General features: G+C 70.9%; 75 protein-coding genes and 2 pseudogenes (1 of these 77 cut by a window edge). 54 read left to right on the top strand and 23 right to left on the bottom strand.

From position 1 onward, the window contains the following. Positions 1 to 176 precede the first annotated feature (176 nt). The 4 genes from ABZ919_RS22665 to ABZ919_RS22650 all read right to left on the bottom strand — a co-directional run bounded on the left by ABZ919_RS22665 (position 177) and on the right by ABZ919_RS22650 (position 5,345). A complete protein-coding gene (locus ABZ919_RS22665; RefSeq protein WP_361250599.1) occupies positions 177 to 1,793 on the bottom strand; it encodes a glycerol-3-phosphate dehydrogenase/oxidase in 1,617 nt (538 codons plus the stop codon). 48 nt (positions 1,794 to 1,841) lie between these two features. After that, positions 1,842 to 3,380, bottom strand: coding sequence for a glycerol kinase GlpK (glpK, locus tag ABZ919_RS22660; RefSeq protein WP_361250596.1), 1,539 nt, complete (start codon positions 3,378 to 3,380; stop codon positions 1,842 to 1,844). 63 nt (positions 3,381 to 3,443) lie between these two features. After that, positions 3,444 to 4,238: an MIP/aquaporin family protein gene (locus tag ABZ919_RS22655; RefSeq protein WP_361250593.1), complete on the bottom strand. Its 795-nt coding sequence runs from the start codon at positions 4,236 to 4,238 to the stop codon at positions 3,444 to 3,446. Between the two features lie 342 nt (positions 4,239 to 4,580). Beyond that, positions 4,581 to 5,345: an IclR family transcriptional regulator gene (locus ABZ919_RS22650; protein WP_361250590.1), complete on the bottom strand. Its 765-nt coding sequence runs from the start codon at positions 5,343 to 5,345 to the stop codon at positions 4,581 to 4,583. A gap of 304 nt (positions 5,346 to 5,649) precedes the next feature. On the opposite strand from ABZ919_RS22650, the gene metH reads away from it, so the two are divergent. The 4 genes from metH (at position 5,650) to ABZ919_RS22630 (ending at position 13,775) form a co-directional block, all read left to right on the top strand. After that, the gene (metH, locus tag ABZ919_RS22645) at positions 5,650 to 9,162 is read left to right on the top strand and encodes a methionine synthase (protein ID WP_361250587.1); all 3,513 of its coding nucleotides are present in this window, start codon (positions 5,650 to 5,652) and stop codon (positions 9,160 to 9,162) included. A 196-nt stretch (positions 9,163 to 9,358) separates the two neighbouring features. Continuing rightward, a complete protein-coding gene (locus ABZ919_RS22640) occupies positions 9,359 to 10,060 on the top strand; it encodes an HAD family phosphatase (RefSeq protein ID WP_361250584.1) in 702 nt (233 codons plus the stop codon). 432 nt (positions 10,061 to 10,492) lie between these two features. Continuing rightward, a complete protein-coding gene (locus ABZ919_RS22635) occupies positions 10,493 to 12,097 on the top strand; it encodes an ABC transporter substrate-binding protein (RefSeq protein ID WP_361250581.1) in 1,605 nt (534 codons plus the stop codon). 97 nt (positions 12,098 to 12,194) lie between these two features. Further along, a complete protein-coding gene (locus ABZ919_RS22630; RefSeq protein ID WP_361250578.1) occupies positions 12,195 to 13,775 on the top strand; it encodes an ABC transporter substrate-binding protein in 1,581 nt (526 codons plus the stop codon). A 101-nt stretch (positions 13,776 to 13,876) separates the two neighbouring features. Here the strand turns inward: ABZ919_RS22630 and ABZ919_RS22625 are convergent, their stop codons facing one another. Both ABZ919_RS22625 and ABZ919_RS22620 read right to left on the bottom strand, forming a co-directional pair. Then, a complete protein-coding gene (locus ABZ919_RS22625) occupies positions 13,877 to 14,548 on the bottom strand; it encodes a response regulator transcription factor (protein ID WP_055703620.1) in 672 nt (223 codons plus the stop codon). A gap of 14 nt (positions 14,549 to 14,562) precedes the next feature. Continuing rightward, a complete protein-coding gene (locus ABZ919_RS22620; RefSeq protein ID WP_361250576.1) occupies positions 14,563 to 15,594 on the bottom strand; it encodes a PD-(D/E)XK nuclease family protein in 1,032 nt (343 codons plus the stop codon). Between the two features lie 179 nt (positions 15,595 to 15,773). Here ABZ919_RS22620 and ABZ919_RS22615 point away from each other — a divergent pair, with 179 nt between their 5' ends. The 3 genes from ABZ919_RS22615 (at position 15,774) to ABZ919_RS22605 (ending at position 19,493) form a co-directional block, all read left to right on the top strand. Next, a complete protein-coding gene (locus ABZ919_RS22615; RefSeq protein ID WP_361250573.1) occupies positions 15,774 to 17,627 on the top strand; it encodes a site-2 protease family protein in 1,854 nt (617 codons plus the stop codon). A 139-nt stretch (positions 17,628 to 17,766) separates the two neighbouring features. Beyond that, positions 17,767 to 18,669: a tRNA (adenine-N1)-methyltransferase gene (locus ABZ919_RS22610; protein WP_351549202.1), complete on the top strand. Its 903-nt coding sequence runs from the start codon at positions 17,767 to 17,769 to the stop codon at positions 18,667 to 18,669. 242 nt (positions 18,670 to 18,911) lie between these two features. After that, positions 18,912 to 19,493, top strand: a complete 582-nt coding sequence (locus ABZ919_RS22605) for a hypothetical protein (protein ID WP_361250569.1) — start codon at positions 18,912 to 18,914, stop codon at positions 19,491 to 19,493. A 37-nt stretch (positions 19,494 to 19,530) separates the two neighbouring features. On the opposite strand, the gene ABZ919_RS22600 is transcribed toward ABZ919_RS22605, so the two are convergent. Then, the gene (locus tag ABZ919_RS22600) at positions 19,531 to 19,833 is read right to left on the bottom strand and encodes a ferredoxin (RefSeq protein ID WP_361250567.1); all 303 of its coding nucleotides are present in this window, start codon (positions 19,831 to 19,833) and stop codon (positions 19,531 to 19,533) included. A gap of 534 nt (positions 19,834 to 20,367) precedes the next feature. Between ABZ919_RS22600 and arc the strand changes: the two genes are divergently transcribed. The 6 genes from arc (at position 20,368) to prcA (ending at position 26,397) form a co-directional block, all read left to right on the top strand. Next, positions 20,368 to 22,134, top strand: coding sequence for a proteasome ATPase (gene arc, locus ABZ919_RS22595; RefSeq protein ID WP_361250564.1), 1,767 nt, complete (start codon positions 20,368 to 20,370; stop codon positions 22,132 to 22,134). A gap of 233 nt (positions 22,135 to 22,367) precedes the next feature. Beyond that, complete coding sequence (gene dop, locus ABZ919_RS22590) at positions 22,368 to 23,879, top strand: depupylase/deamidase Dop (protein ID WP_361250563.1); 1,512 nt, start codon at positions 22,368 to 22,370, stop codon at positions 23,877 to 23,879. 171 nt (positions 23,880 to 24,050) lie between these two features. Next, entirely contained in the window at positions 24,051 to 24,269 is a 219-nt protein-coding gene (locus ABZ919_RS22585) for a ubiquitin-like protein Pup (RefSeq protein WP_361250560.1), read from the top strand. A gap of 24 nt (positions 24,270 to 24,293) precedes the next feature. Next, positions 24,294 to 24,785 carry an endonuclease VII domain-containing protein gene (locus ABZ919_RS22580; RefSeq protein WP_361250559.1) on the top strand — a complete coding sequence of 164 codons (492 nt, stop codon included), beginning with the start codon at positions 24,294 to 24,296 and terminating at the stop codon, positions 24,783 to 24,785. After that, positions 24,737 to 25,582 carry a proteasome subunit beta gene (gene prcB / locus ABZ919_RS22575; RefSeq protein WP_361250556.1) on the top strand — a complete coding sequence of 282 codons (846 nt, stop codon included), beginning with the start codon at positions 24,737 to 24,739 and terminating at the stop codon, positions 25,580 to 25,582. Before ABZ919_RS22580 ends, prcB begins: the two co-directional genes overlap by 49 nt. A gap of 62 nt (positions 25,583 to 25,644) precedes the next feature. After that, positions 25,645 to 26,397, top strand: coding sequence for a proteasome subunit alpha (prcA, locus tag ABZ919_RS22570; protein ID WP_361250553.1), 753 nt, complete (start codon positions 25,645 to 25,647; stop codon positions 26,395 to 26,397). A 70-nt stretch (positions 26,398 to 26,467) separates the two neighbouring features. Here the strand turns inward: prcA and ABZ919_RS22565 are convergent, their stop codons facing one another. Next, positions 26,468 to 27,496: a LacI family DNA-binding transcriptional regulator gene (locus tag ABZ919_RS22565; RefSeq protein ID WP_361250550.1), complete on the bottom strand. Its 1,029-nt coding sequence runs from the start codon at positions 27,494 to 27,496 to the stop codon at positions 26,468 to 26,470. 95 nt (positions 27,497 to 27,591) lie between these two features. Between ABZ919_RS22565 and ABZ919_RS22560 the strand changes: the two genes are divergently transcribed. The 16 genes from ABZ919_RS22560 to ABZ919_RS22485 all read left to right on the top strand — a co-directional run bounded on the left by ABZ919_RS22560 (position 27,592) and on the right by ABZ919_RS22485 (position 44,174). Further along, positions 27,592 to 28,851: an MFS transporter gene (locus tag ABZ919_RS22560; RefSeq protein ID WP_361250548.1), complete on the top strand. Its 1,260-nt coding sequence runs from the start codon at positions 27,592 to 27,594 to the stop codon at positions 28,849 to 28,851. A 9-nt stretch (positions 28,852 to 28,860) separates the two neighbouring features. Further along, positions 28,861 to 30,222: a Pup--protein ligase gene (gene pafA / locus ABZ919_RS22555; RefSeq protein WP_361250545.1), complete on the top strand. Its 1,362-nt coding sequence runs from the start codon at positions 28,861 to 28,863 to the stop codon at positions 30,220 to 30,222. 138 nt (positions 30,223 to 30,360) lie between these two features. Next, the gene (locus ABZ919_RS22550) at positions 30,361 to 31,365 is read left to right on the top strand and encodes an FKBP-type peptidyl-prolyl cis-trans isomerase (protein ID WP_361250543.1); all 1,005 of its coding nucleotides are present in this window, start codon (positions 30,361 to 30,363) and stop codon (positions 31,363 to 31,365) included. Positions 31,366 to 31,450: 85 nt separating this feature from the next. Continuing rightward, positions 31,451 to 31,822 (top strand): FKBP-type peptidyl-prolyl cis-trans isomerase, encoded by a 372-nt coding sequence (locus ABZ919_RS22545; protein WP_360161154.1) that lies wholly within the window; start codon positions 31,451 to 31,453, stop codon positions 31,820 to 31,822. 181 nt (positions 31,823 to 32,003) lie between these two features. Further along, positions 32,004 to 32,957 carry a WYL domain-containing protein gene (locus ABZ919_RS22540; RefSeq protein ID WP_361250539.1) on the top strand — a complete coding sequence of 318 codons (954 nt, stop codon included), beginning with the start codon at positions 32,004 to 32,006 and terminating at the stop codon, positions 32,955 to 32,957. A gap of 16 nt (positions 32,958 to 32,973) precedes the next feature. Continuing rightward, on the top strand, positions 32,974 to 34,005 hold the full coding sequence (locus ABZ919_RS22535; protein ID WP_361250536.1) for a WYL domain-containing protein: 1,032 nt from the start codon (positions 32,974 to 32,976) through the stop codon (positions 34,003 to 34,005). 123 nt (positions 34,006 to 34,128) lie between these two features. Further along, the gene (locus tag ABZ919_RS22530; protein WP_361250635.1) at positions 34,129 to 34,389 is read left to right on the top strand and encodes a hypothetical protein; all 261 of its coding nucleotides are present in this window, start codon (positions 34,129 to 34,131) and stop codon (positions 34,387 to 34,389) included. Between the two features lie 98 nt (positions 34,390 to 34,487). Continuing rightward, positions 34,488 to 34,682, top strand: a complete 195-nt coding sequence (locus ABZ919_RS22525) for a hypothetical protein (protein WP_361250632.1) — start codon at positions 34,488 to 34,490, stop codon at positions 34,680 to 34,682. A gap of 258 nt (positions 34,683 to 34,940) precedes the next feature. Then, positions 34,941 to 35,219, top strand: coding sequence for a Sec-independent protein translocase subunit TatA (gene tatA, locus ABZ919_RS22520; RefSeq protein ID WP_361250533.1), 279 nt, complete (start codon positions 34,941 to 34,943; stop codon positions 35,217 to 35,219). Between the two features lie 47 nt (positions 35,220 to 35,266). Continuing rightward, a complete protein-coding gene (gene tatC, locus ABZ919_RS22515) occupies positions 35,267 to 36,217 on the top strand; it encodes a twin-arginine translocase subunit TatC (protein WP_361250530.1) in 951 nt (316 codons plus the stop codon). 136 nt (positions 36,218 to 36,353) lie between these two features. Further along, entirely contained in the window at positions 36,354 to 39,206 is a 2,853-nt protein-coding gene (locus ABZ919_RS22510; RefSeq protein ID WP_361250527.1) for a DEAD/DEAH box helicase, read from the top strand. Positions 39,207 to 39,550: 344 nt separating this feature from the next. Then, positions 39,551 to 41,218, top strand: coding sequence for an ATP-binding protein (locus ABZ919_RS22505; RefSeq protein WP_361250525.1), 1,668 nt, complete (start codon positions 39,551 to 39,553; stop codon positions 41,216 to 41,218). Further along, positions 41,215 to 41,619, top strand: a complete 405-nt coding sequence (locus ABZ919_RS22500) for a roadblock/LC7 domain-containing protein (protein ID WP_361250523.1) — start codon at positions 41,215 to 41,217, stop codon at positions 41,617 to 41,619. Before ABZ919_RS22505 ends, ABZ919_RS22500 begins: the two co-directional genes overlap by 4 nt. Beyond that, positions 41,616 to 42,032: a DUF742 domain-containing protein gene (locus ABZ919_RS22495; protein ID WP_361250520.1), complete on the top strand. Its 417-nt coding sequence runs from the start codon at positions 41,616 to 41,618 to the stop codon at positions 42,030 to 42,032. Before ABZ919_RS22500 ends, ABZ919_RS22495 begins: the two co-directional genes overlap by 4 nt. After that, complete coding sequence (locus ABZ919_RS22490; RefSeq protein WP_361250517.1) at positions 42,013 to 42,633, top strand: ATP/GTP-binding protein; 621 nt, start codon at positions 42,013 to 42,015, stop codon at positions 42,631 to 42,633. The genes ABZ919_RS22495 and ABZ919_RS22490 overlap by 20 nt, the downstream gene beginning before the upstream one ends. Before the next feature lie 47 nt (positions 42,634 to 42,680). Continuing rightward, positions 42,681 to 44,174 (top strand): cytochrome P450, encoded by a 1,494-nt coding sequence (locus ABZ919_RS22485; protein ID WP_361250514.1) that lies wholly within the window; start codon positions 42,681 to 42,683, stop codon positions 44,172 to 44,174. Positions 44,175 to 44,355: 181 nt separating this feature from the next. Here ABZ919_RS22485 and ABZ919_RS22480 read toward each other — a convergent pair whose 3' ends face one another. Beyond that, positions 44,356 to 45,306 (bottom strand): pseudouridine synthase, encoded by a 951-nt coding sequence (locus ABZ919_RS22480; RefSeq protein ID WP_361250511.1) that lies wholly within the window; start codon positions 45,304 to 45,306, stop codon positions 44,356 to 44,358. A 127-nt stretch (positions 45,307 to 45,433) separates the two neighbouring features. Between ABZ919_RS22480 and ABZ919_RS22475 the strand changes: the two genes are divergently transcribed. After that, entirely contained in the window at positions 45,434 to 46,366 is a 933-nt protein-coding gene (locus ABZ919_RS22475) for a 5'-nucleotidase (protein ID WP_361250508.1), read from the top strand. Between the two features lie 12 nt (positions 46,367 to 46,378). On the opposite strand, the gene ABZ919_RS22470 is transcribed toward ABZ919_RS22475, so the two are convergent. Together ABZ919_RS22470 and ABZ919_RS22465 are read right to left on the bottom strand one after the other, a co-directional pair. Then, positions 46,379 to 47,224, bottom strand: coding sequence for a siderophore-interacting protein (locus ABZ919_RS22470; RefSeq protein WP_361250506.1), 846 nt, complete (start codon positions 47,222 to 47,224; stop codon positions 46,379 to 46,381). A gap of 111 nt (positions 47,225 to 47,335) precedes the next feature. Next, positions 47,336 to 48,262, bottom strand: a complete 927-nt coding sequence (locus ABZ919_RS22465) for a 5'-3' exonuclease (RefSeq protein ID WP_361250503.1) — start codon at positions 48,260 to 48,262, stop codon at positions 47,336 to 47,338. Positions 48,263 to 48,367: 105 nt separating this feature from the next. Between ABZ919_RS22465 and ABZ919_RS22460 the strand changes: the two are divergent. The 4 genes and pseudogenes from ABZ919_RS22460 to ABZ919_RS22445 all read left to right on the top strand — a co-directional run. After that, a pseudogene (locus ABZ919_RS22460) lies at positions 48,368 to 48,775 on the top strand (glycine betaine ABC transporter substrate-binding protein); the annotation flags it as partial. 405 nt (positions 48,776 to 49,180) lie between these two features. Continuing rightward, positions 49,181 to 49,750 (top strand): helix-turn-helix domain-containing protein, encoded by a 570-nt coding sequence (locus tag ABZ919_RS22455; RefSeq protein WP_361250500.1) that lies wholly within the window; start codon positions 49,181 to 49,183, stop codon positions 49,748 to 49,750. Positions 49,751 to 49,847: 97 nt separating this feature from the next. Then, complete coding sequence (locus tag ABZ919_RS22450) at positions 49,848 to 50,591, top strand: helical backbone metal receptor (protein ID WP_361250630.1); 744 nt, start codon at positions 49,848 to 49,850, stop codon at positions 50,589 to 50,591. Between the two features lie 9 nt (positions 50,592 to 50,600). Further along, on the top strand, positions 50,601 to 51,539 hold the full coding sequence (locus ABZ919_RS22445) for a LysR family transcriptional regulator (RefSeq protein WP_361250497.1): 939 nt from the start codon (positions 50,601 to 50,603) through the stop codon (positions 51,537 to 51,539). Positions 51,540 to 52,119: 580 nt separating this feature from the next. Here the strand turns inward: ABZ919_RS22445 and ABZ919_RS22440 are convergent. Both ABZ919_RS22440 and ABZ919_RS22435 read right to left on the bottom strand, forming a co-directional pair. Next, a complete protein-coding gene (locus ABZ919_RS22440) occupies positions 52,120 to 52,827 on the bottom strand; it encodes a gamma-glutamyl-gamma-aminobutyrate hydrolase family protein (RefSeq protein ID WP_361250495.1) in 708 nt (235 codons plus the stop codon). Between the two features lie 52 nt (positions 52,828 to 52,879). Then, a complete protein-coding gene (locus ABZ919_RS22435) occupies positions 52,880 to 53,617 on the bottom strand; it encodes an FCD domain-containing protein (protein WP_361250492.1) in 738 nt (245 codons plus the stop codon). Between the two features lie 95 nt (positions 53,618 to 53,712). Here ABZ919_RS22435 and ABZ919_RS22430 point away from each other — a divergent pair, with 95 nt between their 5' ends. Genes ABZ919_RS22430 through ABZ919_RS22420 form a run of 3 tightly spaced genes read left to right on the top strand, consistent with a single transcriptional unit; the run spans position 53,713 to position 57,241 of the window. Then, the gene (locus ABZ919_RS22430; RefSeq protein WP_361250489.1) at positions 53,713 to 55,077 is read left to right on the top strand and encodes a glutamine synthetase family protein; all 1,365 of its coding nucleotides are present in this window, start codon (positions 53,713 to 53,715) and stop codon (positions 55,075 to 55,077) included. Between the two features lie 11 nt (positions 55,078 to 55,088). Then, entirely contained in the window at positions 55,089 to 56,462 is a 1,374-nt protein-coding gene (locus ABZ919_RS22425) for an aldehyde dehydrogenase family protein (protein WP_361250486.1), read from the top strand. Next, the gene (locus ABZ919_RS22420) at positions 56,459 to 57,241 is read left to right on the top strand and encodes a 3-oxoacyl-ACP reductase (RefSeq protein WP_361250484.1); all 783 of its coding nucleotides are present in this window, start codon (positions 56,459 to 56,461) and stop codon (positions 57,239 to 57,241) included. Before ABZ919_RS22425 ends, ABZ919_RS22420 begins: the two co-directional genes overlap by 4 nt. A gap of 9 nt (positions 57,242 to 57,250) precedes the next feature. Here ABZ919_RS22420 and ABZ919_RS22415 read toward each other — a convergent pair whose 3' ends face one another. Beyond that, on the bottom strand, positions 57,251 to 58,453 hold the full coding sequence (locus ABZ919_RS22415; RefSeq protein WP_361250481.1) for an amino acid deaminase/aldolase: 1,203 nt from the start codon (positions 58,451 to 58,453) through the stop codon (positions 57,251 to 57,253). 816 nt (positions 58,454 to 59,269) lie between these two features. On the opposite strand from ABZ919_RS22415, the gene ABZ919_RS22410 reads away from it, so the two are divergent. Together ABZ919_RS22410 and mycP are read left to right on the top strand one after the other, a co-directional pair. After that, the gene (locus tag ABZ919_RS22410; RefSeq protein WP_361250479.1) at positions 59,270 to 60,541 is read left to right on the top strand and encodes a hypothetical protein; all 1,272 of its coding nucleotides are present in this window, start codon (positions 59,270 to 59,272) and stop codon (positions 60,539 to 60,541) included. Then, a complete protein-coding gene (gene mycP / locus ABZ919_RS22405) occupies positions 60,538 to 61,731 on the top strand; it encodes a type VII secretion-associated serine protease mycosin (protein WP_361250476.1) in 1,194 nt (397 codons plus the stop codon). Before ABZ919_RS22410 ends, mycP begins: the two co-directional genes overlap by 4 nt. A gap of 97 nt (positions 61,732 to 61,828) precedes the next feature. Here the strand turns inward: mycP and ABZ919_RS22400 are convergent, their stop codons facing one another. Continuing rightward, positions 61,829 to 62,752, bottom strand: coding sequence for a serine hydrolase (locus ABZ919_RS22400; RefSeq protein ID WP_361250473.1), 924 nt, complete (start codon positions 62,750 to 62,752; stop codon positions 61,829 to 61,831). Between the two features lie 200 nt (positions 62,753 to 62,952). On the opposite strand from ABZ919_RS22400, the gene ABZ919_RS22395 reads away from it, so the two are divergent. Continuing rightward, complete coding sequence (locus tag ABZ919_RS22395) at positions 62,953 to 63,684, top strand: SseB family protein (RefSeq protein WP_361250470.1); 732 nt, start codon at positions 62,953 to 62,955, stop codon at positions 63,682 to 63,684. A 1-nt stretch (position 63,685) separates the two neighbouring features. Here the strand turns inward: ABZ919_RS22395 and ABZ919_RS22390 are convergent, their stop codons facing one another. Then, positions 63,686 to 64,042 carry a DUF1844 domain-containing protein gene (locus tag ABZ919_RS22390; RefSeq protein ID WP_361250467.1) on the bottom strand — a complete coding sequence of 119 codons (357 nt, stop codon included), beginning with the start codon at positions 64,040 to 64,042 and terminating at the stop codon, positions 63,686 to 63,688. Between the two features lie 378 nt (positions 64,043 to 64,420). On the opposite strand from ABZ919_RS22390, the gene infC reads away from it, so the two are divergent. The 7 genes from infC to pheT all read left to right on the top strand — a co-directional run bounded on the left by infC (position 64,421) and on the right by pheT (position 71,902). Next, the gene (gene infC, locus ABZ919_RS22385; protein ID WP_361250628.1) at positions 64,421 to 65,059 is read left to right on the top strand and encodes a translation initiation factor IF-3; all 639 of its coding nucleotides are present in this window, start codon (positions 64,421 to 64,423) and stop codon (positions 65,057 to 65,059) included. Positions 65,060 to 65,174: 115 nt separating this feature from the next. Next, a complete protein-coding gene (gene rpmI / locus ABZ919_RS22380) occupies positions 65,175 to 65,369 on the top strand; it encodes a 50S ribosomal protein L35 (RefSeq protein ID WP_004933563.1) in 195 nt (64 codons plus the stop codon). 105 nt (positions 65,370 to 65,474) lie between these two features. Then, positions 65,475 to 65,858, top strand: a complete 384-nt coding sequence (gene rplT, locus ABZ919_RS22375; RefSeq protein WP_006141703.1) for a 50S ribosomal protein L20 — start codon at positions 65,475 to 65,477, stop codon at positions 65,856 to 65,858. A gap of 210 nt (positions 65,859 to 66,068) precedes the next feature. Continuing rightward, on the top strand, positions 66,069 to 66,938 hold the full coding sequence (locus ABZ919_RS22370) for an RNA methyltransferase (protein ID WP_361250463.1): 870 nt from the start codon (positions 66,069 to 66,071) through the stop codon (positions 66,936 to 66,938). 50 nt (positions 66,939 to 66,988) lie between these two features. Next, on the top strand, positions 66,989 to 68,122 hold the full coding sequence (locus tag ABZ919_RS22365; protein ID WP_361250460.1) for an ATP-binding protein: 1,134 nt from the start codon (positions 66,989 to 66,991) through the stop codon (positions 68,120 to 68,122). Positions 68,123 to 68,258: 136 nt separating this feature from the next. Further along, positions 68,259 to 69,380, top strand: a complete 1,122-nt coding sequence (gene pheS, locus ABZ919_RS22360) for a phenylalanine--tRNA ligase subunit alpha (protein WP_361250457.1) — start codon at positions 68,259 to 68,261, stop codon at positions 69,378 to 69,380. Continuing rightward, positions 69,380 to 71,902 carry a phenylalanine--tRNA ligase subunit beta gene (pheT, locus tag ABZ919_RS22355; RefSeq protein ID WP_361250454.1) on the top strand — a complete coding sequence of 841 codons (2,523 nt, stop codon included), beginning with the start codon at positions 69,380 to 69,382 and terminating at the stop codon, positions 71,900 to 71,902. The genes pheS and pheT overlap by 1 nt, the downstream gene beginning before the upstream one ends. Positions 71,903 to 72,034: 132 nt before the next feature. On the opposite strand, the gene ABZ919_RS22350 is transcribed toward pheT, so the two are convergent. After that, positions 72,035 to 72,298 carry a tetratricopeptide repeat protein gene (locus tag ABZ919_RS22350; protein ID WP_361250451.1) on the bottom strand — a complete coding sequence of 88 codons (264 nt, stop codon included), beginning with the start codon at positions 72,296 to 72,298 and terminating at the stop codon, positions 72,035 to 72,037. A 138-nt stretch (positions 72,299 to 72,436) separates the two neighbouring features. Next, on the bottom strand, positions 72,437 to 72,919 hold the full coding sequence (locus tag ABZ919_RS22345) for a hypothetical protein (protein WP_361250448.1): 483 nt from the start codon (positions 72,917 to 72,919) through the stop codon (positions 72,437 to 72,439). A 383-nt stretch (positions 72,920 to 73,302) separates the two neighbouring features. Between ABZ919_RS22345 and ABZ919_RS22340 the strand changes: the two genes are divergently transcribed. The 3 genes from ABZ919_RS22340 (at position 73,303) to ABZ919_RS22330 (ending at position 76,521) form a co-directional block, all read left to right on the top strand. Then, positions 73,303 to 74,379: a PP2C family protein-serine/threonine phosphatase gene (locus ABZ919_RS22340; RefSeq protein WP_361250446.1), complete on the top strand. Its 1,077-nt coding sequence runs from the start codon at positions 73,303 to 73,305 to the stop codon at positions 74,377 to 74,379. 199 nt (positions 74,380 to 74,578) lie between these two features. Beyond that, the gene (locus ABZ919_RS22335) at positions 74,579 to 75,919 is read left to right on the top strand and encodes a transcriptional regulator (protein WP_361250444.1); all 1,341 of its coding nucleotides are present in this window, start codon (positions 74,579 to 74,581) and stop codon (positions 75,917 to 75,919) included. A gap of 65 nt (positions 75,920 to 75,984) precedes the next feature. Next, complete coding sequence (locus ABZ919_RS22330) at positions 75,985 to 76,521, top strand: NUDIX hydrolase (protein ID WP_361250441.1); 537 nt, start codon at positions 75,985 to 75,987, stop codon at positions 76,519 to 76,521. Positions 76,522 to 76,536: 15 nt separating this feature from the next. Here the strand turns inward: ABZ919_RS22330 and ABZ919_RS22325 are convergent, their stop codons facing one another. The 4 genes and pseudogenes from ABZ919_RS22325 to ABZ919_RS22310 form a co-directional block, all read right to left on the bottom strand. Then, the gene (locus tag ABZ919_RS22325) at positions 76,537 to 76,794 is read right to left on the bottom strand and encodes a hypothetical protein (RefSeq protein ID WP_361250439.1); all 258 of its coding nucleotides are present in this window, start codon (positions 76,792 to 76,794) and stop codon (positions 76,537 to 76,539) included. 195 nt (positions 76,795 to 76,989) lie between these two features. Continuing rightward, positions 76,990 to 77,109: pseudogene (locus ABZ919_RS22320) on the bottom strand (3-hydroxyacyl-CoA dehydrogenase family protein); the annotation flags it as partial. 32 nt (positions 77,110 to 77,141) lie between these two features. Continuing rightward, complete coding sequence (locus ABZ919_RS22315) at positions 77,142 to 77,384, bottom strand: tyrosine-type recombinase/integrase (protein WP_316739759.1); 243 nt, start codon at positions 77,382 to 77,384, stop codon at positions 77,142 to 77,144. Next, a complete protein-coding gene (locus ABZ919_RS22310) occupies positions 77,321 to 78,145 on the bottom strand; it encodes a hypothetical protein (protein ID WP_361250640.1) in 825 nt (274 codons plus the stop codon). Before ABZ919_RS22310 ends, ABZ919_RS22315 begins: the two co-directional genes overlap by 64 nt. Between ABZ919_RS22310 and ABZ919_RS22305 the strand changes: the two genes are divergently transcribed. From ABZ919_RS22305 to ABZ919_RS22290, 4 genes are all read left to right on the top strand, one after another. Then, positions 78,072 to 78,761, top strand: coding sequence for an erythromycin esterase family protein (locus ABZ919_RS22305; protein WP_361250435.1), 690 nt, complete (start codon positions 78,072 to 78,074; stop codon positions 78,759 to 78,761). The genes ABZ919_RS22310 and ABZ919_RS22305 overlap by 74 nt on opposite strands. Positions 78,762 to 79,180: 419 nt before the next feature. After that, a complete protein-coding gene (locus tag ABZ919_RS22300; RefSeq protein WP_361250625.1) occupies positions 79,181 to 81,283 on the top strand; it encodes a PrsW family intramembrane metalloprotease in 2,103 nt (700 codons plus the stop codon). Between the two features lie 7 nt (positions 81,284 to 81,290). Beyond that, positions 81,291 to 81,779, top strand: a complete 489-nt coding sequence (locus ABZ919_RS22295; RefSeq protein ID WP_361250434.1) for a hypothetical protein — start codon at positions 81,291 to 81,293, stop codon at positions 81,777 to 81,779. A gap of 134 nt (positions 81,780 to 81,913) precedes the next feature. Next, positions 81,914 to 82,240 carry a hypothetical protein gene (locus ABZ919_RS22290; protein ID WP_361250431.1) on the top strand — a complete coding sequence of 109 codons (327 nt, stop codon included), beginning with the start codon at positions 81,914 to 81,916 and terminating at the stop codon, positions 82,238 to 82,240. Between the two features lie 105 nt (positions 82,241 to 82,345). On the opposite strand, the gene ABZ919_RS22285 is transcribed toward ABZ919_RS22290, so the two are convergent. Continuing rightward, positions 82,346 to 82,793, bottom strand: the 3' portion of a protein-coding gene (locus ABZ919_RS22285; protein WP_361250428.1) for a 3-hydroxybutyryl-CoA dehydrogenase. Its footprint extends 425 nt past the window's final position; the window shows 448 of its 873 coding nt (coding positions 426-873); the start codon falls outside the window, past its right edge; the stop codon is at positions 82,346 to 82,348.

Raw genomic sequence — 82,793 nt, 5'->3', positions numbered from 1 at the left:
CTGGTGCGGGGCCCCCGCCCACCGGCGGGGCGCGGTCTGCCCGGGGGTTGGGGGGGGGGGCGCCCCCAGGGGGGGGGGCCCCCCCCCCCCCCATGCCCGGACCCGGTGCGGCGGGGTCCGGTGCTGCGGTGGCGGCCGGTCCCGGTCGGGGGGAGCGGACCGGCCGCCGCCGAGGCCTACTTTTTGTCGAGCAGGTCCTGCACCTTCGCGCGGACGTCGTCCGTGGCCAGGCCCCGGATCGTCAGCGTGGTGCGGCGGCGCAGGACGTCGTCAGGCGTCTCGGCCCACTCGTGGTCACGGGCCCAGACGACCTGCGCCCAGATCTCCGGGGCGTCCGGGTGGACGCGCTCGGCCAGCTCCGGGTTCTCGTTCGCCAGGCGGGCGATGTCGAAGGCCAGGGAGCCGTAGTGGGTGGCCAGGTGCTTGGCGGTGTCGGCGGCCATCCGCGGACCCGGCGCCGGGTGGTCCACCAGCAGGCGGTGGGCGACGGCGCGCGGGTTGGCGACACCGGGCAGCGGCAGCTTCTTCGGCAGGGAGGCGATCGGCTCGAAGTCGTCGCCCAGCGGCCGGCCCGGCAGCGACTCCAGCTTCTGCATGACCGTACGGCCGATGTGCCGGAAGGTGGTCCACTTGCCGCCCGCGACGGACAGCATCCCGCCCCTGCCCTCGGTCACCACCGTCTCGCGCTTGGCCTTGGCGGTGTCGCCGGGGCCGCCCGGCAGCACGCGCAGGCCCGCGAAGGCGTAGGTGATGAGCTCGCGCCGCAGCTGCTGGTCCCGGACGGAGAACGCGGCCTCGTCCAGGATCTGGGCTATGTCCTTGTCGTTGACGGACACGTCCGCCGGGTCGCCCTCGTACTCCTCGTCGGTGGTGCCGAGCAGCAGCATGTCCTCCCAGGGGAGGGCGAAGGTGATGCGGTACTTGTCGATGGGGGTGGCCAGGGCGGCCTTCCACGGGGAGGTCCGCTTCAGGACCAGATGCGCGCCCTTGGACAGCCGGATGGACGGCGCCGCGTTCGGGTCCTCCATCCTGCGCAGGTGGTCGACCCACGGGCCGGTGGCGTTGAGCACCAGGCGGGCGTCGACGCCGAACTCCTCGCCGGAGACCCGGTCCCTGAGCTCCGCACCGGTGACCCGGCCGTTGGTGAAGCGCAGGCCCGCGACCTCGGCGTGGTTGAGGACGACCGCGCCCGCGTCGACGGCCGCGCGGACCGTCATCAGCGCCATGCGCGCGTCGTTCATCTGGTCGTCGCCGTACACGGCCACGGCCTTGAGGTTCTCGGTGCGCAGCTCGGGCACGTCCTGCGCAGCCTTGGCGGGGGAGAGCAGGTGGCCGACGCCGTCGCCGAACGCGGAGAGCGCGGAGTAGGCGAAGACGCCCGCGCCGAGCTTCGCCGCGCCGTGCGGCCCGCCCTTGTACACGGGGAGGTAGAAGGTGAGCGGGTTCGCCAGGTGGGGGGCCACCTGGCGGGAGACCGCACGGCGCTCGAAGTGGTTCTCCGCCACCAGCTTCACCGCGCCGGTCTGCAGGTAGCGCAGACCGCCGTGGAGCAGCTTGGAGGAGGCGGAGGAGGTGGCGCCGGCGAAGTCGCCGGCGTCGACCAGAGCCACCCTCAGGCCGGACTGCGCGGCGTGCCAGGCGGTGGAGATGCCCAGGATGCCGCCGCCGATCACCAGAAGGTCGTACGACGCCTTGGAGAGCTGCTCCCTGGTCTCGGCCCGACTCGGGTTGGAGCCGGAGGCCGGGTGCGTCCCCAGGGCAGGCACGGACTGCAGGGTGGACTGACTGGTCATGTCGGGTACTTACTCCTCGTCAGAGATGTCTGAGCTGATGTGGGCCGCTCAGCTCTCGTCCTCGATCCAGCCCATGGTCCGGTCGACGGCCTTGAGCCAGTTCTTGTACTCACGGTCGCGGGTGTCCGCGTCCATCTGGGGGGTCCATTCGGCGGCCCGGCGCCAGTTGGCGCGCAGTTCGTCGGTGCTGGACCAGAAGCCGACGGCGAGACCGGCGGCGTAGGCGGCGCCGAGGCAGGTGGTCTCGGCGACCATCGGGCGCACCACCGGTGCGTCCAGAACGTCGGCGAGGGTCTGCATCAGCAGGTTGTTGGAGGTCATGCCGCCGTCCACCTTCAGGGCCACCAGCTCGTCGCCGGAGTCCTTGACCATGGCGTCGGCGATCTCCCGGGTCTGCCAGGCGGTCGCCTCCAGGACGGCGCGCGCGAGGTGCGCCTTGGTGACGTACCGGGTCAGACCGGCGATCACACCGCGGGCGTCGGAGCGCCAGTGCGGGGCGAACAGACCGGAGAAGGCCGGTACGAAGTAGGCGCCGCCGTTGTCCTCGACCGAGAGCGCGAGCGTCTCGATCTCGGCGGCGGTGGAGACGAGGCCCATCTGGTCGCGCATCCACTGCACCAGCGAGCCGGTGACGGCGATCGAGCCCTCGAGGGCGTAGACCGTCGGCTGGTCGCCGATCTTGTAACCGACCGTGGTCAGCAGACCGGCGTAGGAGTTGATGATCTTGTCACCGGTGTTCATCACCATGAAGGTGCCGGTGCCGTAGGTGGACTTGACCTCGCCCTCGGAGAAGCAGGTCTGGCCGAACAGGGCCGCCTGCTGGTCGCCGAGCGCGGAGGCGACCGGGATGCCGCCGATCACGTCGCCGAGCTTGCCGCCGGTGACCTCGCCGTAGACCTCGGCGGAGGAGCGGATCTCCGGCAGGATCGCGAGCGGCACGCCGATGGACTCGGCGATCTTCCCGTCCCACTCCATGGTGTGCAGGTTCATCAGCATGGTGCGGGAGGCGTTGGTCACGTCGGTGACGTGCTTGCCGCCGTCGACACCGCCGGTCAGGTTCCAGATGACCCAGGTGTCCATGGTGCCGAAGAGGATGTCGCCGGCCTCGGCGCGCTCGCGCAGACCGTCGACGTTGTCGAGCAGCCAGCGGGCCTTGGGGCCGGAGAAGTACGAGGCCAGCGGCAGGCCGGTCTCGCGGCGGAAGCGGTCCTGGCCGACGTTGCGGCCCAGCTCCCGGCACAGGGCGTCGGTGCGGGTGTCCTGCCAGACGATGGCGTTGTGGACGGGCTCACCGGTGTTCTTGTCCCACAGCACGGTGGTCTCGCGCTGGTTGGTGATGCCGATGGCCTTGATGTCGTCACGGGTGATGCCGGCCTTGGCGACGGCCCCGGCGACGACTTCCTGGACGTTGGTCCAGATCTCGTTGGCGTCGTGCTCGACCCAGCCCGGCTTCGGGAAGATCTGCTCGTGCTCCTTCTGGTCGACGGACACGATGCGGCCGTCCCGGTCGAAGACGATGCAGCGGCTGGAGGTCGTGCCCTGGTCGATCGCGGCGATGAACGGGCCTGCGGTGTGGGCGTCGGTCACTGTGTGCTCCTGAAAGATCCGTGTGATGGGGCTGTACGTACGGCGCGTGCTTCGAGGTGCTGTCTAAGCGAAGGCGACGTTGTAGATGCCTGCAGCGATCGCGCCGCCGATCAGCGGGCCGACCACCGGGACCCAGGCGTAAGCCCAGTCGGAACCACCCTTGTTGGGCAGCGGGAGCAGGGCGTGCACGATGCGCGGGCCCAGGTCACGGGCCGGGTTGATCGCGTAGCCCGTCGGGCCGCCGAGCGAGAGGCCGATCGACACCACCACGAACGCGGTGATCAGACCGCCGAGGATGCCGAGGCCGTTGCCCTTGTCGTTCAGGCCCTGAGTGAGGACCGCGAGGATCAGCACGACGGTGCCGATGATTTCCGTGGCGAGGTTCTGTACCGCGTTCCGGATCTCCGGACCGGTGGAGAAGATGCCGAGGACCGGGCCGGCGCCCTTCTCCTGGGCCTCGACCGCCTTGGCCGTGGTGGCCTGCGCGCCCGGACCGCCGACGATCTCCTTGTCGGTCAGGTGGGCGTGGAACTGGCCGTAGTAGGCGACCCACACCAGCGTCGCGCCGATCATCGCGCCGAGCAGCTGTCCGGCGAAATAGGTCGGAACGTTGCTCCAGTCGTTGTTCTTGATGGCCAGGGCGACGGTGACAGCCGGGTTGAGGTGTGCACCGGAGAGCGGTCCGGAGATGTAGACGGCCGTCATGACGGCGAAGCCCCACCCGAAGGCGATGGCGAGCCAACCGGCGTTACGGGCCTTGGAGGCCTTCAGCGTGACGGCCGCGCAGACGCCGCCGCCGAGCAGGATGAGTATGGCGGTACCGATGGTCTCGCCGATGAAGATGTCGGAGCTGGACACCCGCGACTCCTTTGTCCTTCGTCCAGGGTTAGCCGAACCCCGGTCCCGCCGGGGTTCTGGCGCCCTCGGGGGTGAGAGCGATGCCGGCCCTTGGCGTTGTCACACTCTAGCGCGTATTGCCGGTAGGTGTTCGACAATGCCGACCGATGGACGGGAGTCTTGCTTCGGCGTTACGCATGCGTCAAGGGTTCTGTTATCGAAAACAGGATCGTTATTGATCGCTTCCGGTTGTCACTCTTCGCACGCTGACGTAGGTATGAGCCCGATATGTCCATTTCAGGGTAGGGCGAGAACCGGAACGCCGCTCGGCGTCCCGGTCGACCCGCACAAGGGGCGCAGCCCTCAGAACCGTCCCGCGCCCAGGTCCCTGGACACCGCGCGGGCGCAGTCGCGCACCGCCGCGATCAGCTCGGGACGCAGTTCCCCGTCCCGGCACATGCGTTCCACGGCGCCGGTGATGCCGACCGCGCCCACGGGCATGCGGCGCCGGTCGTGGATGGGTGCGGCGACGGACGCCACGCCCTCCCAGGTCTCCTCCACGTCGGCCGCGTACCCACGCGCGCGCGTGAGGTCGAGAAGGTGCTCGAAGTCCTCGGCGTCGCACACCGTGCGGTCGGTGAAGGCCTTCCGCTCGGTCTCCAGTGCCTCGCTGTGCGCGACCGGGTCGTACGCGGAGAGGACCTTGCCCAGTGCGGTGCAGTGCAGCGGCTGCATGGCGCCGATCTCCAGCACCTGCCGGCTGTCGTCGGGGCGGAAGACGTGGTGCACGATCAGCACGCCCTGCTGGTGCAGGACTCCCAGATAGACGCTCTCCCCGCTGGAACGGGCCAGGTCGTCGGTCCACACCAGGGCCCGGGCCCGCAGCTCGTGCACGTCCAGATAAGTGGTGCCCAGACGGAGCAGCTCGGCGCCCAGCTGGTAGCGCCCGGAGGCGTCGTCCTGCTCCACGAAGCCCTCCTGCTGGAGGGTGCGCAGAATGCCGTGGGCGGTGCCCTTGGCGAGGCCCAGGGACGAGGCGATGTCCGACAGGCCGAGCCGCCGCTCGCCGCCTGCCAGCAACCGCAGCATCGCGGCCGCCCGTTCGAGCGACTGGATGTTCCGTGCCATCGCCGTCCTGCCTCCGTCCTCTTGGACACTGCCTCGGCGCCCGACGACACCGTTCGACAATGCCGAACACTACCGGTCGTTGCCGACCTACCGCCAATGGTCGGACGGCACTTGTTACATCACACGTGACCTGGGTGTGGCGCGCGCGCCACCCGCGTCCGGTTCCTGGACCGCCCTGTCCGTCCGCGTCGTGGACGGACCTGCCCATCCAAGCCCACCGCCGGTTAGGCTGGCGCCGTGCCCTTTCCCGGCTCAGCCGGGGAAGCCGCATAGCCGACAGCCGTCGCATTTAGGGAGCCCCTTCATGGCCTCGTTGCCACCGTCCCCTTCCGCCGACAGCCGGACCCGTGCGTCCGCGCTCCGAGAGGCCCTCGCCACCCGCGTGGTGGTCGCCGACGGAGCCATGGGCACCATGCTCCAGGCCCAGGAACCCACCCTCGAGGACTTCCAGCAGCTCGAGGGCTGCAACGAGATCCTCAACCTCACCCGCCCCGACATCGTCCGCTCCGTCCACGAGGCGTACTTCGCCGTGGGCGTCGACTGCGTCGAGACCAACACCTTCGGGGCCAACCACTCGGCGCTCGGCGAGTACGACATCTCCGAGCGCGTGTACGAGCTGTCCGAGGCCGGCGCCCGCGTGGCCCGCGAGGTCGCCGACGCGTTCGGCGCCCAGGACGGCCGCCCCCGCTGGGTGCTCGGCTCCATGGGCCCCGGCACCAAGCTGCCCACCCTCGGCCACGCCCCGTACACCACCCTGCGCGACGCCTACCAGCGCAACGCCGAGGGCCTGGTCACCGGCGGCGCCGACGCGCTGCTGGTGGAGACCACCCAGGACCTGCTGCAGACCAAGGCCGCCGTGCTCGGCGCCCGCCGCGCACTCGACGCCCTCGGCCTGGACCTGCCGGTGATCGTGTCGGTGACGGTCGAGACCACCGGCACCATGCTGCTCGGCTCCGAGATCGGAGCGGCCCTCACGGCACTGGAACCGCTCGGCATCGACATGATCGGCCTGAACTGCGCCACCGGCCCGGCCGAGATGAGCGAGCACCTGCGCTACCTCGCCCGCACCGCCCGCGTCCCGCTGTCCTGCATGCCCAACGCGGGCCTGCCCGTCCTCGGGAAGGACGGCGCCCACTACCCGCTGACCGCGCCCGAGCTGGCCGACGCCCAGGAGACCTTCGTCCGCGAGTACGGCCTCTCCCTCGTGGGCGGCTGCTGCGGCACGACCCCCGAGCACCTGCGCCAGGTCGTCGAGCGCGTCCGGGGCCTCACCCCGCCCGCGCGCGACCCGCGCCCCGAGCCCGGCGCCGCCTCCCTCTACCAGACGGTCCCCTTCCGCCAGGACACCTCCTACCTGGCCATCGGCGAGCGCACCAACGCCAACGGCTCCAAGAAGTTCCGCGAGGCCATGCTCCAGAGCCGCTGGGACGACTGCGTGGAGATGGCCCGGGAGCAGATCCGCGAAGGCGCGCACATGCTGGACCTGTGCGTGGACTACGTCGGCAGGGACGGCGTCGCCGACATGGAGCAGCTGGCCGGCCGGTTCGCCACCGCCTCCACCCTGCCGATCGTGCTGGACTCCACCGAGGTCGACGTCATCCAGGCGGGCCTGGAGAAGCTGGGCGGCCGCGCGGTGATCAACTCCGTGAACTACGAGGACGGCGACGGCCCCGACTCCCGGTTCGCCAAGGTCACCCGGCTGGCGCGGGAGCACGGCGCCGCCCTGATCGCGCTCACCATCGACGAGGAGGGCCAGGCCCGCACCCCGGAGAAGAAGGTCGAGATCGCCGAACGGCTGATCGACGACCTGACCGGGAACTGGGGCATCCGTGAGGAGGACATCCTCATCGACACCCTGACCTTCACCATCTGCACCGGCCAGGAGGAGTCCCGCAAGGACGGCCTCGCCACCATCGAGGCGATCCGCGAGCTGAAGCGGCGCCACCCGGCCGTCCAGACCACGCTCGGTCTGTCGAACATCTCCTTCGGCCTGAACCCGGCCGCCCGCATCCTGCTGAACTCCGTCTTCCTCGACGAGTGCGTCAAGGCGGGCCTGGACTCGGCGATCGTGCACGCGTCCAAGATCCTGCCGATCGCCCGCTTCTCCGAGGAGGAGGTGCAGACCGCCCTCGACCTCATCTACGACCGCCGCGGCGAGGGCTACGACCCCCTGCAGAAGCTCATGGCCCTCTTCGAGGGCGCCACCGCCAAGTCGCTGAAGGCGGGCAAGGCCGAGGAGCTGGCCGCGCTGCCGCTGGAGGAGCGCCTCAAGCGGCGGATCATCGACGGCGAGCGCAACGGCCTGGAGGTCGACCTGGACGAGGCCCTGCGGGACCGCCCGGCGCTCGACATCGTCAACGAGACGCTGCTGGACGGCATGAAGGTCGTCGGCGACCTGTTCGGCTCCGGCCAGATGCAACTGCCGTTCGTCCTGCAGTCCGCCGAGGTCATGAAGGCGGCCGTCGCCCACCTCGAGCCGCACATGGAGAAGTCGGACTCCGAGGGCAAGGGCACCATCGTCCTCGCCACCGTGCGCGGCGACGTGCACGACATCGGCAAGAACCTGGTCGACATCATCCTGTCCAACAACGGCTACAACGTGGTCAACCTGGGCATCAAGCAGCCCGTCTCCGCGATCCTGGAGGCCGCCGAGGAGCACCGGGCCGACGTCATCGGCATGTCCGGGCTGCTGGTGAAGTCCACGGTGATCATGAAGGAGAACCTGGAGGAGCTGAACCAGCGCGGCCTCGCCGTCCGCTTCCCGGTCATCCTCGGCGGAGCGGCCCTGACCCGCGCCTACGTCGAGCAGGACCTGCACGAGATCTACGAGGGCGAGGTCCGCTACGCCCGCGACGCCTTCGAGGGCCTGCGCCTGATGGACGCCCTCATCGGCGTCAAGCGCGGGGTGCCCGGAGCCAAGCTGCCCGAACTGCGGCAGCGCCGGGTGCGGGCCACGGCCGTCGAGGTCGCCGAGCGCCCGGAGGAAGGGCACGTCCGCTCCGACGTCGCCACCGACAACCCCGTGCCGGCCCCGCCGTTCTGGGACACCCGGATCGTCAAGGGCATCCAGCTCAAGGAGTACGCGAGCTGGCTCGACGAGGGCGCGCTGTTCAAGGGGCAGTGGGGCCTGAAGCAGGCCCGCACCGGCGAGGGGCCGTCCTACGAGGAACTGGTGGAGACCGAGGGCCGCCCCCGGCTGCGCGGCCTGCTGGACCGGCTCCAGACGGAGAACCTGCTGGAGGCGGCCGTCGTCTACGGCTACTTCCCGTGCGTGTCCAAGGACGACGACCTGATCATCCTGGACGAGCAGGGCAACGAGCGCACCCGGTTCACCTTCCCGCGCCAGCGCCGCGGCCGCCGGCTGTGCCTGGCCGACTTCTTCCGGCCCGAGGAGTCGGGCGAGACCGACGTCGTCGGCCTCCAGGTGGTCACCATCGGCTCACGCATCGGCGAGGAGACCGCCAAGCTCTTCGACGCCAACTCCTACCGCGACTACCTCGAACTGCACGGCCTGTCCGTCCAGTTGGCCGAGGCGCTCGCCGAGTACTGGCACGCACGGGTCCGCTCCGAACTGGGCTTCGCCGGTGAGGACCCGGCCGACATCGAGGACATGTTCGCGCTGAAGTACCGGGGCGCCCGCTTCTCCCTCGGCTACGGCGCCTGCCCCGACCTGGAGGACCGCGCCAAGATCGCGGACCTGCTCCGGCCCGAACGGATCGGCGTCCACCTGTCCGAGGAGTTCCAGCTGCACCCCGAGCAGTCCACGGACGCCATCGTGATCCACCACCCGGAGGCGAAGTACTTCAACGCCCGGTGAGACCGCCCGGGGCCGGCCGGCAGGGGCCACGCCGACGGCCCTCCGGCCTGCGCCGGGGGTCCCCGATGGGTTACCCCCTGTGCGCGAGTGATAAACGAGGCGTTTCCTTCGCCGGAGACGTACACTGGTCGGTCCACCACAGGCCGGTTCCCTGTCCGGGAACCGGCCTGCTCGTCCCCCAAGGAGGTGCGCCCGGATGACCAGCACGGTCCCCGCGCTCGGAACCCTTACGGCCGACGGCTCCGCCCTGCAGGCGGTGCTCCTCGACATGGACGGCACCCTGGTGGACACCGAGGGTTTCTGGTGGGACGTGGAGGTCGAGGTCTTCTCGGCCCTCGGCCACGCCCTGGACGAGTCCTGGCGGCACGTCGTGGTCGGCGGCCCCATGACCCGCAGCGCCGGATTCCTCATCGAGGCCACCGGTGCGGACATCACCCTCGCCGACCTCACCGTGCTCCTCAACGAGGGCTTCGAGGACCGCATCGACCGCGCCCTTCCGCTGATGCCGGGCGCCGCCCGGCTGCTCGCCGAACTCCACGAGCACGGCGTCCCCACCGCCCTGGTCTCCGCCTCCCACCGGCGCATCATCGACCGCGTGCTCAGTGTGCTCGGCCCGCACCACTTCGCCCTGTCCGTCGCCGGTGACGAGGTCTCGCGCACCAAGCCCTTCCCCGACCCCTACCTGCTCGCCGCGGCGGGGCTCGGTGCGCGCCCGGACAGATGCGCCGTGGTCGAGGACACCGCGACCGGTGTCGCCGCCGCCGAGGCCGCCGGCTGCCGCGTGGTCGCCGTACCCTCCGTCGCCCCCATCACCCCGGCCGCGGGGCGCACCGTGGTGCCCTCGCTGGAAGAGGTGGATCTGGCATTTCTACGCGGCCTGATGACGGAAATGCGCTAGCCGTTCACCCAGCGTGAAAAGTCCATTGGCCCGGTTGGACAAATTTCCGGGGAAGTACACCGGAGTGGAATTCGCAGCCGGACGTCCGACCGAATTCCACTGACTCCCCACACAGTTGCGGGTGTGACGTTCCCCACCCCGGCATCCCTCGACAAGCCGGTCCGCGTGTGCTGGACGGCCTCGTTCGGCCCGGAACCGCGCGTCTTTGTGTCCCGATTGATGGGATGCTGCACTAATCATGCCGCTGTCGGGTTTTCGGTGCGTCCACACCTGGTTCCGCTGCGTGATGGGGGGTCAACTCGCGCGGCTGTGAACCCTCCTGCGGGCGCGGACTAATCTCATCGCGAGAACATCGCCGCAACCCCCGTGGTCCGCCGCACCACCCATGCATGCCGGATACACGGACCCGAACAGCTCTGGAGAAACTCCCGCATGAACCGCAAGACTTTGGTGCTGCCGGCGGTGGCCGGCCTCCTCACCCCGGTTCTCGCCGCGTGCGGCGGATCCACCAGCGGGAGCAAGAGCGGCGATGCCATCGTCGTCGGTACCACGGACCGGTTCACCGCCACGAAGGACGCCCCGGCGCCCTTCGACCCGGCCTACGCCTACGACGTCGGCACCTGGAACGTCCTGCGCCAGACCGTGCAGACCCTGATGGCGCAGCCCAAGGGCGAGGGCGACCCCGTCCCGGACGCCGCCGAGAGCTGCTCCTTCACCGACAGCGGCAGCGAGCGCTACGCCTGCAAGCTCCGTGACGGCCTGAAGTTCGCCGGCGGCGACCCGGTGACCGCCCAGGACGTCAAGTACTCCATCGAGCGCGCGCTGCGCATCAAGTCCAGCAGCGGTGTCGCCTCCCTTCTGAACACCATCGACACCGTCGAGACGCAGGGCGACCGCGAGGTCATCTTCCACCTCAAGACCGCCGACGCCACGTTCCCGTACAAGCTGTCCACTCCGGTCGCGGGCATCATCAACCCGAAGGACTACCAGAAGGACAAGCTGCGCGACGGCTTCCAGGTCGACGGGTCCGGCCCCTACACCTTCCAGGCCGACGTCAACGGCAACGCGGTCACCGCGGCCACCTTCACCAAGAACCCCAACTACAAGGGCTTCGTGAAGGTGAACAACGACAAGGTCGAACTGCGTTCGTTCTCCGACGCCGACGCCATGGGCGCCGCCATCGCCAAGGGCGACATCGACGTCATGACCCGCACCATGACGCCCGCCCAGATCCAGAAGCTGGACGCCGGCGGCGACGACAAGGTCGACCTGGTCGACATGCCGGGGCTGGAAATCCGCTACCTGGCCTTCAACACCAACGCCCCGACGGTGAAGTCCAAGGCCGTACGCCAGGCGATGGCCCAGATCGTCGACCGCGCGGCCCTGGTCTCCAAGGTCTACGGCACCCAGGCCGAGCCGCTGTACTCGCTCGTCCCGGCCACCGTCACCGGCCACTCCAACTCGTTCTTCAACAAGTACGGCAACCCCAGCGTCGCCAAGGCCAAGGCGCTGCTGGCCAAGGCCGGCATCACCACCCCGGTCAAGCTGACCCTGCACTACACCACCGACCACTACGGCTCCGCCACCCAGAAGGAGTTCCAGGTCCTGCAGCAGCAGCTCAACGCCAGCGGCCTGTTCGACGCCTCCATCCAGGGCCACTCCTGGGACACCTTCCGGCCCGCCGAGCAGAAGGGCCAGTACGACGTCTACGGCATGGGCTGGTTCCCCGACTTCCCCGACGCCGACAACTTCCTCGCGCCCTTCCTCGACAAGGACAACTTCCTCGGCTCGCCGTACTCCAACAGCGAGATCCAGCGCACCCTGATCCCGGAGTCCCGCCGCGAGGCCGACCGGCTCAACGCCGGCAAGAGCCTGACGGCGATCCAGGACATCGTCGCCGACGACGTCCCGGTCCTGCCGCTGTGGCAGGGCAAGCAGTACGTCGCCGCACGCGACGACATCACGGGCGTCGCCTACGCCCTCAACTCCTCCTCGACGCTCCAGCTGTGGGAGCTCGGCCGCGGTGTGAGCGGCTGACGGCTCTCTCGTCCGGGGCCTGGGACGGCTGCTCCGGACACCCCGGGGCCAGGACGGCGGCCCCGGGGGTGACGAACCGACGACAAGGCACTCTCAAGTGAACATGCGCAACCAGTGGCCAGTCCTGCCCGTCGTGGCGGGGCTGGCCTCCGGCTTGTTGACCGGCTGCGGCTCGGAGAGCGGTGATTCCGGGGGTACCGGCTCCTCCGTGGTGATGGGGATGTCCGACGACGTCCTCGCCACGGACCCGGCATCCGGCTACGACCCCGGCTCCTGGCTGTTGTTCGACAACGTCTTCCAGTCGCTGCTCAGCTTCCCCAAGGGCCAGACCGAACCCCAGCCGGAACTGGCGAAGGAGTGCTCCTTCACCGACTCCCGCGCCACCGTCTACCGGTGCACGCTCAAGGGCGGCCTGAAGTTCAGCAACGGCGACCCGCTCACCTCGAAGGACGTCAAGTTCTCCTTCGACCGCACGCTGAAGATCGACGATCCCGCGGGACCCGCGGTCATGTTCCCGATGCTCGGCAGCATCGACACACCGGACGCCAAGACGGTCGTCTTCCACCTGAAGTCCTCCGACGCCACCTTCCCCAGCAAGATCGCCTCCGGCGCCGGCTCCATCGTCGACCACCGCCAGTACGACGCCAACGGCCTGCGCACCGACCACAAGGCCGTCGGCTCCGGCCCCTACAAGCTGGACTCCTTCGACAAGGACCAGGCGGTCTTCTCCGTCAACGGCAACTACAAGGGCACCGCCGAGGTCAAGAACTCCGGCGTCACCCTGAAGTTCTTCCATGGCGACCGCGCCGCCCTGAAGAACGCCCTCCTCGACGGCGACGTCGACATCGCCTACCGAGGCCTGTCCGCCACCGACATCGCCGGCCTCGACCAGCAGGGCGGCAGCAAGGGCGTCGACGTCATCGACGGCACCAGCGCCGAGGTCCAGCACCTGGTCTTCAACATGAAGGACCCGGTCGCCGGAAAGCTCGCCGTCCGCAAGGCCATGGCCTACCTCATCGACCGCGACGCCCTCATCGCGAACGTCTACCAGGGCACCGCCACCCCGCTCTACTCGATCATCCCGGCGGGCATCGTCGGCCACGACACGGCCTTCTTCGACACCTACGGCGCCCGCCCCTCCCGGGCCAAGGCCGCCGCCGCACTGCGCGCCGACGGCATCACCGGCAAGGTCGGGCTCACCCTGTGGTCCACGCCGTCCCGTTACGGCCCCGCCACCGACCAGGAGCTGAAGGCCATCGCCGGCCAGCTCAACGCGAGCGGCCTGTTCGCCGCCGACGTCAAGTCGGTCGCCTTCGACCAGTACGAGAAGGACATCGCCACCGGCAGATACGGCGTGTACGTCAAGGGCTGGGTCCCCGACTATCCGGACGCCGACAACTTCACGGCCCCCTTCTTCGGCAAGGGCAACGTGCTGGACAACAACTACCGCAACGGCACCATCACCGGCAGTCTCATCCCCGGCACCGCCGCGCAGAGCGACCGGGCCGCCACCGACAAGGACTTCGGCCGGCTCCAGAACATCGTCGCCGCGGAACTGCCCGTCCTGCCCGTGTGGCAGGCCAAGCAGTACGCGGTCGTCCGCGACGGCGTCTACGGTCTGGAGTACTGCCTCGACGCGTCCACCGTGTTCCGGTTCTGGGAACTCAGCAAGAGCTGACGCCCGTTGACGCCGCCGACACGCAGGGCGCCCCTCTCCACGGGGGAGGGGCGCCCTGCGGCGTCCTCCCGGATCGTCCGCCGGCGGTGCGGACCGTTCGCCTACTGCGCGCCGGGACGCACCAGACCGCTCTCGTACGCGTACACCGCCGCCTGCACCCGGTCCCGCAGACCCAGCTTGGTCAGCACATGCCCCACATGCGTCTTCACCGTCGTCTCGCTGACGAACAGATCGGCCGCGATCTCCGCGTTGGACAGGCCGCGCGCCACCAGTTTCAGCACCTCCACCTCACGGTCGGTGAGGGTGTTCAGCGTGTCCGGCACCGGCTCCTCACCCGAGGGAAGATGCCCCGCGTACTTGTCCAGCAGCCGGCGTGTGATGCTCGGCGCCAGCATCGCCTCACCCGCCGCCACCACACGGATGGCCTGCACCAGCTCATTGGCGGGCGCGTCCTTCAGCAGAAACCCGCTCGCCCCGGCGCGTAGCGCCTCCACCACGTACTCGTCCAGATCGAACGTGGTCAGCACCAGCACCTTCGCCGGACCGTCCCGGCCCGGCCCGGTGATCTGCCGGGTCGCCTCCACCCCGTCCATCCGCGGCATACGGATGTCCATCAGCACCACGTCCGGCTGCAGGGCCCGCACCTGATCGAGGGCCTGCAGACCGTCGCCGGCCTCGCCCACGACCGCGATGTCCTGCTCGGCCTCCAGAATCATCCGGAAACCGGTACGCAGCAGGGGCTGGTCGTCGACCAGTAGGACACGGATGGCCACGTGAGACTCCTTCGCTAGTCCGGGCCCATTCTGCCCTGCTGCACGCTCCCGGACTCGGCCGCCCTCACCGGCAGCGGATACGGCGGGGGAGTGCCGCCGAACTCCGGGCAGTGCGCCTGGTGGTCGCACCACCCGCACAGCTTCGTCGGGCGGGGTCGCCACTCCCCGGTCTCCGTGGCCTGCCTGATGGCGTCCCACAGCGCGAGCAGCTTGCGCTCCACCCGCTCCAGATCGGCGAGGACCGGGTCGTACGTCAGCACATCCCCGCTGCCCAGGTACACCAACTGCAGCCGGCGCGGGACGACCCGCTTCAACCGCCACACGACCAGGGCGTAGAACTTCATCTGGAACAGCGCGCCCTCGGAATACTCCGGCCTCGGCGCCTTCCCCGTCTTGTAGTCGACGATCCGCACCTCACCGGTCGGCGCCACGTCCACCCGGTCGATGATCCCGCGCAGCCGCAGTCCCGAATCCAGCTCGGCCTCCACGAACAGCTCCCGCTCGGCCGGCTCGAGCCGCGTCGGGTCCTCCAGCGTGAACCAGCGCTCGACCAGCCGCTCGGCCTCCTCCAGCCACCCGGCCACCCGCTGCCCGTCCGGATCGTCCGCGAACAGCTCCGTCAGCTCCGGCCTGCTCTCCCGCAGCCGCTCCCACTGCCCCGGGATCAGCGCCTTGGCCCGCGGCGCGGTCCGCTCCGGCGCCGGCGCGTCGAACAGCCGCTCCAGCACCGCGTGCACCAGGGTGCCCCGGGTCGCCGCGGCGCTCGGCTTCTCCGGCAGCCGGTCGATCACCCGGAACCGGTACAGCAGGGGGCACTGCATGAAATCACCGGCCCGGGACGGGGACAGCGACGTCGGAGCTATGGCGACCCACTCCGCACCGGACCCGGGCGCGGCCGGCACCGCCGAGTCCGGCCCGGGCGTCTCCACAGGCGTCGACGGGCCCGGCACCGGCGCCGTCAGGGGCGTCGGCTGCGGCGCCTTTGCCGGTTCCGTCTGCTCGGCGCCGCCCCGTGGGGCGGCGGCGTCCTCGATGCTGCTGTCCATGCCCCAGACCTTACGGCCCACCACTGACAGTGACCCAGCCGCCGCCCCTGCCCGGCCACCCCGTCCGTGAGGCAAACACAAGGGGTGCCGGGGCGAAACGCGCCACCAAGGCCGCATACCATCGACCAGAGACCCTTCCGTCCGGCAGGTACGGAAGACGCTTCGAACGAGGGGACACCGTGGACGTGAGCGGCGCGAGCGGGCAGCCGCGGTCCGGCAACCAGGAGCCGGCCGAGCACCCCGCAGGTCCAACGGCCCCGACGACCGACCACACCCACCCCGCCGGCCCGGAGCCCCACCCCGGCACGCCCACCGCGGACCACGACCCGGCCGACGCCGAGCACACCGCCCGGCCGAGGCCCTCACGCCCCGCCGATCCCACCTGCCCCGACGGCCCGACAACCGGCCCCCAGGACGCCGATGCCACGGCCGGCACTCCGGAGAGCCCCGGCGACACGGCCACGCCGCCCCCCGGCGCCGACGGCCCGCAGGCCATTGGTGGCGGCGGCCCGGAGACCTCCGGTGTCAGCGACCCGGCGGGCGAGCCGGGCGACAGCGGCACTCCCGGCGCATCGGCGACCACCGGCGTCGACAGTGCCGTGGGCGACGCCCACACCACCGGCAGTGGGGCCCCCGGCACCAGCATTCCGCCCCGCGCTCTGCACCCCCCGGCCGGTGACGACCGCACCGCGCCCCGCGACGGCACGCACCCCCCGGCCCGGCCGGACGCCCGCGCGGCCCACGAGCCCGGCACCCGCGACGGCACGCACCCCCCCGCCCACGACCCCGGTACCCACCCCGACGACCCGCACCCCGAACACCGGACGCTCGCCCACTCCGGCATCGCCAAGGGCGAGCCGCCACAGCCACGGCCCAAGGAGCCGGGCGGAGGCATCCTCATGGGCCGGCCGTTCGGCGTGCCGGTCTATGTGGCACCGAGCTGGTTCCTCGTCGCCGCCCTGATCACCTGGGTCTTCGGCGGCCAGCTCGACCGCGTGCTGCCCGAGCTCGGCGCCGCCCGCTACCTGGTCTCCCTCTTCTTCGCCGTCGCCTTCTACGCCTCCGTCCTGGTCCACGAACTCGCCCACACCGTGGCCGCGATCCGCTTCAAGCTCCCCGTCCGACGCATCCAGCTGCAGTTCTTCGGCGGCGTCTCCGAGATCGAGAAGGAGGCCGAGACCCCGGGACGCGAATTCGTCCTGGCCTTCGTCGGCCCGCTGCTCTCCCTCGTCCTCGCCGGGCTGTTCTACCTCGCCATGAAGCCCGTCGAGCCCGGCACCGTACCCGGCGTCCTCCTCGCCGGCCTGATGATCTCCAACCTCATCGTGGCGATCTTCAACCTCCTGCCCGGCCTCCCCCTGGACGGCGGCCGCATGCTGCGCGCCGTCGTCTGGAAGATCACCGGCAGGCCCATGAGCGGCACCGTCGCCGCCGCCTGGGTCGGCCGCGCCCTCGCCGTCACCGTCCTCATCGGTCTGCCCCTGCTCAACCAGTCCGGCGCCCTCGGCGGCAACAACACCGACACCGGCGGCATGGACACCGTCACCGATGCCCTGCTCGCCGCCATCCTCGCCGCGATCATCTGGACCGGCGCCGGCAACAGCCTGCGCATGGCCCGCCTGCGCGAACACCTCCCCGAGCTGCGCGCCCGCACCCTCACCCGCCGCGCCGTGCCCGTCCAGACCGACACCCCGCTCTCCGAGGCCCTCCGCCGCGCCAACACGGCCGGCGCCCGCGCCCTCGTCGTCGTCGACGCCCACGGCAACCCGATCTCCCTGGTCCGTGAGTCCGCCATCGTCGGCGTACCCGAACACCGCCGCCCCTGGGTGCCGGTCAGCGGCCTCGCCCAGGAACTGACCGACGGCATGCGCGTCTCCGCCGAGCTCGCCGGAGAGGAGCTCCTCGACGTCCTGCGCGCCACCCCCGCCACCGAATACCTGGTGGTCGAGGAGACGGGGGAGATCTACGGCGTCCTGTCGGCGGCAGACGTGGAACGAGCCTTCGTCAGAGCGATGGCAAGGCCCGCCGCCTAGCGCCCTGCACCGGAGAGCCACCCGCCAGGGGCGCGGCGAACTGCGCGACAAGCCCCGGACGACCGGTACCTCCGCACGCACCGCCCCTGCAGCCCCTCCGTCGGCCAAGCCCCCCGCGGGGAACCGGTAGGCTGTTCACATGTCCGAACCGACCGGTGCCGCCCGCAGGCGCGGGCCCTTCAAGGTCGGGGACCAGGTACAGCTGACCGACCCCAAGGGTCGCCACTACACGTTCACGCTCGAAGCCGGGAAGAACTTCCACACCCACAAGGGCTCCTTCCCGCACGACGAACTGATCGGCGCTCCCGAGGGCAGCGTTGTCCGCACCACCGGCAACGTCGCCTACCTCGCGCTGCGCCCCCTGCTCCCCGACTACGTCCTGTCCATGCCCCGCGGGGCAGCAGTCGTCTACCCCAAGGACGCGGGGCAGATCCTCGCCTTCGCCGACATCTTCCCCGGCGCGCGCGTCGTGGAAGCCGGCGTCGGCTCCGGCTCGCTCAGCAGCTTCCTGCTGCGCGCCATCGGCGACCAGGGCATGCTGCACTCCTACGAGCGCCGCGAGGACTTCGCCGAGATCGCCCAGCAGAACGTCGAGCGCTACTTCGGCGGCCCCCACCCGGCCTGGCAGCTCACCGTGGGCGACCTCCAGGACAACCTGTCCGACACCGACGTCGACCGCGTCATCCTCGACATGCTCGCCCCCTGGGAGTGCCTGGAGGCCGTCTCCAAGGCGCTCGTCCCGGGCGGCATCCTGTGCTGCTACGTCGCCACCACCACCCAGCTCGCCCGGACCGTGGAGTCCATCCGCGAGATCGGCTGCTTCAACGAGCCGACCGCCTGGGAGACCATGATCCGCAACTGGCACATCGAGGGCCTGGCCGTCCGCCCCGACCACCGGATGATCGGCCACACCGGCTTCCTGCTCACCGCCCGCCGCCTCGCCGACGGAGTCGAGCCGCCCATGCGCCGCCGTCGCCCCGCCAAGGGCGCCTACGGCGAGGACTACGCCGGACCCAACGCCGACGGCGGCGCCGGCCGCTGACCCACCCCGCACCCGCACAACGCAAGGGCGCCGTGCCCGAGTTCCCGCCCACCGGTGGGAACTCGGGCACGGCGCCCGCCCGTTGACAGCACACCGCGGCCCGCACACCCCCGACCCGTACGCCCCCCCGCACGCACGCGGCCCGCCTGCGCACATCCCGGACCCCGCCGTTCCCCCGCACTGTGACGTGTGGCACCATGCTGGCCACCCCACCGGCACAGCCCTCACAGGAGACACTCCTAGTGCAGCAATCCGCCGTTCCGGAGCTCGCCCACACCGAGACCCGGCCCATCCACTGGGTCGCCACCGCTACCGCCGTCGCCGGCGTCGTGGCCCTCTCCTCCGTCGTACAACCCGGATCTGCCACGGCCGCCCAGGCCGCCACCGGCACCCGGACCGAGTCCGCCCCCGCGGCCCTCGCACCGCCGAGCACCACCGGCGTCGCCTTCCCGCTGCAGTGCGGACCGGTCAAGGTCGTCGTCGCCAAAAAAGCCACCGGAGACCTCGACGGAGACGGCAGACCGGAAACAGTCGCAGTGGTCCACTGCGACTCCGCCATGGGCACCCCACCCGACGCGGTCTACGTCCTCACCCGTTCCCCGGACAGCACCACGCCGCGCGTCGTCGCCACCCTCGTCGACCCCAAGGACCGGCTCACCGTCACCGACTTCTCCGTTCGCTCCGGAACAGTCGGCGCCACCCTGCTCGGCTACTCCTCCGACGCCGTCCCCAACTGCTGCCCCGACGTCAGAACCCCGGCCAAGTGGCACTGGAACGGCAGCGCGTTCATCCGCAGCACCCCCACCGCCGCCCACAGCGTCTGACATCCGGCGGCCTCCGGCACCCGGCACGGGCCCGGGCTCACTCCACCTCGGGCCCGTAGACCTCGACCTTGTCCGAAACCCGGCGCACATGAATGCACTCGCCGGGACATTCCCGTGCCGAGTCCACCACGTCCACGAGCAGCGGCACCGGCACCGGGACCGTCGCCCCCGGCGCCTGCAGCAGCTCCTCGTCCGCGCCCTTCACATAGGCCAGCCCGTCGATGTCCAGCTCGAACACCTCGGGGGCGTACTGGACACAGATCCCGTCACCGGTACACAGATCCTGATCGATCCAGACCTCCAGCGCCTCGCCGCCCGGGGCCTCCTGCTGCACGGTCACCTCTCCTGCCGTCGGAACGCCGGAGGCAACCGGTACCGGCAGGGTCAGCCGGTACCGCACCAGCGGCTGTTGAACACTCCCGACCCTACCTCCGCCCCCAGCGCACCCCGCCGCCCCACCGCACTTCCCCCGCACCGGGTTTCCACCCCGTCCCACTCGGGTACCAGCGGCCCGACCAGGACAAAGACGTCCCGGCCCCGGCACCCACCACTTTCAAGCCACACCGGCCGTGACGCCCTCCATCCCAGCCGTCGCTCTGCGTGACAACCGCGCAAGCGCCCCGCGGGCTGCCCGCGTCCGGACCCACCAGCCCGGAACGGACAACTCCGGCCACTCCTGAAGGGTTTTGACCACGCGATGCCCGGAACAAGCTGCTTCCGCATCACGTTGAGTGGGTATTCCCTCCGTGCGAGGGAGAGCGCACCGGGTGACCGACGACACACCTTGACAGTCTCTGTGATCTAGGGGTTTCAATCGACACCCACCCAGGTAGGGTCTGGAAGCGTCCAGCTCCCCTTGGAGGAGGTGAGGACCGTGGCAGCCCACGACGACGACATGAACCGCGGCATCCGCCCGGGACGAGGGTCCGACGACCCGTCCGGGCAGATCGCCTACCTTGAGCAGGAGATCGCCGTCCTGCGCCGCAAGCTCGCCGACTCTCCGCGACACACGAGGATTCTCGAAGAGCGGATCGTCGAGCTGCAGACCAACCTGGCCGGCGTGTCCGCCCAGAACGAACGGCTGGCGAACACCCTCCGCGAGGCCCGCGACCAGATCGTGGCCCTCAAGGAGGAAGTCGACCGGCTCGCCCAGCCGCCGGCCGGCTTCGGAGTCTTCCTGCAGGCCAACGAAGACGGCACCGCCGACATCTTCACCGGCGGCCGCAAACTCCGGGTGAACGTCAGCCCCAGCGTCGACCTCGACGACATGCGGCGCGGCCAGGAAGTCATGCTCAACGAAGCGCTCAACGTGGTCGAAGCCATGGAGTTCGAGCGCGTCGGCGACATCGTCACCCTCAAGGAGATCCTCGAGGACGGCGAGCGCGCCCTCGTACTGGGACACACCGACGAGGAACGGGTGGTACGGCTCGCCGAGCCGCTGCTGGACGTCACCATCCGCCCCGGCGACGCCCTCCTGCTCGAACCCCGCTCCGGCTACGTCTACGAGGTCGTGCCCAAGAGCGAGGTCGAAGAACTCGTCCTCGAAGAGGTCCCGGACATCGGCTACGAAGCCATCGGCGGCCTCGGCAACCAGATCGAGGCGATCCGCGACGCGGTCGAGCTGCCCTACCTCTACCCCGACCTCTTCAAGGAGCACGAGCTGCGCCCGCCCAAGGGCGTCCTGCTCTACGGTCCGCCCGGCTGCGGCAAGACCCTCATCGCCAAGGCCGTCGCGAACTCGCTCGCCAAGAAGGTCGCCGAGGTCACCGGCCAGGCCGCCGGCAAGAGCTTCTTCCTCAACATCAAGGGCCCCGAGCTGCTCAACAAGTACGTCGGCGAGACCGAGCGGCAGATCCGCCTCGTCTTCCAGCGTGCCCGTGAGAAGGCCAGCGAGGGCACCCCCGTGATCGTCTTCTTCGACGAGATGGAGTCGCTCTTCCGCACCCGGGGCTCCGGCGTCAGCTCGGACGTGGAGAACACCATCGTCCCCCAGCTGCTCGCCGAGATCGACGGCGTGGAGGGCCTGCAGAACGTGGTCGTCATCGGCGCCTCCAACCGCGAGGACATGATCGACCCCGCCATCCTGCGCCCCGGCCGGCTCGACGTGAAGATCAAGATCGAGCGCCCGGACGCCGAAGCGGCGAAGGACATCTTCGGCAAGTACCTCACCGAGCGCCTCCCGCTCCACGCGGAGGACCTCGCGGAACACGGCGGCGAGAAGGCCGCCACGGTCCAGGCCATGATCCAGACCGCGGTCGAGCAGATGTACGCCGAATCCGAGGAGAACCGCTTCCTGGAGGTCACCTACGCCAACGGAGACAAGGAAGTCCTCTACTTCAAGGACTTCAATTCCGGCGCCATGATCGAAAACATCGTCGGACGCGCCAAGAAGATGGCGATCAAGGACTTCCTCGAAAAGAGCCAGAAGGGCCTCCGCGTCTCCCACCTCCTCCAGGCCTGCGTGGACGAGTTCAAGGAGAACGAGGACCTGCCCAACACCACCAACCCCGACGACTGGGCCCGCATCTCCGGAAAGAAGGGCGAACGGATCGTCTACATCCGTACCCTCATCACCGGAAAGCAGGGCGCAGACACCGGCCGCTCCATCGACACGGTGGCGAACACCGGCCAGTACCTGTAAGGACAGGGCGGCTGCGGGTGCCCACACCGGGGTACCCGCAGCCGACTGTTTTTCGGGCCACGACCGGAGCAGGCAATGACGCAAATGATCTCCCCACCAGTGCAAAGGCGTTCTAGGCTCGTTCCTACCGCCGAGTCGCGCAGTGCGGGGACGGGCACCGCACACGCACCGGAGCGCCAGCGGTACGCGAGCGGCGCCCACGACCGAGGGTGCCGCCGGGCAAGGAGGGCCGCATGACCGTACGGCGAGTAATGGGCATCGAGACGGAGTACGGGATCTCCGTCCCCGGCCACCCCAACGCCAATGCCATGCTCACCTCGTCCCAGATCGTCAACGCCTACGCGGCGGCGATGCACCGGGCCCGCCGGGCCCGCTGGGACTTCGAGGAAGAGAACCCGCTGCGGGACGCCCGGGGCTTCGACCTCGCCCGGGAGGCCGCCGACGCCAGCCAGCTCACCGACGAGGACATCGGCCTCGCCAACGTGATCCTCACCAACGGTGCGCGACTGTACGTCGACCACGCCCACCCGGAGTACAGCGCCCCCGAAGTCACCAACCCGCGCGACGCCGTCCTCTGGGACAAGGCCGGCGAACGCATCATGGCCGAGGCCGCCGAACGAGCCGCCCAGCTTCCCGGCGCCCAGCCCATCCACCTGTACAAGAACAACACCGACAACAAGGGCGCCAGCTACGGCACGCACGAGAACTACCTGATGAAGCGGGAGACCCCCTTCTCGGACATCGTGCGCCACCTCACCCCCTTCTTCGTCTCGCGCCAGGTCTTCACCGGCGCCGGCCGTGTCGGCATCGGCCAGGACGGCCATGAACACGGCTTCCAGATCAGCCAGCGCGCCGACTACTTCGAAGTCGAGGTGGGCCTCGAGACAACACTCAAACGGCCCATCATCAACACGCGCGACGAACCCCACGCCGACGCCGAGAAGTACCGCCGCCTCCACGTGATCATCGGCGACGCCAACCTCTCGGAGATCTCGACCTACCTCAAGCTCGGCACCACCTCCCTGGTCCTCGCCATGATCGAGGACGGCTTCATCGCCGTCGACCTCGCCGTCGACCAGCCGGTACGCACCCTGCACCAGGTCTCGCACGATCCCTCGCTGAAACGCCTGGTCACCCTCCGCAGCGGGCGCACCCTCACCGCCGTCCAGCTCCAGATGGAGTACTACGAGCTCTCGCGCAAGTACGTCGAGGAACGCTACGGGGCCGATGCCGACGACCAGACCAAGGACGTCCTCGCCCGCTGGGAGGACACCCTCACCAGGCTCGAGAACGACCCCATGAGCCTCGCCGGCGAACTGGACTGGGTCGCCAAACGCGAACTCATGGAGGGCTACCGCCGCCGCGACAGCCTCGACTGGGACGCCGCGCGCCTCCACCTCGTCGACCTCCAGTACGCCGACGTGCGCGCCGAGAAAGGCCTCTACAACCGCCTCGTGGCCCGCGGCCGCATCAAGCGCCTGCTGGACGAGTCCGAGGTCGACAGGGCCCGCACCAAGCCCCCGGAGGACACCCGCGCCTACTTCCGCGGCCGCTGCCTGGAGCAGTACGCCGACGACGTCGCCGCGGCGAGCTGGGACTCGGTCATCTTCGACCTCCCGGGCCGGGACTCGCTCCAGCGCGTCCCAACCCTGGAACCGCTACGCGGAACGCGAAATCACGTCAAGGAACTGCTGGACCGCTGCCGCACCGCGGAAGACCTGGTCAGGGTCCTGTCCGGCGGCTGAGCGAGCCAGGGGGGTACTCGGTGCGGCCCGGGCGGCAGGGTGGAAGTCCCACCGCCCGGGAATCATCGAGATGGCCCCCGTACGTTGGAGAAACTGCGGGGCCGATGTCGGACCCGGCTTGTAGGGTCTGATCATCACCGATCGGCAGGCGAACTGAGCGGGGTGAGGGTTATGGCAACCAAGGACACCGGCGGCGGTCAGCAGAAGGCCACGCGCGCGACCGAAGAGGTCGAGGAGCAGGCGCAGGACGCGCAGGCCCAGGAGGACCTCAAGGAGCGGCACGAGAAGCTGAGCGACGACGTGGACTCCGTCCTCGACGAGATCGATGACGTTCTCGAAGAGAATGCAGAGGATTTCGTGAGGTCCTTCGTTCAGAAGGGTGGGCAGTAGACACTCTTTACCTTCGATCTGAAGGTGGGCGGGGAGTTCGGGTGGCGGAAGCCTCGGGGGCGAGGCGTTCGCGGTGCAAGCGGGATCTGCCGCGGTCGGCCTTCGCCGGCAACAGGTCGATGCCCGACGGCCTCCGGGCTCACTGCCGGAAGTGCTCTGCTGAGTACTGCCGGCAGCGCCAGGAGGCCAAGGGGAAGGTACTGCCGCGAGTGCCGCGCCGAGCGGAACCGGGTCAGCTGCTTCAAGCGCAAGTACGGTCTCACTCCCGCCGAGTTGGATGCGCTGGTCGCGGAGCAGCGGCGCCTCTGCTGTCTATGCCTTGCCGCCCCTGCCGAGCATGTGGATCACTGCCGCAAGACGGGTAGGGTCCGTGGCGTACTGTGCTTCAGCTGCAATGCCGCACTGGGGCAGTTCAAGGATCAGCCCGAGGCCATAAGACGGGCTGCTGCATACGTGGAAGGAAACGCGTGGAAGCCAACACTCGTAGCACCGGGCGTCTGCCGGCTGCCTTCCTGACGCCAGGGTCCTCCTCCTTCATGGACTTCCTTGCCGAGCACCAGCCCGAGCTGCTGCCCGGCAAGCGGCAGCTGCCGCCCACGCAGGGCGTGCTCGAGGCGCCGCACGGCACGACCATCGTCGCCGTGACGTTCCCCGGAGGCGTGGTCCTGGCCGGTGACCGTCGCGCCACCATGGGCAACGTCATCGCTCAGCGGGACATCGAGAAGGTGTTCCCGGCCGATGAGTACTCGGCCGTCGGTATCGCCGGCACCGCAGGTCTGGCCGTGGAGATGGTCAAGCTCTTCCAGCTGGAACTGGAGCACTTCGAGAAGGTCGAGGGCGCGCAGCTGTCGCTGGAGGGCAAGGCGAACCGGCTGTCGACGATGATCCGGTCGAACCTGGGCATGGCCATGCAGGGTCTGGCGGTCGTGCCGCTGTTCGCCGGCTATGACCTGGACCGGGAGCGGGGACGCATCTTCTCCTACGACGTCACGGGTGGGCGCAGCGAGGAGCACAACTTCGCGGCGACGGGTTCGGGCTCGATCTTCGCGCGTGGTGCGATGAAGAAGCTGTTCCGTGACGATCTGACCGAGGAGCAGGCGACCACGCTGGTGGTGCAGGCTCTGTACGACGCGGCCGACGACGACTCGGCGACCGGTGGTCCCGATGTCGCCCGCCGGATCTACCCGATCATCACCGTGATCACCGAGGACGGTTTCCGCCGGCTGACGGAGGAGGAGTCCTCCGGGATCGCGCGGGCGGTGCTGCAGAAGCGCCTGGAGGAGCCCGACGGTCCCAAGGCCGCCCTGCTCTGAAGGCGGGCCCCGGTTCTTATAGAGGTGATCCAGTGACCATGACAGAAAGGGACGGATAACCGGTGTCGACGCCGTTCTATGTCTCACCCCAGCAGGCCATGGCCGACCGGGCGGAGTATGCCCGGAAGGGCATCGCCCGTGGCCGCAGTCTGGTGGTCATGCAGTTTGCCGACGGCATCGTGTTCGTCGGTGAGAACCCGTCCCGTGCGCTGCACAAGTTCAGCGAGATCTATGACCGGATCGGTTTCGCGGCCGCCGGCAAGTACAACGAGTACGAGAACCTGCGGATCGGTGGCGTGCGGTATGCCGACCTGCGGGGTTACACCTATGACCGTGATGATGTGACGGCCCGTGGTCTGGCGAACGTCTACGCCCAGACGCTCGGTACGATTTTTTCCTCCGCAGCCGAGAAGCCGTACGAGGTGGAGCTGGTCGTGGCCGAGGTGGGGGAGACCCCGGAGGGCGACCAGATCTATCGGCTGCCGCACGACGGCTCCATCGTGGACGAGCACGGCTCGGTGGCGGTCGGTGGCAACGCGGAGCAGATCAGCAGTTTCCTCGATCAGCGTCATCGTGACGGCATGAGTCTGGCGGAGGCGCTGAAGCTGGCCGTGCAGGCGTTGTCCCGGGACACGAACGGCAGTGAGCGGGAGATTCCCGCGGAGCGTCTCGAGGTGGCGGTGCTGGATCGTACGCGTCCGCAGAAGCGCAAGTTCAAGCGCATCGTGGGCCGTCAGCTGTCGCGTCTGCTGGCGGCGGACGGCGCGGTCACCGAGGCGGAGAGTGCCGAGGAGGAGAACTCCGAGGAGGAGTGACCCGCGCGGATCGCCTGCTCGTGTGTGCCCCGGCCGTCCTCCTGGCCGGGGCACACGGCGTTCCCGTGGGTCACTGGGGTGCCTGGGCCGCCCGTGGGGGTGCCGTGGAGCCCCGGACGACCAGTTGGACGGGGATGTCCCCGCCCTCCGGCTCGCGGCCGTCCAGGACGGCCAGCAGGGCGCCCATGCCGCGTTCGCCGAAGAGCTCGGCGTCCAGCCGTACGGTGGTCAGCTCGGGGTCGATGGCGGTGGCCAGGCCGAGGTCGTCCACGCCCGTGACCGAGACGTCGTCCGGCACCCGCAGGCCGAGGCGGCGCAGGGCCTTGTAGGCACCGGCGGCGAGTTTGTCGTCGTCGCAGACGATCGCGGTCGGGCGGGTGCGCGGTGAGGCCAGGGCCGTCACGGTGGCGGCCAGCGCCCCCTCGATGGAGATCGGTGCGCGTGCGGTGCGCACCTCTGCCCCAGGGACCGCCCCCAGGCGTGCCGCCAGCTCGCGCGCGCGTACCTCGAAGGTCCAGGAGGGAACGTCGGCGGCGAGGTGCAGGATGCGGCGGTGGCCGAGGCCGAGGAGGTGCTCGGCGATCTGGCGGAAGCCGTCGGCGATGTCCAGGTTGACGGTGGCGGCGCCGAGGCTGCCTCGGGGGTCGCTGTCGAGCATGACGAGGGGCAGCTGGTCGCCGCGGATGGCGGTGAGGGCGTCGGCGGCCATGGAGGAGGCGATGACGCCGTCGAGGGCGGCCTGCGCGGAGGCGAAGGGGTCGCGGGCCGGACCGATGCCTTCGGGGGAGGGGTAGAGGACGACGCCGAAGCCGTTCTCGGCGGCCACGCGGGCGGCGCCGGTGTAGACGCCGGCGAAGAATTCCGTGGTGAGGGCGGGTACCACGAGGAGGACGGTGCGGGTGCGGCCGAGGCGGAGGTTGCGGGCGGCGAGGTTGGGGCGGTAGCCGAGTTCGCGTGCGGCGTCGCGGACGCGTTCGGCGGTGGTTTCCGAGACTCGGCCGCGCCATTTGTCGCCCAGGACCAGCGAGACGGCGGCTTGCGAGACTCCGGCCGCCTGGGCGACGTCCCGGCTGGTCGGGCGCGTGCTGCTGCGTGCCACGGTGGGCCTGCCTCTTCGTCTGGACGTCTGAACAGCGCACATGGTACGTATGACCACGGAAGTTATACGTAAAACGTCAGGCTGGAGGGCGGCACATGGCCACGGGCTACCTGGAGATACTCCGGGCGCGGCACGCGCTGCGGCTGCTGACCGGCACCCTCGTGGGCCGGCTGCCGAACGCGACCGCCGCGATCGCACTGGTGCTGTTCGTGCGCGCCGAGGGCGGTACGTACAGCCTGGCCGGCGCTCTGGCGGCCGTGTACGGCGTGGCCAACGCCGTCGGCCAGCCGGTGCTGGGGCGGCTCGTGGATCTGTACGGCCAGCCGCGGGTCCAGCTGCCGGCTGCTGTCCTCGCGGCCCTGTCGATGACGCTGTTCGCCTTCTCTGGCACGGACCCGCTGCCGACGGCGTACGCGGCGGTGGCGGCGGCCGGTCTGTTCGCGCCGCCGCTGGAAGGGGGCCTGCGTGCGCTGTGGCCGTCGGTGCTGCGGCGGGAGGAACAGGTGCACACCGCGTACGCCATGGACGCGGTCGCGCAGGAGATCATGTTCACGGTGGGGCCACTGCTGGTGACGCTGTGCGTGTCGCTGTGGGACGAGCGTGCGGCTCTGCTCGTGCTGAACCTGCTGGGTGTGCTGGGTGCGCTCTCGGTGGTGGTGTCGCCGCCGTCGCGCGCGTGGCGGTCGGCTCCGCGGGAGGCGCACTGGCTCGGTGCGCTGCGCTCGCCCGGGCTGCTCGCCCTGCTCGGGGCCTTCCTGTTCGTCGGTATCGCACTGGGCTCGATCACGGTGGCGTCGGTGTCGTACGCCGACGGTCACGGCGGTGACGCGGTGTACGGCTGGATGATGGCGGGGCTCGGACTGGGCGCGCTCGTCGGTGGCACGGTGTACGGCGCCCGCCGGTGGACGGGTTCCCCCGAGCGGCGACTGCGGGTGCTGGTGGCTCTTCTGGCGGTGTGTTACCTGCCGCTGATGCTCGTCCCGGACGCGGTGGCGATGGTGCTGCTCGCCGTGGTCTCGGGGGTGTTCCTGGCGCCGTGCATCGCATGCGCGTTCATCATCGTGGACCGGCACGCGCCGAGCGGAACGGTCACCGAGGCCTTCTCCTGGCTCGTGACGACGTTCACGGTGGGTGCCTCGGTGGGGACGGGGGTGGCGGGGCCGGTGGTCCAGGCCGGTGGCACGGTGTGGGGTTTCGCGGTTCCGGGGGCGGCGGGGGCCGTGTCGTTGCTGGTGCTGCTGGCGACGGGGCGGGTCCTCGCAGCTCCCGCGCTGGGCGGGGTCGTTGCGTCTTCATCGGAAAATGATCCAAATCGTGCTGCCGAACCCCGTTTCAGCTCGGGGGATCGGGCGTAATGTTCACTCATGGACCGCCGCATTTTCGGGCTGGAGAACGAGTACGGCGTCACGTGCACGTTCAGGGGACAGCGCCGCCTGTCGCCTGACGAGGTGGCGCGGTACCTCTTCCGCCGTGTCGTGTCATGGGGCCGCAGCAGCAATGTCTTTCTGCGAAACGGCGCCCGGCTCTATCTCGACGTGGGCTCACATCCGGAATACGCGACACCCGAATGTGACAATGTGATCGAACTGGTCACCCACGACAAGGCCGGCGAGCGCATTCTCGAAGGACTCCTGGTGGACGCGGAACGACGCCTGCACGAGGAGGGAATCGCGGGCGACGTCTACCTGTTCAAGAACAACACCGACTCGGCGGGCAACTCCTACGGCTGCCACGAGAACTATCTGGTGGCACGCCACGGTGAGTTCTCCCGGCTGGCGGACATCCTCATCCCGTTCCTGGTGACCCGGCAGCTGCTGTGCGGTGCCGGGAAGGTGCTGCAGACCCCGCGCGGCGCCGTGTACTGCGTGAGTCAGCGCGCGGAGCACATCTGGGAAGGTGTCTCCTCGGCGACGACCCGTTCGAGGCCGATCATCAACACGCGTGACGAGCCGCACGCGGACGCGGAGCGGTACCGCCGGCTGCATGTCATCGTCGGCGACTCGAACATGTCCGAGACGACGATGCTGCTGAAGGTCGGCGCGACCGATCTGGTGCTGCGCATGATCGAGGCGGGCACGGTGATGCGTGACCTCACGCTGGAGAACCCGATCCGGGCCATCCGCGAGGTCAGTCACGACATCACCGGCCGGCGCAAGGTGCGCCTGGCCAGTGGCCGGGAGGCCTCCGCCCTGGAGGTGCAGCGCGAGTACTTCGACAAGGCCGTGGACTTCTGCGACCGGCGCGGGATCCGCACCGGCACGGTGGCGCAGGTCCTGGAGCTGTGGGGCCGCACCCTCGACGCGATCGAGACCGAGGAGCTGGACCGGATCGCCACCGAGATCGACTGGGTGATGAAGTACAAGCTCATCGAGCGGTACCGGGCCAAGCACAACATGACGATGTCGCATCCGCGGGTCGCCCAGATAGACCTCGCCTACCACGACATCCACCGCCGTCGTGGCCTGTACTACCTGCTGGAGAAGAAGGGGCAAGCGGCCCGCGTCTGCAACGACTTGAAGATCTTCGAGGGCAAGTCCGTTCCGCCGCAGACCACTCGGGCCCGGCTGCGCGGTGACTTCATCCGGCGGGCACAGGAGCAGCGCAGGGACTTCACGGTGGACTGGGTCCATCTGAAGCTCAACGACCAGGCACAGCGCACGGTGTTGTGCAAGGACCCGTTCCGTTCGGTGGACGACCGGGTGGAGAAGCTGATTGCCGGAATGTAGCGAAAGGCGCTGAGTCAAGCGTTCGGGCGCCGAAATGCCGGAACGCCACACGGGCGTCGTACGTTTGACGTACGGCGCCCTCCTCACGTCGTAGAGTTGCGCGCACGCCATCCGACCGACCGATTACGAGGCTCTTCCGTGCGCCGACGTTCACTCCTCCTCGCCGCCGTTCCCGCAGGACTGGTCACGCTCGCCGGATGCGGCGGCGGCAAGTCCAACTCCGGCAAGGCCAGTGCCTCGCCGTCGCCGTCGGTGTCCTCGGCGCCGCCGCCGAAGATCGTGGAGGGTCCGCTGCCGGCGATCACGGCGGGCACGAAGTTCGGTGAGAAGCCGACCGTGGCCAAGGGACCGGGGGAGCCGTCGAAGGACCTGGCCGTGAAGACGGTGATCGCGGGCAGTGGTCGTACGGTCGTGGAGAACGACTTCGTCCAGGCGAACTACCTGGGTCAGATCTGGTCCACGGGCAAGGTCTTCGACAACTCCTACGACAAGGGGCGTCCGCTGATCCTGCAGCTCGCCCAGGGCACGGTCATCGACGGCTGGCGGTATGCGCTGACGGGCAAGAAGACCGGCAGCCGGGTGCAGATCGCGGTGCCGCCCGCCTACGGGTACGGCAAGTCGGGTGAGCCGCAGGCGGGCATCAAGGGCACGGACACGCTGGTGTTCGTGATCGACGTGATCGACTCGTTCAACTCGAAGAGCTCGGCACAGGGCAAGCCGGTCCCGCAGACCGACGCCGCTCTGCCGAAGGTCGCCACCAACACCGACGGCACCGTCCCGAAGGTGACGGTTCCGAAGACCGCTCCGCCGAAGAAGCTCGTGTCCACCTACGTCCTGGAGGGCGACGGCCCCGCGCTGAAGGCGGACCAGACGGTGCTGTGCCAGTTCCAGGGGCTGGTGTGGGACGGCGGCAAGACCTTCCAGCGGACGTATGGCTCGGGCCGGCTGAGCCAGTTCTCGCTGGAGCAGATGCAGCAGGCGGTGAAGGGGCTGGCGCAGGGGCTGACCGGCAAGAAGGTGGGCAGCCGGGTGCTGGTCGTGGTGCCGCCGGAGCTGGGTTACGGCGACAACCCGCCGAGCGGCGGTGTGATCAAGAAGGGCGCGACGCTCGTGTTCACGGTGGACATCCTCGCCGCGATGTGACCGCTGGTGTCCGTTGCGGGCGGTGGGGGTGCGGAGATGAAAGACTGTCGGCGTTTCGTGTCGTACACAAGCAGGAGCTTTTGACGTGAGCATCGAGAAGCCCGAGATCGACTTCCCGGGCGGCGAGCCCCCGGCGGACCTCGAGATCAAGGACATCTGGGAGGGCGACGGGCCGGTGGCGCAGGCGGGTCAGACCGTCACCGTCCACTATGTGGGTGTCGCCTTCAGCACCGGCGAGGAGTTCGACGCCAGCTGGAACCGGGGTACCCCGTTCCGTTTCCCCCTGGGCGCGGGCCGGGTCATCGCGGGCTGGGACCAGGGTGTGCAGGGCATGAAGGTCGGCGGCCGCCGCCAGCTGACCATCCCCGCCCACCTCGCCTACGGCAACCAGAGCCCGACCCCGGCGATCAAGCCGGGCGAGACGCTGATCTTCGTGGTGGACCTGCTGGGCGTCTGATCCCCGCCCGATCCGCGCCCGTCGCCCACCCGGTCGACATCTGATCGGCGGGTCGGGTCCGACCGGATCCGATCACCTGGGGCCCATGCCTGCTCGGGCATGGGCCCTCGGCTTTTCCCCGCGCACCCCGGAGCGGTACGGTCATCGGTCGGAAGCAACAGAGGGAAGGCGAAGGGCGTCGATGGCCATTGCCAAGGCCGAGCGGCTGATGAATCTCGCGCTGTGTCTGCTCGGCACACGGCGGCCGCTCAGCAAGCGCGAGCTGCGCGAGTCCATCGAGGCCTACCTCGAAGCGGGCAGCGACGACTCCTTCAACCGGATGTTCGAGCGGGACAAGGACGACCTGCGCGAGCTGGGCCTGGTCATCGAGACGGTGGAGAACCTGGACGGCGAGGTCGGCTATCTCGCCCGCCGCGACAGCAACCGGCTGCCGCCCATCACTCTGGACGCCGAGGAGGCCGCGGCGCTCGGGCTCGCCGCCAAGGTGTGGCAGCAGGCCCGGCTCGCCGGCGCGGCCAGCGGCGCCCTGCAGAAGCTGCGCGCCGCGGGCCTGCCCGAGGGCGTCGACCCGTACGAGGCGCACGGCGCCCTGGAGCCCCGCATCCCGGTGCACGAGGCCGCCTTCGAGCCGCTGATGCTGGCCTGCCGGGACCGCCGCCCGGTCCTCTTCGACTACCGCAAGGCCTCCGCGGCGCACCCCGAGCCCCGGAACGTGGAGCCGTGGGCGCTCGAGTGCTGGCGCGGCCACTGGTACCTGGCCGGCTTCGACCGGGACCGGGGTGCCGAGCGGGTCTTCCGGCTGTCCCGGATCACCGGCCGGGTCCGCTCCCGCGGTACCGGCTTCACCGCGCCGGTGCCCGACGTCGTCACGGTGCGCGAGACCGTCGCGAGCTGGGCGGGCGAGATCGCCGACGGCACGGCGCTGATCCGGCTGCGTTCCGGTGCCGGTTACCCCCTTCGGGCGAAGGCCGTCAGGGTGCGGGAACTCGGCGGCGGCTGGGACGAGTTGGAGATTCCGTACGGGCACGGCCTGGACGCCTGGCTGGTGGAGTTCGGGCCGGACGTGGTGGTCCTGGAGCCGGCCGAGCTGCGCGCGGACGTGGTGGACCGGCTGCGTGCCGTGGCCAAGGGCTGACAGGGGGAGCGGAACTGTGGCAGGCAAACCGGTCAGGCCCGTGAACGCCATCGACCAGACCCGGCGGATGCTCTCCCTGGTGACCTACCTCAGGGAGCGCCCCGGCGCGCGGATCGCGGACGTCGCCCGCGCCTTCGGCATCACCGAGGACGAGCTGGTCGCCGACCTCGATCTGCTGCCCATGTGCGGCACCAGCTTCCGCGGCGGTGACCTGCTGGACATCGACACCGACGGCGAGCGGATCTGGTGGCACAACCCGGCCGCGCTCGGCGAGGAGGCGGCCGAGCCGCTGCGGCTCGCCGCCGACGAGGCCACGGCCCTGCTGGTGGCCGCCCGTGCGGTCTCTACCCTGCCGGGCCTGCGCGAGGGCGACCGGCAGGCCCTGCTGCGGGCCACCGCCAAGGTGGAGACCGCCGCCGGTGAGGCCGCCGGCGCCAGCTCCCGGCTGTCGGTGACCTTCGAGTCCGAGGGCGGTGTCTTCGCCGACGTCGACCGGGCGATCTCCGAGCGCCGCCGGCTGTGGATCCGCTACTACTCCCCGGCCCGCGACGAGGTCACCGAGCGCGAGATCGACCCCATCCGCCTGGTCAGTGTCGGCCACACCTATGTCGAGGCCTGGTGCCGGCGCTCCGAGGCCCGGCGCACCTTCCGGCTCGACCGGGTGGCGGAGATCAGGGTCCTGGACGAGCCGTCCGCGCCGCCCGAGATAGAGCTGCGGGACCTGTCCGAGGGGCTGGTGCAGCCGGCCGCCGAGGACCCGGAGGTCGTGGTCGAGGTCGGCCCGGGCGGCCGCTGGGTGGCCGAGTACTACCCGCACGACAGCGCCGATGAGCTTTCCGACGGCGGACTGCGTATCACTCTGCGCACCCCCGATCCGGCCTCGCTGCGCCGGCTGGCGCTGCGGCTCGGCCGCGACGGCCGGATCGTCTCTCCGCCCGACCTGGCCGAGAGCGCCCGCAGGGCGGCGCGCGAGGCGCTCGCGGCGTACGACGGCCCACCGGGCGGGGTGCGGGCTGTCACCGACGGTCAGGCCGAGAGCCAGGAGTGAGCCGCCGTAGCCCCCTGCGGGGCTGGTGAAGTGCGCTCCGGTCCGGTGGCGGCCCGAAGGCGAACGACCAGAGAAAGAGGAGCGAGGTCTGTGAGCGAGTCTCCGGTGTCCGGTGCGGGTGAGATGACGGTGGCGGCCGCCTTCGCCGGGATGAAGAGAGTGGTTCCCGTCATGTTCAAGGCGGGCTGCCCCGACTGCCGGGGCCGCTTCGAGCTCGCCGCGAGCGCTCTGCGCCTCGCCATCGGTGCCTCCAGCCGGACGACGTTCTACTCGTTCACCTGCCCCGAGTGCGGCGTCCCCGTGCGCAAGCCCGCAGGGGAACGCATCGTCGAGCTCCTCACCGGTGGCGGTGTGCGGACCCTGCGCCTGCACTCCACGGTGTGAGGATCCTGCGCCCGCACTCCACGGTGTGCATCCTCGCCGGTGCCCCCGCGGTGCGGGCGGCTGGGGCGCACGGGCGCGGACGGTCTAGTCTCGACGTCATGTTCTGGCCGATGTTCGCGGTAGCGTTGGGTTTCCTGGGTCTCGCGGTGCTGGGGGTGCTCGCCGTCCGGGTCTTTCTGGAGGCGCGGCGCCTCGGACAGCAGGTGGCGGACTCGGCGCGCCGTATCAACAGGGCGGCCGAGGACCTGGAGCGGTCGGCGGCCAGCGCGGCCCGTGCCGTGGATGCGCTGTGACCTCCGACGGACGCTGCTCGTGAGGCCCGTGGGGCAAGCGCTTTGCGTCGCTTCGCCCTGTCATGCTGCCCAGCGGGAAAGGTACGCTGCTTGTCGCGGTGCGGAGAACGAGGCCCGTGCCGTGGATCGGGCGTACGCACGGGGATTGCCTCCCGTTCACCCCTGAGCGTTACGATCGCTGTCAACAGGACCGTCGGACACATGTCCGACTGGTCGGACAGCACCCCCCCAGCCGCCTCGGTGAGAAGGTAAAGACTTATGTTCGGAAGGCTCGGAGCCCCCGAGATCATTCTCATCCTCGTCGTCATCGTCCTGCTGTTCGGTGCGAAGAAGCTTCCGGACATGGCCCGCTCGCTCGGCAAGTCCGCGCGCATCCTCAAGAGCGAGGCCAAGGCGATGAAGGAGGAGTCGAACGCCTCCGCCCAGGCGCCCGCCTCCAACGAGCAGTCCGCGTCCCAGCGCACCATCCAGGCGGCCCCCGGCGACGTGACGAGCTCGCGGCCGGTCAACGAGCCGACGGACACCACCCAGCGCTGACGCAGGGCCGGAACTCCCCGGCCTCCCGCACGAGATGAGGACGTGGGTTGCTCAAGTCTGCCCGCAAGAAGGAGAAGGATCCCGAGGGGCGGATGCCCCTTGCGGATCATCTTCGTGAGCTCCGCAACCGGCTCGCGAAGGCGCTGCTGGCCATCGTCGTCGTGACGATCGTCGCCGCCTTCTTCTACAACGACATCATCAACTTCCTGACCAAGCCGATCCTCGACTCGGTCGGTTGCGCACAGAGCTTCGAACAGCTGGCGAAGGCCAAGAGCGGTCACCAGTGTGCGGAGATCACCATCAACGGGCTCCTCGCCCCGTTCACGCTGGCCCTCCAGGTCTCCCTGATGGCGGGCGTCGTCGCCGCGTCGCCGATCTGGCTCTACCAGCTGTGGGCGTTCGTCGCGCCGGGCCTGCACCGGCACGAGAAGAAGTACGCCTACGCCTTCGTCTTCACCGGCGCCCCGCTGTTCTTCGCCGGTGCCTTCTTCGCGTACAAGGTGCTGCCCACGACGGCGAAGGTGCTGATCCAGTTCACGCCGCCCGGCAGCATCAAGAACCTGCTGCCGCTGGACGACCTGCTCCAGCTGGTCACGCGCATGGTGATCGTCTTCGGTCTCTCCTTCGAGCTGCCGCTGCTGCTGATCATGCTCAATATCACCGGGATACTGAGCGGCACGCGCATGCTCGGCTGGTGGCGCGGCATGATCCTCGGCATCACGATCTTCGCGGCCGTGGCCACGCCGAGCACCGACCCGCTCTCCATGCTGGCCCTCGCCGGTCCGATCTGGGTGCTGTACTTCGGCGCGGTGCTGTTCTCGCTGGCGAACGACAAGCGCAAGCGCCGCCGCGAGGCGGAGGGCCCGGCGGACGACGAGGCCTCCGAGCTCGACCTCACGCCCGAGGACATCGGCGCGGTCGAGCCCGTCCCGGCCAACCGGGCCCTGCCCGAGCAGGCCGGCACGGACCGGGTCAACGGCTACGACGACGTGACCTGAGCCCTGGCGCGTCACCGGACGCGCACGCCATCGAGCAGCGCGTGATGCCCCCGCCCTCAGGGACGGGGGCATCCGTCTTCGGGCGGTTTCCCGGCGGTGTCCATGTCGATCGGTCGATCAGCCCACGTTCCGGATAATGATCGTCCTGTTGTCAGTGGGGCCCGGTACGCTCGAAAGCACGATGACAGAGGACCTCTCACCGGCCGAGCGGTACGCGGCAGCCCGCAGGCGGGCAGCCGAGCAGGCCACCGCGCTCGCGTCCTTCCGCGAGATGTACGACTTCGGCCTCGACCCCTTCCAGATCGAGGCCTGCCAGGCGCTCGAGGCGGGCAAGGGCGTACTGGTGGCCGCCCCCACCGGCTCGGGCAAGACGATCGTGGGCGAGTTCGCCGTCCACCTGGCCCTGCAGCAGGGCAAGAAGTGCTTCTACACGACACCCATCAAGGCACTGTCGAACCAGAAGTACGCCGACCTGTGCCGCCGCTACGGCACCGGCAAGGTCGGCCTGCTCACCGGCGACAACAGCGTGAACTCCGACGCCCCGGTGGTCGTGATGACCACCGAGGTCCTGCGGAACATGCTCTACGCCGGCTCGCAGACCCTCCTCGGCCTCGGTTACGTGGTCATGGACGAGGTGCACTACCTCTCCGACCGCTTCCGCGGCGCCGTCTGGGAAGAGGTGATCATCCACCTGCCCGAGTCGGTGACGCTGGTCTCCCTCTCGGCGACCGTCTCGAACGCCGAGGAGTTCGGCGACTGGCTGGACACCGTCCGTGGCGACACCGAGGTGATCGTCTCCGAGCACCGGCCGGTGCCGCTGTTCCAGCACGTGCTCGCCGGCCGGAGGATGTACGACCTGTTCGAGGAGGGCGAGGGACACAAGAAGGCCGTCAACCCCGACCTGGTCCGCCTGGCCCGGATGGAGGCCAGCCGGCCGTCGTACCAGGACCGCAGACGCGGCAGGTCCATGCGCGAGGCCGACCGGGAGCGGGAGCGCAGACAGCGTTCACGCGTGTGGACACCGGGCCGCCCCGAGGTCATCGAACGCCTGGACTCCGAGGGCCTGCTCCCGGCCATCACCTTCATCTTCAGCCGTGCCGCCTGCGAGGCGGCCGTCCAGCAGTGCCTGTACGCGGGCCTGAGGCTTAACGACGAGGAGGCGCGGGAACAGGTCCGCGCCCTGGTGGAGGAGCGCACCGCCTCCATCCCGTCCGAGGACCTGCACGTCCTCGGCTACTACGAATGGCTGGAGGGCCTGGAGCGGGGCATCGCCGCCCACCACGCGGGCATGCTGCCGACCTTCAAGGAGGTCGTCGAGGAGCTGTTCGTACGCGGCCTGGTCAAGGCCGTGTTCGCGACCGAGACCCTCGCGCTCGGCATCAACATGCCCGCCCGCTCGGTGGTGCTGGAGAAGCTCGTCAAGTGGAACGGCGAGCAGCACGCCGACATCACCCCGGGCGAGTACACCCAGCTCACCGGCCGCGCCGGCCGCCGCGGCATCGACGTCGAGGGCCACGCGGTCGTGCTCTGGCAGCGCGGTATGAGCCCCGAGCACCTGGCCGGTCTCGCGGGCACGCGCACGTACCCGCTGCGCTCCAGCTTCAAGCCGTCGTACAACATGGCGGTCAACCTGGTCGAGCAGTTCGGCCGGCACCGCTCGCGGGAACTGCTGGAGACCTCGTTCGCGCAGTTCCAGGCCGACAAGTCGGTCGTCGGGATCTCCCGGCAGGTGCAGCGCAACGAGGAGGGCCTGGCCGGCTACAAGGCCTCCATGACCTGCCACCTCGGCGACTTCGAGGAGTACGCGCGGCTGCGCCGCGAGCTGAAGGACCGGGAGACCGAGCTGGCCCGGCAGGGCGCCGACCAGCGTCGTGCGGAGGCGGCGAGCGCTCTGGAGCGGCTCAAGCCGGGCGACGTCATCCACGTCCCGACGGGCAAGTACGCCGGTCTGGCCCTGGTACTGGACCCCGGACTGCCCGCGGGCCGCTCCAACGGCCACCGCGGCTTCGACCACGTCGACGGGCCGCGCCCGCTGGTGCTGACCGCCGAGCGGCAGGTCAAGCGGCTGGCCTCGATGGACTTCCCGGTGCCGGTCGAGCCGCTGGACCGGATGCGGATCCCGAAGTCCTTCAACCCACGCTCGCCGCAGTCCCGCCGGGACCTGGCGTCCGCGCTGCGCAGCAAGGCCGGGCACATCCCGCCGGAGCGGGCCCGCAAGAAGCGTTCGCAGGCCGCCGACGACCGCGAGATCGCCCGGCTGCGCACCGCGATCCGCGCGCACCCGTGCCACGGCTGCAACGACCGTGAGGACCATGCCCGTTGGGCCGAGCGGTACCACCGGCTGTCGCGCGACACCTCGCAGCTGGAACGCCGTATCGAGGGCCGTACGAACACCATCGCGCGCACCTTCGACCGGATCGTGGCCCTGCTGACCGAGTTGGACTACCTGCGCGGCGACGAGGTCACCGAGCACGGCAAGCGACTCGCCCGGCTGTACGGCGAACTCGACCTGCTGGCCAGCGAATGCCTGCGCGAGCGGGTCTGGGAGGGGCTCGGCCCGGCCGAACTCGCGGCCTGCGTCTCGGCGCTGGTGTACGAGGCACGCGTCGGCGACGACGCGATGGCTCCCAAGCTGCCCTCCGGCAAGGCCAAGGCCGCGCTGGGGGAGATGGTCCGGATCTGGGGCCGGCTGGACGGCCTGGAGGAGGAGTTCCGGATCAACCAGACTGAGGGCGTCGGGCAGCGGGAGCCGGATCTCGGCTTCGCCTGGGCCGCGTACATGTGGGCGTCGGGCAAGGGGCTCGACGAGGTGCTGCGCGAGGCGGACATGCCCGCCGGTGACTTCGTGCGCTGGTGCAAGCAGGTCATCGACGTGCTGGGCCAGATCTCCGCGGCGGCGCCCTCCGAGGGGTCGACCGTGGCGAAGGCCGCGCGCAAGGCCGTCGAGCAGTTGCTGCGGGGGGTCGTCGCCTACTCGTCGGTCGGGTGATCTCCGGTCCGCCGGTGCGGTGACGATGTGGGGGCCCTTTTCGGGCCCCCTTTCACTTATCACGGTGAGTCACTTTCGCATGCCCGTGCCCAGTCACCGAACGTGTTCGAATAGGTGCCGAGCGTGCAAATGGGGCCGAGCGTACTCCTGGTGTGCGGGCGATTTCAGGTGCTTGCTGAATATGACACGGCGATGATCCGGTCGGACTAAGCTCGCCCGCGGCGCACCGAGTTGAGGTGAATTCGTGCGCCTGTTCCCAAACATGCGATAAATCCCATCAGTTCCATGAACCTTCCCCCCGCAAGCTCTCCCCACACCCAGCCGATTCGTCTCAGAAGGCATCCATGGTGAGTGTTCAGAAGCCTCCCGGTGGCCGTGAACGTCCCTATGCACGCGTGATGTTGCCGCCGGCCATATTGATGGCCGCCACGACCGGCGCCGCCGTCGCCCTGGCGCCGGCCCCGGCCCGGATCGCTGTCGGCGTGGTCGGGGCCGTTGCCCTGCTGCTGGTCCTCGCCACGGGTGCGGAAGCCGCCCGCCGCGGCCGCAGGCTCCGCGAGGAACAGGCCGGGCACGCCCGTCACAGCGCGTACCTGGAGCACCGGCTCGCCGCCCACGACGAGCTGATCGAGCGCTTCGCCACCGACGTCATCCCCCACGGACTGCTGCGGCTGCGCGCCGGAGAGCCGCTGCGGGACGTGATGGTCAACGGCTACGACGTCGACCCCGAGCTGCGTGCCCTGCCCGATTCCTACCGTGAGCTGTTCCGCGCCGCGATGCGCGGAGCCGACCGCGAGATCTCGATGCGCGACGCCACCGAGCGCTCCTTCGTGAGCATCGCCCGCCGCGTCCAGGCCATCGTCCACCAGCAGTCCAACGAACTGCGGGAGATGGAGGAGGACCACGGCCGCAACCCCGAGGTCTTCGACGACCTGCTGCGCATCGACCACGGCACGTCCCTGATCGGCCGTCTCGCCGACACCATCTCCGTGCTCGGCGGCGGCCGCCCCGGCCGCCAGTGGCCCCTGCCGGTCTCCCTCTACAGCACGCTGCGCGGTGCCATGTCGCGCATCCTGGAGTACCGCCGCATCCAGCTGAACTCCATCGTCAACATCAACATCAAGGGCACCTCCGTGGAGCCGGTGCTCCACGCCGCCGCCGAGCTGTTCGACAACGCCACCCGCTACTCGCCGCCCACGGCGAAGGTGCACGTCACCGCCACCGAGGTGCAGGCCGGTATCGCCATCGAGATCGAGGACGCCGGCGTCAGCCTCAGCGAGGAGTCCCGCGCCCGCATCGAGAAGATGATCGAGGACGCCAAGAACCTCGACGACGCCCACAACCTCGGCGAGAACCCGCGCCTCGGCCTCGCCGTCGTCGGCCGCCTGTGCAAGATGTTCGACATGGAGGTCTCGCTGCGGTCCTCCGCCTACGGAGGGGTCCGCGCGATCCTCGTCGTGCCGCGCGTCATGACGACCACCGAGCCCGGTGTCGGCGCCGCCCACGGCATCGGTGCCACCGGTACGCCGATTCCCGCGCTCGGCGCGGTCGAGGGCCCCAAGCGCCCGCCGAAGCGACGCCGCCCCACCAGTCCCAAGATCCCGGCCGGGATCTCGATGGAGGACGACGTCCCGGTGGTCACCGAGTGGACGGCGGGCGGCCTGCCGCAGCGCCGCAGCCGGATGAAGACCCCGCTGAGCCAGCGCTTCGCCGAGCAGGCCGAGGTCGAGCAGGCCGAACGAGAGGGCAGGCCCACCATCTGGTCCCAGCCCCGGCCCGCGGAGCCCGAGCCCGCGATGGACCCCGAGCGCAAGAGGCTCATGGAGCGGCCGCCCGGCCTGGGGATCGAGGAGTTCTGGGCCGGCCTGCGCAAAGGCATGCCCGAGGACGCCACCGCCGCCGAACTCACCGACTTCACGCTGCACCCGGAAAAGTACGTGCACCTGCTCAACGATTCCGACACCGCCACCGAGGCCGTCACCGGGGCCGACGACGAGGGGGACCTCAAGTGATCCAGCAGCGAGGCAACATCGACTGGATGCTCAAGCAGCTCAACGACGGCGTGCCGGGCATCGAGATGATCGTCGTCCTCTCCGCGGACGGACTGCGCATCGCCCGCTACGGCGGCGACCCCGACGCCGCCGACCGGGTGGCCGCCGCCTGCGCGGGCGTACAGAGCCTGGCCGGCGCCATCATCAAGGAGCTTCCCGGCGCCGGTGACATGAAGGTCGTCGTCTTCGAGATCGACGGCGGCTACTTCTACCTGATGAACGCGGGCGACAACGCCTACCTCGCCGTACTCGCCGACGTGACCTGCGAGCCGGGCCGGATGAGCGGCATGATGCGTGACCTGGTCGTCCGGATCGGCGCCCATCTCACCAGTCCGCCCCGGCGGAACGGGCAGAGCGTATGACTCCTGCACGACGCAAACGGCGCGAGCCGAAGCCCCCGCCGCCGGCACAGCCCGCGGCGCCCGAGCCGGCGGACGGCGAACCCGAGCCCAAGAACCCCGAACGGCTCTACGCCGTCGCCGGATCCGAGGAAGGCGCACGCGCCGAGCTGGACCTCGTGACCTTGATCGTGGCGCGTGACGCGTCCAAGCCGGCCGCCTCGCCGGAGCAGGCCGCGGTCCTGCGGCTGTGCTCGAACCCCTTGTCCGTGGCCGAGCTCTCGGCCTACCTGAACCTGCCGTTCAGCGCGATGACCGTCCTGCTCACCGAGCTGATCACGGCCGAACTGGTGCAGGTGCGCGCCCCGGTCGTCCGCCGGGCGCTCCCCGACCGTTCACTCCTCGAAGCGGTGATGCATGGACTTCAACGGCTCTGACACCATCCCCGGACCACGCACCGAGGACCACCTGCCGCACACGGCGCAGTCCGCGGTGAAGATCGTGATCGTGGGCGGCTTCGGTGTCGGCAAGACCACCATGGTCGGCTCCGTCAGCGACATCAGACCGCTGACCACCGAGGAGACCATGACCCAGGCCGGCATCGGCGTGGACGACAACTTCGGCTCCGACACCAAGACGGCCACCACCGTGGCCATGGACTTCGGCCGTATCAGCATCACCGACAAGCTGGTGCTCTATCTCTTCGGCACCCCCGGCCAGGAGCGCTTCTGGTTCCTGTGGAACGGCCTGTTCGAAGGCGCGCTCGGCGCGGTCGTCCTCGTCGACACCCGGCGTCTGGAGGTCAGCTTCGACGTCATGGGCCGGCTGGAGGAACGCGGCGTTCCCTTCGTCGTCGCCGTCAACTCCTTCCCGGACGCGCCCCGTTACCCTCTCGAGGAACTGCGCACCGCGCTCGACCTGACCCCGGAGATCCCGATCATGGAGTGCGACGTGCGCCGCCGGGCCTCCAGCAAGGAGGTGCTGATGACCCTGATGCGCTTCCTGCACTCGATCGCCCTGTCCCGCGCCCTCACCTGACCCGTGGCCTACCGACCCCCTCACCCCTTTCGTTCCGGAGCGACACCGTGACGTCTGAATTCTGGTCCCCGACCGGCACCGACACCGACCCCGTTCCCGGCCCGCCGCCGGGCTGCCCCGCGCACGGCCTCGGCCCCGGCGGGCTGCACCGGCTCTACGGCCCCGCCGCGGACGACCTGGGCGACCTCTACGAACGGCTGCGGGAGCAGCACGGCCCCGTGGCGCCCGTCCTGCTGCACGAAGACGTACCGATGTGGGTGGTCCTCGGGCACGCCGAGAACCAGCACCTGGTGCGCAGCCCCTCCCTGTACACGCGGGACAGCCGGATCTGGAGCCCGCTCGCGGAGGGCATGGTCAAGCCCGACCACCCGCTCATGCCGCACATCGCCTGGCAGCCGATCTGCTCGCACGCCGAGGGCGACGAGCACCAGCGGCTGCGCGCGGCGGTCACCGCGGCCATGGCCACCATGGACCACCGCACCCTGCGCCGCCACATCGGCCTCCACACCCAGGGCCTGGTCAACAGCTTCTGCGAACGCGGCCGGGCCGACCTGGTCTCCCAGTTCGCCGAGCATCTGCCGATGGCCGTCATGTGCGAGATCCTCGGCATGCCCGAGGAGTACAACGACCGCATGGTGCAGGCCGCGCGGGACGCACTGAAGGGCACCGAGACCGCCCTGCAGAGCCACGCCTACGTGATGGACGCGCTGAGCCGGCTCACCACCCGGCGCCGCGCCCGGCCGGAGGACGACTTCACCAGCCATCTCGTCACCCACCCGGCCGGACTCAGCGACGACGAGGTCCGCGAACACCTGCGGCTCGTCCTCTTCGCCGCCTACGAGGCCACCGCCAACCTCCTCGCCAACGCGCTGCGGATGGTGCTCACCGAGCCGGGCTTCCGCGCCAAGCTCAGCGGCGGCCAGATGACCGTGCCGGAGGCCATCGAGCAGTCGCTGTGGGACGAGCCGCCGTTCAGCACCGTGTTCGGCTACTACGCCAAGCAGGACACCGAGCTGGGCGGCCAGCGCATCCGCAAGGGCGACGGTCTGTTGTTCGCGCCCGCGCCGGGCAACCTCGACCCGCGTATCCGCCCGGACCTGTCCGCGAGCATGCAGGGCAACCGCTCGCACCTCGCCTTCGGCGGCGGCCCGCACGAGTGCCCCGGCCAGGACATCGGCCGTGCCATCGCCGACGTCGGTGTCGACGCGCTGCTGATGCGGCTGTCCGACATCCAGCTCGACTGCGAAGAGGAGGAGTTGAGCTGGCGTTCGTCCATCGCCTCGCGGCACCTGGTGTCCCTGCCCGTGCGCTTCGAGCCGAAGCCGCAGCAGGACGTCAACGTTCCGCCGAGGCCGATGCCCGTCCCGCCGCAGCGCAGCCCGCAGTTCGGCACCCAGCGCTCCGACCAGGCCCCGGCCCCCGCGCCCCGCCCCGTCGCACCCGGCCCGGCCGCACCCGGTCCCTACCCCACGGCTCCCGAACCGGCGGTGCGCCGGCGGGGGATCTGGCAGCGCCTGCTCACCTGGTGGCGCGGCGAGTGACCGGTGCCGGGCCGGCCTGCGCCATGATGTGCCGCCGGTCGCCCGGGGGCGCCGCCGGGGCCGGCCGCTCCACCGGGGCCGGCCGCTCCCCCCGGTTCTCGGCTTCGCTCCAGCGCGCGGGGAGCGCCATGGCGGCGGTAGCCGCACATCGGACGGGGCCCCGCTGCCCTTCCGGGCACGCTCAGCCCCGGCCCGCCCAGCTGTCGTGCGACTCCCAGGCCTGGAGCACGCGTTCGCTGACGAACATGTGCTCCACGCCGGTGACGGGATCCGTGAACCCGAGCCTTCGGGCGAGCAGTTGCAGGGGCCGCCGGAAGTCGCCTGCCGGCACCGGGGCGGTCACCTCGGGATAGAGCGGATCACCGAGGATGGGTACGCCGAGGGCGTTCAGATGCACCCGCAGCTGATGGGTCTGGCCGGTCGCCGGGACGAGCCGGTACCGGGCCAGGCCGCCTCGCTGCCCGGACCGCTCGACGTACGTCTCGGCGTTCGGCTCGCCCGCGACCTCCCGGGCGGCCGGCACCCCGCGTTCCTTCACGATCCGGCTGCGCACGGTCCTCGGCAGGACCAGCGAGGGGTCGTACGGGGCGATCGCCTCGTACTCCTTGCGCACCCGCCGGTCCCGGAACAGCGTCTGGTACGCGCCGCGTTCCTCCGGCCGCACCGTGAACAGCACCAGCCCCGCCGTCAGCCGGTCCAGGCGGTGCGCCGCGGTCAGCGTCGGAATGCCCAGCTCGCGCCGCAGGCGGGCCAGCGCGGTCTCGGCCACATGCGTGCCGCGCGGGGTCGTGGCGAGGAAGTGCGGCTTGTCGGCGACGACGATGTGCGCGTCCCGGTGCACCACCTCCACCGGGAACGGCACCGGCACCTCGGTGGGCAGCTCGCGGTGGAACCACACGAACATCCCCGGCTCGTACGGTGCGTCGGGCGCCACCGCCCGCCCGTCGGCACCGACGATCAACCCCGCGTCGAACATCGACGCGACCATTCCGGGTCCGGCCCCCGTCAGCCGTGCCACCAGATGCTCCCGCACGGTGGCCCACGCCCCCTCGTACGGCAGCCGCACCCGCACGGGGTCGACACCGTCGCGCTGGGGGAGCGGGGCGGGCGGGGGCGGGATACGGCGTCTCATCGGGGTCCAGGGTACTGGGCACGTCAGGGCCGATCACCCGGTGCGGAGCCCGGCCGCCGGCACGAGATCGCCCACGCGAGGGCCGCCGCTGGACACGTACGCGGTGATCGGTGTGAGGATGTGGCGCATGCCGGCCTACGACCTCGCGAACCGACTCGTCGTCGGTGTCGCCTCCAGCGCCCTGTTCGATCTGCGGGAGTCGGACGCGGTCTTCCGGGAACAGGGCGAGGAGGCCTACCGGGCCTACCAGGAGCAGCACGTGGACGACACGCTCCGGCCCGGGGTCGCGTTCGCGTTCATCCGCAGGCTGCTGTCGCTGAACGACCTCGGCGAGCCGGGAGATCCGCTCGTCGAGGTCATCATCCTCTCCCGCAACGACCCTGACACGGGCCTGCGGGTCATGCGGTCGATCCAGGCCCATCGGCTGGCGATCAGCCGGGCCGTGTTCATGCAGGGCCGGTCCCCGTACCGGTTCATGCCGGCGCTGAACATGTCCCTGTTCCTGTCGGCGAACGGTGACGACGTGCGGGAGGCCGTCGCCGCCGGACTGCCCGCGGGGCATGTCCTCGGCGCGTCGTACCCGGACGACCCCGCCGACCGGGAACTGCGGATCGCCTTCGACTTCGACGGGGTGCTCGCCGGCGACGCGGCCGAGCAGGTGTACCAGTCCGGCGGTCTGGAGGAGTTCCGCGCGCACGAGGCCCGGAACGCGGCGACCCCGCACGACCCCGGGCCGCTGCGCGACTTCCTCGCGAGCGTCAACCGGATACAGCGCCGGGAGGAGGAGCGGCGCGGGAGCGACCCGGACTACACGGTCCGGGTCCGCGTCTCCATCGTGACCGCCCGCAACGCGCCGGCCCACGAGCGTGCCGTGAACAGCCTCAAGCAGTGGGGGGTGCGCGTCGACGACGCCTTCTTCCTCGGCGGCGTGGACAAGGGGGCGGTCATGCGGGTGCTGGACCCGCACATCTTCTTCGACGACCAGGTGACTCACCTGGAGAGCACGTCCCGGACCACGCCGAGCGTGCACGTCCCGTTCGGCAGGATCAACGAGACCTGAGCCAAGGCGCTCTCAGGCTGCCGCCGCGCTGCTCTCCTGCTCGGCCTCGATCCGGGCGTTCCACTCCCGCTTGGAGGCCTGCCAGCCGTCCTCGTTGTGGCCCAGGCGCCAGTAGCCGGAGATCGAGAGGTCCTCGCGCGGGATGTTCAGGTCGACCCGCAGCAGGCGGCGCAGCTCCTTCACGAAGCCCGCCTCCCCGTGCACGAACGCCTGCACCCGGCCCGCGGGGAACGCGAACGCGCGCACGGCCTCCAGCAGTGCCTCGCCGACCGGCCGGTCCCCGCGGTGCAGCCAGACGACCTCCACATCGGAGTCGATCTTCTGCTCCTCCTCGGGGCCCGCCACCTCCACGAAGGCATGGGCGCGGGTGCCGGCGGGCAGCGACTCCAGGGCCCGCGCGATCGCGGGCAGCGCGCTCTCGTCACCGGCGAGCAGATGCCAGTCGGCCGCCGGGTCGGGAGCGTAGGCGCCGCCGGGGCCCATGAAGCGCACGGTCTCGCCGGGCCGTACCCGGGTGGCCCACGGTCCGGCCAGGCCCTCGTCGCCGTGGACGACGAAGTCCAGGGTCACTTCGCTGTGTTCGGGGTCCCACGCGCGCACGGTGTAGGTCCGGGTCACCGGCCACTGCGCGGGCGGGAACTCCGCACGGATCCGCTCCAGGTCGAAGGGCTCGGGGTAGGTCACGCCCTCGGGGCAGAACAGCAGCTTCACATAGTGGTCGGTGCAGGTGTCCGCGGCGAAGTCGGCAAGGCCGGCGCCGCCGAGCACCACCCGCTGCATGTGCGGGGTCAGCCGCTCGGTGCGAACGACATGGGCGGTGCGGGTCTTGCGTGGCTTTCGGCCAGGACGCTCTGCCATCACGACCTCCTGCGAACTGATTAGGTTTGGTTTACCTAAGTTAGCACCTCGCTCTGACGTAACACCTCTCTCCTGAGGGCCGGATGACGGCCCTTTGCCGGAATATTCCGGTCAAGGTCGCTCGGCGAGCGTGCTCAGCAGCCGCTGCAGCGAGCCGCCGAGTCCCCACCGCGCGGCCAACCGCTCCAAGGCCGCCGGGTCACGTGGCGCGTGCGGCAGGGCCGTGTCCACGTCCGGCAGCGGCACGTCGTCGGCCACCCGCACCACCTTCGGCGCCACCGCGACATACGGCCGGGCCTCGTCCAGCCGTCTGCGCTGCGACGGCGTGAGCCTCGCCCGCGGGTCGTCCACCGCCGTCATGATCCCGGCCAGGTCGCCGAACTCGGCGAGCAGCCTGGCGGCCGTCTTCTCGCCGATCCCGGCCACCCCCGGCAGGCCGTCGCTGGGGTCGCCGCGCAGCAGCGCCAGATCCGCGTACCCCCGCCCGTCGACCCCATACTTCTCGCGCAGCACCGCCTCGTCGGTCAGCTGAAGCGTGCCGACGCCCTTCAGGGGGTACAGCACCCGGATCCCGCGCGCGTCGTCCACCAGCTGATACAGATCGCGGTCGCCGGTGACGATGTCCACCGGGCCCGCGGCGCGCCCGGTGAACGTACCGATCACGTCGTCGGCCTCATACCCGGCGACACCCACCCGGGCGATCCCGATCGCGTCCAGTACGTCCTCGATGACCGGCACCTGCGGCAAGAGGGTGTCGGGCACCTGCTCCTCGTCCGGCGCGCCCTCGTGTTCCTCGGCGACCCGGTGCGCCTTGTAGGTGGGGATGAGGTCCACCCGCCACTGCGGCCGCCAGTCGGCGTCCATGCAGGCCACCAGCTGCTGCGGCCGGTGGTCCCGGACCAGCCGGTCGATGAAGTCCAGCAGTCCGCGCACGGCGTTCACAGGCGTGCCGTCCGGTGCCTTCACGGAGTCCGGGACGCCGAAGTAGGCGCGGAAGTACAGCGAGGCGGTGTCGAGGAGCATGAGTCGTCCGGTCACGCTCGCATCATGCCGTACGGCACCGACAGTCACCCGGTGAGCGCACGCTTGAGGCCGAGCACCTGTTCAAGGTCTTCGGCAGACGACCGGACGAAGCGGTTCCAGGGCGCCTACGACGTGATCGACGGCTCCACTCCGGCCATGCTCGCCGAACTCAAGCGCGCCTACGCCCGGAAGCAGCCCGTCGTCGTCACCCTGTGGTCCCCGCACTGGGCCTACAGCGACTACGGCCTGAAGAAGCTGAAGGACCCCGAGGGCGCCTGGGGCAAGGGCGACGGCGTGCACACGCTGGCCCGTAAGGGCTTCGCCGCCGACAACCCCGAGGTCGGCCGCTGGCTGAAGGACTTCTCCATGACCGAGAAGCAGCTCACCGGTCTGGAGTCGCAGATCCAGAAGGCCGGCAAGGGCAGGGAGCAGGACGCCGCCCGCACCTGGCTGCGCAAGAACCCGGGCCTGGTCGACACCTGGGCCCCGGTCGCCAAGAAGGACGTCAGGAGCCAGGCGGCCGGGTGACCTGACCGCCCCGGACCGCCACCCGAGGGGCGGGCACCGCCGGACGTCGCCCAGGCGCCCGGCGAGGCCCGCCCCTCGCGGCATGTCCAGCCCTGGGACGGGCCGCCCCGGCTACGGCAAGGATCCGGCCAATCACCATGCGTGGTGACCGTGGGCCGGCGGAGCCGCGCGGCCCAGTTGGCGGGCGTCTTCGTCATCGGGCGGTGAGGCGTCGCGGCCCGGTCCTGGCCGCCGTGACGCGGCGCGAACCATGAGGGTGGGGACTCGGCAGCATGTCGGGTATGTGACCGCCGCGTGAAACGGTTTGCCGAACATGCGTAGGGTGCAGAGAAGTCATCGGAAGAGGTGTGCCCCGGCCCGGGCACCCGGACAGCGGCACGACGAGCGAGGGAGGGAGCCGGAGCGATGGGCGACCACAAAGAGCAGCCCGTGCGGGTGGGCGCAGCCGTCCGGCGGCGCCGCCGTGCCCTGGAGCTGACGCTCGCCGTCGTGGCCGAGCGCAGTGGCCTCTCGGTGCCGTTCCTCAGCCAGGTGGAGAACGACCGGGCCCGCCCCAGCCGCACCTCGCTGGAGAAGCTCGCCGACGCCCTGCGCACCACCGCCGTCGAGCTCCTCGCCGCCGCCGACCCGGCGGCCAGCGTGGACGTCGTGCGCGCTGACCCGGCCGCCGAGGGCGACTTCGAGGCCCGGACCCGTTCCCTGGTGCGAGGTCACCACCAGTTGCACGCCTCGGAGTTCACCGGTGACCATGACGCCGGCCGTGAGTTCCAGCACCGCAACGACGAGCTGATGTACGTCGCCGACGGCGCGGTCGAGATCGAGGCCGAGGGCCGCGCGTACCGCCTCGGGCGCGGTGACACGCTGTACCTGACCGGTGGGGTGCGGCACCGGTGGCGGGCCACGGTGCCGGACACACGGGTGATCGTGGTGGCGGTGGCGGAGCACATCGAGGCCGTGCAGGATCGGTCTCGCTAGGCCGTCGGTCTTCCGTGAAGGGTGCGTCGTGGCCGGTCGGGCCCACGCGGCGGCAGCCGCACACCAGGTACAGCCCGCCACCCCTTCGCGGGCGCGGATCGTCTCGCTGGTCCCCTCGCTCACGGAGGCCGTGGCCAGGACCCTTCCCGGCGCCCTCGTCGGCGCCACCGACTGGTGCACCCACCCTGCCGGCCTCGACGTCACCAGGATCGGCGGCACCAAGAACCCGGGGCTCGACCGCATCCTCGCGCTCGCCCCCGATCTGGTGATCGCCAACGAGGAGGAGAACCGGGCGCCGGACCTCGACGCCCTGCGCGTGGCGGGTCTGGAGGTGCTGGTCACCGAGGTGCGGAGCGTTCCGCAGGCCTTCGCCGAGCTGGAGCGGACGCTGACCGCCTGCGGTGCGCCGGGCCGGCCCCGGTGGCTGGAGCGGGCCGAGGCCGCCTGGACCTCCCTGCCGGAGCCGCCGGCCCGTACGACGGCCGTCGTACCGATCTGGCGCCGGCCCTGGATGGTCCTCGGCCGGGACACCTTCGCCGGTGACGTCCTGGCGCGGCTCGGCGTCGACCACCTGTACGCCGGCCACCGCGACCGTTACCCGCGCGTGCCGCTGGAGGAGCTGTGCGCCGCGGCCCCGGACGTGGTCGTCCTGCCCGACGAGCCCTACCGCTTCACCTCCGACGACGGCCCCGAGGCCTTCCCCGGGCTGCCCTGTGCCCCGGTCAGCGGGCGGCATCTCACCTGGTACGGCCCGTCCCTGGCCGAGGCGCCACGAGTGCTCGCCGAGGCGCTGCGAGCAGCTCGTCGCCGACCAGGAAGGTCCTTCCCCCCTACGGCATAAGCTGGTCTTATGAGTGAGTCGGAGGGGTGGCGAGAGCGCTCGGAACCGGGGCGTCCGGAGTCGCTGGCACACCGGGTGCCCGACCTGGCCGGCCTGGAGCTGCTGCTGGCGGTGGCGCGGCTGGGCAGTCTCGGCGCGGCGGCACGCGAGGTCGGCATCACCCAGCCCGCCGCCAGCAGCCGCATCCGCTCCATGGAACGGCAGCTGGGCGTGGCCCTGGTCGACCGCTCGCCCCGCGGCTCCCGGCTCACGGACGCCGGCGCCCTGGTCACGGACTGGGCCCGGCGCGTGGTCGAGGCGGCGGCGGCCTTCGACGCCGGCGCGCGGGCGCTGCGGGACCGGCGGGACTCGCGCCTGCGGGTCGCGGCGAGCATGACCATCGCCGAGTACCTGCTCCCCGGCTGGCTCCTCGCCCTGCACGCCGAGCGGCCCGACACGGCCGTCTCGCTGCTCGCCGGCAACTCCGCCAAGGTCGCGGAACTGCTGCTGGCCGGGGAGGCGGACCTCGGGTTCGTGGAGGGCCTGTCGGTCCCGACGGGTCTGGACTCCGCCGTCATCGCCCGCGACCGCCTGATCGTCGTGACCGCGCCCGGCCATCCGTGGGCCCGTCGCCGTCGCCCCCTGACGGCGGAGGAACTCGCGAGCACCCCCCTGATCCTCCGCGAGCGCGGCTCCGGCACCCGCCAAGTCCTGGACGCGGCGCTCGGCGGGCTCGCCCGTCCTCTGATCGAGCTGTCCTCGACCACGGCCGTCAAGGCGTCGGCGGTCAGCGGCGCGGGCCCCTCGGTCCTCAGCGAGCTGGCCGTGGGGGAGGAGCTCGCGATGCGACGCCTGGTCAGCATCCCGGTGGAGGGCGTCGTCCTGCGCCGTGACCTCCGGGCGGTGTGGCCCACGGGACACCGGCCCACCGGGCCGGCACGGGACCTGCTGTCGCTGACGCGGGGCTGACGGCGCGGCGATCCACGGCGCGGGACGCCCCGAAGGGACGCGGGGACCGGGCGACCAGCCCACCGCGCACCGGCACCCCGGCAGACGGCCCGGCCCGGCCCGCAGGGCAACAGGCACCGTCCCGCCGGCACCCGCACCCGGCAACGAGGCTCGCCGGCCGGTGGTGAGGCCGGGGGCCCCGGTGGGGCCGCCGGGCGGCGGGCTCGCGCGGCCGCCGTCGGGTTCCGGTGCGGCGGAGCAGGGCCCTGACGCTCCGACCGGATCCCGGCCTGTCCCCGCGCAGGTTCCCTCGACCCCACACCGCCGAGCCGCCCACTCCGCGCCCGTCCGGCGGGGCCAGGGTGCGGCGGCCCAGGGGTCGCTCGGCGGCCTGTTGTGACCGTGTGCGGGACTGTGGCTGGGGTCTGGTGTCAGGGGTGGCGGGTGGCGCGCCGTGTGGCGGCTGCGACCAGTGCGGTCTCGCGTGCGGCCCGCGTGGCCGACGGTGCGGGTCCTGCGCCGAGCCGGTCCGCGGCCCGGTGGTGTTCGGTGGCCGGTTGTGACCGTGTGCGTGGCCACTGCGGCTGTCGGGGGTCTGGTGTCAGGGGTGGCGGGTGGCGCGCCGTGCGGCGGCTGCGACCAGTGCGGTCATCACCCTCGGGTCCTCGCCCATCTCGGGGTGCCACTGCACGCCCAGCACCCAGCCGTGTTCCGCGGGCAGTTCGACCGCCTCCACCGTGCCGTCCGCCGCGTGGGCCGACGGCACCAGTCCCGCGCCGAGCCGGTCCACGGCCTGGTGGTGATAGGTGGGCACCGTCGTCTCCTCCGGGACGATTCCGGCGTACAGGCTCCCCGGTGTCGGCTTCACCGTGTGGCCGCCGAACACACCGACCACCTCCGCGTGGCCCTCCAGGTGCTGGATCAGCGTGCCGCCGAGCGCCACGTTCAGCAGCTGCATGCCCCGGCAGATCCCCAGCAGCGGCACCCCGGCCGGCAGCGCGGCGTCGATCAGCGCCAGCTCCCACGCGTCCCGCTCCGGCGCGGGCGGCCCCGTACGCGGCGAGCGTTCGGCGCCGTACCGGGCCGGATCCACGTCCGGGCCGCCGGCGATGACCAGCCCGTCCAGCCGGGCCACCGTCTTCGCCGCGTGCCCGGGCGCGTCCGGCGGCAACATCGCGGCCAGTCCGCCCGCCCGCTGCACCAGCCGGGGGTAGCCGGTCGGCAGCAGCGCCGCCGCCAGCTCCCACACTCCCCAGCGCGCGCCGGACTCCCAATAGGTGCTGATGCCGATCAGCGGTCGTACGGTCATACCGCCCTCCCCGGAAGCAAAAGGTTCACCCGCACACCTTTACAAGAACACGCTACGCCAGGAAGCCCCGCAGCAGCGCCGCCGTGCCCGCGCAGTGCTCGCGCATCATCTCCCGCGCGCCGTCGGCGTCCCCGTCCAGCACCGCCTCCACCAGCGCGGTGTGCTGGCGCTGCGAGTGCTCGAGATTGCGCACCAGCAGCGGGATGCAGTCGAGCAGGTCGTTGACCGTGGCCCGGACCGCCGCGTACTGCGCGGTCAGGGACGGCGAGCCACACACCTCGGCGAGCGTCAGGTGCAGCAGGGTGTCCGCGCGCCGGTAGTCCGCCAGCGGGGCCTCATGGGTACGGTCCAGGGCCTCGCGCAGCCGGTCCGCCTGCTCGTCCGTGAGACCGTGCGCCGCGCACAGTCCGGCCGCGCCGACCTCCAGCACCTCGCGGAACCGCAGCACGTCCTCGATGTCCGTCGCGGCGATCCGGCGCCGCAGCTCGTCCTCGCCGCCGGCGTCCGTGCGGTGCAGCACGAACGTTCCGCCGTAGCGCCCGCGCCGTGCCTCCACCAGACCCTGGTCCTGGAGCACCTTCAGCACCTCGCGCAGCGTCACCCGGCTGATCCCGAGCCGCTCCGCCAGCTCCCGCTCCGCCGGCAGCCGTTCCCCGCCCGGCACCAGGCCGAGCCGCACGACCTGGAGGATCTGCTCCAGCGCCTCCTCGAAGCCGTTGCCCGCCCGCACCGGCCGCAGCACCGGAGCGAGCCGGTCACCCGGCCCGTAGGGGCCGATGTCCTGCGACATCCGCCGTACCCCCTTCCCAAGCAATGGTTCTGAGCAATACCTTATGGCTCCCGGCCCGGCCGAAAAAGCGCGAAGGCGCCGAAGGAGGCTCTCCCGTGGCAGACCGCACACCCCCGCTCAGTGTCGAGGAACTGCACGCCCTCGTCGCGAGCGGTGAGATCGACACTGTCGTCCTGGCCTTCCCCGACATGCAAGGGCGGCTGCAGGGCAAGCGGTTCGCCGCCCGCTTCTTCCTCGACGAGGTCCTGCACCACGGCACCGAGGGCTGCAACTACCTGCTCGCCGTCGACACCGAGATGAACACCGTCGACGGTTACGCGATGTCCTCGTGGGAGCGGGGCTACGGCGACTTCGCCATGCGTCCCGACCCGTCCACCCTGCGCCGCCTCCCCTGGCACCCGGGCACCGCCCTGCTCCTCGCCGACCTGGCCTGGAACGACGGCGGCCCGGTCGTCGCAGCGCCCCGCCAGATCCTGCGCCGCCAGCTGGAGCGGCTCGCCGAGCTTGGCTACACCGCACAGGTCGGCACCGAGCTGGAGTTCATCGTCTTCAAGGACAGCTACGAACAGGCCTGGGACGCGAACTACCGGGGGCTCACCCCGGCCAACCAGTACAACATCGACTACTCCGTCCTCGGCACCGGCCGCATCGAGCCCCTGCTGCGCCGGCTGCGCAACGACATGGCCGGCGCCGGCCTCACCGTCGAGTCCGCCAAGGGCGAGTGCAACCCCGGCCAGCACGAGATCGCCTTCCGCTACGACGAGGCCCTCGTCACCTGTGACCAGCACGCCCTGTACAAGACGGGCGCCAAGGAGATCGCCGCGCAGGAGGGCGTCTCGATCACCTTCATGGCGAAGTACAACGAGCGCGAAGGCAACTCCTGTCACATCCACCTCTCGCTCGCCGACGCCGACGGCAACAACGCCATGGCCGGGGACGGTCCCGGCGGCATGTCCGACGTGATGCGGCACTTCCTCGCCGGACAGCTCGCCGCCCTGCGTGACTTCTCCCTGCTCTACGCCCCGAACATCAACTCCTACAAGCGGTTCCAGCCGGGCTCCTTCGCCCCCACCGCCGTCGCCTGGGGCCACGACAACCGCACCTGCGCCCTGCGCGTGGTCGGCCACGGCCGCTCCCTGCGCTTCGAGAACCGCCTGCCCGGCGGGGACGTCAACCCGCACCTCGCCGTCGCCGGACTCGTCGCGGCGGGCCTGTACGGCATCGAGCAGAAACTCGAACTCCCCGAGCCCTGCCCCGGCAACGCCTACACGGCCGACTTCGAGCACGTGCCGACCACCCTGCGCGAGGCCGCCGCACTCTGGGAGAACAGCCCGGTGGCCAAGGCAGCCTTCGGCGACGAGGTCGTGGCCCACTACCGCAACATGGCGCGCGTCGAGCTGGAGGCCTTCGACGCCGCGGTCACCGACTGGGAGCTGCGCCGCTCCTTCGAACGCCTGTGAAAGGTCCCCACGTGTCCGAACCGCACGAGCTGACCGTCCTCAACCCCGCCACGGAGGAGGTCCTCGCCACCGTCCCCGCCGCGAGCGAGGAGGACATCGACACCGCCGTCGTACGCGCCACGCGCGCCCAGGCCAAATGGGCCGCCCTCGCACCCGCCGACCGGGCCCGGCTGCTGCGCCGCTTCGCCGACACCGTCGACTCCCACCTGGAGGAACTCGCCCGGCTCGAGGTCCGCGAGGCCGGCCACACCGTCGGCAACGCCCGCTGGGAGGCCGGCAACGCCCGCGACCTGCTGCTGTACGCCGCCGGGGGAGCGGAACGCCTGCTCGGCCGGCAGATCCCGGTGCCCGGCGGCTGGAACGTCACCTTCCAGGAACCGCTCGGTGTCGTCGGCGTGATCGCCCCCTGGAACTTCCCGATGCCGATCGCCGCCTGGGGTTCCTTCCCGGCACTCGCGGCCGGCAACGCGGTCGTCCTCAAGCCCGCCGAGACCACCCCGCTCACGGCACTGCGGCTCGCCGAACTGGCCCTGGAGGCAGGCCTGCCCGAGCACGTCTTCCAGGTGCTGCCCGGCCACGGACACATCGCCGGACGCGCCCTGGTGGACCACCCGGACGCCGCCAAGATCGTGTTCACCGGCTCCACCCGCACCGGCCGCGAGGTGATGGAGCGCTGCGCCCGCCTGGTCAAACCGGTCACCCTGGAGCTCGGCGGCAAGAGCCCCAACATCGTCTTCGCCGACGCCGACCTCAAGGCCGCCCTCGACCCCTTCTCCTTCCTGGACAACTCCGGCCAGGACTGCTGCGCCCGTACCCGCATCCTGGTGCAGGAGACGGTGCTGGAGGAGGCCCGGGACTTCCTCGCCGACGCCCTCGCCTCCGTCGTCGTGGGCGACCCGGCCGACGAGAAGACCCAGATGGGACCGCTGATCTCCCGTCAGCAGCTGGACCGGGTACGGTCGTACGTCCCCGAGGCGGCGCCCGCCCTGCGCGGCAGCGCCCCGCAAGGCCCCGGGTTCTGGTTCCCGCCGACGGTTCTGACGGGGGAGCGGCCGGACAGCGAGGCGGCACGCGAGGAGATCTTCGGGCCCGTCGCCGTCCTCCTGCCCTTCACCGACGAACAGGACGCCGTCCGCCTCGCCAACGACACCCCCTACGGCCTCTCCGGCTCCCTGTGGACCCGGGACCTCGGCCGCGCCCTGCGCGTCTCCCAGACCGTCCGCGCGGGCAACCTGTCCGTCAACTCCCACTCCAGCGTCCGCTACTGGACCCCCTTCGGCGGCTTCAAGCAGTCCGGCCTCGGCCGCGAACTGGGCCCCGACGCCCTGACCGCCTTCACCGAAACCAAGAACGTCTTCATCAGCACGGAGGGCCCCGCACAGTGACCGACAACAGTGTTTGCCGCCGCCTGGTCGGCCATACCGCCGTCGTGACCGGAGCCGGCAGCGGCATCGGCCTCGCCACCGCCCGCCGGCTCGCCTCCGAGGGCGCCCACGTGGTCTGCGCCGACGTGGACGAGGCCCGCGGCAAGGCCGTCGCCGACGAGGTGGGCGGGCTCTTCGTGAAGGTCGACGTCACCGATCCCGAGCAGGTCGAGGCGCTGTTCAGGACGGCGTACGACACCTACGGCAGCGTCGACGTCGCCTTCAACAACGCGGGCATCTCGCCGCCCGACGACGACTCCATCCTGGAGACCGGCCTGGAGGCCTGGAAGCGCGTCCAGGAGGTCAACCTCACCTCCGTCTACCTGTGCTGCAAGGCCGCCATCCCCTACATGCGGCGCCAGGGGAAGGGCTCCATCATCAACACCGCGTCCTTCGTGGCGCGCATGGGCGCCGCCACGAGCCAGATCTCGTACACGGCGTCCAAGGGCGGCGTCCTCGCCATGTCCCGGGAGCTGGGCGTGCAGTTCGCCCGGGAGGGCATCCGCGTGAACGCCCTGTGCCCGGGGCCGGTCAACACCCCGCTGCTGCAGGAGCTGTTCGCGAAGGACCCGGAGCGGGCCGCGCGCCGCCTGGTGCACATCCCGGTCGGCCGGTTCGCCGAGGCCGAGGAGATCGCCGCCGCCGTCGCCTTCCTGGCCAGCGACGACTCCTCCTTCGTCAACGCCACCGACTTCCTGGTGGACGGCGGCATCGCGGGCGCGTACGTCACGCCCCTGTAGGCCGGCCGGTCACAGGAAGGTCTGCCCCTCGCCCCGGTAGGTCGGCACGGTCGCGGTCACCGTGTCCCCCTCGACGAGGTGCAGTGCCTCGAACCGCTCGCACAGCTCGCCCGCCTTGGCGTGCCGGAACCACACCCTGTCGCCGATGAGCAGATCGTCGGCGGGCGAGCCGAGCAGCGGGGTCTGCACCTCCCCGGGGCCCTCCTGGGGGTCGTACTTCAGGCCCTCGGGCAGGTACGGCACCGGCAGCCGGTCCGGGCCGGCGGCGCCGGAGGCCGGGTAGCCGCCGCCGAGCACGGTGACCACGCCGACCCCCGGGCGCCGTACGACGGGCTGGGCGAACAGGGCGGCCGGGCGGCCGGTGAACGAGGTGTAGTTGTCGAAGAGCCGGGGCACGTACAGGCCCGAACCGGCCGCTATCTCGGTCACCGCGTCCTCGGCGGCGGTGTGCTGCACACTGCCCGTGCCTCCGCCGTTGACGAACTCCAGGTCCGGCACGACGGCCCGCACCGCGCGCACGACCGCGGCCCGCCGCCCGGCCAGTTCCCGGCGGGCGGCGGTCTGCATCAGCCGGACGGCCCGCGACCGCAGCGGCCGTCCGGCGACCGCATCCCCGACCCCCGCGACATGCCCCTCGTACGCCATGATCCCCACCAGCCGGAAGCCCGGACGACGGGCCACCGACCGCGCCAGCTCGGCGAGTTGGGTGGGGGAGTGCAGTGGGGAACGCCGCGCGCCGACCCGGACCCGGCCGCCGAGCAGCTTCAGCGAGGTGTCCAACTCCAGGCAGACACGCACCACTTCGCGGCCGCCGTCGCGGGCGGCGTCGATGAGGTCCAGATGCGCAGGGTCGTCCACCATCACGGTCACCGCGCCGGCGAGCTTGGGATCGGCGGCCAGCTCCGCGAATCCGGACCGGTCGGCGGACGGGTAGGCCAGCAGGATGTCGTCGAATCCGGAACGGGCGAGCCACAGCGACTCGGCCAGGGTGAACGACATGATGCCCTGGAAGCCGTCCCTGGCCAGGACACGCTCCAGCAGGGCCCGGCAGCGCACGGACTTGCTGGCGACCCGGACCGGCTTGCCGGCGGCCCGGCGGACGAGATCGGCCGCGTTGGCGTCGAAGGCGTCCAGGTCCACGATCGCGAGAGGGGCGTCGAGATGGGCGGTGGCCCGGTCGTAACGGGCCCGGTCTGGGGCGCGCGCAGTCATGACGGAAGCCTGCCAGACAGGATTACCGCAGGGTAGGGGGACGTTCCGGGCAGATGCCCCGGCGCCCCGGACTGGTTCCGTCCCCACGCCGGACAACCCGTAGAGTGACGCGCACGTACGCGGAACGCGCCCGGCCGCTTCGATCTGAACCGGGATGCCGGTCCGGCCGTACGGGTATGCGTGCCCGGGACGAGGACGTGCGCTCCGGGGCGGCAGAGGAGCAGCACGGCCGTGGACGTGAGGACGGCACGGGCACGAGGAAACGGGGGGTGCATGAGCACGGAAGCGCGCCACGCTCCGGTCCCGCCGCGCCCCTCGACCCCGCCCCGCCCGTCCGCCCCACCGCGTCCGCCGGCCCCGCCCGTTCCCGTTCCGCCGGACGACGTCGACGACGAGCCGTCGGTCTTCACCCCGCGGGCCACCCGCCCGTCCACCGGGGCCGGGGCACGCGACGAGGAGGCCGCATCGGGGGCAGCCGCAAGCGCGGCACTGCCGTCGGCCGAGGGCTTCCTGCGTGAGGGAAGGTCCGTCGCGGACCCGGCCGCAGGACACGGCGGGGCATCGGACGGGGGCTTTGCGTGTGAGGGTCGGTCCGTGGCGGGTCGGGCCGGAGGCGACGGCGGGGTGCCGGGCGGGGGCCGCGCGGGCGAAGACGCGCCGTCTGCCGCAGGGGCCGCGCGCCCTGGTTCCCTCGCCCGGCAGTCCCAGGGCAACGGCTCGCCGTCCGGCACGGCCGGCGGGGACGCCGGCAGCCGTGCCGGGCAGGGGCGTCGGTCAGGCGGACCGCACCCCGCCGTGCCCGCGGCCGGCGCGTCCGTGAGTCCCCCGCCGCCTCCGGCATCGGCCCGGTTCCCCGACGCCCCGCCGAGCACGGGGCGCGCGGCGCACCGCCCGGGACAGGACGCCCGGCGGCCGGGAGCGCCGGTCGAGACACCCGCGGAGACGACGGCCCGGCTCCGCCCGTTCACGGCGGCGCAGACCCCGGCCGCGCCCCGCCCGTTCACCGCGTCGGAGACCACGGCGCGACTCCGCCCGGTCACCGACTCCGCGAAGACCCAGCGCAACGGTGCGGCGCCCGCCCCGGCCCCGGGACGCCCGCCCGCAGGACCGGGCGGCGGGCGCCGTACCGCCGCCGTGCCCGCGTCGTCCGGTCCCGCGGTGCCTGCCGGGCGGACGGAGGCGGGCGCCTGGAGCCCGATGGCCCCCGCCCACCCCGCCGGCCCGCCGCCCGCGGGTGCCTTCGTGCCGGACCCGGCGCTGTCCTGGGGTGCCGCTGCCGCGCGGACCTCCGGGGCGGCCGGGCAGACCGAGGCGCCCGGTGAGCGGAAGGGACACCGGGTGGGGCCCCGTACCGCCGCAGCCGCGGCCTGTCTCGTGCTCGGTATCGGTCTCATCGGCGGTGCCGCGACGGGCAGTTGGCTCACCGACGACGGCGGGGACTCCGCCACCGGCGACCACTTCGCCACCGCCGGGACGCTCTGGCACAACGTGCCCGTCGACCAGCTGTTCCCGCCCACCGTGCAGGGCACGGGCGCCGGACCCGGCGGCGCCGACCGCACCTGGACCAGGATCGCCGTGGCCCCGGACAGCGGCTGCGCCCACGCCTTCGACCCGCTGCTGTCCAAGGTCCTCGCCCCGGTCGGCTGCCGGCGGCTGCTGCGCGCCACCTACACCGACGCCACCCAGAGCTACGTCACCACCGTCGGCCTGCTGTTCACCGACGCCGACCCCGCTGCCATGTCCGCGCTCGCCCACCGCTTCCGTACCGAGCGCCTCGACCGGCGTGCCGACCTGATGCCCCGGCCGTACGCGGCCGGGGGCACCGCCGCGGCCGCCTTCGGCGACCGGCAGCGCGCCTCCTGGACCATCTCGGTGCTCACCGACGCCCCGGCCGTGGTCTACGCCGTCTCCGGCTGGTCCGACGGCCGCAGCGTCGACGTGCCCCAGTCCGCCGGCGACGCGCTCAGGGCCGGCGCCACCAGCGCCGCGGCCCAGTCCGGTCTCGCCAACGAGGCCCAGGGCCTGGCCGGCCACATCGAACGGCGTCTGCGTCAGCGCATCGGCACGGCCACGGAGAAACCTTCATGAGGCGATCGATACGCCGCCGCCGCGTGGACTCCGCCGGCGCGGCGCTGAGCCTGCTGCTCGCCGCTGCCCTCGCCCTGGTGCCGGCCGGTGCCGCACACGCCGACGGGATCCGCGCCCAGCAGTGGGGGCTGGACGCCCTGCACCTGGACGAGGCGTGGCGGACGACGAAGGGCCGGGGCGTCACCGTGGCCGTGCTCGACACCGGCGTCGAGGCCGACCATCCGGACCTCGCCGGCAACGTCCTGCCCGCCAAGGACATGATCGGCTTCGGCGCGGGGCCCGGCGACCGCGACTGGGCCCGGCACGGCACCGCCATGGCCGGCATCATCGCCGGGCACGGCCACGGCCCCGGCGGCAGCGCCGGTGTCATGGGTGTCGCCCCCGAGGCCAGGATCCTGCCCGTGCGGGTGATCCTGGAGGACAACGACCCCGCCCGCGCCAAGGCCCGCACCAGCCGCGGCAACGCCCTCGCCGACGGCATCCGCTGGGCCGCCGACCACGGTGCCGACGTCATCAACCTCTCCCTGGGCGACGACTCGAACTCCGCGCACCCCGAGCCGAGCGAGGACGAGGCCGTGCAGTACGCCCTGAAGAAGGGCGTGGTGGTCGTCGCCTCCGCGGGCAACGGCGGCGACCGGGGCGACCACATCTCCTACCCGGCCGCCTACCCCGGCGTCATCGCCGCCACCGCCGTGGACAAGTACGGCACCCGTGCCTCCTTCTCGACCCGCCGCTGGTACGCGGCGGTCAGCGCGCCCGGCGTCGACGTGGTCATCGCCGACCCCGACCACAAGTACTACGAGGGCTGGGGCACTTCGGCCGCCGCCGCCTTCGTCTCCGGTGCCGCTGCCCTGGTCAAGGCGGCCCACCCCGGTCTGCGCCCGGCCCAGGTCAAAAAGCTCCTGGAGGACACCGCCCGGGACGCGCCGGTCGGCGGCCGGGACGACTCCCGCGGCTTCGGCATGGTCGACCCGGTGGCGGCCCTGAAGGCGGCCGACCGGCTGAAGCCGCAGAGCCTGCGGGCAGCGACGTACGGAAAGAAGTACTTCGGCGCCGGCCCCGACGCCGCCACCGCCACGGCCTCCGCCTCCGACTGGGCCGGCCCGCTGGCCGGCGGTGCCGGCGGCGTCCTGCTGGTGGCCGGAGTGGTCCTGTGGCGGGGCCGAAAACAGCCGGTCCGGACCCGCTAGCCGGTGTCGGACAGCCGGAGCCCCAAGGGTGCCGCCGCACCGGCTCCGGCAGCCGCGGGGTCCGGCCCGCCCGTCGTGACGTGCCCGGCAAGACCGATCACTCACCGGTGAACGCCGCCACCGCCGCCTTCGCCGCCGCCTCCACCAGCGCGATGCCCCGCGCCCGGCTCCCGGTGCCCTTCGACAGCACCGCCACCAGGTAGCCGGTGCCGTCCACCGTGATCCGGCCGATGCTGTTCACGTCCCACAGACCCGTCGTGCTGCGCGCCAGCCAGCCGTTCTTCAGCGCCCAGGAGGTGCCCCCCGCGGCGGCCGACACCCCCCACCCCTGGTCCGCCTCGACCGACTTCATCAGCTCCTGCACATACGCCCGGGAGGCCGCGCTCAGCTCGGAGTCCTCGCCGAACACCTGCTGGAGGAGGACGAGTTGGTCGGCGGCCGTGGTCTGCGTCAGCCCCCACAGCCCACCGTCGCCACCGGAGGTCGCGGTCAGCCCGAAGCGCCTGTTCGCCGCGTCCAGGCCGTCGGCACCTCCGATCGCGTGCCACAGCGCGGTCGCGGAGGCGTTGTCGCTGTTCTCGATCATCTTCGTGGCGTACGCCTGCTCGGTCGCCGTCAGACGCCGGCCCGCGTCCTGCGCCCGGAGCAGCAGCGCCGCCAGGATGTCGACCTTGACGATGCTCGCCGTGTCGAAGGCCGCGTGTCCGTACACGGCACTCTCCCCGGAGTCCACCGCCAGCACGGCCGCCGACACCTGGGCGCCCGCCGGCACGCTCACCGCCGACATCGCCCTGGCCAGCACAGCGTCCCGGTCCACCGCCGGGTCCGTCACGGGTTCCACCGAGGCCTCCTCGCCCGCCCCGGCCGAGTCGGAGGCCGAGGGCACCGCCGCCGACGATACGGCCGCCGCCTCCCGCGACCCCCGCGCCTTCGCACAGGCCGCGCCTGTGGCCGTGACCCCGCCCACGGCGACGACGGCGAGTACGACGGTGAGCAGCGGACGGCGCCGGGACGGGCGCACAGGACGGCCACGGCGGGCTCTGGAGGACGGCGGGCTCTGGAGGACTGCATGCCCGCGATGCCCGGAGCGCGGACTGTGCGCCCCGTCGGCCGGACGGTAGATCCGGGTCAGGGAAAGCTGAGATTCGGGTGAAAGCGGTGACCGCGCTCGCTCCGGCCCCGCACAGGGCCGGCCGCCTTCCCCCGATAGGGTCGGTGACCGTGGCGAACAAGAACATCCCCGACCCCGGCTTCTCCGACGACGACGGTTCCGCCGACCCCCGGCTGAGCGCGGCGCTCGCCGCCTGGGCCGAGGACCGCAGCGCCCTCGGGCCCGTCCTGGAGGCGCTGAAGGGCGCCCGCCTGCTCGTCCCCGTCGTCGCCGTGCTGGGCGAGGTCGAGGAGGACGAGAACGGGCTGCGCCGCGAGAAGACCAGCGACATGGCCGTACCCACGCTGAAGGCCGGCCGGCGCACCGCACTGCCTGCCTTCACCTCGACCGACTCCCTCGCCCGCTGGGATCCCGGGGCCCGCCCGGTCGCCGTACCGCTGCACCAGGCGCTTCAGGCAGCCGCGCACGAGAAGGCCGACACGGTCGTGCTGGACGTCGCCGGACCGGTGCCGTTCGAGCTGACCGGCCCGGCGCTGCTCGCCCTCGCCGAGGGCCGCACCAGCACCGACCCGCTCGCCGACCCGGCCGTCGTCGAGGCCGTCCGCACGGCCGTGGCGGCCGAGCCCGCCGTGCTGCGCGCCCACCTCGGGCCCGGACCGGCCGACGGCACCCTCGCCCTGGTCGTGGACCCGGCCGCGCAGCCCGCCGAGGCCGCCCGGGCGGTCGCCGAGCGCCTCGCCGCCGACGAAACGCTGAGGGCCCGCCTGGTGCGCGGCCTCGACCTGGCACTGCTGCCGGCCGGGACCACGCCTCCCGGCGAGCCCCTGTACGTGAAGGGATAGATCAGCCGTAGACCGGGCCGGTGTACTTCTCGCCCGGCCCCTGGCCCGGCTCGTCCGGGACGATCGACGCCTCGCGGAACGCCAGCTGCAGCGACTTCAGGCCGTCGCGCAGCGGGGCCGCGTGGAAGGAGCTGATCTCCGTCGTGCTCGCGTCCAGCAGGCCGGCGAGCGCGGTGATCAGCTTCCGGGCCTCGTCCAGGTCCTTGTGCTTCTCGCCCTCCTCGCTCAGCCCGAGCTTCACGGCGGCGGCGCTCATCAGGTTGACGGCGACCGTCACGATCACCTCGACGGCGGGGACCTCGGCGATGTCCCGGGTCATCGCGTCGAAGTCGGGGTTCTCAGGAGGGGTCTCACTCATGCCCCACACGATAAGCGGTCCCGGATCGCGGGCTTTCGATTAGGCCTTGTCAAGCGATCCTGCTAACCTGGTGAGCGACCGGCCGGATGTGCCCTGTGAACCACAGAGTGCCCGGCCCACAAGTGGAGGCTCCGATCTCCCACCCGACCGTCCTCCGGGGCGGCGGGTCACCCGGTCAGGCGGCCACCATCGTTCCGTACGGACGATGGAGCCGCCCGAGTCGCGCCCCGCGGTCACCGCGGCGGTGCTCCGGTAGTCATTGGAGCCCCGCCTGTGATCGTCCGGGGCATTTTTTGTGCGTCGGCGCGGTTAGGTCTTACGAACAAACGTTACGCGGCTGTCCGCCAGACCGTCGCGTGGTGCTACCGAGGAGGATCCATCAGCGCCGAGCCCCGCATCAACGACCGGATTCGCGTTCCCGAGGTGCGACTTGTCGGTCCCAGTGGCGAGCAGGTCGGCATCGTGCCGCTCGCGAAGGCACTGGAGCTTGCGCAGGAGTACGACCTGGACCTGGTCGAGGTCGCGGCGAACGCCCGTCCGCCCGTGTGCAAGCTCATGGACTACGGGAAGTTCAAGTACGAGTCGGCCATGAAGGCCCGTGAGGCGCGCAAGAACCAGGCGCACACGGTCATCAAGGAGATGAAGCTCCGGCCGAAGATCGACCCGCACGACTATGACACCAAGAAGGGTCACGTCGTCCGGTTCCTCAAGCAGGGCGACAAGGTCAAGATCACGATCATGTTCCGTGGTCGCGAGCAGTCCCGGCCCGAGCTGGGCTACCGACTGCTGCAGCGTCTCGCGGAGGACGTCCAGGACCTCGGCTTCGTGGAGTCGAATCCGAAGCAGGACGGCCGCAACATGATCATGGTCCTCGGTCCGCACAAGAAGAAGACCGAGGCGATGGCCGAGGCCCGCCAGGCGCAGGAGGCCCGCAAGGCCGAGGCGAAGGCGAATCCCGGTAAGTCGCAGAACCCTGCCGAGGCTGAGGCGTCCGCCGAGGAACCCGCCGAGGCGTGATCCCGGGGGGCCCACGGGTCCCCGAGGATGTAACCGATAGAACAGCGACGCTCCACCGTGCCCGGTTTTTTGCGACCGGGCACCGGAGCGCCACCGACGAGGAGATAACGGCGCTATGCCGAAGAACAAGTCGCACAGCGGTGCCAGCAAGCGCTTCAAGGTCACCGGCTCCGGCAAGGTGCTCCGCGAGCGCGCCGGCAAGCGCCACCTGCTCGAGCACAAGTCGTCCCGCGTCACGCGTCGCCTCACCGGCAACGCCGAGATGGCCCCGGGCGACGCCGCGAAGATCAAGAAGCTTCTCGGCAAGTGACGTAGCCGGCGCTCGTGAACCCTGAGCGCCGTACGCCAAGACCGGGACCCAGTCGTTTCCGGGTCGTGTGAGTACCACCACGACCCCGCTACAAGGAGTTAACAAGTGGCACGCGTCAAGCGGGCAGTCAACGCCCACAAGAAGCGCCGGGCGATCCTCGAGCAGGCCTCCGGCTACCGCGGTCAGCGTTCGCGCCTGTACCGCAAGGCCAAGGAGCAGGTCACCCACTCGCTGGTCTACAACTACAACGACCGCAAGAAGCGCAAGGGCGACTTCCGTCAGCTGTGGATCCAGCGCATCAACGCCGCTGCCCGCGCCAACGGCATCACCTACAACCGCTTCATCCAGGGTCTGAAGGCCGCGAACGTCGAGGTCGACCGCAAGATCCTGGCCGAGCTGGCGGTCAACGACGCGAACGCGTTCGCCGCGCTCGTCGAGGTCGCGCAGAAGGCGCTGCCGTCGGACGTGAACGCGCCGAAGGCTGCGTGACGCTGCGCCGGCTTCGAGCCGACGCTCACTGGAGGACCCGCAGGCTTTCGGCTTGCGGGTCCTGTCGTTGGGGCGTGCAGCGCGATTCGTCCGGCTGCGGGTGCGTCGTGGCTCCTCGCGCAGTTCCCCGCGCCCCTGAAACGCCCCTGACGGGGCGCTGCAGCCCGGCGGCGCCGCACACAAAAGACTTCCTTGAAGGTGAAGAAGAGGATGACGCCCGCCCCCGAGCTGATCTCCCCCCGGTCCGCACGTGTCGCCGCTGCCCGGCGGCTGGCCAAGCGGAACTTCCGGGGCAAGGACCGGCTGTTTCTCGCGGAGGGGCCGCAGGCCGTCAGGGAGGCGGCCGGGCACCGGGTCGGCGGCGAGCCGACCCTCCTGGAGCTGTTCGCGACCCTCGAGGCCGCCGAGCGGTACGCCGACATCATCGGGGCGGCGCGGGAGGCCGGCGCCCGGGTGCACCTGGCCTCCGAAGAGGTCATCGCGGAGATCTCCACGACCGTGACCCCGCAGGGTCTGGTCGGGGTGTGCCGGTTCCTGGACACCCCCTTCGAGCAGATCCTCGCCGCCCGGCCCAAGCTGGTCGCCGTGCTCGCGCATGTGCGTGACCCCGGGAACGCCGGGACCGTGCTGCGCTGCGCCGACGCCGCCGGCGCCGAGGCCGTGATCCTCACCGACGCCTCCGTCGACCTGTACAACCCCAAGGCCGTACGCGCCTCCGTGGGCTCGCACTTCCACCTGCCCGTCGCCGTCGGGGTGCCCGTGGAGCGGGCCGTGGCCGGGCTCAAGGACGCCGGTGTGCGGATCCTCGCCGCCGACGGCGCCGGCACCGACGATCTCGACGACGAACTCGACAAGGGCACCATGGGCGGGCCGACCGCATGGGTGTTCGGCAACGAGGCCTGGGGGCTGCCCGAGGAGACCCGCGCGCTCGCCGACGCCGTCGTGCGCGTCCCCATCCACGGAAAGGCCGAGAGCCTGAACCTGGCCACGGCCGCCGCCGTATGTCTCTACGCGTCGGCCCGGGCCCAGCGTGCCCGCGGAGGGTGCCGCTCGGTCACCGAGAGCCAGGGCCTGTCGTAGTAGGGTGACCAGCTCGGGGCCCTGCGCCGTCTGAGAGGTGGGGTACGGGGATGAGTGTGGCCGGCACGAGCACCGCGCCGGAAGGGCGGGACGCGCGGCGCACCTGCGCGCCCCGGCCCGGCGATCCCGCGGGCCTCGACCCCGACCAGCTGCCCGACGGCCTGGTCGTCGCCGACGAGCACGGCCGGGTGGTCTGCTTCAACGCCGCCGCCGCGCGCATCACCGCCGTACGCGCCGCCGACGCCCTCGGCCGGACCCTGGAGAAGGCGCTGCCACTGGAGGATCTGGAGGGCCGCCGCTGGTGGCAGCTCACCGATCCCTACGGAGGGCTCGCGATCCGGGTGCGGCAGCCCGAGCGCAATCTGCTGCTGCCCGGGGGGCGGGAGGTACTGGTCTCCGCCCGGTACGTGCGGGAGCGGCCGCTGGGACCCGTGCGGCGGGTCGTCGTCTCCCTGCGGGACACCGAGGCCCGCCGCCGCACCGAGCGCAGCCACGCCGAGCTGATAGCGACGGTCGCCCATGAACTGCGCTCGCCCCTCACCTCCGTGAAGGGCTTCACCGCCACGCTGCTCGCCAAGTGGGAACGCTTCACCGACGACCAGAAGCGGCTGATGCTGGAGACCGTCGACGCCGACGCCGACCGTGTCACCCGGCTCATCGCCGAGCTGCTCGACATCTCGCGGATCGACTCCGGGCGGCTGGAGGTGCGCCGGCAGCCCGTCGACATCGGGGCCGCCGTCTCCCGCCACATCCAGGCCTACGTCGCCGCCGGCCAGCCCGCCGACCGCTTCCTGCTCCGCATCGAGCAGCCGCTGCCGGCCCTGTGGGCCGACCCCGACAAGATCGACCAGGTGCTCAGCAACCTGATCGAAAATGCCGTGCGGCACGGCGAGGGAACCGTCACCATGGACGTCACGCCCTGCGCATCCCCGCGCGAGGGAGAGGAGACCGGCACGTCGGTCACGGTGAGCGACGAGGGTCCCGGCATCCCGGAGGAGTCCATGAACCGCGTCTTCACCCGCTTCTGGCGGGGCAGCAAGCGCGGCGGCACGGGCCTCGGGCTGTACATCGTCAAAGGCATCGTCGAGGCCCACGGCGGCACCATCACGGTCGGCCGCGCCCCCGGCGGCGGCGCCGAGTTCCGATTTACGTTGCCCGTGGCCGCGCCGGCGTATCTCGCCTAGCGGCCCACGGGCCATTCGTCCAGCCCCACCCCGTTAGACTCGGCCTTTGGCACCTTTGTGTCCTTCACACGGCGATCAGACAGCCGAGAGTCGGTGACGGGGACCGTCCGCCAGCCAATCGGAAGCACGGGAAGAGATGTCGGCACCCAATAAGTCGTACGACCCTGTCGAGGTCGAGACGTTGAAACCGGAAGAGATCGAGCGCATGCGGGACGAGGCGCTCGCCGCCTTCGCCGCCGCGGACTCCCTCGACGCGCTCCACGAGGCCAAGGTCGCCCACACCGGCCCCGCCTCCCCGCTGGCCCTCGCCAACCGCGAGATCGGAGCCCTGCCCCCGCACGCCAAGGCCGACGCCGGCAAACGCGTCGGCATGGCCCGCGGCGCCGTCAGCAAGGGCCTCGCCGCCCGCCAGAGCGAGCTGGAGGCCGAGCGGGACGCCCGGGTGCTCGTCGAGGAGGACGTCGACGTCACGCTGCCGTACGACCGCGTCCCGGCCGGCGCCCGCCACCCGCTGACCACGCTGTCGGAGCGCATCGAGGACATCTTCGTGGCCATGGGCTACGAGGTCGCCGAGGGCCCGCAGGTCGAGGCGGAGTGGTTCAACTTCGACGCCCTGAACATCGGCCCGGACCACCCGGCCCGCGGCGAGGCCGACACCTTCTTCGTCCAGGGCCCCGAGGGCGGCGCCGAGTCCGGCCTCGTGCTGCGCACCCACACCTCGCCCGTGCAGATCCGCTCGCTGCTCGACCGCGAGCTGCCGGTCTACGTGATCTGTCCCGGCGTCGTCTACCGCACCGACGAGCTGGACGCCACCCACACCCCGGTCTTCCGCCAGGTCGAGCTGCTCGCCGTGGACGAGGGCCTGACCATGGCCGACCTCAAGGGCACCCTGGACCACATGGTCCAGTCCCTGTTCGGCGAGGGCATGAAGACCCGGCTGCGGCCGAACTTCTTCCCCTTCACCGAGCCGAGCGCCGAGATGGACATGCTCTGCTACGTCTGCAAGGGCGAGTCCGTCGGCAACCCCGACCGCCCCTGCCGCACCTGCTCGTCCGAGGGCTGGATCGAGCTCGGCGGCTGCGGCATGGTCAACCCGCGGGTGCTCACCGCCTGCGGCGTCGACCCGGAGAAGTACAGCGGCTTCGCCTTCGGGTTCGGCATCGAGCGGATGCTGATGTTCCGCCACAACGTCGAAGACATGCGAGACATGGTCGAGGGTGACGTCCGCTTCACCCGGCCGTTCGGGATGGAGATCTGATGCGGGTCCCGCTTTCTTGGCTGCGGGAGTACGTCGACCTGCCGGCCACCGAGACCGGCCGTGACGTCCAGGCCAAGCTCATTTCGGCCGGTCTGGAGGTCGAGACCGTCGAACAGCTCGGCGCCGACCTCAAGGGCCCGCTGGTCGTCGGCCAGGTGCTGACCATCGAGGAGCTGGAGGGCTTCAAGAAGCCGATCCGCTTCTGCACCGTCGACGTCGGCCAGGCCAACGGCACCGGCGAGCCGCAGGAGATCGTCTGCGGCGCCCGCAACTTCGCGGTAGGCGACAAGGTCGTCGTGGTCCTCCCCGGCGCCACGCTGCCCGGCGGCTTCTCCATCGCCGCACGCAAGACCTACGGCAAGACGTCCCACGGCATGATCTGCTCCACCGACGAGCTGGGCATGGGCGACGACGGCACCCACGGCATCATCGTGCTGCCGCCGGAGACCGAGGTCGGCAAGGACGCCATCGAGCTGCTGGAGCTGGTCGACGAGGTCCTGGACATCGCCGTCACCGCCAACCGCGGCGACTGCCTGTCCATCCGCGGCGTGGCCCGCGAGACCGCCATCGCCTACGGTCTGCCGCTGCGCGACCCGGCCCTGATCGACGTACCGGCCCCGAACGCCTACGGGTACCCGGTCCAGGTCACCGAGCCCGTGGGCTGCGACCGCTTCATCGCCCGTACGGTCACCGGCCTGCGTCCCGACGCCCGCTCCCCGATCTGGATGCAGCGCCGGCTGCAGAAGGTCGGCATGCGCCCGATCTCGCTCGCCGTCGACATCACGAACTACGTGATGATGGAGCTCGGCCAGCCGCTGCACGCCTATGACCGGTCCCTGGTCCAGGGCACGATCGGCGTCCGCCGGGCCGTGGAGGGCGAGAAGCTCGTCACCCTCGACGGCGTCGAGCGCAAGCTGCACGCCGAGGACCTGGTCATCACCGACGACCGCGGCCCCATCGGCCTCGCCGGTGTGATGGGCGGCGCCCACACGGAGATCGCCGACCACGAGGTCACCGAGGACGGGGTGAACGGGACCACCGACGTCGTGATCGAGGCGGCCCACTTCGACGCCGTCTCCATCGCGCGCACGGGCCGCCGCCACAAGCTGCTCTCCGAGGCGTCCCGCCGCTTCGAGCGCGGTGTCGACCCGCAGGCCGCCGCGGCCGCCGCGCAGCGCACGGTGGACCTGCTGGTGCTGCTCGCGGGCGGTACGGCCGAGGCGGGCGTCACCGAGGTCGTCGCCCCGTCCGCGCCGCACACCATCACCGTCCCGGCCGACCACCCGGACAAGGTCGCGGGCGTCGAGTACGGCCGTGAGACGGTCGTGCGCCGCCTCCAGGAAGTCGGCTGCGACGTGTACGGGCAGGACGAGCTGATCGTCACCGTCCCGTCCTGGCGGCCCGACCTGGTCGACCCGAACGACCTCGCCGAGGAGGTCATCCGCCTCGAGGGCTACGAGAACCTGCCCTCGACGCTGCCCAAGCCGCCCTCCGGCCGCGGGCTGACCCACCGCCAGCGGCTGCACCGCCGGGTCGGCCGCGCACTGGCCGGCGCCGGCTACGTCGAGGCGCCGAACTACCCGTTCATCGGCGAGCAGATCCTCGATCAGTTCGGCCTGCAGGCCGACGACCCGGCCCGCCGTGTCGTCAAGCTGGTCAACCCGCTCAGCGAGGAGGAGCCGGCGCTCCGTACGACGCTGCTGCCGGGTCTGCTCGGCGCCCTGCGGCGCAACGACGGCCGGGGCAGCCATGACCTGGCGCTCTTCGAGACGGGCCTGGTCTTCCACCCCCGCGGGGAGCTGCGCGTCGCCACGCACCTGCCCGTCGGCCGGCGCCCCACCGACGAGGAGATCGCGTCGCTCAACGCCACGCTGCCCGAGCAGCCGCGGCACGTGGCCGTCGTCCTCGCCGGCGCCCGCGAGCAGGCCGGCTGGTGGGGCAAGGGCCGTCCGGCGGACTGGTCCGACGCGGTGGAGGCAGCGCGCACCGTCGCCCGTGAGGCCGGTGCCGAGCTGGTCGTCCGCAAGGGCCAGTACGGCCCGTGGCACCCCGGCCGCTGCGCCGAGCTGGCGGTCGTCGCCGCCGGCACGGAGCGGGTGGTCGGCCACGCCGGTGAGCTGCACCCGCGGGTCCTGAAGACCCTGGGCCTGCCCGAGCGCACCTGCGCCATGGAGCTGAACCTGGACGCCCTGGAGGCGGTGGGTGACGGCGTCCCGCAGGCGCCGCGGATCTCGACGTTCCCGGTCGCCACGCAGGATGTCGCCCTCGTGGTCGACAAGCCGGTGCCCGCCGCGGAGGTCGAGGCGGCGCTGCGCGAGGGTGCGGGCGAACTCCTGGAGTCCATCCGCCTGTTCGACGTGTACGTCAACGCCGAGCAGCTCGGCGACGGCAAGAAGTCGCTGGCCTATGCCCTGCGTTTCCGGGCCGGCGACCGGACGCTGACCGTGGACGAGGCCTCCGCGGCTCGGGACGCGGCGGTCGCCCTCGCGGGCGAGCGGACCGGGGCGGTGCTCAGGGGCTGATGACCGCAGGGGTGCTGCGTCGGCCGGCCGCGGGTTCGCTCGTGGCTGGTCGCGCAGTTCCCCGCGCGCCTGGACAGCCGCGGTGCCACGGCCTTCCGGCGCCGCCCGCCGCCGCGGACAGCCCCCGGGCGGTCAGCCGGAGGTGAGCTCCCGGATCCCCTCCTGTGCCAGCGCCTCCTCGTGCTGGTTGCCGAGGCTCCGCGCCAGCTCCAGCGCCTGCCGGTGCAGTCGTAGCGCTTCCTCGGGGCGCCCCGCGAGCCGGTGGGTCTCGGCGTAGCCGTTGAGGAAGTGGATCTTCCAGTGTTCCTCGAACAGCTCGTCCAGCAGCGCGAACGCCTCCCGGTGGCTGGCCGGCGCCTCCTCGTAGCGGCCCATCTGCCGCAGCGCCACGCCCATGCAGTTCAGGCACCACGCCTGGTTGTTGAGGTGCCCGTCGGCCCGGGCCAGGGCCAGGGCCAGCGCCTGCCGCAGCTGCCCGGCCGCCTCCTCGGGTTCCTCGCGGGTGGGTGGCCAGGCCGAGCGTGATCCGGGCCGTCAGACCGGGCGGCCAGGCGGCATCGGCGTGCGGGAGGGCCAGCACCTGCCGGGCCCGCTGTGCCGCTTCCTCGCGGTGCCCGAGCCGGAGCATCGTCCAGGCCTCCGCCGCGGCCGCGTGTGCGGCGCCCGTCGGCCGGCCTGCTCGTACAGCTTCTGCGCGAGCCGGAAGAGCCCGAGCGGCTCCTCCACCCGGCCCGCGTCCCAGCTCAGATAGCCGCGCCGCATGGCCAGCTCGGCCTCCGCCGGTGCGTCCCCCGCCCGGGCCGGCCCCTGACCGGCCGCCTCGTACGCGGCGGCGGCCTCCGCCATCCGGCCCGCTTTGTAGCGCGCGAAGCCCAGATCGCTGTGCGCCTCGGCCAGCCGCACCGGATCGTCCAGGCGCGCGGCTGCCGCCAGTGACCGCTCGAAGAGGACGTTGAGGTGCGTGGTGCCGCAGCGCCGCGCGAAGCAGGCCCGCAGGAAGCGCGGCAGCTCGCACACGTGCGCGTCGGCGGCCGCCGACGCGCACGTAGTAGTCGAGCACCCGGCCCGGTGCCCGCTCCCGGTCGGCCGCCGGGTCCTGTTCCGCCGTGGCCCGTGGTGCGTGCTGGTGCACCAGGTCGTGCAACCGGTAGCGGCCGGCCGTGGGGCGCCGAGGAGGCGGTGATCGGCGAGCTGGTGAGGAGGGCGGTGCACTGAAGGTCCTACGGGAGCTTCACCCCCTCGGCGAGCTGCATAAATGCGGGTTGACCGACGCCGGCTCACTCGATCGGGTGGCAAGTGGCGGCGTTCGGCCTCCTCGGGCCACGCCCTCGACAGAATCGGACCGGCCTTTCGGGGTCGGTCCGTCTGCTCTTTCAGGGCCCACATGGGGGACCAGAGGCATGATCCGCATCAGCAAGGCACGGGCGCCCACCGCGCGAGGGGCCGTACTGCCCACGGTCTGGGGAGCCGTGGCGGTCGCCTACAAGTTCGGCTGCCCGCTCGCCCAGCAGGACGGCCTCGGCGCGCGCATCGTCACCAGTGCCGTCTTCTTCGCCGTCGGAACCGGCCTGATCGTCCATGTCCGCCGCGCGCTGCTGCGGGAGCTGCGGCAGGCCCGCCGGGTGGCACGGGCCGCCCAGAGCGTCGTACTGCGCCCGCTGCCGCCACGCCTCGACGGGCTGAACGTCGCCGCCGCCCAGCTGTCCGCGGAACGGGGCGCGAATGTCGGGGGCGATCTGTACGAGGCGATCGCCACCGAGCACGGGGTGCGGGTGGTGATGGGCGACGTACGCGGGCACGGTCTCGCCGCCCTCGGCACCGTGGCCGCCGTCCTCGGCAGCTTCCGTGAGGCCGCTCATGACGAGCCCGACATCGGCGGCGTGCTGCGCCGGCTGGAGCGCGCCCTCGCCCGGCACCTGCGGGAGCGGGCCCGTGCCGAACACCCCGCGCACGGCGGCCAGGAGCCCGGCCACCCGGTCGCCGAGGAGTTCGTCACTCTCCTGCTGCTGGAGATCGACGGGGAGGGCGACGTGCACGCCCTCAACTGCGGTCATCCCTGGCCGTATCGGCTCAGCGGGACGCGGGTCGAGCCGCTGACACGCGTCGAACCGCTTCCGCCACTGGGGCCCTTCCCCCTGCCCACGGTCCTGGAGGCCCACCGCTGCGGATCGCTGCACCCCGGCGACTGCCTGGTCCTGTTCACCGACGGGGTGGAGGACGCGCGGGACACCCGGGGCCGCTTCTTCTCGCTGACGGACGTGCTGCGCCAGGCCGTGCACGATCGTCCGCCGTCACCCCAGACGATCCTGCGTACGGTCTTCAGGGCCCTCCTGCACCACACGACCGGCAGCCCGGCGGACGACATGGCGCTCCTGGTCCTGCGGAACGATCGCGGCACGGCACGCTCCAGTGGCTCGGGGACGCGGGGGACGGCGCGCGCCACCACGGACAACCCGCAGCCGACATCCCGCCGTTAGCCGGCCCCGCCCCCGCAGTCGGCCCGGCCAAGCCACCGCTTTTCGAGGGGGAGCCGGCGGCTTGGCCGGTACCCAAGTCAATCGGTACGGCACGCTGAGCGACAACGCGTGTACAGCGCGGATGCACGTGTTCCGTTCACACCCCGTGTGAAAGCACACCCACTACGCTGACCGCACCAGGCCACTCGGGGGGCATTCCATGCAGCCCAACACTCTGCTCGACGCGATCCTGGACGAGGCGGGGATCTCGCACGCCGGTCTCGCCGCCCACGTCAACCAGGCGGGCCGGAAACGGGGCCTCGCGCTCCGGTACGAACACACCGCCGTGGCGCGCTGGTTGAAGGGCCAGCGGCCACGCGGCCAGGTCCCCGACCTGATCTGCGAGGTACTCGCCGCCCGCCTGCACCGTCCCGTCACCCTCGACGACATCGGCCTGGGTGTGCCGGGCGAGCCCAGCACCCCGCACATCGGTTCGCTGAACGGCTTCGTGGAGCGGGCGACCGCCCTGTGGCGCTCCGACGAGCAGCAGCGGCCGCACGTGCTCGGCGCTCCCGCCGTCACCGGCACCCCGGCCGTCATGCCGGTGTGGGAGTGGGAGAACCCGCCCGAGGACGTCGACGTCTCCCGCGGCGGACGGCACCGGGTGACCGCCGCCGACATCACGATGCTGCGCGCCGCCCGCACCCACTACGAGCAGATGTACCGCAAGGCGGGTGGCATCGCGACCCGCACCCGGATCGTGGGCTTCCTCAACGCCGAGGCGGCGCCGCTGCTGCGGGGCAGCTACACCGACGCGACCGGACGACAACTGCACCGGGCCACCGGCGGCCTGGTGGCGATCGCCGGTATCTGCGCGTACGACTCCGACGCCCACGGTCTCGCGCAGCGCTACTTCCACCAGGCGCTCCGGCTGGCAAAGGCCAGCGGAGACCGGGGACTCGGCGCCTACGTCATAGCGCTGCTGGTCAACCAGTCGTTGTACATGCGGGAGTACCGGCAGGCCGTCGCCTTCGCCGAGGCCGCGCTGAGGGCCGCGGGCAAGCACATCACCCCGGCACTCGCCTCGGACCTGTACGCGATGCAGGCCAAGGCGTACGCCCACCTCGGGGACTCCGCGGGCGCCCTGTCCTGCATCAGGCGTGCCGAGGCGGCCGCCGAACGGATCCGGCGCGGGTACGAGCCCGACGAGACCGGCTATGTGCAGCCGGGCCTGGTCAATGTGCAGGTGGCCGAGGCGCTGCTCAGCCTCGGCGAACTGGCCGCAGCCGGGGAGCATGCGGCGGCGGCCGTGGGCAACCCGGCGCACGACCGGGGACGGGTGCACCGGCTCGCCATGCTCAGCACCATCGAGTTGCGCAAGGGCAACGCCGACAAGGCGGTGGCAACCGCCGTGCAGATGGCCGAGCAGGCGCGCGGGATGGAGTCCCAGCGGCTGCGCGACAGACTCCGCGCGGTGCGCGAGCATCTGGTGCGGTGCGGCTCGGCCGGCACCGCCGAAGCCGCCGAACTCATCGACGGGGCACTGCGCGTACCGCTGTAGGCCCACTGTAGGTGCACAGTTCCTGCTGCGATATTGCCACTTACTCGGCGGAAGGTGGCAGAACCGTGCAGTGGACGAAACTCAACGAACAAACTGTGTATGCAAACCGCTGGTTCAGCGTCAATCTCGCAGATGTCGAGCTGCCTGACGGCCGGCATCTCGACCACTTCATGATCCGGCTGCGGCCCGTGGCCGTGGCCACCGTGGTCAACGAGGCCAACGAGGTGCTGCTGCTGTGGCGGCACCGCTTCATCACCGACAGCTGGGGATGGGAACTGGCCGCGGGCGTCGTCGAGGACGGCGAGGACGTGGCGAGCGCGGCCGCCAGGGAACTGGAGGAGGAGACCGGCTGGCGGCCGGGACCCCTGCACCACCTCATGAGCGTGGAGCCGTCCAACGGCCTCACCGACGCCCGGCACCACATCTACTGGTCCGACCGGGGCGAGTACATCGGGCATCCCGTGGACGACTTCGAGTCGGACCGCCGGGAATGGGTCCCCCTCAAACTCGTCCCCGACATGATCGCCCGTGGGGAGGTCCCGGCCGCCAACATGGCGGCCGCGTTACTCCTGCTGCACCACCTCAGGCTCGCCGAGGGATAGGAGCCGGTCGCAGCACTAGCGCGCCAGCGCCTGCCAGACCGTCACCACGAGCGCGCCCAGTGCCGTCAGCGCGGCGAGCGAGGGCAGCGGCCAGCGCGCGTGTTCCAGCGAGACCATACGGGAGTTCAGCTCGTCCAGCTCCTTGGCGGTCTCCTCGGTGCGATGGCTGAGCAACGCCAGCCCTCCCTCGACTCGGGCGTAGGCCACGTCGAGGCGGCGTCGTAACTCTGCGAGTTCTCCGTTGACCACGGGATGCTCCGGATCGGCGGTCACGGGTCAGCTCCTTTCTGTAGTCGACATGAGTGGTTCCGCATCCCTTGCATGCGCATGAGGAGTCAACTCCCCTGGTGGGCGCATGGGGAGCGTGTGCGAGGGGCATATGCGGGCCCGGTGCGCACACGGTGTGTGAAACAGATGGGCCCGGCACCGAGTTCGGTGCCGGGCCCACTGGGGCGTAGCTCTGTGTGATCAGCCGTAGGTGTAGAAGCCCGATCCGGTCTTCCGCCCCAGCCGGCCCGCCTCGACCATGCGCTGCAGCAGCGGGGGAGCGGCGTACAGCGGCTCCTTGTACTCGGCGTACACGTTGTCAGTGCGTGCGATCACTGCCCTCACCTGCGGTTTCATGGCCTGTTGCGGGCCTGCGGGGCGCCCAGGGACTTCTCAGGGACATTCGGTTGTGGATCTTGACCGAACCACTCGTCCATGGCGGCGAGGCCCCGCTTGCCCGCCCCGGGCATGAAGTGAGCGTAGTGCGTCAGTGTGGTCTGCGGCGAAGCATGCCCGAGCCACGCCGACACGCTCACGATCGACTCGCCTGCCTCAAGCTGGGTACTGGCGTACGTGTGCCGGAGGACGTGGAACATGTCCTCCCTGGAAACTTCGTAGATGGGTTCCGACGGCTGTGGCCTCCGTATGTCCTGACTTTCTCGCCGACCTTCTTCAGGACACCGGCCGTTGCGAGTGCGGGCCGCCAGCTCAGCCTGTTCCACATCGAGTAGTTGATTCGATTGCCCTGCGAGGTGATCAGGACCAGCCGGACGGTGATCGGTTTGCGCTGTCGCGCTTCCAACTCGGTCGTCGGCGGCTCAGGGTTGCGCCACGGGAGCGTGCAGGCGACCGAAGGGAAACGGCGCAGATGGTCCCGGACACGCTTGGCGAGGTTGGGGGAGAGGGGAACGTCTCGCGTCTTGCCGCCCTTGGGCAGGCAGAAGTACGGCCTTCCCTTGGAGTCCCACCGCAGCTGTCGGCGGACGTGTACGACACCGGCATCGAAGTCCACATCCTCCTCCCCGAGGCCGAACGCCTCGCCTTGGCGCAGACCGAGGCCGACCCCGAGGTCCACCGCGATGCGGTATCGCTCCTGAAGGCCCGCCCGGACGGCCTCCACAGTCGGCCTGGCCCATGCCTTGGCCTTCCTCTTCGCGGGTTTGGGCGCCTTGACAGTCCGGCGGCCCTTGCAGGGGTTCTTGACCAGGTGGCCGTCTTCGACGGCGGCTTCGAGGATCGTGGAAAGCTGATCCAGATCACGTGGGCCGTGAACGCCTCGACCCGTGTCAGCAGTTGGGCCTTCCAGGCGCGCAGCACGGCAGCGTCGATGTCCCGGCCCCCGGCTTGCCGCGCACATCGGGAACACGGCCGTCGAACAGGCACTCAGGCATGCGCGCCTGATCGTGGCCGCGGCTGACGTGGCCTCCCGGCCGCCGCGCGGAGACGGTGAGGAGACGGGCGCGCTGGCCGCCCGGGACCGCCACATGGCCCAGGCGGTGATCTCCCTGGAAGAGGGAACCGCCGGAAAGGTGGCCGTCTGGGCCCACAACGGCCATGTCTGCACCGATTGTTACGCGCGAGACATTGCCGCCATGGGGCAGCACCTCAGGGACCACTACGGTGAGCGGTACTACGCCCTGGGCCTGCTGTTCGGCGAAGGCGCCTTCCGCGCCCGCCCCGGAAACTCCGCGACACGACCGCCCAAGAAACACACCATCAGTGCGGCGGGTCCGCGCTCCGTCGAGGCCCAGCTGGCCTCGGCCACCCCCCAGGACCACCTGATCGATCTCCGCGCCGGCCGGACCGAGCCCGCCGTTGCCGAGTGGCTGGAGAGCCCGCAGTTCATGCGGTCCTTCGGCGCCGGCGTGCCACGCGTGACGTACCGCTTCTCCATGACATCGACGGTGCTCATGCGGGAGTACGACGGATTGGCGTACGTGGCCCGCTCGACACCTTCGGTGCTAGTGAGCTGAGAGCCAACACAGCTGTCCGGACCGCAGCCCACATTGATAGCCGTGACCGGGCACAGCAACTCCTACGTGACGGCCGTGCCAGGAGCAGGGGACAGCCGTTGATGCTGGGCCGAAGCGTGCTGGTACGTCGGCGTCGCAGTCGGTCGACGGTGGATCGCGTTGTTCGGCTGGACCTCGCGTTTGTAGTCCGGAATCGCGGTAGGAGTGCCGGACGCACTCGCGGACGGTCATCGGCGTGACCGCGGCGGGCACCGCCCTCATGGGGCTATCTACGCAGAGGGCCGGTTTGCAACCTGCATGTAACCACCCTGTCTGGCGTGCCAACTCGCTTGCCGCCGAAGCGGTCACATGAATAGCATCCCGTTCACTATCGCGAACTTGATGTTGCTTCGGCGTATCGGGGGCCTGACGTGACGCTGATGATGGCGGTGGCAGCTGCCTGGGGTGTGCTGCAGTTGTTCGTCGTTTCGGGGCCGACGCGTTCGCTGCGATTATCGACCGTACTGCTGGCACTCATGGTGGGCGTGTACGGCTGCGGCGTGGCGACAGCGTTGGTGCAGCTCGCCTACACCCGCCTCTACGCGGACCAGTCGGGACAGTCGCTGGCGACGGTGGTGAACACCACCAGCTACACGGTGGCTCCCTGGGCGGAGGAACTGATCAAGGTCTCCCCGCTGTTGCTGGTCGGGTTGAGTCCGAAGCTTCGCCGCCAGTGGGGGCTTACCGACTTCGTGGTGTTGGGCGCTGCTCTCGGGGGCGGGTTCGGGCTGCTGGAGGCGGTACTGCGGTACGGCCTTGACGCGCACCGGGCGTTGGTCCGTGGTGGGGGCTGGATCATCCCCGACAGTCTGTCCCCGCCCTATGTGCCTGGCCCGGGACAGGTGTTCACGTCCTGGCTCCCGGCGCCGTTCGGCCAAGCGGACATGACGGGCTCTCCCGGCACTCAGACCTTCTCGCATCTGGTGTGGACGGCGATGGCCGGCTTCGGGGTGGGGCTTCTGTGGCGCGGACGCCGTTGGACACGTCTGTCGTCGATCCTCCCGATCACGGTTGCTGTCGTCCATCACACGGTGAACAACTATGCAGCCCAGAAGCCCACCACTCATGCCACGCACTGGCTTGAAATCCTGGACGCGAGGGCGTGGGCAGCGCCGCTCGTGTGCCTGGCCATCGCCATGGTTGTCGACCTGCGTCAGATCCACCGCGCGAAGCGCACCGTGCCCGGTGTACTTCTTGCTGCTGAAAGGGCTGACGGTGACAGCGCGGGAGCCGCGCTGCGGTACGCGGCCTGGCGTGTGCCGTGGAGCATGCTGATCGCACTGCGGTACGTCAGGCTCCGGCGCTCATTGCTGTATGCCGCCGCGTCGGCGCCGCTCGACGCCACCGAGGAACTCCGCCACGTGGTCGCCGGGATCACTGCCCGGATGGACGTGTCCGACAACCAACGTGCCTGGCAGGGGCTGGACATCCGGGAACTGCTGAAGGCCGTCCGAGCCGCTCGTCGATCTCGACGGCGATGGCTGCTGCTGATCCCGTGCGTACTCGTGCTTCCCTCGGTTCTGTTCCTGGGTGTCGGTTCGTTCACCTCCACTGCCGAGCTTCAGAAGTTCTTCAGTACCGGCCCGGGACCGAAGATCCTCATGGGCTTCGGCATCGCCGCGCTGGCGTGGATCGCGTACCAGCTCAGCGCTCTGGTGCGGACCTGGCGAACAGCCTCGATCCAGCCGACGGGGGAACTGCTGGCGGTGCACCGCTTCCGTGTCGCAACCGCGCTGGGGGCGGCGACCACCGGTGCGCTGCTGCTGTGGCGGGGGTTTGGCACCGCGGGCCCCGGGGGCAGGGCGATCCACACGTTCCATCTCCTCGATGCTCTGAACACGTTCCTGGTCTACCTCGGCTTTGCCCTCCTCCTGCTGTCCCTGCTCGCCTTCTTGCCTCCGGCAGGCCTCGCGCTGGCTGGAGGCGGAGTTGCCGGTGCCGTCACGGCCGAAGCCGTCCTCAATGCCGGTGTCCTCGGTGCGGCTGGTGTCGTGCTGATGGCGGTCGGGGCAGGGGGATCCGGTGCTGGTGAGTCGAGCGGAGGGAAGCGCAGCGAAGTCCCGCAGTGGCTGCGTGACAAGTGGAACGAGGGACGGCAGTTCAACGAGGACAACTGGCCGCGCTACCCGGCGAACGAGGTGTATCTCGAAAACGGTAAAGTCCTGGACTCGTACCGGCCCGGAAAGGAGATCGTATCGCGCAAGCAGACGCAGATATGGAAGATCAAGCCGGACACGTTCCGGAACTATCTGCGCGAGATCAATCAGAAGTACAAGGCGGGAACGAAGATCCCGGACACGCCAAAGGCGCGCAGGGAATACCCGCAGTTGATCGGAAAACCCCTGAAGGGTAAGTACTATCTGGAAGTCCCGGTTCAGTCCCAGCCTGTGCCAGAATGGGCACTCAGGGAAGCGGCGGACCATAACGTGATAATCCGGGATGTGCAGGGCTTCGTCTACCGGCTACCGAAGGGCGCGGGCTGAATCAGTCATGATCTGGACCTACTGCGAGCAGTGGAACAACCTCACCGAGACGCCCATGAACCCGCTGACACCCGAACAGGCGCAAAGCAGGCATGCGTCGGGCCAGTTGTACACCGCCGTTGCCTTCCGTGATGAGCACTCCGCCGCGACGCTGCGTGTGGAAATGCGCCTGGAAACCGGGTACGCCTCGGTCATTTTCATGGATGAGTACGGCCGCGACTCCCTCGACTACACGTTCACCCTAGTCAACGGCTCTCTTTTCCTGGAGGCGGCAACCTCATACGACTACGGCGATTCACAGGAGCGAGGCGGATATGCGGACGCGGAACGCATGGAATCCTACGATTTCACCACCGATGGCATCATCCGGCGCACTGTAGAGGTTGATGGCGAGGAATCCAAGGAAAGCCGTCACGGCATTGACGTCACCGGTAACTGGGAGTCGGTTCCCAACTTCGGCGCCTACGATGCACTGATCCGACGCGACCGTGCTTGACCCTGAGGGACGGCAAGTTGATGGGCGACGTCGCTGACGGGTGTTCATGAGCAAGTGCGGTAGCGGTGCGGTCGGCCTCTGCCGGCCCACTCCCAGCTGTCGGTTCCAGGAACTCATCACGGGAGTGTGGACGAGTGGATGCTGACGATTTAGGGCGCTGGGTACCGGAGCATCCAGAGGAGGTCGCTGCCGTTTTCGCCAAGGCGGACTTCCCGTGGTGGATCGCAGGCGGGTATGCGATCGAACTCGCCGTCGGTCGTGAGCTGCGCCCGCACGACGAGACGAACGCGACCGGCGCTCCGTACCTTGCGCCCGAGGTGCAGTTCTTCTACAAGGCGAAGGCGACGCGGGACAAGGACGAGACCGACTTCGAGGCGGCGCTGCCGCTGCCGGGGGAAGAACAACGGGTCAAGCCGTGTCCCCGTGCAGACCACATGGGCTGGGCAAGGACGCGCGGATGAGGGCCCGGCGGGCGCCGCGAGAGCCCCCACGGCAGCGCCGCCATGGGTGCTGGTCCGGGTGAATTCGCCCTGGAACAGCGCCACTTGGCGGCGTCGCCGCACTCGCTAGTACGTGTAGAAGCCCGAGCCCGTCTTCCGGCCCAGCCGGCCCGCCTCGACCATGCGCTGCAGCAGCGGGGGAGCGGCGTACAGCGGCTCCTTGTACTCGGCGTACATCGAGTTGGCGATGGAGACGATGGTGTCCAGGCCGATCAGGTCGGACAGCTTCAGCGGACCCATCGGGTGGGCGCAGCCCATCTCCATGCCGTTGTCGATGTCCTCGCGGCTGGCGATGCCCGACTCGAACATCCGGATCGCCGAGAGCAGATACGGCACGAGCAGCGCGTTCACCACGAACCCGGAGCGGTCCTGGGCGCGGATGGCGTGCTTGCCGAGCACCTTCTCGGCGAAGACCTGGGCGCGGCTGAGGGTGCCCTCGGAGGTGGTGAGGGCCGGGATCAGCTCGACCAGATTCTGCACCGGGGCCGGATTGAAGAAGTGGATGCCGACCACG

The sequence above is a fragment of the Streptomyces sp. NPDC046759 genome, from assembly GCF_040645475.1.
Classification (GTDB): Bacteria; Actinomycetota; Actinomycetes; order Streptomycetales; family Streptomycetaceae; genus Streptomyces.
The sequence above is the reverse complement of the archived record's forward strand: the minus strand, read 5'-3'. Positions and strand labels throughout refer to the sequence as shown.

What these genes read in the sequence shown, in the direction of transcription:
- ABZ919_RS22370 (WP_361250463.1), top strand. Translation starts at nt 66,069, where the DNA reads ATGACGCCCGCCCCCGAGCTGATCTCCCCCCGGTCCGCACGTGTCGCC.
- mycP (WP_361250476.1), top strand. Translation starts at nt 60,538, where the DNA reads ATGAGGCGATCGATACGCCGCCGCCGCGTGGACTCCGCCGGCGCGGCG.
- ABZ919_RS22455 (WP_361250500.1), top strand. Translation starts at nt 49,181, where the DNA reads ATGGGCGACCACAAAGAGCAGCCCGTGCGGGTGGGCGCAGCCGTCCGG.
- ABZ919_RS22560 (WP_361250548.1), top strand. Translation starts at nt 27,592, where the DNA reads ATGGCCACGGGCTACCTGGAGATACTCCGGGCGCGGCACGCGCTGCGG.
- ABZ919_RS22315 (WP_316739759.1), bottom strand. Translation starts at nt 77,384, where the DNA reads ATGTTCCACGTCCTCCGGCACACGTACGCCAGTACCCAGCTTGAGGCA.
- ABZ919_RS22300 (WP_361250625.1), top strand. Translation starts at nt 79,181, where the DNA reads ATGATGGCGGTGGCAGCTGCCTGGGGTGTGCTGCAGTTGTTCGTCGTT.
- ABZ919_RS22510 (WP_361250527.1), top strand. Translation starts at nt 36,354, where the DNA reads ATGATCGTCCTGTTGTCAGTGGGGCCCGGTACGCTCGAAAGCACGATG.
- ABZ919_RS22540 (WP_361250539.1), top strand. Translation starts at nt 32,004, where the DNA reads ATGGCCATTGCCAAGGCCGAGCGGCTGATGAATCTCGCGCTGTGTCTG.
- ABZ919_RS22350 (WP_361250451.1), bottom strand. Translation starts at nt 72,298, where the DNA reads ATGGGCGTGGCGCTGCGGCAGATGGGCCGCTACGAGGAGGCGCCGGCC.
- rpmI (WP_004933563.1), top strand. Translation starts at nt 65,175, where the DNA reads ATGCCGAAGAACAAGTCGCACAGCGGTGCCAGCAAGCGCTTCAAGGTC.
- ABZ919_RS22470 (WP_361250506.1), bottom strand. Translation starts at nt 47,224, where the DNA reads ATGGCAGAGCGTCCTGGCCGAAAGCCACGCAAGACCCGCACCGCCCAT.
- ABZ919_RS22480 (WP_361250511.1), bottom strand. Translation starts at nt 45,306, where the DNA reads ATGAGACGCCGTATCCCGCCCCCGCCCGCCCCGCTCCCCCAGCGCGAC.
- ABZ919_RS22635 (WP_361250581.1), top strand. Translation starts at nt 10,493, where the DNA reads ATGAACCGCAAGACTTTGGTGCTGCCGGCGGTGGCCGGCCTCCTCACC.
- ABZ919_RS22415 (WP_361250481.1), bottom strand. Translation starts at nt 58,453, where the DNA reads ATGACTGCGCGCGCCCCAGACCGGGCCCGTTACGACCGGGCCACCGCC.
- ABZ919_RS22665 (WP_361250599.1), bottom strand. Translation starts at nt 1,793, where the DNA reads ATGACCAGTCAGTCCACCCTGCAGTCCGTGCCTGCCCTGGGGACGCAC.
- ABZ919_RS22335 (WP_361250444.1), top strand. Translation starts at nt 74,579, where the DNA reads ATGCAGCCCAACACTCTGCTCGACGCGATCCTGGACGAGGCGGGGATC.
- ABZ919_RS22525 (WP_361250632.1), top strand. Translation starts at nt 34,488, where the DNA reads ATGTTCTGGCCGATGTTCGCGGTAGCGTTGGGTTTCCTGGGTCTCGCG.
- ABZ919_RS22435 (WP_361250492.1), bottom strand. Translation starts at nt 53,617, where the DNA reads ATGTCGCAGGACATCGGCCCCTACGGGCCGGGTGACCGGCTCGCTCCG.
- ABZ919_RS22475 (WP_361250508.1), top strand. Translation starts at nt 45,434, where the DNA reads ATGCCGGCCTACGACCTCGCGAACCGACTCGTCGTCGGTGTCGCCTCC.
- ABZ919_RS22585 (WP_361250560.1), top strand. Translation starts at nt 24,051, where the DNA reads ATGGCAACCAAGGACACCGGCGGCGGTCAGCAGAAGGCCACGCGCGCG.
- ABZ919_RS22610 (WP_351549202.1), top strand. Translation starts at nt 17,767, where the DNA reads ATGTCCGAACCGACCGGTGCCGCCCGCAGGCGCGGGCCCTTCAAGGTC.
- dop (WP_361250563.1), top strand. Translation starts at nt 22,368, where the DNA reads ATGACCGTACGGCGAGTAATGGGCATCGAGACGGAGTACGGGATCTCC.
- ABZ919_RS22445 (WP_361250497.1), top strand. Translation starts at nt 50,601, where the DNA reads ATGAGTGAGTCGGAGGGGTGGCGAGAGCGCTCGGAACCGGGGCGTCCG.
- ABZ919_RS22490 (WP_361250517.1), top strand. Translation starts at nt 42,013, where the DNA reads ATGGACTTCAACGGCTCTGACACCATCCCCGGACCACGCACCGAGGAC.
- ABZ919_RS22650 (WP_361250590.1), bottom strand. Translation starts at nt 5,345, where the DNA reads ATGGCACGGAACATCCAGTCGCTCGAACGGGCGGCCGCGATGCTGCGG.
- ABZ919_RS22505 (WP_361250525.1), top strand. Translation starts at nt 39,551, where the DNA reads ATGGTGAGTGTTCAGAAGCCTCCCGGTGGCCGTGAACGTCCCTATGCA.
- ABZ919_RS22495 (WP_361250520.1), top strand. Translation starts at nt 41,616, where the DNA reads ATGACTCCTGCACGACGCAAACGGCGCGAGCCGAAGCCCCCGCCGCCG.
- metH (WP_361250587.1), top strand. Translation starts at nt 5,650, where the DNA reads ATGGCCTCGTTGCCACCGTCCCCTTCCGCCGACAGCCGGACCCGTGCG.
- ABZ919_RS22310 (WP_361250640.1), bottom strand. Translation starts at nt 78,145, where the DNA reads ATGTGCGCGGCAAGCCGGGGGCCGGGACATCGACGCTGCCGTGCTGCG.
- ABZ919_RS22390 (WP_361250467.1), bottom strand. Translation starts at nt 64,042, where the DNA reads ATGAGTGAGACCCCTCCTGAGAACCCCGACTTCGACGCGATGACCCGG.
- ABZ919_RS22440 (WP_361250495.1), bottom strand. Translation starts at nt 52,827, where the DNA reads ATGACCGTACGACCGCTGATCGGCATCAGCACCTATTGGGAGTCCGGC.
- ABZ919_RS22620 (WP_361250576.1), bottom strand. Translation starts at nt 15,594, where the DNA reads ATGGACAGCAGCATCGAGGACGCCGCCGCCCCACGGGGCGGCGCCGAG.
- pheT (WP_361250454.1), top strand. Translation starts at nt 69,380, where the DNA reads ATGCGGGTCCCGCTTTCTTGGCTGCGGGAGTACGTCGACCTGCCGGCC.
- ABZ919_RS22530 (WP_361250635.1), top strand. Translation starts at nt 34,129, where the DNA reads ATGACGGTGGCGGCCGCCTTCGCCGGGATGAAGAGAGTGGTTCCCGTC.
- ABZ919_RS22640 (WP_361250584.1), top strand. Translation starts at nt 9,359, where the DNA reads ATGACCAGCACGGTCCCCGCGCTCGGAACCCTTACGGCCGACGGCTCC.
- pheS (WP_361250457.1), top strand. Translation starts at nt 68,259, where the DNA reads ATGTCGGCACCCAATAAGTCGTACGACCCTGTCGAGGTCGAGACGTTG.
- ABZ919_RS22295 (WP_361250434.1), top strand. Translation starts at nt 81,291, where the DNA reads ATGATCTGGACCTACTGCGAGCAGTGGAACAACCTCACCGAGACGCCC.
- ABZ919_RS22365 (WP_361250460.1), top strand. Translation starts at nt 66,989, where the DNA reads ATGAGTGTGGCCGGCACGAGCACCGCGCCGGAAGGGCGGGACGCGCGG.
- pafA (WP_361250545.1), top strand. Translation starts at nt 28,861, where the DNA reads ATGGACCGCCGCATTTTCGGGCTGGAGAACGAGTACGGCGTCACGTGC.
- tatA (WP_361250533.1), top strand. Translation starts at nt 34,941, where the DNA reads ATGTTCGGAAGGCTCGGAGCCCCCGAGATCATTCTCATCCTCGTCGTC.
- ABZ919_RS22340 (WP_361250446.1), top strand. Translation starts at nt 73,303, where the DNA reads ATGATCCGCATCAGCAAGGCACGGGCGCCCACCGCGCGAGGGGCCGTA.